At 44.5% G+C, this 115,343-nt stretch carries 101 protein-coding genes, 4 tRNA genes and 4 pseudogenes (2 of these 109 cut by a window edge); 54 read left to right on the top strand and 55 right to left on the bottom strand.

Annotation, left to right across the window (positions count from 1 at the left end; translation table 11 throughout):
- From rpoB to MZ182_RS00730, 12 genes are all read right to left on the bottom strand, one after another.
- Positions 1-268, bottom strand: partial view of a DNA-directed RNA polymerase subunit beta gene (gene rpoB / locus MZ182_RS00785; protein WP_011787567.1) — the start only. Its footprint begins 3,764 nt before the window's first position; 268 of the gene's 4,032 nt are visible here — the first part of the coding sequence; it begins with the start codon at positions 266-268; the stop codon falls past the left edge of the window.
- Positions 269-508: 240 nt separating this feature from the next.
- A complete protein-coding gene (gene rplL, locus MZ182_RS00780; RefSeq protein ID WP_007644333.1) occupies positions 509-877 on the bottom strand; it encodes a 50S ribosomal protein L7/L12 in 369 nt (122 codons plus the stop codon).
- A 54-nt stretch (positions 878-931) separates the two neighbouring features.
- Positions 932-1,432, bottom strand: coding sequence for a 50S ribosomal protein L10 (gene rplJ / locus MZ182_RS00775; RefSeq protein ID WP_006083609.1), 501 nt, complete (start codon positions 1,430-1,432; stop codon positions 932-934).
- Positions 1,433-1,699: 267 nt separating this feature from the next.
- Positions 1,700-2,401 (bottom strand): 50S ribosomal protein L1, encoded by a 702-nt coding sequence (gene rplA, locus MZ182_RS00770; protein WP_011787566.1) that lies wholly within the window; start codon positions 2,399-2,401, stop codon positions 1,700-1,702.
- A gap of 4 nt (positions 2,402-2,405) precedes the next feature.
- Entirely contained in the window at positions 2,406-2,834 is a 429-nt protein-coding gene (gene rplK / locus MZ182_RS00765; protein WP_011787565.1) for a 50S ribosomal protein L11, read from the bottom strand.
- A gap of 127 nt (positions 2,835-2,961) precedes the next feature.
- The gene (gene nusG, locus MZ182_RS00760; protein ID WP_011787564.1) at positions 2,962-3,513 is read right to left on the bottom strand and encodes a transcription termination/antitermination protein NusG; all 552 of its coding nucleotides are present in this window, start codon (positions 3,511-3,513) and stop codon (positions 2,962-2,964) included.
- Between the two features lie 9 nt (positions 3,514-3,522).
- A complete protein-coding gene (gene secE, locus MZ182_RS00755; RefSeq protein WP_011787563.1) occupies positions 3,523-3,894 on the bottom strand; it encodes a preprotein translocase subunit SecE in 372 nt (123 codons plus the stop codon).
- Between the two features lie 275 nt (positions 3,895-4,169).
- On the bottom strand, positions 4,170-5,354 hold the full coding sequence (gene tuf, locus MZ182_RS00750; protein WP_248069340.1) for an elongation factor Tu: 1,185 nt from the start codon (positions 5,352-5,354) through the stop codon (positions 4,170-4,172).
- Between the two features lie 116 nt (positions 5,355-5,470).
- Positions 5,471-5,546, bottom strand: a tRNA-Thr gene (locus tag MZ182_RS00745).
- A 9-nt stretch (positions 5,547-5,555) separates the two neighbouring features.
- Positions 5,556-5,629: transfer RNA gene (locus tag MZ182_RS00740), tRNA-Gly, on the bottom strand.
- A gap of 37 nt (positions 5,630-5,666) precedes the next feature.
- Positions 5,667-5,751 (bottom strand) — tRNA-Tyr (locus MZ182_RS00735).
- Positions 5,752-5,758: 7 nt separating this feature from the next.
- Positions 5,759-5,834, bottom strand: a tRNA-Thr gene (locus MZ182_RS00730).
- 233 nt (positions 5,835-6,067) lie between these two features.
- Here MZ182_RS00730 and coaA point away from each other — a divergent pair.
- Positions 6,068-7,018: a type I pantothenate kinase gene (coaA, locus tag MZ182_RS00725; RefSeq protein WP_248069342.1), complete on the top strand. Its 951-nt coding sequence runs from the start codon at positions 6,068-6,070 to the stop codon at positions 7,016-7,018.
- Between the two features lie 10 nt (positions 7,019-7,028).
- Here coaA and birA read toward each other — a convergent pair whose 3' ends face one another.
- Positions 7,029-7,988: a bifunctional biotin--[acetyl-CoA-carboxylase] ligase/biotin operon repressor BirA gene (gene birA, locus MZ182_RS00720; RefSeq protein WP_248069344.1), complete on the bottom strand. Its 960-nt coding sequence runs from the start codon at positions 7,986-7,988 to the stop codon at positions 7,029-7,031.
- Positions 7,981-9,006 (bottom strand): UDP-N-acetylmuramate dehydrogenase, encoded by a 1,026-nt coding sequence (gene murB / locus MZ182_RS00715; RefSeq protein WP_014609591.1) that lies wholly within the window; start codon positions 9,004-9,006, stop codon positions 7,981-7,983. Before murB ends, birA begins: the two co-directional genes overlap by 8 nt.
- Before the next feature lie 253 nt (positions 9,007-9,259).
- Here murB and MZ182_RS00710 point away from each other — a divergent pair, with 253 nt between their 5' ends.
- Positions 9,260-10,426: a ribonuclease T2 gene (locus MZ182_RS00710; protein WP_248069346.1), complete on the top strand. Its 1,167-nt coding sequence runs from the start codon at positions 9,260-9,262 to the stop codon at positions 10,424-10,426.
- A 90-nt stretch (positions 10,427-10,516) separates the two neighbouring features.
- Here the strand turns inward: MZ182_RS00710 and mtr are convergent, their stop codons facing one another.
- The gene (gene mtr / locus MZ182_RS00705; protein WP_248069348.1) at positions 10,517-11,773 is read right to left on the bottom strand and encodes a tryptophan permease; all 1,257 of its coding nucleotides are present in this window, start codon (positions 11,771-11,773) and stop codon (positions 10,517-10,519) included.
- Positions 11,773-14,196, bottom strand: a complete 2,424-nt coding sequence (plsB, locus tag MZ182_RS00700; RefSeq protein ID WP_198779839.1) for a glycerol-3-phosphate 1-O-acyltransferase PlsB — start codon at positions 14,194-14,196, stop codon at positions 11,773-11,775. The genes mtr and plsB overlap by 1 nt, the downstream gene beginning before the upstream one ends.
- Before the next feature lie 349 nt (positions 14,197-14,545).
- Here plsB and lexA point away from each other — a divergent pair, with 349 nt between their 5' ends.
- From lexA to MZ182_RS00670, 6 genes and pseudogenes are all read left to right on the top strand, one after another.
- A complete protein-coding gene (gene lexA / locus MZ182_RS00695) occupies positions 14,546-15,166 on the top strand; it encodes a transcriptional repressor LexA (RefSeq protein ID WP_011787555.1) in 621 nt (206 codons plus the stop codon).
- Positions 15,163-15,674 (top strand): annotated as a pseudogene (locus tag MZ182_RS00690) (cell division inhibitor SulA). The gene lexA and the pseudogene MZ182_RS00690 overlap by 4 nt, the downstream one beginning before the upstream one ends.
- Before the next feature lie 395 nt (positions 15,675-16,069).
- On the top strand, positions 16,070-17,608 hold the full coding sequence (gene coxB, locus MZ182_RS00685; protein ID WP_115016558.1) for a cytochrome c oxidase subunit II: 1,539 nt from the start codon (positions 16,070-16,072) through the stop codon (positions 17,606-17,608).
- Positions 17,609-17,617: 9 nt separating this feature from the next.
- Complete coding sequence (gene ctaD, locus MZ182_RS00680; RefSeq protein ID WP_011787552.1) at positions 17,618-19,210, top strand: cytochrome c oxidase subunit I; 1,593 nt, start codon at positions 17,618-17,620, stop codon at positions 19,208-19,210.
- Position 19,211: 1 nt separating this feature from the next.
- Positions 19,212-19,778: a cytochrome c oxidase assembly protein gene (locus MZ182_RS00675; protein WP_011787551.1), complete on the top strand. Its 567-nt coding sequence runs from the start codon at positions 19,212-19,214 to the stop codon at positions 19,776-19,778.
- The gene (locus MZ182_RS00670) at positions 19,775-20,650 is read left to right on the top strand and encodes a cytochrome c oxidase subunit 3 (RefSeq protein ID WP_011787550.1); all 876 of its coding nucleotides are present in this window, start codon (positions 19,775-19,777) and stop codon (positions 20,648-20,650) included. The genes MZ182_RS00675 and MZ182_RS00670 overlap by 4 nt, the downstream gene beginning before the upstream one ends.
- Positions 20,651-20,657: 7 nt before the next feature.
- Here the strand turns inward: MZ182_RS00670 and MZ182_RS00665 are convergent.
- The 3 genes and pseudogenes from MZ182_RS00665 to MZ182_RS00655 all read right to left on the bottom strand — a co-directional run.
- Positions 20,658-20,771, bottom strand: a pseudogene (locus MZ182_RS00665) (DUF2909 family protein); the annotation flags it as partial.
- Positions 20,772-20,814: 43 nt separating this feature from the next.
- Positions 20,815-22,376, bottom strand: a protein-coding gene (locus MZ182_RS00660; RefSeq protein ID WP_248085119.1) for an IS3 family transposase whose coding sequence is annotated in 2 segments (ribosomal slippage) — positions 20,815-21,908 and positions 21,908-22,376 — 1,563 coding nt in all. Because the reading frame shifts where the segments join, the coding sequence is not laid out codon by codon here.
- Between the two features lie 46 nt (positions 22,377-22,422).
- Complete coding sequence (locus MZ182_RS00655) at positions 22,423-22,542, bottom strand: DUF2909 family protein (protein WP_248067764.1); 120 nt, start codon at positions 22,540-22,542, stop codon at positions 22,423-22,425.
- Between MZ182_RS00655 and MZ182_RS00650 the strand changes: the two genes are divergently transcribed.
- From MZ182_RS00650 to MZ182_RS00630, 5 genes are all read left to right on the top strand, one after another.
- Positions 22,541-23,296 carry an SURF1 family protein gene (locus MZ182_RS00650; protein WP_248067762.1) on the top strand — a complete coding sequence of 252 codons (756 nt, stop codon included), beginning with the start codon at positions 22,541-22,543 and terminating at the stop codon, positions 23,294-23,296. The two genes, MZ182_RS00655 and MZ182_RS00650, sit on opposite strands and share 2 nt — an antisense overlap.
- Before the next feature lie 77 nt (positions 23,297-23,373).
- Positions 23,374-23,919, top strand: a complete 546-nt coding sequence (locus tag MZ182_RS00645; RefSeq protein WP_248067759.1) for a hypothetical protein — start codon at positions 23,374-23,376, stop codon at positions 23,917-23,919.
- Positions 23,919-24,896: a COX15/CtaA family protein gene (locus MZ182_RS00640; RefSeq protein ID WP_011787547.1), complete on the top strand. Its 978-nt coding sequence runs from the start codon at positions 23,919-23,921 to the stop codon at positions 24,894-24,896. Before MZ182_RS00645 ends, MZ182_RS00640 begins: the two co-directional genes overlap by 1 nt.
- Positions 24,897-24,910: 14 nt before the next feature.
- Complete coding sequence (cyoE, locus tag MZ182_RS00635) at positions 24,911-25,816, top strand: heme o synthase (protein ID WP_011787546.1); 906 nt, start codon at positions 24,911-24,913, stop codon at positions 25,814-25,816.
- 4 nt (positions 25,817-25,820) lie between these two features.
- Positions 25,821-26,453: an SCO family protein gene (locus MZ182_RS00630; RefSeq protein WP_011787545.1), complete on the top strand. Its 633-nt coding sequence runs from the start codon at positions 25,821-25,823 to the stop codon at positions 26,451-26,453.
- On the opposite strand, the gene MZ182_RS00625 is transcribed toward MZ182_RS00630, so the two are convergent.
- Positions 26,454-27,500, bottom strand: coding sequence for a polysaccharide deacetylase family protein (locus MZ182_RS00625; protein WP_011787544.1), 1,047 nt, complete (start codon positions 27,498-27,500; stop codon positions 26,454-26,456).
- Between the two features lie 22 nt (positions 27,501-27,522).
- On the opposite strand from MZ182_RS00625, the gene MZ182_RS00620 reads away from it, so the two are divergent.
- From MZ182_RS00620 to MZ182_RS00610, 3 genes are all read left to right on the top strand, one after another.
- Entirely contained in the window at positions 27,523-28,893 is a 1,371-nt protein-coding gene (locus tag MZ182_RS00620) for an MATE family efflux transporter (RefSeq protein WP_041407848.1), read from the top strand.
- Between the two features lie 697 nt (positions 28,894-29,590).
- Positions 29,591-29,947, top strand: a complete 357-nt coding sequence (locus MZ182_RS00615) for a hypothetical protein (protein ID WP_248067757.1) — start codon at positions 29,591-29,593, stop codon at positions 29,945-29,947.
- A gap of 107 nt (positions 29,948-30,054) precedes the next feature.
- A complete protein-coding gene (locus MZ182_RS00610) occupies positions 30,055-30,858 on the top strand; it encodes a hypothetical protein (RefSeq protein ID WP_248067754.1) in 804 nt (267 codons plus the stop codon).
- Between the two features lie 630 nt (positions 30,859-31,488).
- Here the strand turns inward: MZ182_RS00610 and nfuA are convergent.
- From nfuA to MZ182_RS00575, 7 genes are all read right to left on the bottom strand, one after another.
- Entirely contained in the window at positions 31,489-32,067 is a 579-nt protein-coding gene (gene nfuA / locus MZ182_RS00605) for a Fe-S biogenesis protein NfuA (protein WP_011787539.1), read from the bottom strand.
- Positions 32,068-32,306: 239 nt separating this feature from the next.
- Entirely contained in the window at positions 32,307-34,055 is a 1,749-nt protein-coding gene (urdA, locus tag MZ182_RS00600; RefSeq protein ID WP_248067751.1) for a flavocytochrome c, read from the bottom strand.
- A gap of 92 nt (positions 34,056-34,147) precedes the next feature.
- Positions 34,148-34,912, bottom strand: coding sequence for an outer membrane protein OmpK (locus MZ182_RS00595; protein WP_011787537.1), 765 nt, complete (start codon positions 34,910-34,912; stop codon positions 34,148-34,150).
- A 179-nt stretch (positions 34,913-35,091) separates the two neighbouring features.
- Positions 35,092-36,333, bottom strand: coding sequence for a sensor histidine kinase (locus MZ182_RS00590; RefSeq protein WP_248067749.1), 1,242 nt, complete (start codon positions 36,331-36,333; stop codon positions 35,092-35,094).
- Positions 36,320-36,997, bottom strand: coding sequence for a response regulator transcription factor (locus MZ182_RS00585; protein WP_011787535.1), 678 nt, complete (start codon positions 36,995-36,997; stop codon positions 36,320-36,322). Before MZ182_RS00585 ends, MZ182_RS00590 begins: the two co-directional genes overlap by 14 nt.
- Positions 36,998-36,999: 2 nt before the next feature.
- Positions 37,000-37,746, bottom strand: a complete 747-nt coding sequence (locus MZ182_RS00580; RefSeq protein ID WP_014609574.1) for a response regulator transcription factor — start codon at positions 37,744-37,746, stop codon at positions 37,000-37,002.
- A gap of 171 nt (positions 37,747-37,917) precedes the next feature.
- Positions 37,918-38,706, bottom strand: a complete 789-nt coding sequence (locus MZ182_RS00575; RefSeq protein WP_025008335.1) for an amidophosphoribosyltransferase — start codon at positions 38,704-38,706, stop codon at positions 37,918-37,920.
- A 31-nt stretch (positions 38,707-38,737) separates the two neighbouring features.
- Here MZ182_RS00575 and bioH point away from each other — a divergent pair, with 31 nt between their 5' ends.
- Both bioH and MZ182_RS00565 read left to right on the top strand, forming a co-directional pair.
- A complete protein-coding gene (gene bioH, locus MZ182_RS00570) occupies positions 38,738-39,532 on the top strand; it encodes a pimeloyl-ACP methyl ester esterase BioH (protein ID WP_025008334.1) in 795 nt (264 codons plus the stop codon).
- Positions 39,533-39,593: 61 nt separating this feature from the next.
- A complete protein-coding gene (locus MZ182_RS00565; protein ID WP_248067747.1) occupies positions 39,594-40,151 on the top strand; it encodes a hypothetical protein in 558 nt (185 codons plus the stop codon).
- A gap of 63 nt (positions 40,152-40,214) precedes the next feature.
- Here the strand turns inward: MZ182_RS00565 and MZ182_RS00560 are convergent, their stop codons facing one another.
- The 3 genes from MZ182_RS00560 to greB form a co-directional block, all read right to left on the bottom strand.
- A complete protein-coding gene (locus MZ182_RS00560) occupies positions 40,215-42,179 on the bottom strand; it encodes an LTA synthase family protein (protein ID WP_248067745.1) in 1,965 nt (654 codons plus the stop codon).
- Positions 42,180-42,395: 216 nt separating this feature from the next.
- On the bottom strand, positions 42,396-44,765 hold the full coding sequence (locus MZ182_RS00555) for a Tex family protein (RefSeq protein ID WP_248067767.1): 2,370 nt from the start codon (positions 44,763-44,765) through the stop codon (positions 42,396-42,398).
- 159 nt (positions 44,766-44,924) lie between these two features.
- Positions 44,925-45,428, bottom strand: a complete 504-nt coding sequence (gene greB / locus MZ182_RS00550; RefSeq protein WP_115016580.1) for a transcription elongation factor GreB — start codon at positions 45,426-45,428, stop codon at positions 44,925-44,927.
- A gap of 376 nt (positions 45,429-45,804) precedes the next feature.
- Here greB and ompR point away from each other — a divergent pair, with 376 nt between their 5' ends.
- The 3 genes from ompR (at position 45,805) to MZ182_RS00535 (ending at position 50,000) form a co-directional block, all read left to right on the top strand.
- A complete protein-coding gene (gene ompR, locus MZ182_RS00545) occupies positions 45,805-46,530 on the top strand; it encodes a two-component system response regulator OmpR (RefSeq protein WP_011787527.1) in 726 nt (241 codons plus the stop codon).
- A gap of 42 nt (positions 46,531-46,572) precedes the next feature.
- On the top strand, positions 46,573-47,889 hold the full coding sequence (gene envZ / locus MZ182_RS00540; protein ID WP_011920251.1) for a two-component system sensor histidine kinase EnvZ: 1,317 nt from the start codon (positions 46,573-46,575) through the stop codon (positions 47,887-47,889).
- 128 nt (positions 47,890-48,017) lie between these two features.
- Entirely contained in the window at positions 48,018-50,000 is a 1,983-nt protein-coding gene (locus MZ182_RS00535; RefSeq protein ID WP_011920252.1) for a methyl-accepting chemotaxis protein, read from the top strand.
- A gap of 80 nt (positions 50,001-50,080) precedes the next feature.
- Here MZ182_RS00535 and MZ182_RS00530 read toward each other — a convergent pair whose 3' ends face one another.
- Complete coding sequence (locus tag MZ182_RS00530; RefSeq protein ID WP_248067743.1) at positions 50,081-50,554, bottom strand: peroxiredoxin; 474 nt, start codon at positions 50,552-50,554, stop codon at positions 50,081-50,083.
- Between the two features lie 81 nt (positions 50,555-50,635).
- The gene (locus MZ182_RS00525; protein ID WP_248067741.1) at positions 50,636-51,580 is read right to left on the bottom strand and encodes a choice-of-anchor H family protein; all 945 of its coding nucleotides are present in this window, start codon (positions 51,578-51,580) and stop codon (positions 50,636-50,638) included.
- Positions 51,581-51,984: 404 nt separating this feature from the next.
- Here MZ182_RS00525 and MZ182_RS00520 point away from each other — a divergent pair, with 404 nt between their 5' ends.
- From MZ182_RS00520 to MZ182_RS00505, 4 genes are all read left to right on the top strand, one after another.
- Entirely contained in the window at positions 51,985-52,287 is a 303-nt protein-coding gene (locus MZ182_RS00520; RefSeq protein WP_011787522.1) for a PepSY domain-containing protein, read from the top strand.
- A gap of 2 nt (positions 52,288-52,289) precedes the next feature.
- Positions 52,290-52,985 (top strand): response regulator transcription factor, encoded by a 696-nt coding sequence (locus MZ182_RS00515; RefSeq protein WP_248067739.1) that lies wholly within the window; start codon positions 52,290-52,292, stop codon positions 52,983-52,985.
- Positions 52,978-54,342 (top strand): ATP-binding protein, encoded by a 1,365-nt coding sequence (locus MZ182_RS00510; protein WP_248067733.1) that lies wholly within the window; start codon positions 52,978-52,980, stop codon positions 54,340-54,342. The genes MZ182_RS00515 and MZ182_RS00510 overlap by 8 nt, the downstream gene beginning before the upstream one ends.
- A 138-nt stretch (positions 54,343-54,480) precedes the next feature.
- The gene (locus MZ182_RS00505; protein ID WP_248067730.1) at positions 54,481-55,929 is read left to right on the top strand and encodes a DUF3300 domain-containing protein; all 1,449 of its coding nucleotides are present in this window, start codon (positions 54,481-54,483) and stop codon (positions 55,927-55,929) included.
- A 65-nt stretch (positions 55,930-55,994) separates the two neighbouring features.
- Here the strand turns inward: MZ182_RS00505 and MZ182_RS00500 are convergent, their stop codons facing one another.
- Both MZ182_RS00500 and MZ182_RS00495 read right to left on the bottom strand, forming a co-directional pair.
- Positions 55,995-56,471 (bottom strand): hypothetical protein, encoded by a 477-nt coding sequence (locus MZ182_RS00500; RefSeq protein WP_025008328.1) that lies wholly within the window; start codon positions 56,469-56,471, stop codon positions 55,995-55,997.
- 78 nt (positions 56,472-56,549) lie between these two features.
- Positions 56,550-60,200, bottom strand: a complete 3,651-nt coding sequence (locus tag MZ182_RS00495; RefSeq protein WP_248067727.1) for an EAL domain-containing protein — start codon at positions 60,198-60,200, stop codon at positions 56,550-56,552.
- Between the two features lie 400 nt (positions 60,201-60,600).
- Between MZ182_RS00495 and MZ182_RS00490 the strand changes: the two genes are divergently transcribed.
- From MZ182_RS00490 to cyoE (MZ182_RS00465), 6 genes are all read left to right on the top strand, one after another.
- Positions 60,601-60,990 (top strand): hypothetical protein, encoded by a 390-nt coding sequence (locus MZ182_RS00490; RefSeq protein WP_317246816.1) that lies wholly within the window; start codon positions 60,601-60,603, stop codon positions 60,988-60,990.
- Positions 60,991-61,178: 188 nt separating this feature from the next.
- Positions 61,179-62,282 (top strand): ubiquinol oxidase subunit II, encoded by a 1,104-nt coding sequence (cyoA, locus tag MZ182_RS00485; RefSeq protein WP_248067721.1) that lies wholly within the window; start codon positions 61,179-61,181, stop codon positions 62,280-62,282.
- A 2-nt stretch (positions 62,283-62,284) separates the two neighbouring features.
- Entirely contained in the window at positions 62,285-64,264 is a 1,980-nt protein-coding gene (gene cyoB / locus MZ182_RS00480; protein ID WP_248067719.1) for a cytochrome o ubiquinol oxidase subunit I, read from the top strand.
- 1 nt (position 64,265) lies between these two features.
- Positions 64,266-64,886, top strand: coding sequence for a cytochrome o ubiquinol oxidase subunit III (cyoC, locus tag MZ182_RS00475; RefSeq protein WP_248067716.1), 621 nt, complete (start codon positions 64,266-64,268; stop codon positions 64,884-64,886).
- Positions 64,886-65,227 (top strand): cytochrome o ubiquinol oxidase subunit IV, encoded by a 342-nt coding sequence (cyoD, locus tag MZ182_RS00470; RefSeq protein ID WP_168826283.1) that lies wholly within the window; start codon positions 64,886-64,888, stop codon positions 65,225-65,227. Before cyoC ends, cyoD begins: the two co-directional genes overlap by 1 nt.
- A 13-nt stretch (positions 65,228-65,240) precedes the next feature.
- Positions 65,241-66,188: a heme o synthase gene (gene cyoE, locus MZ182_RS00465; protein ID WP_248067713.1), complete on the top strand. Its 948-nt coding sequence runs from the start codon at positions 65,241-65,243 to the stop codon at positions 66,186-66,188.
- Between the two features lie 138 nt (positions 66,189-66,326).
- Here the strand turns inward: cyoE (MZ182_RS00465) and MZ182_RS00460 are convergent.
- From MZ182_RS00460 to MZ182_RS00445, 4 genes and pseudogenes are all read right to left on the bottom strand, one after another.
- Positions 66,327-67,598: pseudogene (locus MZ182_RS00460) on the bottom strand (TonB-dependent siderophore receptor); the annotation flags it as partial.
- Between the two features lie 85 nt (positions 67,599-67,683).
- Entirely contained in the window at positions 67,684-69,081 is a 1,398-nt protein-coding gene (locus MZ182_RS00455) for a basic amino acid/polyamine antiporter (RefSeq protein ID WP_248067708.1), read from the bottom strand.
- Between the two features lie 9 nt (positions 69,082-69,090).
- Positions 69,091-69,993 carry a homocysteine S-methyltransferase family protein gene (locus MZ182_RS00450; protein WP_248067705.1) on the bottom strand — a complete coding sequence of 301 codons (903 nt, stop codon included), beginning with the start codon at positions 69,991-69,993 and terminating at the stop codon, positions 69,091-69,093.
- 368 nt (positions 69,994-70,361) lie between these two features.
- A complete protein-coding gene (locus MZ182_RS00445) occupies positions 70,362-71,891 on the bottom strand; it encodes a DUF3612 domain-containing protein (RefSeq protein ID WP_011787507.1) in 1,530 nt (509 codons plus the stop codon).
- 253 nt (positions 71,892-72,144) lie between these two features.
- On the opposite strand from MZ182_RS00445, the gene MZ182_RS00440 reads away from it, so the two are divergent.
- Positions 72,145-72,705, top strand: a complete 561-nt coding sequence (locus MZ182_RS00440; RefSeq protein ID WP_248067702.1) for a malate synthase — start codon at positions 72,145-72,147, stop codon at positions 72,703-72,705.
- Between the two features lie 287 nt (positions 72,706-72,992).
- Positions 72,993-73,943, top strand: coding sequence for a YeiH family protein (locus MZ182_RS00435; RefSeq protein WP_248067700.1), 951 nt, complete (start codon positions 72,993-72,995; stop codon positions 73,941-73,943).
- 20 nt (positions 73,944-73,963) lie between these two features.
- On the opposite strand, the gene MZ182_RS00430 is transcribed toward MZ182_RS00435, so the two are convergent.
- The 4 genes from MZ182_RS00430 to MZ182_RS00415 all read right to left on the bottom strand — a co-directional run bounded on the left by MZ182_RS00430 (position 73,964) and on the right by MZ182_RS00415 (position 77,888).
- Positions 73,964-74,110: a hypothetical protein gene (locus MZ182_RS00430; RefSeq protein WP_011787504.1), complete on the bottom strand. Its 147-nt coding sequence runs from the start codon at positions 74,108-74,110 to the stop codon at positions 73,964-73,966.
- Positions 74,111-74,358: 248 nt separating this feature from the next.
- The gene (locus MZ182_RS00425; RefSeq protein ID WP_248067697.1) at positions 74,359-74,982 is read right to left on the bottom strand and encodes a paraquat-inducible protein A; all 624 of its coding nucleotides are present in this window, start codon (positions 74,980-74,982) and stop codon (positions 74,359-74,361) included.
- Positions 74,983-75,086: 104 nt separating this feature from the next.
- Entirely contained in the window at positions 75,087-76,277 is a 1,191-nt protein-coding gene (locus MZ182_RS00420; protein ID WP_248067694.1) for an HD-GYP domain-containing protein, read from the bottom strand.
- Positions 76,278-76,541: 264 nt separating this feature from the next.
- On the bottom strand, positions 76,542-77,888 hold the full coding sequence (locus MZ182_RS00415) for an ATP-binding cassette domain-containing protein (protein WP_248067691.1): 1,347 nt from the start codon (positions 77,886-77,888) through the stop codon (positions 76,542-76,544).
- A 624-nt stretch (positions 77,889-78,512) separates the two neighbouring features.
- On the opposite strand from MZ182_RS00415, the gene MZ182_RS00410 reads away from it, so the two are divergent.
- A complete protein-coding gene (locus MZ182_RS00410) occupies positions 78,513-79,871 on the top strand; it encodes an isochorismate synthase MenF (RefSeq protein WP_248067688.1) in 1,359 nt (452 codons plus the stop codon).
- A 33-nt stretch (positions 79,872-79,904) separates the two neighbouring features.
- Here the strand turns inward: MZ182_RS00410 and MZ182_RS21330 are convergent.
- A pseudogene (locus tag MZ182_RS21330) lies at positions 79,905-80,689 on the bottom strand (ABC transporter substrate-binding protein).
- A 240-nt stretch (positions 80,690-80,929) separates the two neighbouring features.
- On the opposite strand from MZ182_RS21330, the gene MZ182_RS00395 reads away from it, so the two are divergent.
- Both MZ182_RS00395 and MZ182_RS00390 read left to right on the top strand, forming a co-directional pair.
- Complete coding sequence (locus MZ182_RS00395) at positions 80,930-81,589, top strand: 7-cyano-7-deazaguanine/7-aminomethyl-7-deazaguanine transporter (protein WP_248067680.1); 660 nt, start codon at positions 80,930-80,932, stop codon at positions 81,587-81,589.
- Positions 81,590-81,688: 99 nt separating this feature from the next.
- Entirely contained in the window at positions 81,689-82,147 is a 459-nt protein-coding gene (locus MZ182_RS00390) for a GNAT family N-acetyltransferase (protein WP_248067678.1), read from the top strand.
- Positions 82,148-82,374: 227 nt separating this feature from the next.
- On the opposite strand, the gene MZ182_RS00385 is transcribed toward MZ182_RS00390, so the two are convergent.
- Complete coding sequence (locus MZ182_RS00385; protein WP_248067675.1) at positions 82,375-84,498, bottom strand: cache domain-containing protein; 2,124 nt, start codon at positions 84,496-84,498, stop codon at positions 82,375-82,377.
- A 1-nt stretch (position 84,499) separates the two neighbouring features.
- Positions 84,500-85,882: a sigma-54-dependent transcriptional regulator gene (locus tag MZ182_RS00380; RefSeq protein ID WP_248067673.1), complete on the bottom strand. Its 1,383-nt coding sequence runs from the start codon at positions 85,880-85,882 to the stop codon at positions 84,500-84,502.
- A 286-nt stretch (positions 85,883-86,168) separates the two neighbouring features.
- On the opposite strand from MZ182_RS00380, the gene MZ182_RS00375 reads away from it, so the two are divergent.
- From MZ182_RS00375 to mutM, 8 genes are all read left to right on the top strand, one after another.
- Positions 86,169-86,993 (top strand): substrate-binding domain-containing protein, encoded by an 825-nt coding sequence (locus tag MZ182_RS00375; RefSeq protein WP_248067670.1) that lies wholly within the window; start codon positions 86,169-86,171, stop codon positions 86,991-86,993.
- Positions 86,990-87,697, top strand: a complete 708-nt coding sequence (locus tag MZ182_RS00370) for an ABC transporter permease (RefSeq protein WP_011787493.1) — start codon at positions 86,990-86,992, stop codon at positions 87,695-87,697. The genes MZ182_RS00375 and MZ182_RS00370 overlap by 4 nt, the downstream gene beginning before the upstream one ends.
- Positions 87,698-87,700: 3 nt before the next feature.
- On the top strand, positions 87,701-88,411 hold the full coding sequence (locus MZ182_RS00365) for an ATP-binding cassette domain-containing protein (RefSeq protein WP_248067668.1): 711 nt from the start codon (positions 87,701-87,703) through the stop codon (positions 88,409-88,411).
- Entirely contained in the window at positions 88,395-88,982 is a 588-nt protein-coding gene (gene mobA / locus MZ182_RS00360; RefSeq protein ID WP_248067666.1) for a molybdenum cofactor guanylyltransferase MobA, read from the top strand. Before MZ182_RS00365 ends, mobA begins: the two co-directional genes overlap by 17 nt.
- A gap of 33 nt (positions 88,983-89,015) precedes the next feature.
- On the top strand, positions 89,016-90,815 hold the full coding sequence (locus MZ182_RS00355; protein ID WP_248067664.1) for a bifunctional molybdopterin-guanine dinucleotide biosynthesis adaptor protein MobB/molybdopterin molybdotransferase MoeA: 1,800 nt from the start codon (positions 89,016-89,018) through the stop codon (positions 90,813-90,815).
- Positions 90,816-90,831: 16 nt separating this feature from the next.
- Positions 90,832-91,815, top strand: coding sequence for a GTP 3',8-cyclase MoaA (gene moaA, locus MZ182_RS00350; protein ID WP_011920279.1), 984 nt, complete (start codon positions 90,832-90,834; stop codon positions 91,813-91,815).
- A gap of 95 nt (positions 91,816-91,910) precedes the next feature.
- On the top strand, positions 91,911-92,366 hold the full coding sequence (locus MZ182_RS00345) for a hypothetical protein (protein WP_041420695.1): 456 nt from the start codon (positions 91,911-91,913) through the stop codon (positions 92,364-92,366).
- Between the two features lie 32 nt (positions 92,367-92,398).
- Positions 92,399-93,214, top strand: coding sequence for a bifunctional DNA-formamidopyrimidine glycosylase/DNA-(apurinic or apyrimidinic site) lyase (gene mutM / locus MZ182_RS00340; RefSeq protein ID WP_011920281.1), 816 nt, complete (start codon positions 92,399-92,401; stop codon positions 93,212-93,214).
- Between the two features lie 60 nt (positions 93,215-93,274).
- On the opposite strand, the gene MZ182_RS00335 is transcribed toward mutM, so the two are convergent.
- Together MZ182_RS00335 and coaD are read right to left on the bottom strand one after the other, a co-directional pair.
- Positions 93,275-94,750, bottom strand: coding sequence for a capsule assembly Wzi family protein (locus MZ182_RS00335; protein WP_011920282.1), 1,476 nt, complete (start codon positions 94,748-94,750; stop codon positions 93,275-93,277).
- Positions 94,751-94,840: 90 nt separating this feature from the next.
- A complete protein-coding gene (gene coaD / locus MZ182_RS00330) occupies positions 94,841-95,332 on the bottom strand; it encodes a pantetheine-phosphate adenylyltransferase (protein ID WP_011920283.1) in 492 nt (163 codons plus the stop codon).
- A 379-nt stretch (positions 95,333-95,711) separates the two neighbouring features.
- Between coaD and MZ182_RS00325 the strand changes: the two genes are divergently transcribed.
- Positions 95,712-97,553: a DUF3413 domain-containing protein gene (locus tag MZ182_RS00325; RefSeq protein ID WP_248067662.1), complete on the top strand. Its 1,842-nt coding sequence runs from the start codon at positions 95,712-95,714 to the stop codon at positions 97,551-97,553.
- 65 nt (positions 97,554-97,618) lie between these two features.
- Here MZ182_RS00325 and rfbC read toward each other — a convergent pair whose 3' ends face one another.
- From rfbC to MZ182_RS00305, 4 genes are all read right to left on the bottom strand, one after another.
- Positions 97,619-98,164, bottom strand: coding sequence for a dTDP-4-dehydrorhamnose 3,5-epimerase (gene rfbC / locus MZ182_RS00320; RefSeq protein ID WP_248067661.1), 546 nt, complete (start codon positions 98,162-98,164; stop codon positions 97,619-97,621).
- A gap of 45 nt (positions 98,165-98,209) precedes the next feature.
- Positions 98,210-99,094 carry a dTDP-4-dehydrorhamnose reductase gene (gene rfbD, locus MZ182_RS00315; protein ID WP_248067659.1) on the bottom strand — a complete coding sequence of 295 codons (885 nt, stop codon included), beginning with the start codon at positions 99,092-99,094 and terminating at the stop codon, positions 98,210-98,212.
- 110 nt (positions 99,095-99,204) lie between these two features.
- Positions 99,205-99,972 (bottom strand): glycosyltransferase family 2 protein, encoded by a 768-nt coding sequence (locus MZ182_RS00310; RefSeq protein WP_014609534.1) that lies wholly within the window; start codon positions 99,970-99,972, stop codon positions 99,205-99,207.
- Between the two features lie 38 nt (positions 99,973-100,010).
- Positions 100,011-101,069 (bottom strand): CDP-glycerol--glycerophosphate glycerophosphotransferase, encoded by a 1,059-nt coding sequence (locus MZ182_RS00305; protein WP_011920288.1) that lies wholly within the window; start codon positions 101,067-101,069, stop codon positions 100,011-100,013.
- 313 nt (positions 101,070-101,382) lie between these two features.
- Here MZ182_RS00305 and glf point away from each other — a divergent pair, with 313 nt between their 5' ends.
- Together glf and MZ182_RS00295 are read left to right on the top strand one after the other, a co-directional pair.
- Positions 101,383-102,558 (top strand): UDP-galactopyranose mutase, encoded by a 1,176-nt coding sequence (gene glf, locus MZ182_RS00300; RefSeq protein WP_011920289.1) that lies wholly within the window; start codon positions 101,383-101,385, stop codon positions 102,556-102,558.
- Between the two features lies 1 nt (position 102,559).
- Positions 102,560-103,360 carry a DUF707 domain-containing protein gene (locus tag MZ182_RS00295; RefSeq protein WP_011920290.1) on the top strand — a complete coding sequence of 267 codons (801 nt, stop codon included), beginning with the start codon at positions 102,560-102,562 and terminating at the stop codon, positions 103,358-103,360.
- Positions 103,361-103,425: 65 nt separating this feature from the next.
- Here MZ182_RS00295 and MZ182_RS00290 read toward each other — a convergent pair whose 3' ends face one another.
- Both MZ182_RS00290 and MZ182_RS00285 read right to left on the bottom strand, forming a co-directional pair.
- Complete coding sequence (locus MZ182_RS00290) at positions 103,426-104,136, bottom strand: glycosyltransferase family 25 protein (protein WP_248067657.1); 711 nt, start codon at positions 104,134-104,136, stop codon at positions 103,426-103,428.
- Between the two features lie 70 nt (positions 104,137-104,206).
- Positions 104,207-105,250, bottom strand: a complete 1,044-nt coding sequence (locus MZ182_RS00285) for a glycosyltransferase family 9 protein (protein ID WP_248067655.1) — start codon at positions 105,248-105,250, stop codon at positions 104,207-104,209.
- Positions 105,251-105,348: 98 nt separating this feature from the next.
- On the opposite strand from MZ182_RS00285, the gene MZ182_RS00280 reads away from it, so the two are divergent.
- Complete coding sequence (locus tag MZ182_RS00280) at positions 105,349-106,110, top strand: 3-deoxy-D-manno-octulosonic acid kinase (RefSeq protein WP_248067652.1); 762 nt, start codon at positions 105,349-105,351, stop codon at positions 106,108-106,110.
- 45 nt (positions 106,111-106,155) lie between these two features.
- Here the strand turns inward: MZ182_RS00280 and waaA are convergent, their stop codons facing one another.
- Positions 106,156-107,421, bottom strand: a complete 1,266-nt coding sequence (waaA, locus tag MZ182_RS00275) for a lipid IV(A) 3-deoxy-D-manno-octulosonic acid transferase (protein ID WP_248067650.1) — start codon at positions 107,419-107,421, stop codon at positions 106,156-106,158.
- A gap of 199 nt (positions 107,422-107,620) precedes the next feature.
- Between waaA and MZ182_RS00270 the strand changes: the two genes are divergently transcribed.
- The 5 genes from MZ182_RS00270 to glpG all read left to right on the top strand — a co-directional run bounded on the left by MZ182_RS00270 (position 107,621) and on the right by glpG (position 112,045).
- On the top strand, positions 107,621-108,268 hold the full coding sequence (locus MZ182_RS00270) for a TetR/AcrR family transcriptional regulator (RefSeq protein ID WP_248067647.1): 648 nt from the start codon (positions 107,621-107,623) through the stop codon (positions 108,266-108,268).
- Between the two features lie 295 nt (positions 108,269-108,563).
- Positions 108,564-109,757, top strand: a complete 1,194-nt coding sequence (locus MZ182_RS00265) for a glycine C-acetyltransferase (RefSeq protein WP_248067646.1) — start codon at positions 108,564-108,566, stop codon at positions 109,755-109,757.
- A gap of 11 nt (positions 109,758-109,768) precedes the next feature.
- Entirely contained in the window at positions 109,769-110,794 is a 1,026-nt protein-coding gene (gene tdh, locus MZ182_RS00260) for an L-threonine 3-dehydrogenase (protein WP_248067643.1), read from the top strand.
- Between the two features lie 103 nt (positions 110,795-110,897).
- Entirely contained in the window at positions 110,898-111,203 is a 306-nt protein-coding gene (gene glpE, locus MZ182_RS00255; RefSeq protein WP_006084745.1) for a thiosulfate sulfurtransferase GlpE, read from the top strand.
- The gene (gene glpG / locus MZ182_RS00250; RefSeq protein WP_011787468.1) at positions 111,200-112,045 is read left to right on the top strand and encodes a rhomboid family intramembrane serine protease GlpG; all 846 of its coding nucleotides are present in this window, start codon (positions 111,200-111,202) and stop codon (positions 112,043-112,045) included. The genes glpE and glpG overlap by 4 nt, the downstream gene beginning before the upstream one ends.
- An 86-nt stretch (positions 112,046-112,131) precedes the next feature.
- On the opposite strand, the gene elbB is transcribed toward glpG, so the two are convergent.
- Positions 112,132-112,794 carry an isoprenoid biosynthesis glyoxalase ElbB gene (gene elbB / locus MZ182_RS00245; RefSeq protein WP_248067639.1) on the bottom strand — a complete coding sequence of 221 codons (663 nt, stop codon included), beginning with the start codon at positions 112,792-112,794 and terminating at the stop codon, positions 112,132-112,134.
- 386 nt (positions 112,795-113,180) lie between these two features.
- On the opposite strand from elbB, the gene polA reads away from it, so the two are divergent.
- Positions 113,181-115,343: the 5' portion of a DNA polymerase I gene (gene polA / locus MZ182_RS00240; RefSeq protein ID WP_248067638.1), read on the top strand. It continues 606 nt past the right edge of the window; the window shows 2,163 of its 2,769 coding nt (coding positions 1-2,163); its start codon is at positions 113,181-113,183; its stop codon lies beyond the right edge, outside the window.

Here is a 115,343-nt window from a genome sequence, read left to right as displayed (position 1 = left end):
CACCGCGGATCTGACACTCTTTCACATCAAAAACAGGCTCGCCAAGCTTATAGCTGACGTATTGCAGTTCTGAATTACCAGAAAAGCTCTTGATGGGAAAAACGCTACGGAAGGCGGCTTCAAGACCGCGCTCACCGGTAGGATCTTGATCGGTGAACTTCTTAAAAGAGTCTAACTGAATAGACAAAAGGTAAGGAATATCCAACACCTGTGGACGCTTACCAAAGTCTTTGCGAATACGCTTCTTTTCAGAATAGGAGTAAACCATGGGTTTCCTCTGCTTACGAGATGTGACCAAGACTGAATCAATAACTTAAGTTATTACATTCAGCACGTTTGCCCATCACCGTTGATGGCAAGAACCTAACCAGTAATCTCTGCTAGGGACTGCAAAATCTGGCGATAAACGGTGAAAAAAAATCGCCGGCGCATATAGCGCAAAAAAGGCCGACGGTTAAAAAACCGCCAGCCTCCACCCAATTGGCTTGGGTGAGTAAGCTAAAATAGCTTACTTGATTTCTACTGAAGCACCAGCTTCAACTAGTTCTTTCTTCAGAGCTTCAGCTTCTTCTTTAGAAACGCCTTCTTTAACTGCTACTGGAGCAGCTTCAGACATTGCTTTAGCTTCTTTCAGGCCTAAACCAGTTGCGCCACGGATGGCTTTGATTACTGCAACTTTGTTGTCGCCGTGTGCAGTCAGAATTACGTTGAATTCTGTTTGCTCTTCAACAGCAGCAGCAGCTTCGCCACCACCAGAAACAACAGCAGCAGCGGCAGAAACGCCGAACTTCTCTTCCATTGCTTCGATCAGTTCAACAACTTCCATTACAGACATAGCTGCAAAGGCTTCTAAGATTTGGTCTTTAGTGATAGACATAACAAATGTTTCCTATTGTTCTGAATTCAATTCTATTAAGCAGCCAGCTTGAAATTAAGCGGCTTCTTGTTTTTGATCGCGCAGGGCGGCCAGTGTACGAACGAACTTGCCAGCAGATGCTTCTTTCATAGTCATCATTAACTGTGCTAGTGCTTCTTCGTATGTTGGCAGTTTCGCCAAACGATCAATTTCCGCTGCAGGGATGAAATTCCCTTCAAAGGCTGCGCCTTTAACTTCGAAGTTAGCTTGCTCTTTAGCAAAGTCTTTTAACAGACGAGCTGCAGCACCTGGGTGCTCTAAAGAAAAAGCAATCAAAGTTGGGCCAGTGAACGTTTCTGCTAGGCACTCAAAAGCTGTACCTTCAACAGCACGACGAGCTAGTGTGTTACGTACTACACGTACATAAACACCAGCTTCGCGCGCTTTTTTACGCAGACCGGTCATAGCACCTACAGTTACACCGCGTGAATCAGCGGCAACTGCAGATAGCGCACCTTTGGCAGCTTCGTTGACTTCAGCAACAATCGCTTTTTTGTCTTCGAGTCTTAATGCCATTGGCTTTACTCCTGGATTCTACCTAGGATATTTCCTAGTATTTACCATACTAAATACTTATGTATTTAGTGACTTACGGTGCAGATTATCCAGTAAAAAATTTAGCTGGGGCCTGACACCGTCTACGCAGGAAATTAAGTAAACGGTTTAAAGTAAACACCTGCGGTCTTGGACGGAAGCCTTATCTTCAACACAAAAAAGTGCTAAAAAATAGGCTTCAACCCACAAAGTGCGCGCATTATAGACTAATGCGCTCACCTTGTAAAATTAGTTAGCTGTATCGAGAGTCGCTTGGTCGACAGCAACACCTGCACCCATAGTGGTGGAGATGCTTACTTTCTTCACGTATACACCTTTAGCAACTGCAGGCTTAGCCTTTTTCAGTGCAGAGATTAACGCTTCCAAGTTTTCTTTCAACTGAACTGGTGTGAAATCCACTTTACCGATAGTAGTGTGGATAATACCGTTCTTGTCGTTACGGTAACGAACTTGACCAGCCTTGGCATTCTTAACAGCTTCAGCAACGTTTGGCGTTACTGTGCCTGTTTTAGGGTTAGGCATTAAACCACGTGGGCCTAAGATTTGACCTAACATACCAACAACGCGCATTGCATCTGGAGATGCGATAACAACGTCAAAGTTCATTTCACCAGCTTTGATTTGCTCAGCCAGATCATCCATACCAACAAGCTCAGCACCAGCAGCTTTAGCGGCTTCAGCATTTGCACCTTGTGTAAATACTGCAACGCGAACGTCACGACCAGTACCGTGTGGTAACACAGTTGCACCACGAACGTTTTGGTCAGATTTACGTGGGTCAATACCCAAGTTAACTGCTACGTCTACACTTTCAACAAACTTTGCAGTTGCTAATTCTTTTAACAGAGCAACAGCATCGTTGATTTCGTATAATTTAGTACCGTCAACTTTCTCGCGAATTACGCGCATGCGTTTAGTTAGTTTTGCCATTATATTAATCCTCTACAACCAAACCCATTGAACGCGCAGTACCTTCGATTGAGCGAGTCATCGCTTCAATGTCAGCACCAGTCATATCGGCAGCTTTAGTTTCAGCAATTTCCTGAATCTTAGCGCGAGCGATAGTTCCAACTTTCTGAGTATTAGGACGTGGAGAACCTGATTTCAGGCCTGCAGCAGTCTTCAGTAAGAAAGACGCTGGCGGAGTCTTAGTTTCAAAAGTGAATGAACGGTCACTGTAAACAGTGATCACGACAGGAATAGGCATGCCTTTTTCCATTTTTTCTGTACGCGCGTTAAACGCTTTACAGAATTCCATGATGTTCACACCTTTTTGACCCAGAGCTGGACCAACTGGTGGTGAAGGGTTCGCAGAACCTGATTTTACTTGTAGCTTAATATAAGCATCAATCTTCTTTGCCATCTGACATTTCCTCAGTTTGGGTTCAAACGCGCATCAGCGACATGCTGACATGCTCCCCCGAAAACAACGGGTGCGGATTATATAGAAATCCACACCCGTTGCCAAACGGATTTTGTAGTTTATTTAATCAGCCTTTTTCAACCTGACTAAAATCGAGCTCCACTGGTGTAGAACGACCAAAGATCATTACTGACACTTTTACGCGGCTCTTGTCGTAGTCCACTTCTTCAACGGTACCGTTAAAGTCAGCGAATGGACCGTCACAGACACGCACCACTTCGCCCGGTTCGAAAATAACACGGTGAGTTGGTGAAGCCGTGGTTTCTTGTAAGCGACGCAAAATAGCATCGGCTTCTTTATCTGAAATTGGGGCAGGACGATCAGAGGTTCCGCCAATAAAGCCTAAAACACGCGGGATGCTTTTGACTAAATGCCAGCTGTCATCGTTCATTTCCATCTGGACTAACACATAACCAGGGAAAAACTTACGCTCACTCTTACGACGCTGACCTGCACGCATTTCGATAACTTCTTCAGTCGGAACTAATACTTCACCGAAGTACTGCTCCATGCCGTGCATCTTAATGTATTCAATCAGTGACTTACAAACTCGGCCTTCATAGCCTGAGAATGCCTGCACTACATACCATCTTTTTTTAGCTTCTTTAGCTTCAGTCATTCGAGGTGCCTATACGCCAGTGATAAAATTGACAATTCGCATTAACACAGCATCCATCCCCCACAGAACCAGAGCTAAGATACCTGTTGCAGCAAGGACAATAAAAGTGGTGTTAAGCGCTTCTTGACGCGTTGGCCATACAACCTTACGCACTTCAATTTGCGACTCGCGAGCAAAAGCAAAAGCTTTTTTACCCTTTTCTGTCTGTAGAGCAATAAAACCAGCAATAGCGAATGCAACGATAACACCAAGTGCACGTATGACAGCACTCGCTTCGCTAAACATTTGATTGCCAATAACAGCAGCGGCTAGCAATACAATCACTACGCCCCACTTCACGATATCCAGAGAATTGTTCTGGTTTTCAGTATTTGTTGTCATCGGTTATTCCGTTACTCAATACGGCCTGAGCTTGAGCACAATAATTAGGGACATAAGACCCAGTTTCAATACGCTTTTTTATACTCTGCATTTCCGAATACCCTTAGAAACGCAAATAGCATAAGCTCAGGGTCAAAAATCGGCCATAGATTGTATTCTTATTCGACTTTGTAAGCAAGGATACACAGCAAACGCAAACCACAAATCACAGCAAATAATTGACTTAAACAAAAAAGGAAGCCGAAGCTTCCTTTTCACACTAATCTCTATCGCTATTAAGCAATGATTTTAGCTACTACACCTGCACCCACTGTACGACCGCCTTCACGGATTGCGAAGCGTAAACCTTCGTCCATCGCGATTGGGCAAATCAGTGTCACTACCATCTTGATGTTGTCGCCTGGCATTACCATCTCTACGCCTTCTGGCAGTTCGATAGTACCGGTTACGTCAGTTGTACGGAAGTAGAACTGTGGACGGTAGCCTTTGAAGAATGGCGTGTGACGGCCACCTTCTTCTTTTGACAGAACATAAACTTCTGATTCAAAAGTGGTGTGTGGGTTGATTGAACCTGGCTTCGCTAATACTTGACCACGTTCTACGTCATCACGCTTAGTTCCACGTAACAAAATACCACAGTTCTCACCTGCACGACCTTCGTCAAGCAGTTTACGGAACATTTCTACACCAGTACATGTTGTCTTAGTGGTTGCACGTACACCAACGATTTCTACTTCGTCGCCTACGCGTACAATACCACGCTCAACACGACCTGTTACTACTGTACCACGGCCTGAAATTGAGAATACGTCTTCGATTGGCAGTAGGAACGGCTTATCGATGTCACGTTGTGGTTCTGGAATGTAAGAATCCAGAGCTTCAGCAAGTTCGATAATCTTAGCTTCCCACTCTGGCTCGCCTTCTAGCGCTTTCAGAGCTGAACCTTGGATTACCGGTAAGTCATCACCTGGGAAATCGTATTCTGATAACAGTTCACGCACTTCCATCTCAACTAGCTCTAACAGCTCTTCGTCATCTACCATGTCACATTTGTTCATGAATACGATGATGAATGGTACGCCAACCTGACGAGAAAGCAGGATGTGCTCACGAGTCTGTGGCATTGGACCGTCTGTTGAAGCGACTACCAGAATCGCGCCGTCCATCTGTGCAGCACCAGTGATCATGTTTTTAACATAGTCAGCGTGGCCTGGGCAGTCTACGTGGGCGTAGTGGCGTGATGGCGTATCATATTCGATGTGAGAGGTATTGATGGTAATACCGCGCTCACGCTCTTCTGGAGCGTTATCGATTTGAGAGAAGTCTTTAGCTTCGCCACCGTAGGTCTTAGCCAGTACGTGAGAGATAGCTGCAGTCAGAGTGGTTTTACCATGGTCAACGTGACCAATGGTGCCCACGTTTACATGGGGCTTAATACGTTCAAATTTAGCTTTAGCCATGGTAATGCCTCAGTCCAAGAATCTTGGTGATGAAAACTTACATATAGAAAAAATCCGATGCATATAAATTACATCGAACCGATTATGTTAGGTATAGGAGCTTAATTTAGAAAGGCTGGTGCTGATAGGCAGATTCGAACTGCCGACCTCACCCTTACCAAGGGTGTGCTCTACCAACTGAGCCATATCAGCATACAAATTTGGAGCGGGCAGCGGGAATCGAACCCGCGTTATCAGCTTGGAAGGCTGGAGTAATACCATTATACGATGCCCGCGCAACCTAACTAGGCTACCTAACTACCTTGAAAAAAATGGTGGAGGGAGAAGGATTCGAACCTTCGAAGGCTGAGCCGTCAGATTTACAGTCTGATCCCTTTGGCCACTCGGGAACCCCTCCAGTAAAATGGTGCCGGCACCAAGAGTCGAACTCGGGACCTACTGATTACAAGTCAGTTGCTCTACCAACTGAGCTATGCCGGCAAATCATTTCGGAACGGGATATTAGGTAAATGTGCTCCCGAGTGCAAGTAAAAAACGCCTATTTGATTAAAAAAACTCGTTAAACGATGTTTTTTTACACGCCAGCCACTATCGACGGCTAATTATCAGGCAAATGGGACAGGTAGAGAATCAAACAAGGTTGAAATAACTGATTTTTTATTGTCGATGATAATGCCATGGTGTACTGTGCCTTTCCTAGCCGAGGAAAGCCTATGACTTCTAAAAATCCAATTCAAAAAGCGCTCTATCTTACCTTTGAACGTGCACAATGGTCAGAGCTAAGAGATTCAGTACCGCTAACATTAAGTGAACGGGATTTAGAAAATCTTAGGGGTATTAATGAAAAGGTATCGCTTTCTGAGGTTACTGATATTTATTTACCCCTCAGTAGGCTACTTAATTTGATTGTAAAATCGAAGCAGCTACGCGGCTTAGTGCTTGATGAGTTTTTGGGACAAAAACCATTTCACAGTCCCTATATTATTAGCATTGCGGGGAGTGTTGCGGTAGGAAAAAGTACGACCGCGCGGGTTTTACAAGCACTTTTACAACATTGGCCAGAACACCCTAAAGTCGATCTGGTTACCACGGATGGCTTTCTTTACCCATTAGCCGATCTCAAGCGTAAAGGTTTGTTGCAACGTAAAGGGTTTCCCGAAAGCTACGATATGAAAATGTTGGTGGAATTTATTTCGGCCGTAAAATCGGGACAACCACATACAAAAGCGCCGATATACTCCCATGTGACCTACGACCGTGTACGTAATCAGCACCAAATTGTCTCGCAACCCGATATTTTGATCCTTGAGGGTTTAAACGTGCTCCAAACGGGTTTAGATTCACCTGTCGACACTCGTAGACCTTTTGTCTCTGACTTTGTTGATTTTTCTATCTATGTAGACGCTGAAGAATCATTACTTAAGCAATGGTATCAAGAGCGTTTTCTGCAATTTCGAAAAGGCGCATTCAGTGATGCTAAGTCCTATTTTCATCATTATGCGAATTTAACTGATGATGAGGCAAATGCGATTGCTGCTAATATTTGGGACACGATCAATGGCCCGAATTTGCAACTGAACATTCAACCCACGCGGGAAAGAGCACATTTGATCCTACAAAAGGGGCAAGATCATTTGATGTCCCATGTGCTCATGCGCAAGTAGTACCCCTAAGCTAACGGGGTCTAAGACTAATTTCTCCGCCGATAAATGCTTGAATACCATCGGCGGTGTCGAGTAATACCGCCCCTTGCGCATCTACGCCCATGCAAATGCCATCAATATGATTTTCCCCCATGAGTAAACGGATTGGTTTACCATAAAATAAATCTGCAGCTTGCCATCGCGTTTTAAATGCATTCAGCCCTTCACGTTCAAATAACTGAATATCTCGCTTAAGTTGTTTTTGTAATTCAATCACTAGGTCTGTCTTATCTGGCATAGCCGCTAATGTTGATAGATCACTCCAAGGTTGGTCTATTCCTTTTCCATGATCCTCAGACATTGCCATATTGACGCCAATTCCGATAATAAGCTGGCACTCGCTATCCGCTTGCCCTGCCATTTCAATTAAAATCCCAGCCAATTTTTTATGATCCAAATAGATATCATTGGGCCACTTAACGCCAATATTCTCAACGCCATAGGATTTAAGTACTTCAACCAACGTACAGGCTACGACTAAACTCAAGCCCATTGCCTGCGCCATCCCCTGTGGAAATGACCAAAATAGTGAAAAATACAAATGATGGCCATAGGGCGACACCCAAGTTCGTCCTCGACGTCCTCGACCTGCCGCTTGATACTCGGCTACACAAACATCTCCACTCTTCAGCTCGTTTATGTGACTGAGCATAAATCCATTAGTGCTTGGAATTTCATCAAAATAAAAACAGCGATGATCAATCGATTGCACTAGACGTGACGCATCAATCAATGAAATCGGATTCGCAAGTTTATAGCCGCGACCTTTGACACTATAAATTGCGACACCATAGGTTTCTAACGCATCTATATGTTTACTCACAGCAGCACGGGATACGCCTAACTCACTCGCAAGCTGTTCGCCCGAGACAAAATGCTCGCTAGATAATAGCGTTAAAATTTCACGCTTTCTTACCCAGTTATCAGACATGCAGATCTCCTTCACCTGTGACTCCGATAATTCTTGGTTCCGCTTCTAGCAATACACCAAACGTATCATTGACGCGCTCAATAACATGTTGCGCTAAACGGCAAATATCCTGCCCCGTCGCACCACCACGATTAACTAAAACTAAGGCTTGTTTATCGTGTACGGCAGCTTTTCCTAAGATAAAACCTTTTAACCCTGCCTGCTCAATTAACCAACCAGCTGCGAGCTTCACACTACCATCGGCTTGAGCATAACCAACAATCGTCGAAAATCGTTGTGCAAGCTCAAGGTAGCAAGCAGCACTCACTATTGGGTTTTTAAAAAAACTACCTGCATTGCCTAATACATTAGGATCAGGCAACTTTTCTCGTCTAACTTGGCATACCTTATTAAAGATATCTGCAGCGGTTACAGATGCGGGATCAAACGATTGTAAAGGACCATAGGCAAGATGCGGTTGCCACTGCTTAACAAGGCGTAATCCCACTGCAGTGATCACCGCACGACCACGCAACGCTCCTTTAAAAATCGACTCACGATAGGAGAACTGACATTCAGTCGCCGTCAGGCGGAAAAAATCACCCGAATCAAGATCGAGATATTCGACCCAATCACAAACGTCACAGAATTCTACACCATAAGCACCAATATTTTGGATTGGTGCTGCACCGAGGGTACCAGGGATCAGTGCGAGGTTTTCTAAACCTGGCATTCCATTAGCTAAAGTAAACTCCACTAATTCATGCCAGTTTTCACCCGCCTCAACCTCAAGATAAAAATATACAGCATCTTCGCTGACTTTTATCCCCTTAGATAACACTCGCACCACAGTGCCGTGAAAATCATCGGTGAAAACGACATTACTGCCGCCACCTAAAACAAGTAATGGTTGCTGGTCCTGCCATAATGGCAAGCAAATATGTTTAATATCTTCTTTTGAATGAGCTTCAACAAGGGCTGAACAGCACTGCGAAAGACCAAAAGTATTGAATGACTTAAGACTATGAGACAAAGACATGCGATAGATCGGTAGCGAGAAATATCTTATTGTAACGACTAAAAGCCGCAATTGCAGCCAAATAACGGTATTCCCTCTACGGCTCAAACATTGAATAGCAGGGGCTATTTATTTTAGCGAAGATTCAAGTTACTCATATATGATTGACTGTTCACAATAACTCAAAAATAAGCCTCTGTAATCCTAGTGCTTGTGTGTACCATGAGTTTGATACCAAAGCGACTCGATTCACCACAGATAAGGATGCCATCGAATGACAATGCCATTGCGTTTGACCGCAAGCCATAAGCGTTTACAGCAAGTGCTTTTGCGCCAACCATTAATGTTATATCGCATCATCAGCATAGTCAGCGTATTACTCCTAGGAATAACCCTTGCAATAGCCGCACCTGCTTCTGGTGAATTTATATCCAATAAGCGCTGTGAACTCTTTCAATCTAAGAATAAACAAACCAACCCAGAGCAGTTACAAAGCAATATTGGTGAACGCTATACAGTACAGGAAATTTTAGGGAACACGACCAATCCTCAATGGCTAAGAGTCAAAACTAATGCTGCAACTTCACCTTTGCGCTGGATAAGCGGTAGTTGTGGCCAATATCTCACCAGCGTAACGAACAATGACCTTTCCACACCAGTGTCAGCAATGGAACCCTCACAAACCACGACAGCATCAGATATTAAAGCAATCAATCGCGATAGCCTTAAAGAGCACAGTACAAAAGATCAACGCCAAGTTAGTCATTGTCAACTCGAAGGAAACTTTGACTCCCACGTTCTAGCATTGAGTTGGCAAAGCACTTTCTGCGAACTCAATGGCAACCGTAAAGCAGAATGCAGTGACCTCAATAAAACGGGTGAATCTCCACTGTGGCAACAGTTTAGCTTGCATGGACTTTGGCCCAATAGGAAACAGTGTGGAACTCGTTATGGCTATTGCAGTACAGTAAAGCTACAGCCTAGCGATTTCTGTAGCTACCCTGAAATTGAGCTTAACGCTTCGGTACGCAAAAATTTAGAAGAAGTGATGCCGAGCGCTCGCTACGGCACCTGTTTAGAACGGCATCAATGGTGGAAACATGGAACTTGTCGCAACCAAGATCCTAACGATTACTTTTTGTTAGCCACCCAGCTAACCCAAACAATAAACGCTTCTGCATGGGTTAAAAACTTCATCCATGGGAACATAGGTAAACAGGTAACTCGACAGGAGCTAAATACCAGCTTTGATAAAAGCTTTGGTCAGGGTGCTCATACCAAAATGAGCTTAGAATGTGCTAAAGGACTGTTAAGTGAAATCCGCATTAATCTACCCGAAGTGATTAAAGGTTCTGATTCAATACCCGCTCTCCTCGCGAAAGCCAACAAAGCGGGGAAAGGCTCTTGTCCAGACACAATCATTATAAATAACTCCAATTAAGCAGCTAAATACAGATTGATAAGAGCCAAAATGGAATCGTCAAAAACACAAAAGCCCTCATTTAAACGAGGGCTTTATTAGTAAAATGGACTAGGAATACTGAGGCAGCAAATTCGCCATTGCCAAAAGATGACACGTACCTGTGATGATTCCAAATAAGACGACGATGACGATAATGGGTGTACCTCCCTTCACTTTAAAACCTGTACTTTCAGGGAATAACTGCCGAGACTTATAAGCCATCAGCGCAGGCACAATCACAGCCCAAACCGTTGCCGCCAATGCCGCAAAACCAATAGCAATCAAAAAACCATCAGGAAATAACAGCCCAAAAACCGTCGGAGGAACAAAAGTAACAGCAGCCGTTTTTATCCTTCCACTACGGGAGTCATCAAAACCAAATAAGTCTGCAAGATAATCAAACAAACCCAAAGTTACACCGAGGAACGACGAGGCCACCGCTAAGTTTGCAAACAGGGTTAACATACTGTTTAACCAGCTACTTGCCATCACCTTAGACAAAGCACCAACCAACACTCCCATATTGCCGCCTTGGGCGATAATATCGCTAAACTGGCTGCGGGGAATATTGCCCATAGTGGCGACTAACCAACAGGCATAAATGATAAGCGCGATAAAAGTACCGACAAAGATAGCTTTGATAATAGTGGCGGAATCTTTACCGTAATACTTCACTAAACTAGGCACATTGCCATGATAGCCAAAGCTAGCAAGTCCAAAGGGCAACGCTGCCCACAAATAAGGTGCAAATCTTGTGGTACCATCGGGCTCAAGCAGCTTAGTGACGTCAATCTCTATCAGTAAATTACCGATAGCAAGAAAGAAAGTGATGATCATACCGCCCAGCATTATCGTTGTAATACGATCCACAGCTTTGGTGCTGATCAGCACAATACTCGCTAGCACTATGGCAAATACTAACCCTGCCACACTTTGAGGTAATTCAATCCCCATACCCTGCAAGCTGTGATTTACAATCGAGCCACCACCGCTGATATAGGCATAGGTTAAAATGTAGAGCACAAAGGCGATTGACACGCCATTCACTATGCGCCAAAACTGGCCTAAGGTTTGTTTTGTTAACGTATCGAAACTCGCACCAGGTTCAAAGTGTAAGTTGGTTTCAAGCAGTAATAAGCCCGACATCAACATGCAAAACCAAATACCTAGCAGCATGACAATGGAATACCCAAACCACATGCCAGAACCCACCACAGGTAAGGAAAACATGCCCGCCCCTACGGTCGTCCCAGCAATAATCATGGCGCCACCGAGCAAAGACTTACCTGCGGTTTTATGCTTAACCGCATTCATATGATTTGTCATTAACTAATATGCTCCGCAGTGACACTCGCAACTATCGTCTGTCTCACTGAGGCTCTCAATAGGCTATTGGCTTGATCTCGAATACGCTTAACATCAGATTTATCATCTTTATCAGAAAGATAACCTAACTCTTTTAACTTAACACTCAAAGTGCCGTAGAGTTTTTTATCGTAAAACTCTGGTGCTGTAATGCCATGCAATGCCCCTAAACGCTGAGCAAGTAAATGGCTTTCAGACTCGAGTTCTGAACGTTCCATCTTAGGACGATGTGCTAGCAAATTAAAAATGATGGCATAGCGTTGCAATGTCTCACTGACCGATCCTGAGAGCAATACCAACTGACTGGAATGTTCCGTTACAACTGATAAGTTATCTGACTCAGTTATTAAGCCTTGCTCAATAAAGAGATCCAGCACTTGATTGACATAGGAAGGTATATCCTTAATTCCCATAAACAGCTCAGCCTTTAGCAACGGATAAAAGTCATTCACGATTGCCACAATTTGCTGTCGCTGACTTTGCTCATTATGGGTCAAACAACTCGCAATAAGAGAAGGAATAATAAATAAGTGGATAATATTATTGCGATAATAGGTCATCGAAATGGCCTGATTAGCATCGATAGACACTATCTCACCTAAAGGATCGCAGGATACTGAAAACTTATTTAAATCAATACCCTGTTGAACAAGATGCTTACCATCACCTTCCGCGACAGAAGTAAAAGAGGTATAAGGCACCCGCTTCAGCAGCGTGAGGTACAAATCTAACTGACGTTCTAACAAACAACGCTCAAGCGCATTTTGCTCAGAAGCCAATAAAGCTAAACTGGTAAGCGTGACGGAACTGGCCGCTGCCGCATCATTAATACGTGTCATCACCCGATTTGCTAACACGTTAACCGCTGGAGTTAACCAAGTTGGCTTTTGTTCAGGATCATCGGCAAGCTCTGCGCGCCAGTTAGGTGCCATTTCGTTTAAAAAAGTTTGCAGGGTAATCGGCTCTCCAAAGTTCACATAACCTTGACCAAAATTACCTAACTTTCGAATGGCTCCAAAAACTTGCCAAACGGATTCTTTTTGTTTTTTCTTGCCACTTAACTCTTTGTGATACGTGGCGACTTCCATCACATGGTCATAACCTAAATATACGGGAACCAAAGTAACTGGGCGCTCAATTCCGCGCAGCACGCTGTTCATTGTCATTGCTATCATGCCCGTTTTAGGCGCTAACAAACGCCCCGTACGAGACCGACCGCCCTCAGAGAAATACTCCACCGAATAGCCCTTGGCAAACAGTTGATCTAAATATTCACGAAAGACTGCGGTATAAAGCTTATTACCATTAAAACTACGACGGATAAAGAACGCGCCACCACGGCGGAACAATGGTCCCGCAGGCCAAAAGTTCAGGTTTATCCCTGCTGCAATATGCGGCGGAACCATACCTTGGTAATACAAAATGTAGGATAGCAATAGATAATCCATATGACTTCGATGACAAGGCACATAGACAATTTCGTGACCATCGTGGTGTAACTGACGAATATGTTCGGCACCTTTAATATTGATGCCACTGTAGAGCTTATTCCATAACCAGGTTAAAAAACGCTCGGCAATGCGCACTAAACTATCTGAATAATTTGCCGCTATTTCATCAAGATACTCTATTGCAGTTTCACGAGCTTGAGTTTCAGAAATCTTTTTGCTCACAGCCTCTTCTTGAATCGCCTTACGTAATGACTCCGATTTGAGCAACGAATCAAATAATGCCTGACGATTTGGCAGTAAAGGACCCGTCATCACCTTACGTTGGCGGCGAAAATGTACCCGTGCCACACGCGCTAATTTATGGGCTATCCCCATATCAGTACCGTGTTCATCTGCCATATAACGCAGTGAAACTGCATTCGAAAACTGTACAAAATTATGACGGCCTAGAAACAAAATCATGAAGCACTTACGTAGCCAAGTTGGATTTTCACGCTCCAACACAGCCGCTTTCATCGTATCGTCTTCTTTACCTGGAGTACGTCCCCAATAAAGACTCACTGGCACTAACTGAATATCAAGCTCCGGGCGCTCCTTATGAACAGCCAAGAGACGCATAAAACACTCAAGGAATGGCTCGTTACCCGCACGTTCACCAAACAAAGGTTTACGTCCTTGAAGGCAAACAACCCGTGGCGCAACAACACCGTTAACAACTAAAGGTTCGTAGGGGCTTGGCAAGCCTAATTTTTCGGTGACTTCACTCAGTGCCGCAATGTCACTCAGCGATTCTGTTTTCATGACATAAGCAAGTGGTCTGGAGGTATCCAGATTCAGATCGGCAAAAGGATCCTGAGGCACCACAATAGTGTGGACTAAGTGTTTTTGGATCCAACGTAATGATTTCAACCAAAGAGAGTCTTGTTTAGGCATTATTCTTATGCAATTAAGTACGTTTACTAGCCCAATAGAATACCAGACTCTGGGGAGTATTCGCTAATTCTCTCCTATATATCCCTAAATCACCCTAACATCAGGCGTTTTATAAGCCTATAAAACAATATATGCACCCCATCGGAATAAAATAAATACTCTTAAAAATTAAACACTTAAAATTAAACAGAAAAATATAAAACGCCTTATCTTCCATAAAAACTCAACCAATAGATCAGACTGAGATTTGCCGATTTAAAACACTTTACGATCTAAAAATGGTTAATACTTGCACTACAAACAATACTGTATATACTAACAGTAACTGTATAGAAAAACAGGAACAGCCATGAGACCCTTAACGCCACGCCAAGCTGAAATTTTAGAGCTAATTAAACGTAATATTGCCGATACAGGAATGCCACCCACCCGAGCAGAAATTGCCACTCGTTTAGGCTTTAAAAGTGCTAATGCTGCTGAGGAGCACCTCAAAGCTCTCGCCAAAAAAGGCTGTATCGAAATCATGCCTGGTACCTCTCGGGGTATCCGTCTCCCAGCAGAGGAAGAGGTCGTGGTTGAATATGGCCTGCCACTTATAGGCCAAGTAGCCGCTGGTGAGCCAATCTTGGCTCAAGAACATGTTGAACAGTACTATCAAGTTGACCCAAGTATGTTCCACCCTACCGCCGATTTTTTACTGCGAGTAAAAGGTGACAGCATGAAAAACATCGGCATTCTCGAAGGTGATTTGTTAGCGGTACATAAAGTACAACAAGCGAGAAATGGTCAAGTAGTTGTTGCAAGAGTCGACGATGATGTCACGGTTAAACGCTTCGAAAAAAAAGGCAACTTAGTCTATCTATACGCAGAAAATGAAGACTACTCACCAATTAAAGTGGATTTAAGTTGTCAAAGTTTAACAATTGAAGGACTCGCTGTTGGTGTGATCCGTAATGGAGATTGGCTATGAGTAACCTATTAGGCAATGCCCCACGTCATCCGGGGTTGTGGCTCGACAACATTCGAGAGCCAGATGCAAACTGGCAGTATGCACCGATCAGCTGTGTGCCTACACAGACTCAAGGCCGTACTGAGTTAATCCAGCTCAGTACGCAGCTCGCACAACTCAGTCAACAGGGGCGTTGGGTTGTACTCATCAATCCACCAAGTATTGGCTATAAACAGTTACTCACATCAGCAGGTGTGCGCATGGATCGTATATTACTCGTTCATGCAAAAGATGAGGTAGAAACCCTATGGGCGATGGAGAAAGCCTTAACAAGTGGTACGTCCAGTGCAGTCATTACTTGGACGACCTCACTCGATGCCCGTGATAATCGACGCTTACAAATTGTGGCAAAAAGTGCCAGAGCGATGGGTATTGTATTAGAGGAAGTAAATAACCACTTACAGGATAAGGTCCGCCTTGAGCAACATACACACTTTAAGCAAGCCACTTTTTTAGCCCTGTTCATTAGTTTTACAAAAGATTTTTTAGCCGTGAAAGCCGCCTCACATATGAATGTGAGGCTTTTTTTTAGCAATTTTTCAGACAATTAGAAAAATAAGTGATCTTGATCAATATTTAAACAGCAAGTATGGTTGATTAAGCTGGTGACTCTATATCACTGGCGATGGTAAAAACCGAGCTGTTATCCCAGCCAATTTTCCATCAATAATTAAAATGACAGATTTTTTCAGTAGTATGTGCCAGCGTGGCGAATTAACAGCAGTAACAGTACAAAAGTAAGCCATCAACGCACATTGAAGTCAAAAACGCTTTTTTGGGAACTGAAGAGTTTGCATAGAGTTGAGACTTACTGTGTGACTCTTCTTTGTAGTTGCAATTTGCAATTAGCAGAGGAGAAGTCTTGTGAAGCAATTGTTGTATTGTTTACTCGTGGTGTTATTCGCACCACCGTTGAACGCAGCGGATTCGCGGTTCAATATGACCACTGGTGTAACCGAGATAAGTGGCAAGGTTTATCACTTGCATATGACTATCTTGTATATCTGCTGTGCTATTGGCCTCGTGGTTTTTGGCGTAATGATTTATGCCATGATAAACCACAGAAAATCCAAAGGCGCAGTTGCCGCCCATTTCCATGAAAGTACCAAAGTTGAAATTGCTTGGACCATATTGCCATTTATTATCCTGATCCTAATGGCCATACCTGCAACCAAAACCTTAATCGCAATGGAAGATACGAGCAATGCTGATATCACCATCAAAGTTACTGGTTCTCAGTGGAAATGGCATTACAGCTACTTCGATCAAGATATTGATTTTTACAGCATACTCTCGACACCTAGAACACAAATTGATGGTTCAGAACCTAAAGGCGAGCACTATCTCCTTGAAGTCGATAAACCGCTTGTTGTTCCAATAAATCGCAAAATCCGCTTCCTAATGACATCAGAAGATGTCATTCATTCATGGTGGGTTCCAGCCTTTGCGGTGAAAAAAGATGCGAATCCTGGTTTTATTAATGAAGCATGGACACGTATCGATAAACCAGGCATTTATCGCGGCCAGTGTGCTGAACTTTGCGGTAAAGATCACGGCTTTATGCCCATAGTCGTAAAAGCCTTACCAGAAGCAGAATTTGATGCTTGGATTACCGAGCAAAAACAAGCAGCACAAACCGCTGCCGCTACAGCTCAAGCCGCCCTATCACAAACCCTTAGCCAAGCAGACTTAATGACCCAAGGTGAGCAAGTCTATATGGCTCGATGCGCAGCATGCCACCAACCTAATGGAGAAGGATTAAAAGGTGTATTTCCAGGTTTAAAAGGTAGTCCTATCGCAACAGGCCCTCTTACTCCCCACCTTGAAATTATCATCCATGGTAAAGCTGGTACGGCAATGCAGGCTTTTGCTAACCAATTAACTGCCCAAGAAATTGCCGCAGTGACAACCTATGAGCGAAATGCGTGGGGAAATAATATGGGGGATGCTGTTCAAGCCAAAGATGTGAACGACTATATGAATGGTGATCGCCAGCCTCAGACATCGACAACACAAACACAGCAAGTCGCCGCGTTGCCTACAGAGCCAACCGTCCAAGGTGCTAGCATCGATCCCGCTAGCCTGCCAACACTGACCCATGACACGCTAATGACGGAAGGAGAAGCCATCTATATCTCAAGTTGTGCAGCCTGCCATCAAGTAAATGGCTTAGGTATTCCGCCCGCTTTTCCATCGTTAGTTAATAGCAACATTGTAACGGGGCCAGTTGCCAACCATATCGAGATTGTGATGCACGGCAAAACGGGGACGGCGATGCAGGCATTTGACAAACAACTCAGCCCACAACAACTCGCCGCGGTCATTACTTATGAGCGAAATGCTTGGGGTAATAATACAGGCGATACAGTTCAAGCCGCCGATATCGTTAAACATGGACAGTAGGGGATTAGGATGAGCACTATGACTCAAGAACACACCGCAGTCCATGATGACCATCATCATGGGGCACCTAAGGGCATTATGCGCTGGTTGCTAACCACCAACCATAAGGATATTGGCACCCTTTATTTATGGTTTAGTTTCATTATGTTTTTAACGGGTGGCGCCATGGCAATGGTTATCCGAGCTGAATTATTTCAACCCGGATTACAGCTAGTTGAGCCAAATTTTTTCAATCAAATGACCACTGTTCATGGGCTGATAATGGTCTTTGGAGCCGTTATGCCCGCGTTCACAGGATTGGCCAATTGGTTAATTCCTATGATGATTGGCGCGCCAGATATGGCGTTACCTAGGATGAATAACTGGAGTTTTTGGATCCTTCCTTTCGCCTTCGCTATTTTACTCGGTTCATTATTTATGGAAGGAGGAGGCCCAAACTTTGGTTGGACTTTCTATGCGCCGCTCTCAACAACTTATAGCCCTGACAGCACTGCTCTCTTCGTGTTCTCTATTCATATCATGGGAATAAGTTCGATCATGGGCGCAATTAATGTGATTGTGACCATAGTGAACTTACGTGCGCCAGGCATGACATGGATGAAACTGCCGCTATTTGTATGGACTTGGCTAATTACGGCATTTTTGCTAATAGCAGTCATGCCTGTACTCGCAGGTGTAGTGACTATGGTGCTCACCGATAAATTTTTTGGAACCAGTTTCTTCGAGGCGGCAGGCGGCGGCGATCCTGTGATGTTTCAACATATCTTTTGGTTCTTCGGTCACCCTGAAGTTTACATCATGATTTTGCCTTCTTTTGGCATCATCTCGGCCATAGTTCCGGCTTTCAGTCGTAAAAAACTCTTTGGTTATGCCTCTATGGTGTATGCAACAGCCAGTATTGCCATTTTGTCTTTCCTTGTGTGGGCACACCATATGTTTACAACGGGCATGCCCGTGTTTGCAGAGCTGTTTTTTATGTACTGCACTATGCTGATAGCCGTGCCGACAGGAGTGAAGGTCTTTAACTGGGTAGCAACCATGTGGCGAGGCTCGCTGACCTTTGAAACACCGATGTTATTTGCCGTGGCTTTTATTATCCTTTTCACTATTGGTGGTTTTTCGGGACTAATGCTTGCCATTACCCCCGCTGACTTCCAGTACCACGACACTTATTTTGTAGTCGCACACTTCCATTATGTACTGGTAACAGGTGCGATTTTTTCCATTATGGCGGCGGCCTACTACTGGCTCCCAAAATGGACTGGTCATATGTATAACGAGCGTTTAGCACAGTGGCATTTTTGGTGCTCAGTGATTTCTGTAAACGTCCTCTTTTTTCCTATGCATTTCCTTGGGCTGGCAGGAATGCCACGGCGGATCCCTGATTATTCAATCCAATTTGCTGATATAAACCAAATCGTCTCGATTGGCGGTTTTGCTTTTGGTCTATCGCAATTGATTTTCTTAGTACTGGTAATCAAGTGTATCCGTGGCGGTGAGAAAGCGCCCGCTAAACCTTGGGAAGGCTCCGAAGGGCTAGAATGGACATTACCAAGCCCTGCGCCTTACCACTCATTTACGACACCTCCTGAGGTGAAATAAAATGACCAGCACAACTAGGTCAAATCGTAAACTTATCAGCTTGTTAGTTCTAGGCTGTGTGGGTATGTTTGGCTTTGGGTTCGCACTCGTCCCCCTGTATGATGTTCTGTGTGAGAAGCTAGGCATCAATGGTAAACCCGCAAGTACAGCCAGTAATTATCAAGCGATAACTGTCGATACAAGCCGCACTGTGACTGTGGAGTTTATTTCCCAGGTGCAAACGGGTATGCCATGGAAGTTTGAACCGCAAATTAAGCGGCTTGTGGTTCATCCTGGCGAGCTTGTCCATACAGCATTTTTGGCTCGTAATGAGTCAAACCATGCCACAGTTGGGCAAGCAATACCCTCAGTTTCCCCAGGCCAAGGGGCGGCCTATTTCAATAAAACGGAATGTTTTTGCTTTAATAAGCAACCCTTGGCCGCGGCGACCAGTGCTGAGTTACCGCTTATTTTCTTTGTGGATCCTCAATTACCCGAGTCAATCCATACTTTAACCCTCTCTTACACCCTCTACGACATTACCGACAAGCAGTTAGCGTCTGCCATAGAGCAAGGAGCTGCCAAATGACCACGAAACATCAAACCTACTATGTTCCATCCCAAAGCATCTGGCCCATTGTCGGTGCCATTGGATTATTTTTTATTGCCGTTGGCGCAGGACTTTTCGTCCAACAGATGAAATCTGGCGCTTCTGGTGGCGGTTATTTACTGCTTTTAGGCATAGCGGTCATTGTATTTATGTTGGTTGGCTGGTTTAGTGCGGTTATCAAAGAGTCGACAACTGGACTCTATTCCGCTCAGATGGATCGCTCTTTTCGCCAAGGTATGAGTTGGTTTATTTTCTCAGAAGTAATGTTCTTTGCGGCTTTTTTTGGTGCGCTGTTTTATGCCCGCGCAATTGCCGTACCTTGGCTTGGCGGTGCATCTAACAATGCCATGACCCACGAAATACTTTGGCCAAGTTTTGAAGCGGTTTGGCCCCTTATCTCTACGCCGGATGGTACCAAGACAGAGGCTATGCCGTGGACGGGTCTCCCCCTGATCAATACCCTTATTTTACTGACCTCATCAGTGACCTTACATTTTGCCCACATTAGTTTAGAAAAAGCCAAACGCTCAGCCGTCGTGCTATGGCTAGGAATTACGATTTTATTGGGTATAGGTTTCGTTGGGTTGCAAGTAGAAGAATACCGTCACGCCTATCAAGAGATGGGTTTAACCCTCACCTCGGGGATTTATGGCAACACTTTCTTTCTGTTAACTGGATTTCATGGCATGCATGTCACGCTAGGAACGGTATTCCTCGTGGTTTTATTTATCAGAGTATTAAAAGGACATTTTACGGCAGATAAGCATTTTGCATTTCAAGCAGGGAGTTGGTACTGGCACTTCGTTGATGTGGTCTGGCTGTGTTTATTTATCTTCGTTTATGTACTGTAACTGGCACTCAGTAGGGTCTAGGGTTCGGGCTAATAAGTCCAGACCCTAACGCCACCAGCAGTAAGAGGATGACCAATACAGAGAAAATCACACGACGACCGAGATAACGACTCATAGGGGCTGAGTTGCGGCGTTTTTCAAGCTAGTTGTCACCATCGACCGTTTTAAGCGGCCTTTTTTTCCACTTCTTTAACTGACTCTTTTTCCGGATTCAGTGTTGTCGGTCCCACAGGTTCGCAGTTCCGTACTTCTCGTTTTCCCCAACGACTTGGATTTTCTGCTTTCGCCGCTTCAATCCGTTCTTTGCGCTTTGCCAGCAGGAGTTGATCCTGACCGGTATGACGTTGGTGCGGGGTCACGAACCGTAGTTTGCTGTGCTTGTGTTCGTAGTTGTACCAGCGCGTAAACTTCAGCACCCAAGTCCTTGCTTCATCGATACTTTTAAAACCTGCTGATGGCCAATCAGGCCGATATTTACAGGTGCGGAACAACGACTCTGCAAACGGGTTATCGTTGCTCACTCGTGGCCTGCTGTACGATGTCGTTACACCAAGCTCATACGCCTTCATTCGCATGGTCTGCGATTTCATTGGCGCACCGTTGTCCGAATGCAGCACGACTCCACTGTGTAAACATTTCTCCCGGACCAGTGTCTGCTCTAACAATTTCGCGGCGTTTTCTCCACTTTCCTGTTCAAACACTTCACAACCAACAATTTTCCGGCTGAACAAATCTTCCAGCATGTACAGGTAATAAAACTGCCCACGCACCGTGCTTGGCAAGTAGGTGATATCCCAACAGAGCACCTGGCCAGGCCCGGTCGCTGTGTAGGTCGTTGGCAGCGTTGACCCTTTCGGCGCTAAACTCCGGCCGCGATGATGCAGCTGACCAAAGGCTTTTAATACCCGATAAAATGTTGATTCAGAACCATAATATTCATCTTCATCCAGCAGCGTTGGGACGATTTGCGATGGCGGTAAGCTGGCAAACTTTGGCCAATTACACACCTCGATGATTTTCGCCTGTTCTTTTTCCGTCAGCTTATTCGATGGCTGCGGCCGAATCGCATCCGGCCTTTTGTCTGCGGTGATCTGGCCATCCCGATACCAGCGCCGATAAGTGCGCAGTGTAATGCCAGCTTCTTCGCAAGTCAGATGAAGCCTGGCGCCAGCCTGGTTCGCTTCCTGTATCAAGTTTACACATTCAGTGCGCTCTGAGACCAAGGTTAATCGTCCTCGTTGTCGTTCTCCCAAAGCGCATTTAACTTTTTTCTAAGCACCAACAAGGCTGCGGTTTCAGCCAAAGCTTTTTCTTTGCGCCTCAACTCGCTCTTTAACTGTTTAATTTCCTTATGGTCGGCTTGGCGCTGCCGTTTAGCTTCCAATTCCTGCTCGCGGGAGCTCATAAACCCTCGCAGTGCATTGGCTTTCCAGGCCTTTACCTGATCAACATACAGACCTTTAGCTCGACAATACTCACTCAATTCGGCTTCATTTAAACTGGCAGTTTCAAGCACTGTGGCAAACTTAGCTTCTGCTGACCAATGTTCTGAGGTTGGTTTACTTCCGGGCACAGGACGACCTTGTTGTTTGGCTTTATCCCGCCAATTATACAAAGTTTGTACGCCAATCCCTTCTTGTCTGGAAACTTCTGCTACGGTCATGTTCGAAGGAGGCAGTAACTTGTTCAAAATCTGCTGCTTACGTTCTTCACTATAACTCGGCACAATTAAGCCTTAACGCCCCAACTGGTTAAATTTTAAGTAGTGACAACTATCCTGCCAGAGCGGGGTTGTCATCTTTCACCATCATAAATAAGGCTCTACCTAAATTAAAAATGATAAACAGCAACAGCAGAACCAAAACTAACTTAAAGATAAACAGGGCATTCATGAGATATCCTTACTGTCTGCTGAATAAATTAACCGTTTTTTTGCTGGTCTTGACTGTGACTGTATTCGTGATTCTGGTCAAGCTAGGGCTGTGGCAACTCCATCGCGGAGAAGAAAAAGCCTTGTTATTAGCTCAAATGGAATCCAGACAAGCCTTAGCGCCGCTGACCTTTAAACAACTTTTACAAAAAATCCATCTAGAAGATGTCACAGGTTATCGCCTCAGTATCACTGCCTCACCTGCCAATGCGCAAATCTGGCTACTCGACAATCAAGTCTATCAGGGGCAAGTGGGATATCTAGCATTTCAAGCTCTGGAAGTTGAGCCGGAAAAACCTTGGCTACTGGTTGAATTAGGCTTTATCGCCGCAACCTCAAGCCGTGATGAACTCCCCCAAATCGAACCTCTTAGCGGAAAACTGAGTCTTGTCGGCAAGCTATATCAAAAACAAACCAATCCTTTAAGCCATGCCTTAATGGCAGAAGCCGGAACACACATTCGTATCCAAAATATTAATATTCCTGAAATAACTCAGCTAGTAGGCCATCCTTTAGTAACGGCAGTACTGCAACCTGATCAACTCCCCAACCTTGAGTTAGCTCACCCTTGGCAACCATTTCCACTCTCGGCGCAAAAACATTGGGGTTATGCATTGCAGTGGTTTTCAATGGCTGCGGTATTTGCGGGCCTGATGCTGTGGCAAGGGGTTAAGTATGTAAAACATCATCACAGTGCCAACTCTATGGGTAAATAGTAAAAATCACAGCCGACTTAGATTCAGATAAATAGCAAAACAATATATTAGGGATAATTTACATGAGAGGAGCAAGCATGAACTCCCAGTCCAAATCGACACACAAAGCGTTGGGATTATTGCTCCTGGCGTTTATCGCACCGGTAGTGATTGCCAAACTAGTATTGAGCCTTAATTTATACCACGGCGGTGCAACCAACTTTGGTGAACTGATCAATCCCGCAACCAGCTATACCAGTCTTGGGGTTACCAATCCTAAACCCAAAGAATGGCAACTACTCTATTTATTACCCTCCCAATGCGATGATAATTGCCGTGAACGCTTGTATATTTTACGCCAAAGTCATACCGCACTCGGGCCAGATCAAGCAAGGGTAGAGCCACTTATCCTTGTCAGTCCTGAGAGCGATATTAATGCCTTAAAGGCATTTCACTTTAACACTAGCCCAATCAATAACCGCTTAAACGAGTGGTTAAATGCACAACAGTTGATCATAGTCGATCCCCTCGGCAACTTAGTATTACGCTACCCTCAAGCACACAGCAAAGAAGCACATCTCGCCCAAGGTAAAGCACTGATTGCGGATCTGCGTAAGTTATTAAAACTGTCGAGGGTAGACTAATGCAACTGACTTGGATCTTGCGCTTAACCTTAGTCTTTACCTTAATGGTCATTTTAATGGGGGCTTACACGCGACTATCGGATGCTGGCTTAGGCTGCCCTGACTGGCCGGGTTGCTACGGCCACATTAAAGTGCCCACCCAAGACCATGAAATCGCCCGTGCTCAAACCATGTTTCCTGATCATGATATTCAAACTGAAAAAGCATGGTTGGAAATGATCCATAGATATATTGCAGCGGGTCTTGGGCTGCTCATACTGTTCATTTTTATCAAATGTCTAAAAACACCAACAGCACCGAAGAAATTGCCCACATTTATATTATTACTGCTTATTTTTCAAGCCGCTCTAGGCATGTGGACAGTGACAATGAAGCTTATGCCAATAGTAGTAATGTCACACCTGATTGGTGGCTTTAGCCTGATTTCACTCCTGCTCATCCTTTATTTACGTATCAGGCAAAAACAGGTCGATATTAGTGGTTTGCAGACACAAAACCTTGCCATTTTAGCACTTGTGAGTTTAATCATCCTTATCGGTCAAATCATGCTAGGCGCTTGGACCTCCTCAAACTACGCGGCACTCGCCTGTACCACCCTGCCCATTTGCGAAGGTAATTGGATGGATAATCTCGCCATTGCCGATGCATTCTCCCCCTTCCAAGGCCAGCACCCAAGTTTTGAGTTTGGGGTATTAGATTACCCAGCACGAATGACCATCCACATAGCACACAGATTCGGCGCCATTATAACAACAGGGGTTCTGTTACTACTGGCATATAAATTATTTGTTAGCACTAGAGCATTAAAAAAGCTAAGTCTCTTATTGGTTGCCCTAGTGATATTGCAAGTCGCACTAGGCATTTCTAATATCGTCATGCACTTACCACTCGGCATTGCGGTTTCTCACAATGGCGGCGCAGCACTACTGCTACTGACCTTAGTGACAATTAACTACTTTTTATGGCGTAAAGCATAAGCGAGGGATCCAAGATGGCAAAACCACTCACAATCACCAGCAGCCATTCCCATTTTAGCTTGGCATGGCGCGCCTATTTTGAAATGACCAAACCCAAAGTCGTCGCCTTAATGTTGCTCACGGTATTAGTCGGCATGTGTTTAGCGGTACCCACTGCCGTCCCCGTACAGCCATTAATCGCAGGTATGTTCGGTATTGCCTTAATGGCAGGCTCGGCTGCCGCTTTAAATCATCTGATTGATCGACGTATAGATGGCATGATGGCTCGCACCTATAATCGCCCATTGCCCAAGGGACGAGTTTCGGCCAAGCGAGCCTTAATTTTTGCCGCCAGCATTGGAGGTTTAGGTTTTGTGGTTTTATATGTTTTGGTTAATCCGCTCACTGCATGGCTCACCTTCGCCAGTCTCATCGGCTATGCGCTGGTTTACACCGCTTATTTAAAGCGGGCAACCTCGCAAAATATTGTTATTGGCGGTCTTGCGGGGGCGATGCCGCCATTGCTGGGATGGACGGCTGTTACCAACCAATTCCATGGGCATGCATTGCTGTTAGTGATCATTATTTTTACTTGGACTCCGCCTCATTTCTGGGCATTAGCCATTCACAGACGAGCCGAATATGCCAAAGTAGATATCCCAATGCTTCCCGTTACCCACGGGGTCGAATTTACTAAAACCTGTATCTTGCTCTATACCGTCTTACTAGCAATCGCTTGTCTCTTGCCAGTGTTGGTTGGTATGTGTGGGCCAATGTATTTTGTGTGTTCTAGCTTGCTGAGCAGTGTATTTATTTATAAGGCTTGGCAACTGAAATATCGGGATCACGATGGCTTGGCGATGCAAGTATTTCGCTTCTCTATTTACCATTTAATGTTGCTATTTATGGCATTACTAATCGACCATTACCTGTGGAGCTAATGCTATGCAGAAAAACATGCTAATCATCGCCATTTTATTGATTGGCCTTGGTGGTTTATTCGCGGTTAAATTTAATCCCCCCAAGCCTATAGAACTTGATAACGGATTTATATTTCCACAAGCCTTTGAGATAGCGCCTTTTGAACTAATCGATCAGCACGATAAGGCATTTACTAATGCGGATCTGCAAGGAAAATGGAATCTATTTTTTATCGGATTTACCTTTTGTCCCGATATTTGTCCGACAACCTTAAATAAACTGGCCGCGGCATACCCTGAACTTAATAAGATTGCGCCAATTCAAGTGGTATTTTTATCCGTCGACCCTAACCGAGATACACCGGAAAAATTACTGACCTATGTCAACTTTTTTAATACAGAATTTAAAGCCGTGACGGGTGAACATACGCAGATATTTCCACTCACCCGTAGTCTAGGCCTAGCCTATGCCATGGTGGGTGAAGGTGATAATTATCAAGTTGACCACAGCGCTGGCTATGTACTGGTATCGCCTCAAGGAACACGAGTCGCCGTATTCAAACCTACGGCGACATTAGGGCAGCCGCCGCAAATATTGAATAACGAACTCATTAGCGATTTTGGCAAAATAGTCTCGCAATACAAGTCAAATCTATGATTATTCTTTAATCCAAGAGCCATCATCCCTAGGTCTTACCCAAGGCTGAGAGAACCAATAATAACCATTACGAGTTTTACTGGGTGCAGTGCAGTTATAACGGGAGCGTCCCGCAGGCAATGCCGAATCAGCCTGTACGCTAAATTCAGTTTCGCTAAGCCAAGTCGGCGATTTTGCTCCTTGACCTTGGATATAACACATAACTTGTTTGGCAGAAATATCACTCATATCAAGCGTGAGCCTCAACTCTGGTCGCCATTGCCCATTTTTTAACTCTGGGTCACTCACGTTTTGGGAAAGCACTGGCATATTAAGGCTATAAAGTTTGGCCTTTAGACTCTTTAAATCCGCATATTGTCCTGCCACGGGAAAACGCGGTAAAGCGGTCAGAGGTGAATAAGGTCCCGAGGCGCCAGATTGCTGACCAAAAGCGACAAAGCCATTTTGCGTTAACATATCTTGCAGTGCTTGATTATATTCGCCATAGGGATAGGCGAGCATTTTAAAATTGTGACCCGTCGCATCCGCAAGCGCCTTCTCAGTCTCGAGAATATTCGTTGTTACCCGCGCTAACCACTGTGCCTGTGATTCATTGTCTAATCTGCGGATCAAGTGCTCATGCGCCCAACTATGGTTGGCAATATCAGCCCCTTCCTTTGATAATCTGACGAGTTCATCCCAGGTCATCATCTCGGTAAACTTTTGTTTAATTGGCTCTATTGCCACAAACAAGGTGTAGGGGAATCCAAATTCCTTTAGGATAGGATGCGCCGTAGTGGCAATGCTGCGATAGCCATCATCAAAGGTAATCGCCACGGTTTTAGCGGGTAAATCTTGTTTTTGCTTTATCGCCTCAACCACTTGAGTAAGTGGGATTACCTTAAAACCGTCATCAGCCAAAAACTGCATTTGCTCACGAAATTGCGCGGGTGTCACGCTGGTTGCCGCAGGCGTAGTTTCCGACACATGATGATACTGTAAAATGACCACGGCATTGGCCGAAAAAGTCATCAACCCGAAGAGTGCCAATAACGCACGTTTAACCATAATGTGAATACCTCCAATATCAATGACTACTGCAAAATCAACCGCACTCGCACTACTGTTAAATGGCAACAAAAATCGCCAACTGTTCGCGCTTGCCCTACCGATGATCCTCTCAAATATCACCATTCCACTCTTAGGATTAGTGGATACGGCTGTGATAGGTCATCTAAGTGACGCCTATTATTTAGGTGGGGTAGCACTTGGGTCAACGATTATCACCTTAATCATTTGGTTATTAGGTTTTTTACGAATGGCGACCACAGGGTTAGTCGCGCAGGCTTATGGTGCAAATGATATTCACGCTCAACATAAACTCTTAGTTCAAGGTGCTATTTTAGCCATATTGCTGGGAATGGGTGTTATTGCTTTGCAAGCTCCAATACTGAATTTGGCGCTGGGCTTGTCCGAAGCAAGCCGTGAGGTCGAGCATTATTGTCGCGAGTATTTTCAGGTACGGATTTGGTCCACACCCTTCGCCCTGCTCAATTTAGTGATGTTAGGTTGGCTCCTAGGGCGACAACAACCTAAAGCCGCCATGTGGCAACTTATACTCGCAAACTTAGCCAATATTATTCTCGACTTAGTGTTTGTGCTTGGCTTAGGCTGGGGCGTAAAAGGTGCCGCCCTCGCATCGATATTTGCCGATATCACCGCCTTCTCAGTTGCATTCACTATGGTGCGACAACAACTCAAGCGTGCTCCCGATTTTCACCTATCTCAGCTATTCCCCCATGTCACCCTGATGGGTTATGGCAAGTTACTGAGGCTCAATACCGATATTTTTATCCGCAGCCTTTGCCTGCAGACAGCTTTTGCGTTTATGACATTCCATGGTGCTGGCCTAGGTGATAATACCGTTGCAGCCAATGCAGTGTTATTGAATTTACTGCTATTAATCTCCTATGCCCTCGATGGCATAGCCTATTATGCCGAAGCAGAAGTGGGCAAAGCCTATGGTCAAAAGCGCGCGCAGCAATTACATGAAGCCGTGGTGCTGGCCTGGTGTTGGTCTGCCATCACTGCACTTGGGTTTACACTGATATTTAGCCTTTGGGGAAGCCATATAATTGAACTATTGACCAGTATTGATGAGGTCAGAACCACAGCACAGACTTATCTGATTTGGCTGGTATTGCTACCGCTTTGGTCTTTTAGCTCTTACCTATTCGATGGGGTTTATATCGGTGCGGCGCAGGGAAAAGTGATGCGTAATAGCATGATACTGGCCACCTTTGGGGCGTTTTTCCCAACATGGTATTTATTGCAGGCGTTATTATTACCCGAGCAAGCCAATCATGCCCTCTGGGCCGCCATGACCGTTTTTATGCTCACTCGCAGCCTCACTCTCGGGGCACATTATCGCTTCAGTAAGACGTTCCAACTGCACTCTTAGTGCATGTAATAATCTGAATTATTGAGTGATTTAGCACAGACTTAACCTGTCAAGATTCACATCAAGATGCAATTAGACCCGACAGGTTGATTTAACTCACTTCTGCCCCAAAGCAAGATAATTGTATCGTCAGTTGTGCTGTATTTATTGTCATTGTTTCCCCAGTGACTCGCCGTGAATATATCCTATAGGCTCGACGGCGACATCCATGTCGCCAACGGTCACTGTTGCAACAATGCCAATCTTAACTAACCCTATCGCTGTTCGTTTAGCTAAAAAGCTATTGCCCCAAAGTTTGCTAGCACTTGTTTAGTGAATCGAAAGCTGACGAACGAGTTGCCCTAAAAAATCTCATCTATTTGCCTAATGTTTGGCTCTACCGTAAAGCGACTAACAATCTATAGGTATACAGTCGTATTTAAAATTAGATGCTTTTGAGTGTTTTTAACCTCATTTGCTTGCGCGTTTTTCCAGCCAAAAACAAACAAAACCCTTTTAAATTATTGATATATATTTTTTACAAATTAGATAATCGGTTTGGGAAACGCGCATGCGCGTTTTTCAGGATGGTGTATTTAATGAAAAGCTGATAAGTTCTTTGCAATACATGTAGTTAACTGTGCGCGTTTTTACTGGTCTAATGAGATAAACGCGCATACGCACTATACAAACGTTATGTGTTCAAGGAGCTGCACTCATGGAAACCGATCTTATTCTGGTATCTTTAAATAATGATCAGATTTCCAAAGCAAAGGATGCTAACGGTAAACGTAAGCAAATTACGCATGCGCTTGTATGCGGGAAATACGGCGTCATGTACGGTACAGAGAAGCAGTGCAGGAAATACTATTCCGTCTGGAAAGAAATATTTAAAAGTCTATTTGGCAGATGCTATGAGTCCGATAGCCACGAGCTAAAAACATACCAATGCTCTGGAAATGTGGTGATGGAGTTAATAGATGATTCAGACAAACAAAAACCAAAAATTGACTTCTTAGAAGAAGCAATAAAGAGCGAGAAAAAAGGTTTCTGGTCAAAGCTGTTTGGTGGCTAGCCAACACATAACTACTGGTTCAAATCGTTCGCTTCGCTCACTGGGACGGACTAAAGCCCGCCCCTTAACCAAACGTTAGGTGTGAAATCCACCATAGGAAGGTATGAATGAAATTTTATAATGGCACAATACTATTAGTCTTAATTACTTTTCTGCTTTCTTCTTGCAGCAATATTGGTTCGTCATTATGCCAAAATACAAATGCCTTTCCTGCTGCGCTGAAAGATGATATTGACCATATCATTGATCATGAGGAGGAGGGCTGGAAAACAATCCATAATAGAGATCCTGATATTTTACAAACCGCACAAAAAGCTCAGGCCATCCTGTCAAACAATTCATACTGCATTCAGTCATCATTAAATAATCGTCCCAGAGGATATTTAAACACAGAGCACAAAGACAAATCTAATGGTAGAACTGGGAAGCAATACCTAGAATGGTTTGTAGAAAATGCTCCTCAAATTTATGAGAGAAAAAATTTAGTTCTCACAAAGGAACGTGATCGAAGAGAAGCAACCGCAATAGCAGAGATGGAAAAAAGAGAAAAATTAAGAGATAACTTTATAAAAAATGGGTACACCGGCTTAGATCTGCAATCAGATTTAGATGCCGTAGTTATCGATCTTATGAATGGAAGTAGAAATATAGCTAATACTAAAAATATTGTTTTTCGCGCCAATTTTTCCGGTTACAAGGTTACCCAAGTGCTCAAAGACACCCTCTTGCTAGCCCATGTTTATACCGGAAGCATAATAGCTATAAGGATGCACCCAAAAGACCCAGAATATACTGATGGTATGAGGCTGCATCATGATTATATTAGCCTGCTGGGTACGTATTCATACAGGACTGTAATGGGTGCTGCCAAGAAGGTCTTCTTATTCCAATTTGCATATCAAGCACAATAAAAACACCTAATCGGGTAGCCGAAGGTGTCTAACCTCCAGCACCCACACCACCCTGCATGCGGCTCCGCACAGGGCGGTTCATTTAGAACACCTAACCTAGACTTTCTGGTTGGGGTAATGAACTGCGATCCATCCATCTCTTAGTGAACATAAACCCGCTTTCTTAAGATAGTTATTAGTAATGATAATGTGAGCGGTATAGTTTAGAGCCTAAGCACTAACTAATTTCTGTCCCAAAACAAGTCGCATATCTACTGTAAAACAAACAGGCTACACCGATGTTAAACTGGTGAGCCATGGTGATTGGCGAGACGACCGTCCGCCCCATGGACGGGGCGGTCGAGCATCCACGGATGGACTCGCTGCGTGTCGGTGAGCGAATGCCATGGCTCATCATAAGCCAGCACTTAAAGAATTAAATGACAAAGTTTGATCCTCAGCAGTGCTATCCAGAAATTCTTAAAGTGCTTTTGTCCAAAAGTGAGCTATATGGTTTCAAGTGGTGGTTGTACGATTAAGTCACACTATATAAATAATCAAAACTGTCAGTTCGTGCATGAGTTAGTACAAATTAAGAGATATAAAAAACGCGACTCCGGGTCGCGTTTTTTATTTGCTCAACTCAAAAGATTAAGCGTAAGAGTGCTCACCGTGTTGGTGATCAGTTACGTCACGCACACCGGTTAATTCACCGGGGAACATGTCTAACAGTTGTTTTTCGATACCATCCTTTAAGGTGATATCCACTTGAGAACAACCGTTACAACCGCCGCCAAACTGCAATACCGCAACACCTTCGCTGGTGATTTCAACCAACATAATGTTACCGCCATGGCTAGCCAACTGCGGGTTGATTTCAGATTGAATAACATATTCAATACGTTCAACTAAAGGCGCATCGCCTGACACTTTACGCATTTTGGCGTTAGGCGCTTTAAGTGTGAGTTGCGAACCTAATTGATCGGTCACAAAATCGATTGTTGCTTCTTCAAGGAAAGGTGCGCTCTTTTCATCAACCATAGCGTTAAAGCCATTGAACTCAAGTTCAATATCATCACTTTCAACCGCATCTGGTGGACAATAGGACACACCACACTCTGCTTGCGCGGTACCAGGACTTATCACAAATACACGAATATGAGTGCCTTCAGGTTGATCTGCTAACAACTTAACAAAATGGGCTTGGGCCGCATCGGAAATCGTAATCATGGAAACCAGCTCCGTCAGGGGATACCTGAGTGTTTTAGTAAGAATTAGCCGTATGATACTCCGACTCACTCCCGCTTTGTAGTCCCTTGAATACCAAGTTTGTGGATTTTTGCAAAAGTGATCACGATTTATATGCCCTAATAACACACTAAAATGCAGATTAATTAATGAATCAGTTGCGCCTATATTAGCAAAAAGCGACCCAAGTGGGTCGCTTAAGCTAGAGGATCAAACTATTACTATTTAGCCGCTTCTTGTCCTGCGATACGGCCAAAAACAATAATGTCTGTATAAGCATTGCCACCGAGTCGATTGGTTCCATGGGTTAACCCCGTCACTTCTCCCGCAGCAAACAAGCCCGGAATCACCTTTCCTTGTTCATCAAGTACACGAGTACGTGTATCAACCACAAGGCCACCCATAGTATGGTGCACAGAAGGTGTCGCTTTTAAAATCCAATAAGGTCCTTTACTTAAATCGACTAATCCTGAGCGATGATTAAAGGCTTCATCCTTTCCTGTTGCGGCATAACGATTAACGTCTTTAATGGTTGATAACAACGTGTCTTCAGGAATATTAAAGACTTTAGCGGCTTCTTCTAGGGTATCGACCTTATACATTAGCCCATCTTTTGTGAATTCCTTAAGTTCGCCTTGGTGCATTTCAACTGTATGAGCAACGTTTTCAATGTCTTGATTCCAGAGCACATAAGTATAACGGCCTGGTTGGTCTAAAATAGCATGTGAAATAACATCACGACGTTCCAATTCCTCAACAAAACGCTCACCCTTCTGGTTAATTAACACGGCACCAAAAAAGCGAGAGTCCGCAATCAAGGCTATCGCACCAGAGGTTGGGCTACAAATCGGATATGACTGGATATATCCCATATTTTTTGCTGCAGCGTGAATTTTCTCTGCCATCACAATACCATCACCGGTTCCTCCAGAATGGCCAGTACTACCATAACGCTCGTCGAGTTCTGGATTGTATTTCTTGCGCATCTCCATATTCGAGGAGAAGCCGCCCGTTGCAACCACAACACCGCGCTTAGCATGGTAGGTGATGGTTTTGCCATTATGTGTCGCTTCTACACCAACAATTCGACCCGTTTGATCTTGGATTAACTTTTCAGCCTTAGTATTGGTATGGATCGGTAAACCTACTTCATCAGCTTTAATCGAAAACTTACTAATGACTTCAGCCCCAGTATGACCTTTAGGGATTAATGCCCGTTTAACACTATGCCCACCAAACTGAAATAACTGATCTGGATAAAATTCTACTTTAACGTAATCTCTTAACCACTCCGCGGCATCAACTGCATTATCAACCATGGTTTTAACCATCTCAGGATCGCCTTTAAAATCACCGCCTTTAAGCGTATCGCTGATAAATAGTTCTTTGCTATCGGTGATCCCCATAGTCTTTTGTACCCAACTACCGGCCACATTCATCTCTGCACCAGAAATCAATGAGTTACCACCGATAATAGGCATTTTTTCAATAATAACGGCGGAGCGGCCTGCGGCTATCGCTTCTAAACCCGCGCTAAAACCTGCCCCACCGGAACCAATAATCACCACATCATAGGTATATTCTGCAGGCGTTAATGCTTCACTTTTCTTAGCAGAAGCCGTTGCAACAAGAATGACTCCTGCCGCTTCAATACTTTTACCCACAGCTTCTTTAAGTGCTTTAGACGTTACTGTCGCGCCCGTAATACCATCGACTTCAACAGAATTATTATCAATAATTGCCTGTTTAACATCTTTAAATACGGCACCAGCAAGCACTTTGTTTTCTTTTTGTTTAATAATATCAATAGCTACAATATGCCCATCTTTGAATGTGGTTTCGACCTGCACTTCGCCATGTTTGCCTTGAGCAGTTCCTTGGCTTTTTACTATTTGATGGGTAGCTTGACAGCCAGCAATAATCGCTGTTGCCGTGACAGCAATACCAATAATGGATTTTTTATAATGCATTACAATTCCCTTATTATTCTTGATAAAAAATAGAACAACATCCAATTAGATGAAATTCTATATATTAAAAATTCAAACAATCTGATAACCCATTAAAACTGATAACCAATAGATATACCGTATTCAAACCCATCATTATATTGAGACCCCCAACTATCATAATGAGTGAGATATAACTTTGAAAATATTGAATCTGTGATGTTTGTTTGTAATGTTGTGATTATCTGATGGCCATAGCTGTTATATGAAAATAATGCTTGATGCGCTTTATCCCTATCAATTTGCGCTTCATAATTTAAACTTAAACTATGTTTTAACCCTAACAATTCAAGGGGGTACTTTGCATTTAAAACAACAGCATAGCCTGATAAATCGTTAAACTTCTCTGATGTGGGTGAAAAATTACCAATGGTATAATTGAAACCAACACCATAGTTTAATGATAGATTTTGAACTTTTGCGTTATGAGTCAAACCTAGGTAAAGGTTATCTTCAACTAGCGTTTCACTCGCAGAGATAAAGTTCTGAGTCCAGAAGTTAAACTGCGATTCCCCCAGCTTATTTTCCAGTATCAATAATGACTTAATCGTCGTCTTACCATCAACATGCTTCTGATTTTCCGCGATTTCTGCTGGGTTTTCTAACTTAAGATTAGCAAAGTAAGTCCCCCAGTCAGCAATTCCCAAATGATTTAACTTTACAAAGGGTTGATTAAAAACACCTGGGTTATCATCTTTTGTGTCACTGGTATAAAACTTATAACCTAAATCCACGCTTGTTTTATTTATATCAGCATACACAGAACCACTAAACAAGATTGCACTGACTAAAATAGATACCACATTTTTATTACACATAGAGCCCCTCTCAACCATGTTTATGAGGAAATATATTTAAATACCCCCACATCTCGTAAACTTTATTTAATAAAGTTACTACGAACCGCATGATTACTATGTGATCTAAGCCCAAAGGCGATTTTGCATTTTAAAAGTGTGTGGTTTAATGCAGTGAATTTACAGTCACTATTATTGAGTTATTTAGAGATTACCAACCTAGCAGTAAATAAATCATTTTCTGATGAGCAAGTAAAAATCCAGCCCAGTTGATTAGCAAGACGCTTCACCAGTAATAGCCCTAAACCAAACCCATGACGGCCATTACTATTGTAGGAATTGGTTATTTCTATACAACGAGCAATTTGAGTAATGCTAATATCTGCTCCACCATGCTCAATACTATTCCTTAATAAATTGCTTAATATGATTTTTAACGGATGAAGTTGAACGGAAAAATAAGTATCGTCAGAAAATAATTTAATTTTTTGCTCATGACCATGTACCCGTTGCTGCTCCTCGATAATACTGGCAAGTAAAGGCGATAACGCGACGTTTTCCTTTTCTAAACTGGAACACTCTTTATTGGTCAACCATAGCAAGGTTTCAATGAGTGACTTCATTTGATTGGTCGCTTGGGAAGCATACAGAGTTGCACCAGTAAGCTCACCTTGTTGTAATGCGAGGATTTCGAATGAGGATTGGCATATGGCAACTGGTGTACGTAACTCATGGCTAGCAAAGCGTAAAAAATTGAGTTCGCGTTGCTGAGCCTCTTGAAGCTGTAAAATCGAGTTATCTAGAGCATCAACAATGGCTTTTAGTTCTGCATATTCTTGTTGCGGCAAACTCAGTTTGCCTCCTGCCTCCCAATCATGCTGCTTAATCGCTTGGCTAATTTGATGCACAGGCGTAATCACTTTACTTTGCATATAAAACGCTAAGCTTGCACTGGCACAAAAGGTTATCAATACCAGCAGCAAAATGGCGGTCATGTTTTTAGGGGCAAATTGCAAATCATGGGTAACACTAAACTGCAGCCAAACGTATAGCGGCTGGCCAGCTTGTGTGTAGTACACACTTAACGCGTTTACAATGGGACCTTCTGCATGCTCATAGTGAATTTTGCTCGCATCTGTTAAAACTTCATTGTTACTTAACTCACGAATTTGCAGCGGAATATCTCGCCAATGAGGATAGACGGTTAAGTTATCGGTTTTTAGAAGTGGTTGATGAAGTAATGATTGCTGAGTTGGCTCCGCCATCTTCAGTAACGCTTCGGCCGCTTGCCCTGCATTGTGCATTGTGACTTCATGCATAGAAATCATACCTGCACACATCATGCAAAGCGGGATAAAACTATTCACACCTAAGGTTATTAATAGAAAAATAACGCCCCACACTTGATAGCTACGCTTGAGGCTAAGTTTAGGCGCTTGCATTGATTTCATCCCTAAGACTTAAACCGACACCACGAATCGTATGTAATATTTGCCGCTCAAAGGGGCGATCGATCACTCGGCGCAAAAGATGAATATGGCTGCGCAAACTGTCACTATCAGGTGCGCTGTCGGGCCAAAGCATTCGTTCAATCTCTTCTCTACTCACTGTTTCTGGGCTGCGCCTTGCTAACAACGCCAAGATCTGCCAACCGGTTTTAGACAAAACCAGCAGTTGCCCTTGCCGATACACCATGTGATTTGCAAAATCGATTTCGAGGTCGCCAATAATCAACCTTTGGGGCGCGGGACGACGCTGAGCGACCACTTTTAATCGTGCGACCAGTTCCTCCATCGCAAAGGGTTTTATTAAATAATCATCAGCGCCAACGGCAAAACCAGCCAAGCGCTCATTCAAACTGCTACGGGCGGTTAGCATGATGATAGGTGAAGTAAAACATTGCGCTTTCCAGCGTTCACACGCTTCAATGCCATCACCGTCCGGTAAATTAAGGTCAAGAATGATAGCATCGAACTGCTGCTGACTAATGAGCATATCCGCTTGTGCTAGGTTGAACGCGTAATCGCACTCTATGCCACTCAATTCAAGATATTGAATGATGTTGTTAGAGAGAAGCCGATTGTCTTCAACCAGTAATACCAACATATTTAGATCAACTCATATTGATGGGCGAGATGAATTAAGTTTGCTCGATTCGTCGCCCCAAACTTCCTACGCATGGATTCCATATGGTATTCAACGCCTCTGATACTTATCGGGAGCTGAGTTGAAATTTCGTCATTCTGCAGGCCGTTTGCGACCATAAGTAAGATATCTCTCGCATTATCTTTAAGTAGAGAACTTTGAAGAAATGGATTAAACAATGGCTTATTACATTCAAATAGCTTGTTTTGAGCCTCTTTTAAGGTTGCACTCAAACCCGTTAATAGGATGTCTGAATCACTCAGATGACTCAGCAATATAAAACGACCCGCCCAATGTCGATTGCTATGGCATGTAACGGGCCAACTTAATACGGTTTGAATATGATGCTTACTAAAAAGTAGGCTAGCTTTATCACCTTTATCACACGACAAGCGATACATATAAGATTTTGAAGTATCTAACGAAAAACCAAAATTAAAATCATTAGCGGCAACCTGACTTAGATAAAAACGCTGCAGTTCAGCAACTACAGGTGATGAAGCTACGCTGGCATTAGGTTTACGCAGCGAAGCTTGTGAGAACAGATTGGTTTCTTTTGGAAAGTGATAGTTTTCATACGCGCAATGAGGGACTCCTTGAAACCAGAATCCACTAAAACCGTGCAGCTTCAAAGCTGCCGTTATTGCCTGAATAACCTCTTTTAACGTAGATGCCGTATTGGCATTTGATAGCGCCTGTTTAGCGTCCATAAATACCCCCAAACAAAATGATATTAGAAGGTATCTCAATACAAACAATAAACAAAACTCACAGATACATATACTTACATTTGATCGCAAAATTAAAACTTATTTTTTATACCCCGTGTTTTTGACATAGTTTTGACGTTCGTAACGCTAAACTACCGCGATCTGTTTTAACTATAAGTCCGTTGTATCCAACAAACCTGGCGCTTCGGCTCGTGCAAGACACCATATTTGTACATGCACGTATCGCGCTTCAAATAAACGGGCAATTTCAGCGACTGTGGTCCCCGTTGTGACGACATCATCTACCAGTGCAATACGCTGATAAGCAAAGTCGTCATCTAACATAAATGCATCCTGTAGATTACGCCGCCGCTGCGCACCGTTCAATCCTGCCTGCGGACGGGTATCCTGTCGCCGCGTTAATCCTTGGTCAACTAAGGGCAACTGTAAGCGTTGAGACAACTCATGGGCAATCAACCAAGCCTGATTAAACCCTCTTTGCTGTAAGCGTTTGGGGTGCAATGGCACTGGTACTATCGCTTGGGGAAGCGTTAATAAGCCCAACTGCTCAAGGTGGTTAATTCGCGCAACCAAGGCACGACAGAGTATAGGCAATGCCGCAAGTTGACCTTGGTACTTAATTGCACCAACCCAAGTCCCTAAACCTTGGTGATAACTGCAGGGGGCAACGATCTTATGGGGTGAATATTTTTGGCATGCACCGCAATAATCCATTTCAAGCAGCATTGACCTGCCACAACCAAGACAAATGGGACTATGGTATAAACCCGTTTGTAGGCAAGCCATACAAATCCCCGTTTCTGGCGCTTGCATGGATTGGTGGCACAGAAGACAACGGTTAGGTAAACTGCCCGCCAACCAAGTTATGCAGAGTTGATATCCTAGACGCATTATCCGCAAAGCAGATTGCGGCCAAATCCCTTTGACAATGTGCGGCATATATCCACCTAATCCATTTAGAGGCACTCAAGTGAGCCAAGTGATCCCCACAAACCCAGTAAATTTGCATATTGAAACCAGAGGCAAAGGGCCAGATCTGGTCATGCTTCATGGTTGGGGAGTGAATAGCACTGTGTTTACCCCATTATATGAGTCACTCTCTCAGTATAGGGTGCACTATGTCGACTTGCCGGGCTTTGGCCATAGCCAAATGGTTGAAGGTAGCCTATCAACCTGGGTCGATACCTTAGTCGCTGCATTGCCTGAACACGCTATTTGGGCTGGCTGGTCACTCGGTGGGCTCGTTGCGACTCAGGCAGCGTTAAGTTATCCACAAAAAATCAAAGGCTTGATTACTATTGCCTCATCCCCTTGCTTTATGGCAAGGGAAGACGAAGCATGGCCGGGCATTCCGCCACAAGTCCTTAATCAATTTAGAGAACAACTCGGCCAAAATTTACCTAAAACTATAGAGAGATTTCTGGCGATTCAAGCCATGGGTAGCGAAACCGCCAAGGAAGACATCAAACAACTACGCGATCTTGTGCTTTCCCGCCCTTTGCCAGATACCAAAGCCCTAAGCCAAGGCCTGAGTATGCTGACCAAAGTAGACTTAAGGCCACAACTTTCAGCACTTCAACAACCTTGGCTTAGGGTGTGGGGGCGACTCGATGGTTTAGTGCCAAAACGTGTACAACCCCAAATGCCAACAGGTGACCAAATTGAAGATGCGATGCTAGCCAAAGCTTCGCATGCTCCCTTCTTTTCGCATCGCGACGATTTTTTAAAAGTATTTTTGCCTTGGTTAGCAATACACACCCGCTGATGCTTTATCTTTAAGCAATTAGTGGCTAGTATTTAACCATTAGTGCTTCAAGGAATTTTCCATGTTAGTTGTCAGTAATTACCCACAAGTGCCGCTAGCGACCAGCAATGTCGCGACGGACTTAGCTCGGGTCGACAACCAACTCAAGCCTGTGGTCATTCCTCCCCAACAGGCAACGAAAGCGCACGAAGAACGCGCCTTTAATCCACAGAATGAACGTACAGCGGATCAAACTCAGCAACAGGCACGACTGATTGAGCATAATCAGCAACAAGTTCAAGATAAACAGCAGCAACAGCAATCATCTCAGCAGCAAAACCAGCAACAACAAGAGAAAAAAGCCCCTGTTGTCATGGCTGAACGAGTGCAATCAAAATTAGTAAAGATAGCGACTCGAGGTCAAGCAGCATTGCAGCGTAAGGACATACGCTTAAAAGTCGCTCAAGGGGATACTACTCATATAAATACTCGCCCTAAAAACAATAATACGAGCACGACTCAGCCGTCGATTCAGGGCGAATCTATGCAGTTTTATCAACAAGTTGGACAACGTATTAGTCAATTTTATGAGCAACAGACTCGACCAGAGCCTGAATCTGCCATGTCAACTTGGATTTAATGTCTACCATTTCGTCCAACAAAAATGCCGCGAAGTTGCGGCATTTTTCATTAAGAATAAACCTTATTTTGGTAACCGATACAGCTCTTGCTGATAAGCTAAACTCCCCCACAGTGCCCAGCTTAAGGCTTTTTTCTCAAGTATTTTAGCTGCGGGAATATGGGGCGTTAATTGCTCCGTTTTCTGATTATATTGAAAACCTTGCGCAGCTTTTTCTGGTTGCAAAATGACGACATTTTTTCCTTCCATCAGTGCAAAGTTTTTATCATATTGCATCAAAGCTCGCCCAGCCCAATCATCACTGACTTTGGTCAAATCACGACCAAGCATGGGGTATGAATCTGAAATACCCATCAAAGACAACAGTGTTGGTGGCAAATCAATTTGACTCACGATTCGATGATCACGTTTTGGTGTAACACCATCCCCTATAATCAACCCAGGAATACGAAAACGCGAAACAGGTACGAGATCAGCACCTACGACTCGACTATCATGATCGGCAACCACGATAAAAATCGTATCCTTCCAATATGCAGCATTCTTGGCAAGCTTGAAAAACTCACCAATGGCATAGTCTGCATATTTGGCGGCGTTATTTCGAGTCTGCTTTGGTTGTTCATAGAGTTCGATACGATCATCAGGGAATTCGAATGGGTCATGGTTCGTTGAACTGAACACTAAACTAAAGAATGGCTTACCTTCATTATGTAGCCGTTCAAACTCACTGTTTGCCTTACGCATAAGATCTTCATCTGAAACACCCCAAGACCCCACAAAAGCAGGCGACTTATAATCCTTTTGCTCTATGATATCGCTAAAGCCATTACCTAAAAAAAAGCTACGCATATTATCGAAATGGCTCTCACCACCATAGATAAACTGCGTTGTATAACCATGGTTTTTAAGAAGTTCAGCGATAGAGAAAAAACCTGTTTGACTCTTCCCTAGCTTAACCACAGCCCGTGCAGGTGTCGGCGTAAACCCCGTTGTTACCGCCTCGATTCCACGGACTGAACGTGTACCTGTGGCATATAAATGATCAAAATACCAACCTTCTTGAGATAAAGCATCGATATTTGGTGTCAGTGGTAAACCACCCAAACTGCCTACAAATCGTGCACCTAAACTTTCTTGCAATAGGATAACTAGGTTCTTTGGTTTACCAGTATAACTGGCTTGGTTAAAGCTAAGTGAAGGCACATCTGTTGATGTAAACGCACTTGCTGGACGACCACTCTCTTGTCTTATCGTCGCGATAATCTCAGCATCATTTAAATCACCATAAACTTCCGCTGCATCTTCTTCGTTTCCCATTTGCTTGATGGCAAAAACTAAGGAATAGGATGAGTTAGTGACAAGTGAATTCACCAGTGGATCATCGGCAAAAGCCACCATAGCAGGATTAAGTGGTCGATGGCCTAATGTTGAGCGAGCACCAAGAAAAGCTAAAACCACCACAACGACAGCTAACACAGGACGCCAATACCAACCAGGAAAGCGTAAATAGCTTGTTAGCTTGCCACTTAACACCCATCCTCCCCAAAGTGTTGCCATGCTAACGATCACGGAGAAAATCAGTTCAACTTTTCGACCTGCCCACAGCATAGAAAGCACTTCTTTGGGATAAATCAAATACTCCACATACAAGCGATTAGGACGAATACCATATTCTTCGATGAAAGTTGGCGTTGATATTTCTAAAAATACAATGACCCATAGCCCAAAAGTTAGCCATATCCGTAAAATGGGTTGCCATAAACGGCCAACAAAATGATCTCCAGAAAACAAAGCGGTACCAAGTGCAGCTATACCCCACAACCAGCACAAAGTAGCAATATCAACACGTAGCCCTTGTAATAGAAGGTGTGACCAGCCTTCGACAGCCACCACGCGTTCAGCTTGCCATAGGCCTAAACAAATACGGCTAACGGTAGTAACGAACAACACCAATAGGCAGAAAATAAGGATGGCGTGAAAAGGCCCGTAGGCGTGACCACGTCCGCGAGCAGATAAAACTGACAACATCTATTACCCCAAAACAATCAATGTCCACTCTGCTTTGGAGTGTCTATTTGAGAAAAATCAATAAAGAAGTGCTTGTATGACACCCGACTTTTCTTAAGGTTGCATTAAGCGTCGACTTTATATTCTTTAATGACACAATTTTGCAACAGTTTTGTAAACAATAGATGGGAAGTGTCGACTCGGACACAGGATTGTCCGAGTCTGAGTCAGCGAGGTTTACTTTTTCAGTTTAGCGAAAGCATCGGCAAAAGCGTTACCCATAGCCGCATTCGCGGGCGCTTTCGGCGCGGGCTTTTGAGCTGGGCGAGCGGTTTTACCTGACGAAGTCAATTTGTGATTGGCTTTGGTTTGCGATGAATGCTTAACCTGAGCATTGTTTTGATCAATCGCCTCGTCCAAACGCATACTCAAACCAATACGACGGCGCTCAACGTCCACTTCCATCACTTTAACCTTCACCACATCACCCGCTTTCACCACTGTGTGGGGATCGCTGATAAATTTGTCGGTCAATGAAGAAATATGGACTAAACCGTCTTGATGCACACCGATATCGACAAAGGCACCAAAGTTAGTCACGTTCGTCACTACACCTTCGAGGATCATTTCGGGTTTGAGATGCTTAAGTTCTTCAATCCCCTCTTTAAACTTAGCGGTTTTAAACTCACCGCGGGGATCGCGTCCCGGTTTATCCAGCTCGGCTAAAATATCGGTCACGGTAGGGAGACCAAATTCCGGCGTGATAAACTCCTGTGCATTAATCGTTCGTAACAGTTCTGAGTTACCAATAAGACTCGCTAATTCAACCTGTTTAGCTTTGGCTATGGTTTCCACCAGCGAATAAGCTTCTGGATGCACGGCAGACATATCGAGCGGATTATCTCCTTCACGAATACGTAAAAAACCCGCGGCTTGCTCATAAGCCTTTGGCCCTAAACGCGGCACTTTAAGCAGCTCTTTACGGTTTTTAAACTGACCATTGGCATCGCGGTAATCGACCACATTTTTTGCTAAGGTCTTATTTAAACCAGCGACTTGCGACAATAACGGCACTGAGGCCATATTCAAATCAACACCCACACCGTTTACACAGTCTTCGACTACGGCTTCAAGCGAGCTAGATAATTGGCTTTGACTGACATCGTGCTGATATTGACCGACTCCGATAGACTTAGGCTCAATTTTCACTAACTCAGCCAAAGGATCTTGCAGACGGCGGGCGATAGAAACTGCGCCGCGAATAGAGACATCGAGTTCCGGAAATTCGAGTGCGGCCAACTCCGATGCCGAATAAACCGAGGCACCCGCTTCGCTCACCATGACCTTGGTGAGATGTGGATGGGTATCTTTTATACTGGCAATTAATTCGGCAGCCAGTTTGTCAGTTTCGCGGGAGGCGGTACCGTTACCAATTGCGATCAGTTCAACCTTATGCATATTCACAAGGTTGGCTAAAGTACGAATCGATTTTTCCCATAAATTTTGCGGTGCATGGGGGAAAATTGTCGCATGGCTAAGGAGCTTACCCGTGTTATCCACCACAGCCACTTTAACACCAGTACGTAAACCAGGATCGAGTCCCATGGTGGCTTTTGCACCAGCGGGGGCCGCCATCAGCAAATCACCCAAGTTACGGGCAAAGACCTTAATGGCTTCGGCTTCAGCGCGTTCACGCATTTGCGAAATAAACTCGGTTTCCATTTGCAGGGCTATCTTGATGCGCCATGTTGCCGTCACTACGGTTTTTAACCATTGGTCAACACTGCTATCGCCCAGTTTCAAACCTAAATGGTCTGCAATAATCACTTCACAGTAACTGCCTTGACCTGCTTGTGCATTAGGGTCGGCATTCATTGATAAGGATAAAAAGCCTTCATTGCGACCACGTAACATAGCTAAAGCGCGGTGTGACGGCACTTTAGATAACAACTCATTGTGCTCGAAATAGTCACGGAACTTAGCGCCCTCTTTTTCTTTACCCGCGATCACACGGCTTTCTAATACGCTGTTTTGGCTTAAATGCTCACGCACTTTGCGCAAGAGTTCCGCATCTTCGGCATAGCGTTCCATCAAAATATAACGGGCACCTTCGAGCACGGCTTTAGTATCGGCAAAACCAGCATTTTCATTGATATAATCCGCAGCCAGCGCTTCGGTATCGGCATTGCGATCCGCAAGCAGTGCATCGGCTAATGGTTCAAGACCCGCTTCAATGGCGATTTGCCCTTTAGTACGGCGCTTAGGTTTGAAGGGTAAATAGAGATCTTCGAGGCGAGTCTTACTGTCGGCACTATCAATAGCAAATTGCAGCTCTGCGGTTAATTTACCTTGAGCCTGAATACTGGACAAAATCACTTGGCGTCTATCGTTCAACTCTCGCAGATAGGCTAAACGACTATGTAGGGTACGTAATTGGGTATCATCTAAGCCACCGGTAGCTTCTTTACGGTAGCGCGCCACAAAAGGAACGGTAGCCCCATCGTCGAGCAATGCTATGGTCGCGGTAACTTGCTGCTCACGAACATTCAGTTCTTGGGCAATGATTTGAGCGATGTTATGTGCAATGGTTTGGGAAGTCGTTTGCATAAATAAAATATCGTGTTTAACGGATGAGTCGTAATTGCGCCCACGATACCACAGGCGCATGATCAATTTCATGCTAAAGCCAGCATCAAATCACAGAGTTTGATCTTCTGCGCAATGATAATCGGACACCTAAACCATCCTACATATAACCATCGAGGGTTAATCCGTTACGCTGGCTGAAGGATTTTCAAATGGTGTATAACGGATCTCATTGATATACCAATCTTTTGGGCCAGATGGTGTTTGCACAACGACTTCATCATCTACTTGCTTGCCAATTAAAGCGCGCGCCATAGGCGAGTCGATAGTGATATAGCCCAGTTTAGTATCGAGCTCATCTTTACCGACGATCCGATAACGCACCCGCTCGCCCGCGTCGTTTTCAAGCTCAAACCAAGCGCCAAAGTAAATTTTACCTTCCTGCTGCGGCGAATAGTCGACAATCTTTAACTCTTCTAATCGCTTAACTAAGTATCTGACACGGCTATCAATTTGTCTTAACAAACGCTTGTTATAAGTGTAATCCGCGTTCTCACTTCTATCGCCCTGTGCCGCGGCCTCTTGGACTTTAAGAGTGATTTGCGGCCGATATTCTTTCCACAAATATTTCAATTCTTTATCTAAGGCTAACCAACCTTGGCGGGTGATCAAATGCGCTTTCATGTTCTGACTCGATAATTAAATAAAACTGCCGCAATTGATAAGGGCAAATATGGACAGATGATACTCAGACTAACAGCTAAAGTTAACCACCTACAGAAAAGCATTCCGACACTTCCGAGGCTACAATGCCAATTTAGTTACAATTTCATACCGATAGTGAATAAACGCCATGATTATCATGCATTTTCATTTGCTTAGTATTAACATTGAACGGAAAATTTCAGCATTAATCGCATATCAGCCAATATGATGCGCTAGTCGCTTAGGCTGAATGCGGCTATATTAGGCAGATTCGTTTTCAATTTCAGCCAGTTACTCTTTACTGCATCAAGGCAGCAAGAATAAAGCATTAATCCGAGCAATTAAAGGATACCCCATGGGACAAGAAACCTCGAAAATCCTCGTCGTCGATGATGATATGCGCCTAAGAGCGTTACTCGAGCGTTACCTGATGGAGCAAGGCTATCAGGTACGCAGTGCGGCCAATGCCGAGCAGATGGATCGCCTATTAGAGCGGGAAAATTTCCATCTTTTAGTGCTCGATTTAATGTTACCCGGCGAAGATGGTTTATCGATTTGTCGACGCTTACGTCAACAGGGTAGCCTCATTCCAATTGTGATGCTCACCGCTAAAGGTGACGAAGTGGATCGTATTATTGGCCTTGAGTTAGGTGCCGATGATTACCTGCCAAAGCCTTTTAATCCACGGGAATTACTCGCCCGAATTAAAGCCGTGATGCGCCGCCAAACCTTAGAAGTGCCTGGCGCACCAGCACAACAAGAAGCCGAAATCAGTTTTGGTGAATTCTCACTGGATCTCGCCACCCGCGAGATGTACCACGGTGATGAAGCGATTGCGCTCACCAGCGGTGAGTTTGCCGTGCTTAAGGTGTTAGTCACCCATCCCCGCGAACCTTTGTCTCGGGATAAGCTGATGAACCTTGCACGCGGCCGCGATTATTCCGCATTAGAGCGTTCTATTGACGTTCAAGTGTCGCGTCTTCGCCGTTTAATTGAGAAAGACCCTGCCAATCCTCGTTATATTCAAACAGTTTGGGGCTTAGGTTATGTGTTTGTGCCCGATGGTGCAGCACGTCGATGAAGTGCGTTGCGTGCTTAATTTTGTCCCCTTATTGGCACGACTATGAAACGTAAGTTGTGGCAGCGATTTCTACCACGTAGCGCGTTTAGTCAAACCGTGATGCTGATTGGTTGCTTATTACTGATCAATCAGCTGGTGTCTTACGTTACCGTTGCTGTTTATGTACTCAAACCCAGTTACCAGCAAATTAATCAACTGATTGCCCGTCAAGTCAAACTGCTGTTTGTGGATGGCATTGATATCGGCCGCGAACATTTAACGATAGTCGATGCCCTCAATGCTAAAGTCCATGATGATGGAATGAAGATTTACAACCAACAACAGGCCCGTGAAGCTGGTATTGAGCAAGCAACTTATTATGGCTTCTGGTCGTCACAGATGTCGGAATATCTTGGTGGCGAAGCGGAGGTTAGAGTAACCCACGGCAGCGTACTGCAGATTTGGATTCGACCGCCACAGGCACCTTCGGTATGGATTAAAGTGCCATTGATTGGTCAAAATGTATCGGATCTTTCACCACTGACTCTGTATCTAATCGTGATTGGTGCGCTTAGCGTGGCCGGTGGTTGGTGGTTTGCCCGCCAACAAAATCGCCCTCTTCGGCGGCTACAAAAAGCGGCCATTTCGGTCTCCCGCGGTGAATTCCCCGATCCCTTGCCGCTCAAAGGCTCAAGTGAAATTGTCGAAGTGACCAATGCCTTCAATCAGATGGCACACAGCATGAAGCAATTGGAGCAAGACAGGGCGCTGTTGATGGCGGGCATTTCCCATGATTTGCGTACTCCACTCACGCGAATTCGTCTCGCTTCGGAAATGATGGTTGAAGAAGACCAATATCTTAAAGACGGTATCGTCAACGATATTGAAGATATGGATGCCATTATCAGCCAATTTATTGCTTATATACGTCAAGATCAGGAAGCCAACCGCGAGTTAGCCCAAATCAATAAACTTATCCAAGATATTGTCCAAGCCGAAGCAAATCGTGCTGGTGAAATTGAAATGGTACTGACCGATTGCCCCGAGGCACTATTCCAAGCTATCGCCATTAAACGAGTACTGAGCAACTTAGTCGAAAACGCCTTCCGCTATGGATCTGGCTGGATACGCATTAGCTCACAATACGATGGAAAGCGAATCGGTTTTAGTGTTGAAGATAATGGCCCAGGGATTGATGAATCACAAATACAGAAGCTATTTCAACCATTTACTCAAGGAGATATCGCTCGCGGCAGTGTGGGATCAGGCCTCGGGCTTGCCATTATTAAACGAATTATTGACCGTCACCAAGGACAAATAACACTCTCAAACCGCAAGGAAGGAGGATTAAAGGCACAGGTTTGGTTACCACTGGAATAACCTACGTCACATATCAGCAGATCAAATGACAATGTAGGTATTCAACTCAGCTTCTGTAATATTTGTGTCACGTTAAATTCATAAACTCAGGGCAGTTAACTGGCTCTGACCATTATGAAGATTGCAACATGAAAATTTCAACGCTATCACTTTCTGCCTCAGCCCTATTGCTATTACTCGCGGGATTATTAGCGGCAGTAGTGCTATGGAGCAGCACTCAGAGACAGCAAATTGAGCAACAAACTCATTCACTACAAAACATTCAACAGGATTTCCTTGTCGGTGTCCGCCGCGATCTCGATGGCTATTTAGTCACTGGTAATGCCGGTCAACTTGAGCAAGCCAAAACCAAACTCATCACCATTAAGGATCAGCTCGCGCAGTTAAATCTCGCCACTGTGGGGGCGACAGATAATGAGTTGCAGATAGGCTTAAGCAGCTTCATCCAAGATTTAGAGACTAAGTACCTCGCCGCAGGCAAACTCGCGGGAGATCCTCGGAAATTGCTTGCCCATGCGGAATCAGAAATGATGGGGTACAACCGCCGCCTGAGCCAGTATGCAGATAAAGGAGCAACAATTAATGCCCTTGTCGCCGAGCAATATCTGCAACTTAGCCGTGATTTACCTTCAATTGTGTATGAACTCTCCCAACTTACCGAAGGTTATTTGATCGGGAAAAATCAGAAACTAAAGGGAATTTTGGATAGCACAATAAAAGAGTTGGATACTTGGCGGGAGGCCCTAAATGCTCTGCCATTGATTGGCATATATGAAATTCAAGAAGCCGATGAATTTGCCCTTGGTGGTAGCGAGCCAGAACAAATTGAAATCGGTGAGAATGACCGCAGTGAGCTATTAAGCCTGAGCAATAGGTACAGTAAAGAAGTCGCCAACACCCACCAACAGCTGCAAACCAATCAAGAAATGCAGGAACAGCTTATCCAAGCCATTAGCAAAGTGGAACAACAGCTTATCGCTCTAGGTGATGCCCAAGCCGCAAAAAATCAGCAACTCAAATCTGAGCTACAACTGATCCTCTATACCATGGTGTCCATCATGGCACTATTCGCCATAGGCTATTTAATCCTGCAACAAAATCGCGTTGTGAAACCGCTTAAACGCCTTAATCAAGCCTTTATGAAATTAAGCGAAGCGAACAGTCGTGAGAGATTAGATATCAATAGACGTTGTGAAACAGGGCAAATCGCGGGACACTTTAATCAATTATTACAACGCTTTGAATTGGAAGATGAAACACAACGCCAGCAGATAACTAAAGTTTCACAGTCCTTGCGTCAACTGGTTGCACGGATCAACCAACTCTCTGTGCATACCGAAAATACACAGACGATAGTGACAGAAACTCAAACACAAACTGAACATATCCGCAGCCTCGCCAATGAAGTCAGCCATACCTCAGCCCTCGTGGAAAATAGCGCCGCAGAAACAATGCGCCAAATGCAATCGAGCCAAACTGAAGCTGAAGCGGTACTCAGTGCAACCGAGCAGACTCAAACTGCGGTCGGGCTATGCCATGCCTCCCTCGAAAGTTTAAATACCTCTGTCACTGATGTATCAAAAATCATTGATGTGATTAGTAATATTGCTGAACAAACTAATTTACTCGCCCTTAATGCTGCCATTGAAGCGGCAAGGGCTGGTGAACAAGGCCGCGGTTTTGCCGTCGTCGCCGACGAAGTACGTAATTTAAGCCAACGCACTCAAACATCCTTGAACGAAATCGTGAAGATTCTGCAGCAACTGACCCAATCGAATCATGCGCTCAGTGAGAGTGTCGATGGCATAGCGCAGGCCACCAGCAGCCAAAAACTGCGGGCTCAGAGCCTGTGGCAAGTGGCGCAAACAGTACAAAACCAAGCCAGTGAAATGGCTAATACCGCCAAACAAGGCTCGCTCAACGCCAAAGAGCAAGTCGATTATCTCGATGAATTTGTACGTACTATGGATAATTTAAGGCAACAGGCGCAGACCAGTTCACAACAGAGTGACGTCATCGCCCAAGAAGTACAGCAGAGTGTAGAAGATATTGAGACTAGCCTAGGAATAGCCAATCAAACTAAAGCACCACCCCATTTGCGAGCCGCTTAAATATAAAAAGGGAGCCTAGATTAGACTCCCTTTTGACTCTTTAACCAGTTAAGTATAGAAACTAAGTATAGATACTTAGCTTACAGCGCTGCTAAAACCACTTCGGCTTTACTCACTTCAAATGACTTCGGTGCTTCAACATTTAGCAATGTTACCACGCCATTATCGATGATCATGGCATAACGCTGCGAACGTATACCGCCGAAACCCGCTGTATCCATCTCTAGTCCTAAAGCTTTAGTAAAGCTGGCATCGCCATCGGCTAACATCATTAATTCAGAGGCATTTTGAGCCTCGCCCCACGCTTTCATCACAAAGGCATCGTTTACAGCAACGCAGGCAATCAAATCCACGCCCTTAGCTTTAAATTGATCGGCTAATACCACATAGCCAGGTAAATGCGCTTCAGAACACGTTGGAGTAAACGCACCAGGCACGGCAAACAGTACGACTTTTTTCCCTGCGAACAGTTCGGTAACTTTGTGATTTACCGCGCCATCTTTAGTCTGTTGGCTTAACGTACCTGCGGGTAATGCTTGACCTTGAGCAATCATTTGTCTCTTCCTTTAGTTAAAATAGCTTACCCATACTAGCCCTATTTACCTAAGATAAATACCGAGATAAAGAAGGAGTGATTATGTTCGACCTCGACTCATCCGTAGCGCACCACATAAGCCTATGAATAACAGGATATATCCAGAAACAGCGCCACCACTTTCTTCGACAACGATAATGTCTGGCCCCCTGTCTCGATCGCTACTTTCCAGCGGTAGTGCATACAGACTATCTATCTCGTCGGCACTAATGGTTGCAACGATATCGCTGTAACCCACCTCATAAACATCAATTAACACATCGTAGTGATCCGTTGCATAGCCCGTATAAAGCGTCGTCAACACTTCATAATCATCCCGAGTTGAATCGCCATAAATAGTAAATACATCTGTGGTGTAGTACCGCACCCAAGGGCCACCATTACGGCTAAGATAGAGCTCCGCAAATAGATCGGCTCTTTCATTAAGATAACTACCGTAAACATCCACATCAAAAGTCACACTAAAGGTTTGATAAAAACCATCATAGTCAAAATCTTCGAACAAACGACTACTGGCATCAAAAATCGAAAAGCTATGGTACACAGGCGAGCGATAGGGATTCTCAGTCTCGGCGCTTGAACGGGGGATAGATTGACTCTCATACTGGGCTATCACTTGGTCACGCGTCATAGGTTTTGCGCCAACAAGCTGTACTTTTTTTGTCGTTCCAGCCTTTGACGATAAACTGGGTGCAAGCGATTTAACCACCGCGGCGGCAGCATCTCCTACATTGTTCGCGGGAGCAGCTTGTTGCAGTAACGCTAAGGCTTGCTGCTCCTGAAATGCCGCTTGCTCAGCATCATCGGCTTTTTTAGCAATACCAATACTTGCAGCAGAAAAGGGCGCTATAGGCATTAACGACTCACCATCACGGGATTGCGCATGGACGTTAACAGATCCCAAAAACAGTAAAGTCATTGCTGTTAGCTTAAATAAACTTTTTCTGGATCCTGTTGCCACTATTTGCCTGTTAAGTATGTTCATCTTGAAGACCCCATGGATAATCCGTTCAAATTGGAGACATTAAAGTGCAATGAAAGTGAACATAAGCTGAACATTCGATAGCAATATGTCGACCACAGCCACAGTAATCACAAAATACCTAAATGTAGCTAAAAGGTGGCTTACTAATATGTTCAGCCCCAATTCATCTGCCATGGATAACACTGTCTAAACTGAACCCACTTAAATGCCTAGGCATAGGATAAGACTGACTAACTGATATTGAGTTCAGCCCGTTAGCAAAGGAAATTGCCAACGATAATTCCACAGGAATTACGCTAACCAATTGACGGATCTCTATAGTGATGGGGTATGCTTAGTCGACTCGATAGGCTATCTCTGTAGCTCATTAATTTAAGATCGCTGAACATTCGCGGGTAACGAATATGAAACTTGGTATGACATTGGCCCTGATCGTCTGCTTATGTGCCTCCTTTGGCAGTATGGCGGCAAATGATAAACGCACCGATCGCAATCAGTCTCGCAACCAAGGCGTGCAGAATGAACAGCGCCGTTTAGCCGTTAATAGTCCAGACCAAGCCGTTGCTATGGCTCAGCGCCAATATCAAGGCAAAATATTGAGCGTACAATCAAGTGGTTCGGGTTATCGCGTCAAAATTCTCGATCCTAATGGTCAAGTGTTTTCAGTATCAGTAGATGCCGCAACGGGCAGAGTATCGAGGAACTAACCATGCGCTTGCTATTAGTCGAAGATGATATAGAGCTACAAACTAACTTAAAACAGCATCTGCTTGATGCCCATTACAGCATTGATGTTGCAAGCGATGGCGAAGAAGGATTATTTCAAGCACTCGAATGTAACTATGATGCTGCAATTATCGATGTAGGTTTACCTAAACTCGATGGCATCAGTTTAATTCGCAGCGTCCGTCAAAAAGAGCGCGATTTTCCCATCCTTATTTTAACGGCAAGGGACAGTTGGCAAGATAAAGTGGAAGGACTCGATGCTGGAGCAGATGACTACCTCACCAAACCTTTCCATCCCCAAGAGCTGGTTGCGCGACTAAAAGCCTTAATCCGTCGTTCGGCAGGTAAGGCCAGCCCATTGGTTTATAACGGCCCTTTTAGCCTCAACACCAGCAGTTTAGAAATCCGTAAAGGGGATGAATTGATCAACCTTAGCGGCTCTGAGTACAAGCTATTCGAATTTTTAATGCTACATCAGGGTGAAGTGAAATCTAAAACTGTGCTCACTGAACATATTTACGATCAGGATTTTGATCTCGACTCTAATGTCATCGAAGTTTTTATCCGTCGCTTACGTAAAAAACTCGACCCAGATAACCAATACAATCTGATAGAAACCCTTCGGGGACAAGGTTATCGACTCAAAATATTAGCACCAGAATCCAGTGTAGATGAGTAACTCTTCTTTAGCATGGCAAGTGATAAACTCCCTTAAGGCTCGGTTAGTTGCCAGTTCACTACTGTTTATTTTAGTGCTATTACCTTTGATTGGTGTCGGCTTAAATGATGCCTTTACCGAGCAAGTGAAAAGTGCCGCAAAAAATGAACTCAGTGCCTATGTTTACTCAATACTCGCAGTAACAGAAGTGGAAAATACGCAGATCTCCATTCCTGAATTAGTGTTAGAAAATCGCTTTAATCTCATTCAATCAGGGCTCTACGCCATAGCAACCACACAAGATCTCAATGGCAAACAAAGTATTGTATGGCATTCGCAGTCTTTTATGGGCATCACTCCTCCGGCATATTTTACGATTCCCGACATGGGCAAAAGTACATTTGAGCAAATCAAGCTCGCCGATCTGCCCCATTGGATTTACAGTTTTAGCGTTAGCTTTGCCAGCCAAAATCAGAACGTACCTGTAACCATCCACATCATTAAAGACGAACAAGAATTCCAGCAGCAAATTGACCAATTTAATCAGCAGCTTTGGACTTGGTTGTTGATCCTGATGTTAGTCATGCTGGTATTCCAGTTAAGTTGGTTACTCTGGACGCTACGCCCGCTAGCACGTTTTACCCAAGAGCTGCACGAGGTTGAACAAGGTAAATCAATGCAGTTAAGTAGCCAATACCCCACGGAGTTACAAGCAGTTGCACGCCAACTCAATATTCTGCTCAATACCGAACAAACCCAGCGAAAACGCTATCGTAATGCCTTAGCCGATCTTGCCCATAGCCTAAAAACACCGCTCGCAGTGATCAAAAGCCAAGCTGATTTAAGCGAAGCCTCGAGTGAACAAGTGTCGGTGATAAGCAGAATCATTGGGCACCAACTGAAACGTGCTCAAACGGCAGCGGCAGCCTCCTGGCATTTAGGGATCCGCGTCGATGAGGTGGCGGCTAAGCTATTGCGGACTTTGACTAAAATTTATCAAGAGCCGCAAATCCATCTCCATTCTGAAATTGCCGAACAAGCAGTATTCAAGGGGGATGACGCTGACCTCACTGAAATGTTGGGCAATTTACTCGACAACGCCTGTAAAGCGGCAAAATCCACTGTTAAATTAACTGTAACGGGTGATGCCTATCAACTGCAGATCTGCATAGAAGATGATGGCCCCGGAATCAGTGAATCATTGAAAAATCAAATATTTGAACGTGGAATTCGAGCAGATTCCTATCGCCAAGGTAATGGTATAGGGCTTGCGATCGTTCGAGATTTAGTCGACAGCTATAATGGCAGAATTTCAGTGTCGCATTCAGAAACCTTAGGTGGGGCCAAATTTAGCGTGAGTTTTGTGCACTCTATTTAATCTATTAGTTTCAAATGATACATTAAATCCCCTCCTTTAAATTCTCCCTATAAAGCCTTAAAACATTTTCAGCTTATGTTCATATTCAAACGCCTATGATGCCAATAACATCCTCACATAGGATTATTGGAGCGAACCATGAACAGATTACATCGATGGAATTGGCTAGTGTTATCGGCAGTATTATTTGCTCTGCCCTTCACGCCCACAACTCAAGCCGCAGGCGTATCCGTAAGCCAAGGTTCAAGCGCGTCGGTAAGCCAAGCCGAGCTCGAACAAATGTTAGCGCCTATCGCACTGTACCCCGATAGCTTGTTGACGCACATTCTTATCGCCTCGACTTATCCACTCGAAGTCGTACAGGCACAACGCTGGCTAGCACAACGCCCTAAATTATCACTCGACCAGATAATGTCGCAGGCTGAAGACAAGGATTGGGATCCTAGCGTAAAAGCACTATTGGCTTTCCCCGTTGTATTACAAAAAATGAGTGACGATCTCGACTGGACGCAAAGATTAGGTGAAGCATTCCTTGAAGATGAAGGCCAAGTAATGAATGGTATTCAATCTCTTAGACAACAGGCAGATAAAGCCAATAGTCTTGCTAATATGGATAATATGGCCATCACCAGAGCCAATAATCACATCATCATAGAGCCTGTAAGGCGGGAAATTGTGTACGTCCCCTATTATGATCCTCGCGTGGTGTATGGCACTTGGCGATGGGGTGTGGCTTATCCACCCGTTTACTGGGAGTTTAGTGGTTATGCTGGCTATCCTTACCGTCCAAGCCATAGCCATTTTTACTGGGCACCTGGTATTCATATTTCCTTTAACTACTTTTTCAGTTCCTTCCACTGGCATCGCCATAGAGTGGTTGTGATAGATCACAGGCATTCACATCACTACCGCCCACGGGAAAGATACAGTGTTAGCCACGGTGCACAACCATGGAAACATAAGCCAGAACATAGACGTGGAGTGGTTTATCATAATCCTGTTGTTAAGCAACGCTACTATGCCGATAGCAAGTATCGTGGCCGCGATTCACACTCCAGCGGCAGTGCTCAGCACGCTACCAGTCAATATTTAAAGTCTAACCAAGATTTACGACATAATCGCCAAGACAATAAGAGCCGAGACAATAAAGACTGGAATAATAAAGAGACTCACAATTACAACAGTCGCGAGCGTGATAACCGCGCTCCAACTTATCAGAATACTAAGGCAGAGTTAAAAGAGCGGCGCTCAGCCAATGCGGAACAAATGCCCGCGACTAAGGGACGTAGTGATCCTGTGCATACTCAAAGGGAGCGCAGTGATGCCCAAGCAAAACAAATGCAGGCCAACAAGAATATACAACAAAAACAATACCAAACTAGGGAGTCACAACCCCGTAATCTTGATCAGCAAAGATCGCAGCCACAACGCATGGAACAACCGAGACAATCGGCGCCAAGACAACGTGAGGAAGTTAAAGTGAGGCAGAGTGAACCACGCCAAAACCAGAATATGCAGGCGACTCGCGCTGTAGATCAAAATAAAGGCAGATCGACTCAAAGCCAAGAACGCCGTAATAGAGAGTAATATGAATGGCCAAATTAGTCGGCCATAGCCCTAAGCCTAAAAGCACGATAAAACGTGCTTTTAGGTTAAAACTTTAAGGTTAGCGACTGGCCTTCACCTAAGCCTTGCCATTCGACTGTCAAATCCATAATTTCGTTAAGAATATGATCAAAATCCACTTCGCTAATTTGGGGGAGCGCCAGCTTACGGCTGCTGCTAGCCTGCTCTAACAGATAAATAAACTCGTCGTAGGTCGGCGTATCACCCGGCCACAGCAAGGACTGCAAGGTTTCAACGATAGACTCAACTTGCCATATCTCAGCGTTATTGGTAACAGCACGGGAGGCTTGATTATGCTCAAGTGTAAAACTGATATTTGCACCGGCTTTCACCTGTGAAAAAAAGGCCCCTTGGATCTGTAGCCGTTTTTCAACCACATAGTGAATCATATCGTGGGGTGCAATCCCCTGCTCAGGCATTTTAGTTTCTGTCGCACTGCCATCCATACGCACACAACGTAACTGACCATAACGCTGAGTTCCTTTAGTGAAGATAACTTGCATATAACCATCCTTAGCACATTAACGAGCACAAACTTATATGCTCAAGTATAGCCTATGGTTAGGTAGCGCCAACCAAGGCTATAAGTTACGCTGAATAAAACGGAAACATTCTTCGGCTGGCAAAGGTTTACTGAAATAATATCCCTGCACTAAATCACACCCCATACTCGATAATAAAACGAGTTGCGCTTCATTTTCGACGCCCTCAGCAACAACCGTTAGTCCTAATTCATGTGACATAGAAATAGTCGCAGCACTAATGGCTGCATCGTTAAGGTCGGTCTCAATATCCTTCACAAAGGAACGGTCAAGTTTGAGCCTGTCTAGGGGTAAAAGTTTTAAATAGGATAAAGAAGAATAACCTGTACCAAAGTCATCGATAGCCAGTTCAATACCATGTTGGCGCAGTTCCGCCAATAAACGTGCATTTTGCTCAGGGTATTGCATAGCAACACTCTCGGTGATTTCTAACTCTAACGCCCCCTTACCAAGTTGATACTTAAGCAAAACATTGGTGATATCGGCAACAATCGTGTCTTTCCGCAATTGGTGTGCCGATAAATTTACCGCCATTCTAAGCCTTGTCGCTCCCGCGGCACGCCAAGCGGCTAGTTGTGCCATCGCCGTTTCAAGTACCCATTGGCCGATAGGAATAATCATGTCAATTTCTTCTGCTATCGAAATAAAGCGATCTGGTGAGATAAGACCAAACTCTGGATGCTGCCAACGCACTAGGGCTTCAACACTCACCACTTGTCCTGTACGAATATCGATTTGTGGCTGGTAATGTAATTGCAGTTCTTCATTTGCCAGTACTTGCCTTAATCCCGTTTCAATATGTTGACGTTCGGTAATCAAGGTATTCATTGCCGCTGTAAAGAATTGATAGTTATTGCGTCCAGCCGCTTTTGCGCGGTACATCGCCATATCCGCATTTTTCATTAACGCTTCGACAGTATTGCCATCAGTCGGAAATAGGCTAATGCCAATACTGGGAGAGGAATGCAAAGAATTATTGTCAATGATATAGGTTTGGCTAAGGCCACTACGCAGTGCTTCAGCTAAACTCGCCACTTCATCGTGGTTAGTATCGGACAATACCACTACAAATTCATCCCCACCTAAGCGCGCAACAATGTCATTATTATCAACAATATTTTTTAATCTCCGCGCCACTTCAAGCAATAATTGGTCACCCACATGATGTCCTAGGGTGTCATTAATATTTTTAAAATGATCCATATCGATAAACATGACCGCTATTTGGCTTTGTGAGGCCAATGCTTCGCCGAAGACAATTTCAAGACTCGACTGTAAACTCAGGCGGTTAGGCAACAATGTTAGGGAATCATGGTGAGCGAGAAAATGGATCCGTTCCTCACTCATTTTCCGTTCACTAATATCGGTAAAACTCCCAATGTAATGACTAACTGCGCCTGATTCATCACGCACGACGGACATCATCAACCATTTTGGGAAATCGTAACCGTCTTTATGTCTATCCCATACCTCGCCCTGCCAGAATCCCGTTTGTTCGAGGGCTGCACGGACTTGAGGATCGATACTTTTATCCGTACGTTTAGCCTCTAAAAAGCGGCAGTGTTTACCAATAATGTCCTCTCGTGAATAACCCGTGATCTGGGAAAACGCGGTGTTCACATCTACAATAATGTCATTGGCATCTATAATCGTGATGCCCTCACCGCTCTGCTGGAATACCTGCGCGAGCAGATTCACTCTAGCAACAGTACGTTCCTGCTCGGTAATATCCTCCACAATAAAAAGCACAAGTTGTTCACCATTGGCACCTGTAACCAAAGCACCATTGAGGCGAACTGCCACTGATTGCCCGTTCTTGTGTAGATAATGTTTCTGATAAGGGCCATAACGGCGAGTTTGCTTTAAGCGTTCTAATTGCTCAGCTTCACTTAATTGATAGCGCTTGGGGGTTAACTCCCAAGGATCGAGTTGATTAAGTTCATCGAGTGAGTAACCCGTAATATCGGTAAAGGCTTGGTTAATGGCGACAAATCGACCATTGTCCACTTGTTTCAGCACATGCCCCACAGGGGCTTTATCAAACAAGTTTCGATATCGCTGCTCACTTTCAACTAAGGTGGCTTGGAAAGCCTGACTACGTGCTATCTCTTTAGACAGTGCCATGGTTTTTTCTTGCACTTTTTCTGCAATCCGATGGTGCTCACCGGAATACACTAAGGTCAAACCTCCGATAACTGCACAGGTTGTAAAGGCAAGGAGCAACATCAGCAACGACAAACTAAAGGTATCGCCCATTAGCATCGTATAGGACTGGTAAAGCACTATGTGCCAATGGCGATCGGCAAACAGTAGATTAGCTTGAAAAAAATGCCCATTCTTATCGCTAAATATATAGTCCGAAAATATTGGGAAATCTTTGTCGGTATTTGAGTAGAGCAAAGACCCGCCCGCACTCATATCAATAAGCTTCCACTGCAATCCCTGTACTTGCTCAACTTCATTGATGATCTGTTGTAAGTCGATAACGGCTGTACAAAAACCCGCTATTTCTCCTAAGCGATCAAACACTGGTGCAAATAACAAAGTACCGCTAGGACCTGTGAAATCCGGCGCTAATTGGACTTTAGCCGTCATTACAGGGGCTTGGGTGGTTCTGACTTTTGCAATCGCAGCAGCCCGAATAGGCTCGCTATTTAGATCCATTCCCAACACGGCTTCATGGTTGGCGAGTGGCTGTATATACATAACAGGCACTAACCAACCATCGGTATTAACTTGCCAATTTTGTGGACGCTTCACATTATAAGCACCAGAGATCGCCGCACTTGCCGCAATCTCAAAGCTTTCCTGTTCTGTTGCGGCAACAAGAGGTGCCCATACCCACGCATGGACACCATCCGTTGGTAACAACGTACGCTTACCAAACTGTATAAACTCGTCGACAGAAACCTGCTCGCTATTATCAAACAAACTGGCTAATGCAATAATTCGCTGCAAATTGGCATCTTGAAAACCTTCAATACGGCTGATGATCGCATTCGATTGGATCTCAAATTTATCCTGTAATTGCTGCCTTTGATTCATATCGGAATAGCTATAAATCCCTACGCAACATAAAAATCCCACAAACATCGGTATCCCCGTTTGGATACGACGGGATCGCCAAATATCCCGTTTGTCGAACACTAACATAGTCAATGGGATAAAAATGATCGCACCGAGTAAGTCTCCCATCCACCAATTAACAAGGCTTTCGAGAAAGTCAGACTGTGGGATAGTGCCACTAATAACTAAAGCAAGGTTGCCACAAACCGTTGCGACTATGCAGGTTAAAGCGAGACCCAGACAGGATTTGATAACAGTATGAGGACTATCTAAGGTGACAAGATGATCTATTCGACTCATCATTTTGGCGGCTAATATTGCTTGAATGCTGGAACCCATAGCGATAACAACGGGTAGCCAACTCCAGTGAACAAATCCTCCCATATTGGCATTAATGAGAAAAGATCCAATAAAAACCCCAATCCAAGGAGTGTACTCTTTCCATAAAATACAAGCGGCAATGGCTATCCCTGCCGCAGGCCAAATTGCCGCCGAATATCCAGGCGGTAAGGCAATCATTAAACCTATTTTCCCTACAACGACATAGGCTAAGGTTATGAGAAAATTAACCCTAAGAGAGTGAGTAAACGATTTGATATTCAATCCCTTTATGCTGATATGCATACTGTTCTATTGTGCATCATGCCCTATTAACCAAATCAACCTCAAGCTAGCACTGCTCCGATGATTTCAGACTCGCTATAATTTTTTGGCGCATGGCATAACAGTGTAGCACTGTCATGCTCATGGATAAGTCACTTCACCACAACCCATGAATGCCTAACGTCACATTTTCACGCATTTTTGAGACCTTAATAGGTTTATATTTGGTTAATTATTAACATAAAATGTTTCAAGTTGGTTTTAATTAAGGTTTTTTTAATATAAATGTCGCCTTAGATAGGTGATCTACTTTCATTCACTCGTCGCTTCTTGGTATCCTCCCGTCGCATAAAAAAGTTGCATGCTGAATATTTTTTGTTCTGCCAACTGACTCCTTTTCCCGTTCAACCGGACTCATTAATTGAAATTAGCTCTTAGCCAATTTATTGCTGAAAGATTGAATCTGATGATCAGGTTCACCAACTTTAGCATGACAAACCTTATCCTGTTTTTCGGGGTATTGTTTGTTCTGCCTATCGCTGATCTTTTATCAGTATTGATTGGTGGTTATGTCGATATAGGCGAGCTGCTAGTATTCAGTGATAGCTTTTTAGCCGAGTTTATCGGCGCCAGTCTGCTCAGCCTATTATTGCTCAACCCCCTCGTTATTCTGCAGTTATGGCATTTAATCGACTGCTGCTTCAAATTTTTCAATCATCTCGATTTAACTAACGCTTCACTTTTTTTAGCACCCCCAAGGCTAAAATCCCTCGAACATACCGCCCACGGTTGTCGTGCCCCACCATTTTAACCCTCTGTTTTTAAATTCAAATTAAGCATTAAGCGCTGAAAGCTGATCTTCGATTTGCCTCGGGATGGCGGCACATTTTGTGTCATACCTCTTGGGTCTCAGGATTTGCGCTCAGATAACACCGCTTAATGCGACTGCCGGTTAACGCTTGGCAGAGTTGTAAACCTTAGGGTTAGAGGAATCTTCCTTTGTTAATTCGAAAATTAAGTAAAGCAGCAATCGCGGCAGTAGCACTCATGCTCGCGGGTTGTGATGGCGGTGTGTTGGACCCTAAGGGCCAAATCGGTATCGATGAAAAACACCTGATTATCGTCGCCACCCTACTCATGCTCATTGTCGTTATCCCTGTGATTGCCATAACATTGTACTTCGCGTGGAAATACCGCGATGGCCGTGATCAGGAAATCTATGCGCCTAAATGGGCACACTCAACGGCGATTGAAACCGTAGTGTGGATAGTGCCGATTGTGATCGTGATAGTGCTCGGTGTAATCACTTGGGGTTCGACACATGATCTTGATCCATATAAACCTTTAGAACACGAAGCGAAACCCGTCACGGTTGAAGTAGTGTCGCTGGACTGGAAATGGTTATTCATTTATCCAGAACAAGGCGTGGCATCGGTCAATGAGTTGGCGTTCCCAGCCAATGTGCCGGTGAACTTTAAGATCACCTCTGACACTGCGATGAACTCCTTTTTCATCCCTCAGTTAGGCAGCCAGATTTATTCTATGGCGGGCATGACCACTAAATTGCATTTGATCGCTAACGAGCCCGGCACCTTCGATGGTATTTCGGCTAACTACAGCGGTGCTGGATTTGCGGGCATGAAGTTTAAAGCGATTGCCACTCAAACACCTGCCGACTTCGATGCATGGGTAGCCAAGTTAAAACAACAGGGCAAGACATTGGACTCAGCGGCCTATGCCACACTGGCTAAACCGAGTGAATACAATCCGGTTGAATACTTTGGCTCAGTGAGCAAAGGGATGTTTGACCAAATCGTGATGCAATACATGCACATGGACTCACATGAGGGCATGAAAGGTCACGAAGGAATGGACATGCACGCAGGCATGGAACACATGGGCACTGAGCACACATCTGACATGGCAGACATGAAAGGTATGCACGACATGGCACATATGGCAGGCGAGCACGCGATGGAAAATACACAGAACATGGCCGACATGGATAGCTCAACACCTTCTGTACCGTCATTAACACAAGACTCATCCACAGAACCTTCATCCTTAGAGCACTCATCCACTCATAAAGTGGAGGCGGAGTAATCATGTCATTTCTCGGTAAATTAAGCTTAGATGCGATTCCGTATCACGAGCCCATCATCATGGTGACCCTAGCGGTCGTCGCAGTGGTAGGTTTGTATATCGCAGCCTTGATCTCTAAACACAAAAAATGGAGCGTACTCTGGAATAATTGGTTAACCTCAGTTGACCATAAACGCCTCGGTATCATGTACATAGTGTTGGCTTTGGTGATGCTCATTCGTGGCTTCTCCGATGCCATTATGATGCGTACCCAGCAAGCACTCGCCACCAACGGCGCAGCAGGTTATCTGCCGCCTGAACATTACGACCAGATCTTCACCGCCCACGGCGTGATCATGATTATCTTTATGGCGATGCCATTTATGATAGGTCTAATGAACTTAGTAGTGCCGCTGCAGATTGGCGCACGCGATGTTGCCTTCCCCTTCTTGAACAACCTCAGTTTCTGGCTGACCGCCTCTGGCGCTGTGCTGATCAATATTTCATTGGGTTTAGGTGAATTTGCTAAGACAGGTTGGGTGGCGTATCCCCCCCTCTCAGAACTGGCTTACAGTCCCGGGGTTGGAGTCGATTACTATATCTGGGCACTGCAAATTTCAGGCATAGGGACAACCTTAACCGGGGTGAACTTTATCGCCACCGTACTTAAGATGCGCGCCCCCGGCATGAAGCTGATGCAAATGCCAATCTTCACTTGGACTTGTACTTGGGCGAACATTTTGATCGTCGCGTCGTTCCCTATCTTAACCGCCGTGTTAGCCATGTTAACGCTCGACCGTTACATGGATTTCCACTTTTTCACCAATGACGGTGGCGGTAACGCCATGATGTATATCAACCTATTTTGGGCGTGGGGACATCCTGAAGTTTACATCCTGATTTTGCCTGCTTTTGGTATTTTCTCCGAGGTGATCTCAACCTTTACGGCTAAGCGTTTGTTCGGTTACACCTCTATGGTGTGGGCGAGCGGTGCGATTTCAATTTTAGGTTTCATCGTTTGGTTACACCACTTCTTCACTATGGGCTCAAGTGCCAACGTCAACGCCTTCTTCGGGGTGATGACTATGGTGATTGCGGTTCCAACCGGGGTGAAACTGTTTAACTGGTTGTTCACTATCTACCGTGGCCGCCTGAGGTTAACTGTACCTGTGTTGTGGACGCTAGGCTTTATGGTGACTTTCACCATAGGCGGTATGACAGGTGTGCTATTAGCCTTACCGGGAGCCGATTACGTTCTACATAACAGTTTGTTTTTAATCGCGCATTTCCATAACACTATTATTGGTGGTGCGGTATTTGGTTACTTAGCAGGCTTTGCTTACTGGTTCCCTAAAGCGACAGGTTTCCACTTGAATGAGCGTTTAGGTAAAGCGTCATTCTGGTGCTGGCAAATCGGTTTCTACGTGGCCTTTATGCCGCTGTACGTATTAGGCTTTATGGGTATGACGCGCCGAATTAGCCATACGGATAACCCGGCATGGAATCTATGGATCTACTTAGCCGCCGTGGGTGCTTGCATCATCATGGTCGGTATCATTCTGCAGTTTATCCAACTGTACATGAGTATCCGTGACCGCGACCAAAACCGCGATACTACGGGCGATCCATGGAATGGCCATACGTTAGAGTGGTCAACCGCTTCACCACCCCAGTGCTATAACTTCGCTAAGCTGCCACAGGTTGCTGATATCGATGCCTTTACTGATGCGAAAGAAAAAGGCTTGGCTTATCAAGGCCTCAAACACTATCAGCCAATCCATATGCCGAAAAATACCTCAAGCGGTATCTTAATGGCGCTGGGGATCACTGCCGCGGGTTTTGCCGCTATTTGGCACATTCTGTGGTTAGCCATTGTGGGCTTAGTGGGCGCGTTTATCGTGTTCTTATTCCGTGCCTATAACAATGACGTCGACTATTACGTGCAACCCGATGAAGTGGCTCGCATTGAAAATGCCCACTTAAACAATGTAGTAAGGGGCTGATATGAGTATTGCAATCCCAGCAGATTTAGAAGTAGCTCACGCAGAAGATCACCACGAACACCATGACACGAGTGGCAACACTCTGTTTGGTTTTTGGATTTACCTTATGACCGACTGCATTTTGTTTGCCTCGGTTTTCGCAACCTATGCTGTGCTCTACATGAACACGGACGGTGGCGTTTCGGGTAAAGACATTTTCGAATTGGACTTTGTGCTGATTGAAACTGCCGCCCTGCTCGTTAGTAGTATTACCTATGGCATGGCGTTGATTTTTGCTAAGCGCCACAACAAAGCCGCGACCTTCGTTTGGTTAGCCATTACCTTTGCACTGGGTTGTGTGTTTATCGGGATGGAAGTCTATGAATTCCATCACCTGATTGAACATGGCAATGGCCCACAGCGCAGCGCTTTCCTGTCGTCCTTCTTCGCCCTGGTCGGTATGCACGGTTTGCACGTGACCGCAGGTCTGATTTGGATGGCGATTATGATGATCGAAGTGGCGAAAACCGGTTTAGGTCATCGCAGCATCACCCGTCTGAGCTGCTTAAGTTTGTTCTGGCATTTCCTCGACATAGTGTGGATTTGTGTATTCACGGTCGTGTATTTATTGGGAGCACTGTAATGAGCGCACATAGTCATACTGATAAGCATAGCCATGGCACTGACGATCTGGCCGCGAGCATTAAGTCATATCTAATGGGCTTTGTGCTGTCAGTGGTATTAACCGCCATTCCATTTTGGGCCGTAATGACCCATCACTTCGAGAAAGCGACCACCCTTAGCTTAGTGCTAGTGATGGCGATAGTGCAGATAGTGGTACATCTTAAGTACTTCTTGCACTTAGATTTCTCGAAAGAAGGCAAAGTAAATACCTTCTCCTTCCTGTTTACCGCCCTGATTATTGTCATGGTCGTCGGCCTGTCGGTGTGGATCATACTCGAAGCCAACGCTTTGATGATGTAACGAGAAACAGTCTATGCAAACACAAGACAGATTTATGTCACCGCAATGGAAAGCACGCTTCAAAGGGTATGTGCAGGTTACTAAGCCTGGCATCATTTTCGGGAATCTGATTTCCGTTGCTGGCGGTTTTTTATTAGCCGCCAAAGGCGACGTAAATTTGGTCTTGATGCTGGCGAGCTTAGTAGGATTGTCCTTAGTTGTAGCCTCGGGCTGCGCTGTCAATAACTGTATTGACCGTGATATCGACGCCAAGATGCAGCGAACCTGCAAACGCGTGACCGTCACGGGCGAAATTGCCGTGGGTAACGTACTCGCGTTTGGACTCGCCTTAGGTGTGTTAGGCTTTAGCATCTTAGCCTTGTTTACCAATGCATTAGCCCTGCTATTTGCCGTTATTGGTTACATCGTTTATGTGGGGGTTTATAGCCTATACATGAAACGTAACTCAGTGTATGGCACTTTGGTTGGCAGCTTCTCGGGCGCAGTACCGCCAGTGGTTGGCTATTGCAGTGTGACAGGCCAAATGGACATGGGCGCGGCTATTTTGCTGTTGATGTTCAGTTTATGGCAGATGCCACATTCTTACGCCATCGCGATTTTCCGTTTTAATGACTATGCGGCAGCCAATATCCCTGTGCTGCCAGTTGCAGAAGGCATGACCAAAGCAAAACTGCATATCGTGCTTTATATTGCCGTGTTCGCCTTAGTCAGTGCGCTGTTACCACTCGCGGGTTACACAGGTATCGCCTTTATGGCAGTCACCTGTGCCACTAGTCTGTGGTGGCTTGCCATGGCATTAAAAGGTTATCGTCACGGCGTCGATATCCAACGCTGGGCTCGCCAAGTGTTTGGTTTTTCAATTATCACTATCATGGCGCTTAGCATAACCATGGCGCTGGATTCTCAAGTGATAAAGGAGCAAGTCATAGGTCAAACAAACCTATTCACCTTAGTAAAGTAGCCCAGTAAAGTCGTACTCATAAAAATGATTGGTGAGGCTAACTCTTACCATAAATCTTAATGTTAGCTAATTGCAAATGGGTAAAAATGAGGGCTGGTGGTCAACCTTAGGTGACCACCAGTTTGCAGCAAGTAAACCTTAGAAACGATAGTTAAAACTAACAGTTACATTTCTAGGGGTACCATAGTGATATATGCTGTATGAAAGTCCTGAAGCTGACATATAGGCATAGTATTTTTCATCCAGCAGGTTTTCGAGGTTCAGTTGCAGATCCATATTTTCCGCTAGATTATAACGAGCCATCAGGTTAACAAGCGAATATGCCTCCTGCTCAATGACAACGCCACCGCTCTGCGAGTAACTGTCGCTCTGCCAGTTAACACCACCACCCACGGTCAACTCAGGTAAATGGTCAACAAACTGATAGGTAGTAAAGAGTTTAAACTGTTTACGAGGGCTCGTGGTCTCCACTTTACTGCCTTCGGCATCTTCAGCGGTGAATTGAGAATAGCCAGCCGAAATATTCCAGCCATCAATAAATTCACCAACAACTTCTAACTCAAAGCCAGTACTTTCAGTACCTTGAGCGGCCTTGTAATTAGTCACTGGTTTGCCGTCAATGATGACCGTTCCATCTGGCGTTGCCAGATTGTCCTGATCAATTTTGAACAGCGCTACTGTAGTATGTAGACGATCGTCCAAATAAGCGCTCTTCAAACCCACTTCATAGGCTTTGCCTTTTAAGGGATCTATATACTCTCCGTAGGCATTAGTCACATTCTGCGGATTAAATATTTCGGTATAACTGGCGTAAACCCGATGCTCTTCACTAATGTCATACAGTGCGCCGACATAAGGCACGAATACACCGTCATCACCAAAATTAGTGCTAGTTCCATAGCTGACCCCTTCACGATTCCAGCTAGAAATACGACCACCAGCAATGATTTTAAAATCATCGGTAATCGTCAGCCGAGTTGCCGCGTAGAAACCTTTCTGTTCAGTATCCATATTTAACTGACGATTAGCGTCCGTTGACCACTGCGGCTCATCGAAGGTATTACTGCGCCAATCATAAAAGTTTTCAACCACCTTTGAGTCCCAACCCGTCATATCTTCACGGATAGGCTCATAGGTATCTGCATAGGATTTCTGTTTGCTGTACAAAGCCCCAGCCACAAATTGATGCTCACGGTTAAAGAGCTGGTAATCGCCTTTCAATTGGAAATCAAAGTTATCGGAGTTACTTTCACCATGGCTGTGATAACGCTGACCAGTTAATCCTGCACCGGTTTCTTTATCCAGCAAACCGGACATATAGATCATTTTGGTGGTAGTTTCGTATTCCATGCGATTATAGTTCGCCACCAATTGCCAACCATTACTGAAATAATGATTCAAGTTAGCGAATAGGGATCCGTGAGGTATCCACAATCATTTATCGCTAAAAAACCCAAAAGATGACGATTAATATCTCATCGCCATCCATTGTCATTCAAAAACCAAATGACCAGAGTGCGGGAATGAGGCTCACCAGGGTTATCCCGGCCAGCAGTCGTTCGCGACCACTGAGCCGCTGATGGTCACCAAGCTGTCGGCGGCTGTAGAGAAACAGCAGCAGGCCCGGCCCGTACAGCAGCAAGGAGAGCAGCAGGTATTCCACACCGGCGGCATAGAGCAGCCAGAGGCCATAACCGCTCGACACCAGTGCCACTGTCCGCATCAGGCCATTGCCCTCGCCACTCAAGGAAAGCTTGAGCAGGAACAGGCCGATCAGCAGATAGGGCACCAGTATCATGGAGGTGGAGATGAGCAGCAGGTTGGTATACCCCTTGCCGAGCAGCCACACCAGCAGCAGGCAGCCCTGCACCGTCAGGCTGGTGAGCCACAGCGATGCTATGGGGGTGCCGTTGCGATTCTGGCGTCGGAAGATGGCCGGGAAGGCACCGTAGCGGGCAGCGCTGTAGGGCACCTCGGCCGAGAACAGGGTCCAGCTCACGTAAGAAGCGAGTACAGAGACGATGAGGCCGACACTGATCAGCACCTTGCCCCAGGAGCCTGTCATCTGGGCCATCAGCCCCGCCATGGAGGGATTGGGCAGAGCCGCCAGCTCGGGTCTGCTCAATATCCCCAGCGCCAGTACCGAGATGAGCACATAAAGCAGCAACGCCAGCACTACCCCCAGCACTGTGGCCGTGCCCACGTCCCGCTTGTTCCTCGCACGGGCCGACAAGACGGCCGCCCCTTCGATGCCGGTAAAGACCCAGAGGGTGATCAACATGGTGTTGCGCACCTGCTCGGAGACCGGCACAGCAAGCGTGCTGCCCCCCTGATCCGCCGCAAAGGTCACAGGGTCAAACCAGTAGCAGGCGAACAGGATGAACAGCAGCAGCGGCAGGCTCTTGGCCAGGGTTGCCACCAGATTGAACAGAGCGGCCTGTTGCACGCCACGGGCCACCAGCAGATGCACGGCCCAGAGGATGCAGGACTCGCCGATAAAGGCCGCCAGGGTATTGCCATCGCCAAACCAAATCTGTTCAGGGGTATCGACGAAGCTGCCAAGGGCGGCGAACGCGATCACCAGGTAACCTACCACACCTATGGTGGCGCACAGCCAGTAGCCCCAGGCGGAGAAAAAACCCACCAGATCGCCAAAGCCGGCGCGGGCATAGCTGTAGATGCCCCCATCGAGATCCGGTCTTAGCCGCGACAGGTAGAGAAAACTCGCGGCGAGCGCCAGTATGCCCACCCCGGTCACACCCCAGCCGATCAGCACGGCGCGGGCACCAGCCACCTCGGCCATGTTCTGGGGCAAGCTGAAGATGCCCGCCCCCACCATGGAGCTGAACACCAGCGCAGTGAGGGACCAGAGGCCTATTTTTCTCTCTTTCATGTGCTCTCCTTAGCGCAGCCGGCTGGCCAGTGCCTGAATATGCTCGGGGCCGATGCCGCAGCAACCGCCGATGAGAGAGGCCCCCACGGCACGCCAACGCTCGGCCCAGCCGAGGTAATCCAGCGGCCCAAGATCGGCGCGGATCTCGTCCAGCCCGTCGTTGGCGGTCGCCTCCTTGGGCTGGGGCGGAAAGGCGTTGGCATAGGCGCCGAGGCGAATATCCCCTCGACCCAGCGCCTGCAAGCTGTCACCAGCCACCGTCAGCGCGGCCTCGATCACCTCGGGCTGACAGCAGTTGAACAGGATGGCGTCCACACCGGCCGATACCAGTGCGGTGACGGCATCCGCCACCCGCTCACCGGAACGAAGCGCAGGCTCGCTGCACGGCGCTTCATCTTCCAGCGTGAAGGAAACCCAGAACGGCTTGCCATCCTGTGGCAACAGCGCCTTGAGGGCCAGCGGCTCGGCAATCAGGCTCATGGTTTCGGCCAGCCAGATATCCACATGAGGTGACAACGCCCGAATGAGCGGTGTGGCCAGCTCGCCCACTCTGTCCGCCTCGAACAGGTCGGCGCGGTAGGAGCCAAACAGCGGCGGCAGGGATCCTGCGACCTGCACCGAGCCCGGTTGCTCATTGGCAACCTCACGGGCCAGCTGGCCAGCCAGCGCGGCCAGCGCTTCCCCTTCGGCGGCAAATCGCTCGGCACCGATATGAAACGGCACCAAGGCATAACTGTTGGTGGTGATGATACGGGCACCGCTCGCCACATAGGCCTGATGTACTTCGCGCACCGTCTGTGGTGCCTCCATCAGCGCCAGCGCCGACCATTCAGGTTGGCGAAAGGGCGCCCCTCGCCGTGCCAGCTCGCGTCCCATGCCACCATCAAGTACCCACAATGCCTGCTTCTTCATCAGCGTAATATCTACCTTTTTTGTACAACGTCATCTATCAAGGTACTGATTATTAAAATAAAAACCTTAATAGCCGCAAAAACATCCAGATGTTTAGATGGCTGTATAAGTTAAAGGAATGCGGATGCTAGTGCAATTGGTATTGCTATAAATGGATCTAAACAAAACAGACAAATTCATAAGGCATTGTTATTAAATGAAATACACTATTTAGTATATTTATCGTGAAAGGTTTTAATCTGATTAATGATAGAAAAGTAAGCCTTAGCTCCCTATAAATTTAAGCAATAGGAGAAAGCATAATTTCAATGCCACACTGAAAAGCGTGTATTGCGATATGATTGGGCTGAGCCAAAAACGATCTTAAATTAATCCTCACCACACTGGGACTTGCCAGTTTGATAGCAACTGGGTTGGCGAGGACACACTGCGCCGCGAGAGCAAATTAAGCGGGCATCATTTATAATCCCACGCTCAATCCAATTGATATTTAAGATCTTAGCAACGCTGACTAAATCACTTTTAATGTGTTTGGGGATCTTAACTGAACCACCGCTGGCAACGCAGGCATCCTTTAAATCGTGGGCAATAGATAAAGCATCCTTACCTTGGGCTTCAATTGCCGGATTTAAATCAATGCCGGCGCAGAGCACATGGGGATTACCCGCCGAATCTTCGACCTTAATCGACTCACAGCAGTAAATTCGTGGCTCATTGCCGACATTCAAAATTGAAATCTGTGCCGAAGTGCCCACCGTCGGCTCGCTGATCATCCTAAATACTGCCCAATGCTGGCAGGGATCTTCCACTAAACGCATATTGCCCCAAGGCAATGGAATACCATTGCCACGGTAAACCGCCTTTAGTTTTCCTGGTGCGTAAGCGTCGAAATAATGCCAATGGGGATAAGGAGAAACGACTGTCATGCGCCGCATGGCAACCGAAGCTGACACTTGTAGTTGCTTATGTACTTCAATCTCATAACCGTGGCGGTCGAGCAATTGGCGATAAGGTACTTTAGGGCACAATAGTGCACCCGCGAAAAAGCTCGATTCAAAGTCGCGCCACGCATGCAAAATATCCTGCGCATTAAGGGTATTGGACTGCATTCCGACCTCTTCATCAACCTCCAATTTGCGACCGGAAATCATTACGCTCTTTAAGCCGTCCTTATTGTGCAACACACAATGACCTATATGGGCGGCGAGATCATACTTGAGCCGACTGGGGCGATTTTTAAGCACTTTATTGACGTAAATGGTACTGGGCGGCTCGATATAGGAAGTCACTAATTGGCGTGAACTTCCGCCCACTTCATCAATCACCTCCTGTGGAGCACTATCTATCCATTTGATTTTAAGACCCATTCCTTTAGCAATATCCAGCATGTCCTCCAATGACAATGGCATACGCTTAAGACCAACCTCTTCGGCAGCCCGCTCAAGATCGGGAAAATGGTTTTGATGATGTTCCTGATGGGCTCGGATCAGTAAATGGGCAAATTGCCGACCTGATATCCCCGTTTGTGACAGCATCTCAGGAATTGCAATTTGCAAAATATCATTTGAAAACAAAAAGCTGGGTTCGAGCGCCATACCACTAATACCACCTCGGCGGCCTTTGTCTGGCGTAATGGCGCTTTCTTCAGGCGCATCATCAAGGAACCAATCAACCTCTTTTTGAAAAACTGCGGCAATGACAGCCAACATGGCAGCACTTGGCACACGCTTTCCGCGTTCGATCATCGACAAATATGACACAGAAGGCGCACTACCCGCATCGACTCTAATACAACGAGCAGACAAATCTTCCATCGTTAAGTTATTACGTTTCCGTAGGTTACGTATTTTCGTCCCGAGGAAGTGTGATTTTCTCATTAAGCTCTGGTCATTGCGCATTTTGTAAAATTCACATTGTAAAATTTTTATTGTGAAATTGTAGTCAAAAAAAGACTAGACTACAAATCAAGCAATCAAGGAAAGGCTAATGCGAACAAGCTAAGCCATTCCGATGTAAGAAATGCTTAACCACTCACACTTGAAGTGGGCAAGTACTCAAAGTGGACAAACTAAATTGAAGACAAACTTCGATAGGCCAAAAGTTAAATCAAAACCCTAAATGTTTAAATTGAAAGAGTCAGAGGAACGAGCGATGAATATGTCAATTATCAAGAGCAACCAGATCCAATCGAATCTAAACAGTCTCATCGCAGAAGAAGTATTTGCCGTGGCCCAAGTGAATGTTGCAGAACACGAGAAGATCGCCAACGCAAAACAGTTTCTTGACCGAGTGTTTCCGCTCAACTCTGGCTCACATCAAGATGTCAGTAGCTATGTCGTCTACTACCAACATCTCTTAGCATTTTTTGCCGATGGCAGTCACAGTGGTTTACGTCAGCCAAAACAATTTGTCGCCTTTGGTGGAACGAAAGACTCACCCAGCGCCGTAGTGTTACAGGATCAAGGTTGCCATGTTGAGCTCAGTTTCGATCGCAATGGCATGATAGGTGCGAGAGACGTTGCCAATTTGGAAGATATCCAAATAGAAACGCCATTAAACATGGTAGGAACACCAGAGTCACGCTCAGCCGCATCACGCCATTGGCTAAGTCTGTTGCACGCAGGAATGTCCAGCGCCAACGACACGCTAGAGAAGCAATTCACAGCCAAAGATGGCAGTGATTACAGTTTGAAAAGTATAGTAAATTTATAAAATCATTCTTTATAATCTAGCTGTTACAATCTAGTAAAGGAGATGGACTGAGTTATGTTCATCTCCTCTGATTTACCTCTTTGCTCCTACGCCTCCCTCTTTAAGTCAATAAAACTGACTAGCAAGATAAGTTTAATTGATTTTATTGAAGCGAATACTCACCGCTATAATGCCCCCAAACATCTGCCTCCATAATTAATTGAAACTGAGAGTAATTTAATATCAGTTACTTAGCGTGAAGATTTATAGTGAGCATGATAAGACCGAATCGCTCCCCCTAAGGCGTTATGAATTTATTCTCGACATCACACCAATTTAACAAGCGCCATAGCATTATTTTCGTCTGTGTAGGCTTATTCTGTCTTACGCCTTTTATCTCATCGCCCATGGCGCTAGTGTTAGGTTTTACCTTAGCCAGCCTTGGCTGGGTACCAGTGCAATGGAATATCGCCGCGCTCACCAAAAAACTCCTGTCTTATTCGATCATCGGCTTAGGGTTTGGGATTAACTTAAACGCGGCGATAGAAACGAGCACCCACAACTTTGGCCTGATTGTAGGCTCAATCTTTTTTACCCTCAGCCTTGGTTTTCTGCTCACCCGAGCGCTGAAATTTGATCAGATTACAGGCCATTTAATTGCCTCTGGTACCGCTATTTGCGGTGGCAGCGCTATTGCTGCGGTGGCGCCGGCCATCAATGCACGTAATGATCAAACCGCAACTGCGTTAGCCTGTGTGTTTGTGCTGAACTCAATCGCGCTGTTTTTATTCCCCGCACTGGGTCACTTGCTCAATATGAGCCAATACGATTTTGGTGTGTGGAGCGCGATTGCCATCCACGATACCTCATCGGTTGTTGGCGCAGCTTCGGCCTACGGTGATGAGGCCTTAAAAACTGCAACGACGATTAAACTCGCTCGCGCCCTGTGGATTATCCCAATCGCATTAGCCAGTGCTATGCTGTTTGGGGGCGATAAGCGCAAACTTAGCCTGCCGTATTTTATCGGTTTTTATTGCTTAGCCATTGCTGTGGCACATTGGTTACCGCAATTCCATGCCATTTATGACACCTTATTTATGGTATCGAAACGAACATTAGTGCTGTGTTTGTTTTTGATTGGAGCAGGAATTACCGTACAAAAAATGCGGGCAAGTGGCCCCAAACCTTTGTTACTTGGGGTGATGCTATGGGCAGCAATTGGCATAACGTCTTTAGTGTATATACTGTATTTTCAATAAGTAAGAGTTAGTTCAACAACTTACTCTGCAGTAGGTTTTATGCGCCAAGCCCAGTAGAGGACGCCAACGAAGGCGGAGAATTCGATAAGTGAGCGCACGAGTCCAGTGGTTTGCGTCGAAGCGACCAAGGCAATCAGGCAAAACACGATAATCAGCCAGTTTTTCAATGGCATCTTCCTGCAAACTTAGGGGATGCTCATTATTGTTTAGAACTAAAAGCTCAGCCAATATCAATTTTCAATAACAAATAGCTATAACAGCTAAGCTTATCTTCCGCCTCTCTTATAATTTGGCACCACTGCTCTCACGACAAGATCTTGATGATGCTAAACCAATGTTCAGCACCGCTAGCCACTTTAAATCTGAGGCATACTGACTTTATCGCTAACGTTAGTCTGCCTTTACTTTAAAATATCTACAAAATTGGCGTTGGGCGACGCACTAAATAACCACTCAGGATCGATAAAATGCAGTAAGCGGTAAAGAAGTAAAAACCGTTTTCAAATTGCGCCTGGGTTTTTAACATTTCCCCCATGCCGCCAGAAGCATTTCCCGCCATAAACGTAATGATCAACGCCACCACAAACACATCGGCCATCGACCACTTGGCGAGCGCATTAACAAGGGCATTAACCCGCAGTTTCAGCCCAATAGAGCTAACACATTGCTGTGCTAACATTAAACTTAACTTCAACGCAGGAATGACCACGCTAAACAGCATGACTAATGCTGCGACCAATCGATTGCCAGTGGTGTAAAGCTCGGTCACTGTCCCCCATATACTGCGGGTTTTCTGCAGCACTTCGACTTCACCCTTAAGGCTGTTGAGCCCAAGTAAACTACTGACCATGTTTAGCATGCCGCGGGCATGGTCACGCCCCGCATCTTCATCAAACCTTTGGGTAACTTGTTCTATGCCTTGCTCGGCAAGCTTAGCTTTATCGATACTGCCGCTAATGCTCAAAATAGGTTGAGTCACCCCAGGAACTAGCAATGCCAAGGATAAGAGAATAATGAAAATAGAGAATAACGGTTTCATAATACTGCCCAACAAGAGAGATGGGTTCAGTTTACGGTTTTTAACTCGATAACCACAACGCCAATCATAGATATGATTGGCAAGACATGATTAACTTTGATGATTTAATAGAAAGGAGTCGGATCGATATCCAAAGAGCTAGGTGAAACTCCACGCTCAATATTAAGCTCAGATTTTAGCAAATCCACCATAACAATATCCGTATAACGCTTGGATTTTAAAGAGTAAAAACATTTAACTATTGGATGTAACGCATCTCTATCTTTTGACGTCCAAACAATTCCCACACGACCATCCGACAATTCAACCAAGGACCCAACAGGATATACGCCGATACAACGGATAAACTCATAAACCAATTCTTGATCTAAATGAAATGGCGTGAGACTGAGTAAAATTTTAAAAGCGGCGGCCGGGCTCATGGCTTCTTTATAGCAACGTGTTGCCGTTAAAGCATCAAAAATATCGACGATACAACTCATACGACCGTGGAGAGGGATTTCATCGCCCTTCAATCCCCTTGGATATCCCCGACCATCTAACTTTTCGTGATGCATTAGGCAGATGTCTTTGCTCATCTGCGATAATCCTTTAGCTTCATTCATAATATCGAGTGCAAACACTTGATGCAGTTTCATGTGTTCGAACTCTTCTGGGGTCAGCTTGCCCGGTTTATGTAATACTTTATTATCGACCTTAATTTTGCCGATATCATGCAAAATACCGCCAATCGCCATTTCTCGCAGCATGGAACGATCAAGTTGTAAATATTTGCCAAACGTCACAAGTAAAAATGCCACATTGACAGAATGTTCGAGTAAATACGCATCCTTTGAACGCAGAGCAGACATGCATTTGAGTGCATCAGCATCTAATAAAGCCGACTCAATCATGCTGTCGGCAAGCGCGCCAAAAGGAGCCACTTCAATCGCTTTGCCTTCAAAGGTTTCTGACAATACTTTACGAATTAAATCTTTAGCTTCAGTAAGAAGAACCTTAGCCTGCGCTTGTTGTTTCTCTCGCGTGAGTGACGACTTTTTGGATTCTAACTGGTTATCCTGAGATGCCTTTTTCTTAAAACCACAATGATCGGCTGACCGTTCGGTATCGACCCAAACATACTTAATACCACTTTGAGTTAATCGAGCAATTGCATCCCTATGCTTGATTTGCCCAGCATTAGCAATAGCAAGTTGGCCTTGGTCATGTTTGTCTATTGCACTAACAAACATTCCTAATGTCAGTCGTGATACTGGCAACTTGATTAGGTCAACGGATTCGACCGACTCACTCATATCTGCAACCCCGAGAATGACTTAACTTAATTAAAGTACAGCAATGTCCACTCAATACGGACAGGCTTGGTTTACTTCCTTTGGTAGTATAGAACAAGCCTAGAACTCATTCTAAGCTGTGCATTAGAAAATCACCATGTACTTTATATACGAGTAGACTAAAGAATAACGGGAGGGAAATAACATAATGGTTATCATTGGTTAACACTTTAAAGCTTATCGTCCTGCTGAAGTGTCAAACATTCGAAACTATTCATTACCCATCTACATTGATTCCAACACCAATTGCCTATTACGCAAACACCATTGTCGTGAAACTGCATCATGTTTAATGTTTCTATGGCTACTGAGTAAAATGGCACTGCCTTGAGAGCTTAGACCTGTCAGCAGGTGCCAAACTTTACCGTAGTAATCTTTATCCATACCCGCTAAAGGGTCATCCAATAACAACACCCGAGGACGTAAACAAACAATGGATGCTAAGGCGATCAAGTGTTGTTGGCCGTAGGACAGTTTGTGGGGGGATAATTCTGCTAAAGAGGATAACGCTAGCTCATCTAATATTTGGATTGCGCGTTCCTTCGGAAGCTTAAATCGCTTTAAACGAAATTGCATCTCGGCTAGCACGCTGGTTTCAAACAGTTGTCGACTTGGTCTTTGCATTAATAAGCCAAGTTCTGCCCCATACACGCCGAGTTTTGGCCTTCTTCCTAACACTTTGATAGGTAGTCTTTGTCTTATATTAAGCACCCCGGCGAGGATTTTTAGTAGACTCGTTTTACCTGAAGCGTTATCGCCAACTAATGTCACAATCTCCCCTGACTGTAGTTGAAATCCCTGCGGGCAACTAAATAAAACAGGGTTATTATCGTAACCAAAATCAAACGCATCAGCCTTCACGAGTACTTTACCTAAGTGTTCTCGTTTACAGTAGTTTTGCCACTTAAATACCTCAACTTGCGCTGAATCAGTGGCAGGATAAATCCCTTCGGAGAGTTTGCCCCGCTCTAACTGCCAGTAATGCTGGATAATATCGGCAAAAGCATGGGCGTTATGTTCAACCAGCACCAACGCCATACCCTCTTGCAGTAAATTCCGCATAACCCCCAACAGTTCGCTTACACCATGATTATCAAGCTGTGCCCAAGGCTCATCGAGTAACAGCAAATGTGGTTCACATACCAGTTGGGAAGCGATCATCAGCCGATATTTTTGCCCAAGGGAAAGCGTACTCACTTGGGTATCAAGGCTCAGAAATAACCCGACTCGCCTCAATGCTAACTGCACTTTTGGCAGCATACTCTCGGCAGGAATACCAAGATTCTCCAATGCAAAGGCGACTTCTGCACCGACTGTTTGCCGAAGTAGTTGGAGTTGTGGATCCTGCATAACCAAACCTGTGACTAGCTCAGGGTGCCGCCAAATATCCCCCTCATGCGGACGAGTCAATACGCCCGCAAGGAGGTTTAGTAGGCTCGATTTACCCGACCCCGTAGGTCCACTCACACAATGGCATTGGCCAGTGCGAATGCTGAGGTTAACCTCCTGAAATATGGTAGTTAACTGACAACCATAGTTAAAGCTAACATCTTGAGTTTCTAGAAGTTTCATTTTAAACCTGCCAATTGATATCAATAGGATATTTAAACTCTTCTCACTACCACCTGATGACCTGATAGATGCAAATATCGTTACCATCCGCGGTTAAGCAGTGCCTAGGCTTGAACCTCTGTCAGTTAACCCACTACAACATTGTGAACATTTTTACCCGCTCAAAAAACAACACCCGAAAGAAGATATTCATGATCATCATATTATTGTTGTCATAGGTAAAAAATTAAGATGTATCGCCTATTGTGGGCAGAGATTGTGCCGCCTCAACTGAAAAATCATCAAAAGCCAACTCTGATCGACTAATTCAAACAAAAGGGGAAGGTGATTACGGTGACAAAAGACAAAATGTCTAGATAAGTTAGCTTTCACGACAAAAAGACCCATTTCAATCACATTTTTTATCGTCATAAAATGAGACTATGGCAAAAGTCACATGCTTAGGGCTTATATCTTGACACCTGCGGCAACGGCCTTTAATTTTAGCGAAAGATTCTTATTTACATACTCGAATTATCAAGATGTAAAGTACTTGAAAAAACGCATTAACTTGAGTCAAATTCACCGTTGCTAACAGCGTTATTTAGCCTTCACCTTTACAATTGATGACCCTTGGAGTTCTATTTGCCCGTTCATGCGCTGTCTAAAGACCTCAAGTCTCTTATCGACAAACTCATTCAACTGAAGCAAGTTTCGCCGACAGAACCGATAGTGCAGTTGTCCATAACAGCTGTCTCTATGCCTTTAATTTCATGGCTTGCCTCCCAGACTCAGTACCCACGTATCTACTGGCATGGACGCGATAGAATTGAAGAGGTCGCAGCAATCGGTGCCTGCAAAGATTTTAGATTTGAAACAGGTGTCGACGATCAACAACTCGCCATGGTATACCAACAACAACGGGCATTATCGACAAATCAAGATATTCGTTACTATGGTGGTGTCGCCTTTGATCGCACCATTGAATCTTGGCCAGAGTTTGGTAATAGCCGTTTTGTATTACCTCGTATCGAATTTAGGCGTAGTGGTACACATTTCAGTTTGAGAGTGAATCTGAACTTTGCCGATAATGCTCCCCATACTGAAATCGACAATGCTATTGCCGCTATCGAAGCCGTCATGCCAGCCAAGCCACTTGCCCCACCGACAAAGTTAGCGTTGTTAGGACGTAGCGACAGACCCGATTTTCAGCGCTGGAAAACATTAGTCGAACAAGTCGTTGACCCTAAATTTAATGCAGATACGCTAAAGGTAGTGCTATCACGACTCACTCAACTGGAAGTCAATGAACCCGTTGATCCTTGGATGGTGCTTGCCTGCTGGCAAGGTCGTAACCCCAACAGTTTTCAATTTGGATTTCAATTTAGCCCTGAACGCACCTTTATTTCCTGTTCGCCAGAGCGTTTATTTCGCCGGCGCCAACAGGAGTTGTTCACCGAAGCGCTAGCAGGAACAACGGTACGGGGTTTAAACCAAGAAGAAGATATAGCGCTGGCAAATGCCCTGCTCGAAGACAATAAAAATAGTGTTGAAAACCAACTTGTCCGCAGCCATATAGTTAATATGCTCACGCCGTTGAGCCATTATGTGGGTGCCGATGAACTGGCTACAATTTTTAAACTTAATCATATCCAACATTTACATAGAGCTATTCGCGCTGAACTCAAAGCTGGAGTGAACGATTTTCAACTGTTGCAAGCATTGCATCCCACACCTGCAGTCGGAGGATTACCTCGGCATTCAGCCATGAACTTTATTCGGCAGCGTGAAGGCTATATGCGCGGTTGGTATGCTGGCGCCTGTGGCTATTTCAATAAGTACGAGAGTGAATTTTCGGTCGCCATTCGTTGTACCCTGATTGAACCAGGTAGGATTAATCTATTTGCTGGTGCGGGAATTATCGCAGGCTCAGATCCTGAGGCCGAATGGCAGGAACTTGAGAATAAACTCGCCACCATTATGTCCATTCTTATCGAATTATAGCGCCCAATATTAAATCCTTTAGATATGAAGGTTTTAATTGTTGTTCGCCTTTAATTTTTCGATGGTTTCAAGGTAGAGCCTCTCTTGCTCCCCCGAATCAATTAAGCGCTTATGCTCACGATCAAAATGCTGTTTAAGCATCATGCCTTTGTCTGTATCAGCAAAAGCAAAATAGGCTTCAGCCTTAATAACTCCTTGAATAATATTAAAGTTATGAGGTGATTTAAGTCTTGGCACTAAAGCAAGAATATCTTTTTGGTAGTCTAAAACCGCATCAATACGACCCGCATTTAAACTGTTAAGCATTGTTAAGCATTGTTAAGCATTGTTAAGCATTGTTAAGCATTGTTAAGCATAGTGAGCATATTACTGCTTTCTTCGTAGTACATAGGTACTGACGTCAGCATGTTATAGCGATAAGCCAGCATAGCTTGCACTTTTTTATGGGATAAACTTTCAATCCCAACCCAGCTTGCCGCTATCTCAGGCGTAACGGCCGCATCGATAGAGTCGATTTCCACTGGATTATCGCTCAGCAAACTATGTTTAATATCGCCCGGATAAACACTGAGAGCCATATCGGCACGCTGGTGCTCGATAAGATAGAGTGTTCGAGCAAAAGGCATAAACTGCACATTAAGTTGCCATTGTGATGCAGGGAAAACCCGCTGAAGTATATCAAAGTAATAACCTGTCCCATCAGGATTAGCATAACCTTCCCAAGTAGAGGTCACCACATTGACCACCACAGGATTCGCAGCCGCGGCAGATGATAACGCAGCCAAGCATAAGTAAAATATGGCAAGAAATCGTTTCATCGCTTTCCTCCTTTGGCGTCTTAAAAGTGTAGGATAGTTTCGCATAGATAGCTCAAAACGTCCCGAGTCATCGTTTCATCTTCTAAATTGGTGAAAGATAATAAGTGAGCTTGCATCTTAAAAAGCGGCCACTATAATAGCGGCCCCGATTTCAGTAAGCTGTAATCGGTCAGCGTAAAAATAACAATTGAACATTAGCGGGTTCCCTCACCCCGCCCTACACAACTAAAAAGGCCACAAATGTTAATGTTAACTACAGCGCAGCTCCGCCGCGCCTTACTCCTATTAGTAGGATTCCATATACTGATTATTTGCGTCAGCAATTACTTAGTACAATTACCATTTCAGCTGTTTGGCTACCATACCACTTGGGGTGCATTTAGCTTTCCATTTGTGTATTTAGCGACCGATCTCACAGTACGCATTTTTGGCCAACAGGCCGCCCGAAATATCATCCTCAAGGCGATGATCCCTGCGTTGATGATTTCCTATGTAATGGGGGTGCTATTCCATCAAGGTAGTTTTCAAGGCGCTGATTCACTTGCACAATGGAACACATTTGTTTTCCGTATCGCGTTTGCGAGCTTTGCGGCTTATTTGATTGGCCAACAGATGGATATCACAGTATTTGCTCGCATACGAAAAAGTCGTTCTTGGTGGGTTGCGCCAGCGGCATCCACTCTAGTGGGTAATTTCGTCGATACTTTAGTCTTCTTTAGCGTGGCTTTTTACGCTTCATCCGATAGCTTTATGGCATCTCACTGGCCTGAAATTGCCACTGTCGATTACAGTTTTAAGCTACTCGTCAGCTTAGGACTATTTTTACCCGCCTATGGTGTTTTGCTCAAAGTCTTACAAGATAGGATTTTGCAAACCAGTCCGCAAAAATCACTTTCCTGATTAACTCAACTGGCCAGACCTGTTACAATTTAACCAGTTAATAGCTCAGCCTTACTCAGGTTTACACTTGAATAAGGCTGATTTTCATGAGAGATCATTATGTATTCTATTGAAATTAAAGCTGAGACAAAACTCACGTCTGAGCTAGCCATACAACTAATTGAACTCAGTCAGCAAATTCCTGAACTCAATCGCCCTCTTACACATGAAGTCTTGGCTGAACGACTAGACGGCAAAACCAGTTTAATTTTATTGGCTTTTGTTGAAGGAGAACTTGCAGGTTTCAAACTGGGTTATGAGCAAGAAGAAACGATATTTTACAGCTGGTTAGGTGGTGTAGCCTTAGACTTTCGCCGCCTAGGGCTAGCTCAAAGCCTCCTTGAATACCAAGAAACATGGGCACGTCGTCAAGGCTATAACCACATTCAAGTTAAGACGATGAACCGTTTCCCTGGAATGCTTAATTTATTGATAAATAATCGATATATGATTACAGAACTCAAAGCTGATCCTAAAAGTCTTATCGATCATAAATTACACCTCAGTAAGACGATCTAAATCGACGAGGCGTAAAGGCAATGTCTATTTTGTAAAGATCTGCTTTTTTTGGATAAATAACTTGCAAACACAATTGAGAATGATTATCGTTAACGTGCGTTCCAAAACTCATCTTTAACACCGATGACTGGTAATCTGAAGTTGTTAAAGTGCTCCTGAGTTTGCAAGCACGACATTGCTCACACACACTCTTTTGTGGCCGGACTCATCATCCGGCTTTTTTTTGCTTAAATTTCAGATCCAGAGAAATGTAATCCGTCATAGGGATTATTCTCCTGCTCTTCTTTCGCCTCATGGTATAAACCAATCGTAAATACTGTACCTTTACCTAAGGTTGAACTGACCTCTATTGTCCCACCAATTCGTTTTATAATTCCATAACTTAAAGAAAGCCCTAACCCAGTACCATCCTTACGGGTGGTATAAAATGGGTCAAAAATTCGACCCAATAACTCAGGCGCAATTCCAGAGCCTTCATCTTCAACCTCAATTTTAACGCCTATGGGCACATCTTGTTGCAACCAGTCGTAAGTCCTTACCCAAATACGACCTTTACCGTCCATTGCATGCGCTGCGTTTACCACCAAATTAATCAAGACCTGCAATAGCTGCGGTCGATTGACTTGCACAAGGCAAGTCGCACTCAACTCAGTGATCAAGATAATTTCTTGTTTTTTAATCGAATGACGAACCAGCACCATAGTCTCTTCAATAATGGGAGTAATAGACTGCATTTCTAGTGGCGCATTAAATTCACCGGGACGGCTGTACTGTAATAAGCTGCGAATAATGGTGCTGATACGCATCACTTGCTGGATGACTAAATCAATTTCTTCTTTAACGAGGTCCGCATTATCCCCAAGCTCGTAGCGCATTAGCTCCATATTACCGAGAATAACCGCGGTGGGATTATTAATTTCATGGGCTATGCCTGCGGTTAACTCACCGAGTGCGGTGAGTTTTTCGTTAGTCACAAGCTGCTGGCGGGTTTCATTTAGCAGTGCGACGTTACGTTCTAACTCTAAGGTTTTGTCCTGAAGACTACGGGTACGTTCTTCGACCTTCATCTCAAGCTGCTCAGCAGCAGATTGGATCTGTGCATTACGACGTTGCAATAAGTCGAGCATACGATCAAACTGCTCGGCCAAATTCGATAATTCGTTTTCTCTGTCCAAACCTAAGGCGCCGATACGAATATTGCGCCCAGACTGCACCGCCTGCACGACATGATGGATCCGTTCTATCGGTAGCAACAGGCTATAGGCTCCGCGATAAACCAGTAAACCTGATACGAGTAGCACCAACATCAGAATTGTGCCTAGCTCAATGATATTCAAAAGATAATTATGAATAAAGGGTGACTCAGAGAACCCTGTGTAGATCATGCCCACTCGCTGGCCTCGAATATCCTCCAAAGGCGCATAGGCAGAAATAAACCAATCATTGAACACAAAGGCACGATCCACCCATAGCTCACCACGATTGAGCACTTTCTCACGTACCTCCTCAGACACTAAACTACCTAAAGCTCGACCTTGCGTTTCATTGCCTTGAGGAAAAAAGTGCAACGGCACATTAGTAGAAATACGAATGTTATCTAGAAAAATGGTAACCGTACCAATTGAACGCTCAGGGAGCGTGCCTTTGTCGTATACCAAATCCCGAATATGATCAACGATGCGTGTATCGCGGTTAAATAAGATGCCACCATCCAAATACCAAGCAACCTTACCCGCTAAATCAGGTACTGGCAGTAAACTACGACTGAGTAAACCACGCCCTTCCACCCCTTTATCCGGATTTTGGGCCCGTAAGGTTGCAACAATGGGAATACTCGCGGTAACGGCTAGCTCAGGATCAATTCGTGCTAAACGCTCCGGCGATAACACCATCAGGCCAGAATAAGGCAATAGACCGCCCATTTTGGGTAAAATCAAGCGTAAATCGGGATCTGTCGCCGCCTCTGAGACACTGACTAAACGTAGATAATCGAGATTAAGCAGTTGTTTTTGTTCATTCAGAAAAGCATCAATATTGGCCCTATGATTCATTTCTCCGTTCAATATAGGGCGAAAATCATTTTGAAAAGTCCAAGATGTCATCACCTTTTCGAGCTGTTTTCCCTGACGAACTTGCACTTGTTGTAGGGTATTTTCAGCCACTGCTAAGTCAGCTTTTACCTTCATAAATAGCTGCTTACCTGTGTAACTAATGTTCCAGTAAATGGTGATAAAAACTAAACTCACCAGCGTCAGTAAAATAGGCAATAAGGTAAGGATTAATATGCGATAACGCACCTTGGCCTGCATTTGCTGCCAACTGACACCAAAAAAGTGAGTAAAGAAAGACACCCTAAGACTCCTGTTCGTCGCTTAAGCCAAACCACTCTTTATATTTACGATCTAAGGTTTTACGAGAAACACCTAAGTCTCTCGCTGCCGCAGATTTATTACCAGAATGTAAATCTACCACGCTGGTGACATGATGTTTTTCGACATCCTTTAATGGCCAATCTAAGGGATAACCTTGGGAAGCTGAAGATTCACTCTTTACCTGTTGTTTCCAATATTCCGCGGGGGGTTTACCAAGTAAAATACAACGCTCGATCATATTACGCAGCTCACGGATATTACCCGGCCATTCATGCTGTTGTAGCTTAACCATATCCTCATGGCTCCACACTACTTCCCTGACCCCAAGCTCAGCGGCAAGCTGACGAGTAAAGTGATGGGTTAGCTCAACGATATCCTCAGGGCGATCCCTTAACGGCGGAATTAAGATGTCGAGCACATTGAGTCGATAATACAAATCTCGACGGAAGTTCCCAGCATCAACCTCTTCCAAGAGGGTTCGGTTGGTTGCAGCAATAACCCGAACATCAATATTCACTTCTTTTTCACTGCCGACAGGTCGGATCGCTTTTTGCTCTAACACTCTAAGCAACGCTGTCTGCATTTTCAGTGGCATTTCACCTATTTCATCCAGAAAAATCGTCCCACCAGAGGCGAAACTAAATAACCCTTCTCGATTTCCCTTCGCCCCCGTAAATGCACCCGCAACATGGCCAAAGAGTTCACTCTCGAGCAACTCAGGGGCAATAGAGCCGCAGTTAACGGGTACAAATGGCCCTTGTCGGCCACTCAATAAATGCAGTTGTCTTGCGACGAGTTCTTTACCGGTACCTGATTCACCTTGTATAAGCACAACGGCATTAGTTGGAGCTACACGTTCTATCACATGTTTTACTGACTCCATGGCCTCGCTACTGCCAATAATGGTCGATGAATACCCAATAGATACCTCACGGCGCAGCATCAGATTTTCGCGCTTGAGTAAACGACGCTCAATGCAACGATCTACAGCCGCCATCATCTGATCAAGATGAAAAGGCTTCATAATAAAATCGGAAGCACCCGCCCGCAGCGCTGTGATTGCCACTTCCATATCGGCATAGCCCGTCATAAAGATAATATCCGAGCGACGCCCCTGCTCATCTAATGCCTCATGCCATTCAATACCAGAGCGCCCCGGCAAACGAATATCGACAATCAGCAAGTCGAAATGGCAGCGGCTACGTAATTGCTCCGCATCCTCAATACTGCCAGCGGTTTCGACTAAGGCAAACTTCTTCGAAAGGGCTTTATTTAAAAAACTTCGCATTCCAGGCTCATCGTCGACGATAAGCACTGATACGGCTAGAGGGAGAGGCTTGAGGTTTTTATCAATCTGGCTCATAGTGTTCGCTTCTGGACATTTTGACTCAATTGCGAGTAATTCTAGCATTGAAACTAAGTAAATAGGTCACTATGAACCACAAGAAGCATGAGCTGCGACAATTTGTCTGCAAAATATTTGTTAAGGCTGCGACAGAGTTCACATTTTAGATCGGCTTGTGATGCAAAAAGTACCATTATCAGTTTGGCATCTAATTTGCTTCCACCCCATCGCATTGCCATTTCTGGAATCACCAACTTAAGTAGGCATTTGAGTTGGAATCCTATTTTTTCGCCAAGGAGTATCCATGCTAAACATGAAATCCCATATGAAGTCACTGTTAGGTCTAGTTGTTACCGCCAGTTTGCTCACAGTGTTACCTGCTCAATCGACAGAAATTATTAAGCTCGCCACCACAACAAGTACCGAAAACTCGGGTTTGTTACAGGATTTACTGCCTAAATTCGAAAGTGAATCTGGTTATAAAGTACAAGTTATCGCAACGGGTACGGGTAAAGCCCTCAAACTGGGCGAGCAAGGGGACGTTGATTTAGTGATGACCCACGCCCCAAGTGCTGAGGCAAAATTTGTGGAAGACGGTTTTGGTGTCGAACCTCGTGGCATCATGGAAAACGATTTTGTGGTATTAGGGCCTAAAAACGATCCTGCAAAACTGCGTGAAAGCAAAACTGCCGAAGAAGCTTTTGCTAAAATTGCAAAATCCGGTTTACCTTTTATCTCTCGCGGTGATAATTCAGGCACTCACATTAAAGAGTTAGAAGTATGGAAAGCAGCGGGTGTAACTCCTGATTTCAAAGGTTATACTTCCGTTGGTCAAGGCATGGGGAAAACCTTACTGATGGCAAACGAGCTACAAGGTTATACTCTGTCGGATCGCGGCACATTCGTCGCTTATAAAACTAAACTGGATCTCAGTGTCGATTTTGATGGGGGTAAAACCTTAGCCAACCCATACCAAGTGATCCTAATCAACCCTGCTAAGTATCCAGATCTGAACCATAAAGGCGCTAAAGCTTTCAGTGATTGGTTAAGCAGTAAAGAAGGTCAAACCATGATTAACAACTTCAAAGTTGAAGGTGAGCAATTGTTCAAGGCAACTTATAGCGAATGAACGACGGTTGGCTAGCCCTGTTACAGCAGGCCCTAAACCTGCTGTTTTCATTGGACCCTGAAGTCTGGTCCATCATTTATGTCTCGTTTTCAGTATCTTTCGCGGCACTGCTAATCACCCTGATCCCGTCGATGGTACTCGGGTTCGTACTGGCATTTGCGCCATTTAGGGGGAAGTGGTTAATCACCAATTTGGTTCAAACACTGCAATCTATTCCCACTGTGGTTATCGGCCTGTTGGTATATTTGCTCCTCACCCGAAATGGCCCTCTGGGCGATTTAAAGTGGTTGTTCACTCAAGAAGGGATGATCCTCGGACAAATGCTCATCTGCGCCCCCGTGCTTATCGCCATGAGCCAAGCCGCCTTTACCAGCGTTGATCGCAGAGCCTGGGAAACCTCTCAAACCTTGGGCGCTTCATGGGTACGTGCCGTATGGACCGTCTGCCGCGAGTTACGCATGCCACTACTTCTAGCGATTGTTGCAGCCTTTAGTCGCATTCTCACAGAAGTGGGCTGCTCAATGATGGTGGGGGGCAATATTCTTAACCTAACTCGTAACATTCCAACAGCTATCGCCCTCGAAACCAGTAAAGGCGATTTCGCCCAAGCTATCGCCCTAGGACTCGTGCTGCTAATCTTATCCTTGATCCTTAACTTTGCCTTAGGTAGTTTACGCGGCAAAGCGATGCCAAGGAGCCATTAAGCTATGACTAATGTCAAACTCGTTGCCCGTGACTTAGAGATGTCTTTTGGTTCACGCCGACTCTTTAACGCCGAGTTACTCGAACTGCGTCAAGGAGATGTCATATATCTTCAAGGCGATAATGGTTCAGGTAAATCAACATTAATGAAAATTTTGGCGGGTTTAATATCACCAACAAAGGGGCAAATTGATACGATTGGTTTTGCCAAAAACAAATGGTGGCAACGTAACCCATTGTTAGGTAAAGCGGTATACCTACACCAGCATCCTTATTTATTTGATGGCACAGTGGAATACAATCTTACCTATGGCCTGAATTTTAGTGCTGAAACAAAAGCTAAGGCGAAACAACGTATCCATCAAGCGACTGAGATGGCACAGCTTGGCTCACTTTTACATGCAAGGGCGAGCAATCTTTCCGGTGGAGAAAGACAAAGGCTTGCGATTGCACGAGCGTGGATCCTGCAACCTAAGTTATTAATGCTGGACGAACCCACCTCGAATATGGATAAGGACTCCCAAGCGTTAGTCCTACAAATGATCCAACAATTAAAACAGGAAGGCGCAGGTATGTTACTTAGTAGCCACCAGAACTGTGCTTTAACCGCCATTTGTGAACAACAATGGCACATAGAAAACGCACTGGTGACCGCCTCTGGTCAACAAACCCATTTTCACGCTGCACAGGGAGTTCTATATGCCATTGCACATTGATGCCGTAATTCTCGCAGGAGGCATGGCCCGCCGCATGGGGGGAGACGACAAAGGCTTAGTCGAACTAAATGGCCAACCCATGATTAAACACACGATTGACAGGATAAAACCTCAGGTTAAGGAGATCCTGATCAACGCAAATCGCAATCAAACACGCTATGCTGAGTTCGGTTTTAAGGTAATCAGTGACGAACATAGCGGTTTTCTTGGCCCTTTAGCGGGTATGCTAGCCGCATTAGGTCAAACTAAAGCGGATTATCTGCTCACCGTTCCCTGTGACAGCCCTCAACTGCCGATGGATCTTGTTGAACGCATGTTAAATGCGATTGAAACTAAAGGCGCTGATATGGCCGTTGCCAGCAACGGTGAGCAAGAACAGCCCGTAGTGCTGCTGATGAAACCAAGCCTTCGCGATTCTATGGAGGCATTCCTCAAAGCTGGGGATCGCAAAATTTTACTTTGGTATGCTAAGCAAAATTACGCTATTGCGACATTTGCCGATCAGCCAAATGCATTTATGAACATCAATACATTAGAAGAAAAACAGCAATTTGCCTTAGACCAAACCTAGTTAAGGCCGAAATAACTCAAATTAGAGGTGCAAATGATTAACCCCTTCGTCAATCCGCTCGCTATTCCCGTTCTCGGATTTTGTGCCTACAGTGGCACGGGGAAAACCACCTTACTCAAGCAATTGATCCCCGAATTAAATGCACGTGGTTTACGCTTAGCCGTCATCAAACATGCACACCACAACTTCGATGTCGATATTCCGGGTAAAGACAGCTACGAAATGCGTAAAGCAGGCGCGAGACAAATGTTAGTCGCCTCACATGTGCGCTGGGCATTGATGACTGAAGATGCGCGCGATGGCGATCCGGAGTTAGTCCACTTGCTAAAACAAATCGAAGCCGACAAAGTGGATATAGTACTGGTAGAAGGTTTTAAAAAACTCGCATTACCTAAAATCGAATTGCATCGTGCCGCCCACGGCAAACCATTTATTTATACCCATGATGAGAACATTCTCGCTATCGCCTGTTGCGATGATACCCAGTTACCCAGTGAACTACTGCGACTGGATATCAATAATGTCAACCAGATAGCTGATTTCGTCGTGGAATATACCCAAAACTGGCAAGCTCCTAACGTTAAACTGCCTATCTCTCCTGTTGATAGCTGCGCTATAGGCAATAGCAAAAACCTCACTGTAAGCCAAGGTTTAGCGCAAATTTTATCTCATGTATCACCCGTGCAAGACATTGAAGAAGTTGGCTTAGATGCTTTAGATAACCGCGTACTCGCGATTGACAGTATTTCGCCTGTCAATGTCCCCCAGCAAACCAACTCAGCAATGGATGGTTATGCCTTTGCCTACCAAGCGCCCATGCCAACCACTTTAACTTTAGTGGGTGAAGTGCTTGCCGGTCATCAATATTCAAATACGCTTAATGTGGGCGAAGCCGTGCGGATTATGACAGGTGCCACAGTGCCCGCTGGCGCTAATACAGTGCAACCACGGGAGCTGGCAAAAGAAGTGGATGGCATAGTTAGTCTAGAAGGCAGCATTGACTTAGGTCAGCACGTTCGTCTTGCGGGTGAAGATATTGCGAAGGGTCAAATCGCACTCCCCAAAGCGACTCGTCTTGGTGCTGCTGAACAAGGTTTGCTGGCTTCTCTTGGCTTAAATTGCATCAGTGTTTATCGCCGTCCAGTTGTTGCTGTATTCTCCACAGGTGATGAAGTCAGCCAGCCGGGTGAGACGCTTAAAGCCAACTGTATCTATGATTCAAACCGTTTCACCATTAAAGCAATGGCAAAGCGTTTAGGTTGTGATGTTCTCGATTTAGGGATTATTGAGGACTCTGAAGCAGCTCTGGAGGCCACACTTGCCAAAGCGGCAAAACAGGCTGATGTTGTTATTAGCTCTGGTGGGGTATCAGTAGGTGATGCGGATTATATAAAAACCGTGCTAGCCCGCTTAGGTAATATCGATTTTTGGCGGATCAACATGCGCCCAGGTCGTCCACTCGCCTTTGGTAAAGTGGGTTCTAGCTTATTTTTCGGTCTACCCGGTAACCCTGTCGCAGTGATGGTCTCCTTCCTGCAATTTGTGCAACCTGCCCTGCGTAAGTTAGGTGGAGAGATAAACTGGCAAGCACCCTTATTTCCCGCCATAAGTGACGAAACGCTACGTAGCCGTGAAGGTCGTACCGAATTTATTCGCGGAATTTATCAGCTTGGTAACGATGGGCGACTGCACGTTCGCAGCACGGGTAACCAAGGTTCTGGCATGCTCAATTCGATGGTGAAAGGAAATTGCCTTATCCTCATTGGTGATGAAGTAGAAACCGTAAGTGCAGGCGAAACTGTGTTTATTCAGCCGTTTGCGGATCTACTTTAGGAGCGAGTAAGCGCTTATGAGTTTAATAGTGGATTCCTTTGGCCGTAAGGTCGAGTACTTGCGCCTTTCCGTCACCGACCGCTGCGATTTTCGCTGCGTATATTGTATGACAGAAAATCCCTGCTTTCTGCCAAGGGATCATGTACTTCACCTCGAAGAACTCGCTTGGATTGCCCAAGCTTTCACTGAACTTGGAGTAACAAAGATTCGCCTAACGGGGGGCGAACCTTTAGTGCGAACCGACTGCGATCAGCTTGTCAGCCTGCTTGGTAAACTCCCTGGGCTGAACGATCTATCTATGACGACGAATGGCTCAAGACTGACAAAATTCGCAAAACCTATGCGCGATGCGGGCCTAAAACGTCTCAACATCAGCTTAGACACGCTTAATCCTGAACTTTTCACGCAATTAACCCGCAATGGAAAGCTGGAGCGCGTAATAGAAGGCATTGATGCGGCGATTGCCGCAGGCTTTGAACGTATCAAGATCAATGCCGTTATTTTAAAAGAACAAAATGACCATGAAGTGCTTGATTTAGTTAATTTCTGCCGTGAACGTGGGTTAGATATTGCCTTTATCGAAGAAATGCCCCTAGGCGAAATGGATGACCGTAAACGGGCGCGTCACTGTAGCAGCGATGAAGTGAAATCCATCATTGAGTCTCGCTATCCGCTACAACTCTCAAACAAACGCACAGGCGGTCCTGCACGTTATTACACTATGGCTGATAGCCCCATTCACATCGGTTTTATCTCTCCCCATAGCCATAACTTTTGCCATGAATGTAACCGTGTACGAGTGACAGTCGAAGGCCAACTATTACTCTGTTTAGGGAATGAACACGCCATTGATCTTAAAAGCATCGTTCGCGAATACCCAGGTGATATTGAGAGACTTAAAGCCGCGATTCTTGCAGGAATAAACCTTAAACCCAAACAACATTATTTTGATAATAATGACGTTCAAATCCTGCGTTTTATGAATGCTACGGGCGGTTAAAAACCACCGACAATATGCCAGACTCACCACAGGGCTAGCATCTCAATTCGAGCGTGATAAACTCAGGTCATCACCCAATCTTATACATGCTTGCTATGGCCTTAACCCGCAAACAATGGAATAACATTATTATTGTCGCCTGTGTTTTTATGGTGGCCATACTCACATTTTTGGATAATAAAACCCGCCATATTCCAACCGAAGCCCAGCGACTCTTTGATGAAAATGCACAGCTTGAACAACTACAAATCGATGATCTTTGGCTGCATAAACAAGCATTTGATTGGCAGTGTGATATCAAAGTACTCAACTGCAGCGAATGGGCAAATGCGTGGCAAAATATACGCGTTTCTCCCTTAGATACCATACCTGAACCCACTGATATCCCACAGGAATTAATCATTCAAATCGTCGATATAAGTCAAACACAGCGCTGGCTTTATTTCACCAATGAAGGCTTACTAAAATCTCCCGCGGATAATTGGTACCAAATACCGCCAAGTTTAAGATCAAAACTACAACCTATTCTCGATGCAAAACCTGCGTCTTAACTTATTCCTATTTAACGATAAAGACAGAGTCCATGCCAGAATTACCAGAAGTTGAAGTCACCCGTCAGGGTATTGCCCCCTTTCTCATTGAGCAAACTGTCTCGGATCTTGTGATACGTAATGGCTCACTACGTTGGCCAGTACCTGATATCGCTAAACACATTATTGGCCAAACCATACGCCAAGTGCGCCGACGTGCTAAATATCTGTTAATCGATACAGATGCAGGCACGACTATCGTCCATTTAGGTATGTCGGGAAGTTTGCGGATCTTGCCGCACAACACTCCCGTTGAAAAACATGACCATATCGACTTAGTGCTCGCCAATGGGCGTATATTACGCTTTAACGACCCTAGACGTTTTGGTGCTTGGCTTTGGTGCGAACTCCCTGAAGAAGCCCATCCATTACTCGCCAAACTTGGGCCAGAACCTTTAACCAATGCCTTTAATGTTAATCAATTAGCCACCGCATTAGCGGGAAAAAAGAAGGCAATTAAACTCTGTTTAATGGATAACCATATTGTCGTCGGTGTGGGGAATATTTACGCTAACGAGGCGCTATTTGCAGCAGGTATTCACCCAGAAGCCGAAGCGGGAAAAATCGATAATGAACGCTTAAGCCTATTAGTTGCTGAGGTGAAGCAAATCTTAGCTCACGCGATAAAGCAGGGAGGAACCACACTGAAAGACTTCACCAATGCTGAGGGTAAACCGGGATATTTTGCTCAAAAACTCCATGTTTATGGTCGAGGCGGCGAAACCTGCACAAACTGTGGAAACCTACTCAGTGAAATCCGTTTAGGCCAACGTACCACCGTTTTTTGTAGTATTTGCCAAACTCGTTGATTTAAAGAATGCCAAGCAGAAGCTTGGCATTCACTTTACTATTTGAAGAGACATTAAGACTCAAAAGCGATACTCAAAATTACTAAAGAAGGTGGCATTGGTATCATTGTCTTGAACATCAAATTCCGATCTTGATACTGTCCCTCCCAAGCTCAACATGCCTTTCCAGACTGGCATTCGATAGGAAAGCTCAAGCATCAATAAATCCTCTTTAGGAGGCTGTGGCGCCCACGTATTAATCACATTGGTACCATCTTTATTGAGTTGAGCATAACGCAGCAGTGAGGTAAAACCGCGGCTATCATTAAACTGCCCTACCAAGCCCAACACAAAGACTTGGGCATCACTATCATAGGTTGAGCCTAATGCACGGCCATAATAGCGAGAACCGCTTAAATAGACAGGATCTTCATAGAAGCAATTTGCACTGTCGCCATCACACTTAACATAGGTGTCAGAGTATTCCATAAACAGCTTAAACTGTTTACTCGATGTACCAAAATGCGTATCTATTCCCCAAAGAGAACCGCAGTCGCTACCATTCTCACAACTACGCTCTAGATATAAGCCCACAGGAATATCCTGCCAAGTGTCGGCATAGCGCATATCGATACTCTGTGTTCTGTGGCCCGCATCGCGGCGCTGATCAAACGCACAATCGTTCGAACCATCAATACAAACTGAATGACTAACAACCGCATCCCACCATGAGCTAACATCACATTCTTGGCCTTCACCACAAAATAATGTCGACCAAGATAATCCCACTTCAATCTGTTTAATCGGCCTTGCACTGAAGCGCATATCCCACTCAGCAGTCTTAGGCACGGCGCGGTCAACTTCCGTTAAGCTAAAGCCCGTTTTAAAGGTCCAAGGGCCAATCCAAGATAACCAAGGTGTTTCTAAGGCAGACGCATTATTACGGCTTAGCGTCAATGATTGCATAGGGCGAGCATTGTTAGAGCGGTGAAGCGCAGAGTCAAACCCCGCTCCCCACCACTGCTCGACCGAACCTAATGTAGCAATCCAATTCCCAAAAATAATCGCAAAATAGGATTCATCGAGACGGAAGTTTTTATCATCTTGGGGATCATAAGTTTCTGCGACTGTGGTTTTATAGGCTATACGCGAACCAAGGTACTCATAGGATGCCAGCGCCTCTCCTTTTTCACGATAATCAGAACCGTAGTGCTGAAAACGTGCAGGATCGGTTGCAGCGGACAGTTTTATCCGTGTATTTCCACGATTATCGACAGCATTGTGATAATAAAAATTAACCCGCGCAAAGGCTTGTACTAATGCAGGTGAAAGTAGCTCAGGTTCAACTTTCGCTAAATCTCCACCAATCCCAGACCACATCAAAGGATAAGTATTGACTGGCACAGTAATAACACCCGCATCAGCTAACGCTTGAATATCGGCTCTAAGATAAATATCTGAGGCATCGACCCAAGGTGCAGCGGTAAGTATTGAAGAAAATAATAGACTAGAGGCAACGCTAGTAGCGAGGATAGTGGGGGTTAAAAAAGCCTTCATAACATCCTTTTAGGTATCGTCGCGAGGTCACAATGCCTCAAGAATAACACAACTTATCTAGGTAAAAACCAAATAGGTTAGCAGCAAAAACTAGGTATTAATCGATGTAAGTTTTGCCGCTAAAGCAGCCGCTACCTCTGGGTGCACAAATTGGCTGACATCACCGCCATGTAAAGCCACTTCTTTTACTAGCGTGGAGGAAATAAAAGAGTTTTCCTCGGCAGGCGTTAAAAACACGCTTTCAAGATCTGGGCTCAATCTACGATTCATATTAGCGAGTTGAAATTCATACTCAAAATCAGACACAGCACGCAAACCACGAACGAGTACGCTGGCTTTTTGCTCCTTGGCAAAATCCACCAATAAACCAGAAAAACCAACCACATCAACATTATCCAGATGCGCAGTAACACGATTAACTAGCTCAACACGTTCTTCTAGGGTGAATCTAGGTTGCTTAGAAGGGTTAGCAGCAATACCAATAGTCACATGTTTAAATAGTTTAGCCGCACGCTCTATCAAGTCCACATGACCATTAGTGATAGGATCGAAAGTTCCTGGATAAATCGCTCTTGTATGCATAGAAAAGTACATCCTCACTGTCATAATTCATTAAAGACACCAAAACACCCTTTCAATCCGTCGCAGACTCAACGTGTGCCCGTTGAATACAATCATTTTTTAACCAATTAATTCTATTGATAAAAACAGCAAAAAAACATAACGATGACTTTAATTTTTAAGCGTATTATATACAAATTCAATACAGATATCTGATAATCGTCACCCAAGCGTAAATCGTTAAAAATGACTTTCGGCACAATCCAAACTAAGGCGCGTAGCTAACCGAATAAAAAAAGTTTAAAATATACAGAATTCAAATGAAATACAAAAAGTTACGATGTTACTTTGCTATTCACAGCAAGAGTCATATTAAGAATCTGCAATTAAAGGTGTTCAAGTGATAGACCACTCCCTTAAATTAAAACTTCATTCTCATGGGGCATTAATACTCGTTAATGCACTCATAGCGATGGTCATTGCTAGCCGCTATTTTGCTTTTTTACCTGAACTACCTAGCGATAGTCTCGGGATTTTCTTCTTGCTTGTGAGTACATTCTCGCAAATGGCTCTACTAGCAGGGATTTTAGGGTTAGTGACACTGCCATTAGTTTATTTACCCACCACATTAAGGCAATGTCTCCAATCCGGATTGGCGGCATTAGCAATTAGCGTCTTAGTCATTGATACCTTTGTCTTTGCCCAATATCGTTTTCATATCAACTCTGTTGTACTCGATCTTATTCTCGCGGGTCAAATTGTCAGTTTCCCGTGGTCAACTTGGGTAATGGTCTGCGTTGGAGTTGGAGTCTTATGGATGGGGGAATGGCTGCTTATCCGTTGGTTAGAAAGCAATCCTTTACGAAAAAAATCATTAAATCGATATTTTTTATCGTTAACTATCATAGCATTACTGTCAACCCATAGTGTACATATCTGGGCGGCAGCAAATGCATACCAGCCCGTCACCCAGCTAAAGCGTTACTTGCCTTTGTTCTATCCTGCAACAGCAAACAGCCTAATGCGTAAATATGGCTATATCAACGAATCGGCTATTGCTCAACAAAAGGCGCTCACCTTAAAAAGTCAAAGTGACTTACGCTATCCCATTGAACCACTGAGTTTTACAGAAGTATCAAAGCCGACCAATATTTTATTGCTCGTGATTGACTCTTGGCGGGCAGATACTTTTAACGCAGAAAATACACCTAACCTGTGGGCGCTCGCACAATCCGGTGTCATCTTTAACCAGCATATCGCTTCTGGCAACTCAACAAGGGCGGGTATTTTTGGTCTTTTTTACGGTATACCTAGTACTTACTGGCACGCCATGTTAGCCAATCAGCAAAGTCCCTTAATCGTAGACCGATTACAACAACTCAACTACCAGATGGGCATCTTTACTGCCGCGCAATTGCACAAACCTGAATTTGATCAAACCGTGTTTGTGAATATTGATAATTTACGTATTGGCTCATCAGGCACAAGCCCATCGGCACTGGATGCGAATCTGGTTAACGATTGGACAGCATGGTATGCACAACGTGATAAACAACGGCCTGTATTTTCATTTTTATTTTTTGACTCGCCACACGGTTACGATTTCCCCAATGATTACCCCCATCACTATGAACCGATGCTAGGTGAAGTAAACTACTTAAAATTGGATAATAACTCGGATCCAGTGCCATTTTTTAATCGCTATAAAAACAGTGTTCACTATGTTGATAGCTTAGCTAAAAACGTATTAGAAACACTTAAGTCATCAGGTGAGCTCGATAACACGCTGGTGATTATTACGGGCGATCATGGCCAAGAAATTAATGATAATAAATTGAATTTTTGGGGCCATAACAGCAATTACACCGACGCTCAAGTGAAAGTGCCATTTGCGATAGTGGGGCCTAAAGTGAATGTTGATAGGATGTCAGAGAATCGCGATAAACTCACAAGTCATCAAGATTTAGTGCCAACAATAATGGAAAACTATCTGGGTGTAACTAGCCCAATTAACCATTATTCAGTTGGAGAAGATCTTCTCAATCAAATAGATGATCGTCCTTGGATCATCTCTTCAAATTATAGTGGTTTCGCAATAATAACTAACGAATCAATTTTAGAGGTAGAAGCCAGTGGCCAGTATGATCTACTGGATAAAATGAATAGACCACTTAAAGATCAGCAACCTAACTTTGACTATTTGAAACAAGCACTCGAACAGCTAAGTCGATTCAATAAGTAAACCCAAAGGATGGCGCAAAAATTATTGGAAAAACCTTACAAGGGGAAACACGTTAACCAATCATCCTAGAGCAAACCCTTAAAATCGAGAAAGGTTTGGGCTTGCTGGTCTTTTAGGGATAATAACGGACTGTTTATAGGCCATTGAATATTCAATTGCGGGTCATCCCAACGGATGGCCCCCTCACTCGCTTGATGATAGTAATCTGTGGTTTTATATAAGCACTCGGCAGTATCACTCAAAGTCAGAAAACCATGGGCAAAGCCCTGAGGGATCCAAAGCTGGCGTTTGTTTTCCGCCGTTAAACTCACACCCAACCATTCACCAAACGTGGAAGAGTTCTTTCTAATATCCACAACAACATCAAACACCTCACCCACAACACAACGTACTAACTTAGCTTGTGCATGGGGTGAACCTTGATAATGCAGGCCACGCAACACACCTTTACTCGACTTTGAATGATTGTCTTGTACAAACTGAACTTGACGACCAATGGCGGCCTCGAATTGCTGTTGGTTAAAACTTTCAAAGAAGAAACCGCGTTCATCACCAAAAACCTTAGGTTCAATGATTTTTACATCGGCTATTTTAGTATCAATAATGTTCATTTTTTCTCAGGAATTGGTCATAAAATCGTGCCGATGTGTAAATACTCACCACTGGTTCAGATTTTTTAACGCTGCTTGCCAGTCACTCGGTGCAATTCCAAACTGCTTCATTATCTTACGGCAATCTAGCTTGGAATTGGCAGGGCGTGTCGCCTGTGTCGGGTAGTCAGTTGTTGTAATGGCATTTACCCGAATTTCTTTATTGATTAATCCCACATCAAATGCCTGCTCAAAAATATATTCAGCAAACTGATGCCAGCTAACATGGGGCTCACCGGAATAATGATAAATACCGAAATTAGCACCGTTTTTTAACCGTATCGCTTTAGTTATAGTGATCAAGCTAGCAGCAATATCTGCCGCATAGGTCGGCCCACCAAACTGGTCTGCAACAACCCCTAACTCATCGTGCGTTTGTGTGAGCCCCAGCATGGTGTTCACAAAATTTTTACCATGCTCTCCGAATACCCAAGCTGTACGCAAAATAATATGACGAGGGCATAGGTTTGCAACCTCAATTTCTCCTGCAAGCTTGCTCTGGCCATATACTCCCAGAGGATCAGGGATATCATCCTCTGTATATAAACCGTGTTTGCGACCAGAAAATACATAATCACTTGAAATATGTAGTATTAATGCACCAACTTGATTTGCAGCCTCAGCGAGATACTTTGGGCCATCACGATTAATTGCATAACACAACTCAATTTCCTGCTCTGCTTTATCCACTGCAGTATAAGCCGCAGCATTGATAATCACATCTGGATGAAATTGATTTACAACGGTATAAACCTGCTCACGGTTTGTGATGTCTAACCGCTCACGCTCTAATGCACATAAAGTAATAGAGAACATAGTCTGCATTTGTGTAACTAAACACCTACCGACCTGACCATTACACCCAGTCACTAATACTTTTATGGCCTGCATATATACCTAAGCCTCAATGGCTAAACGATAAGGGTACAGTTTAAAGTTATTTTTGAGCATAGGTTTATGCTAACGCCGAAATTTGAGCTAATACTAAGTTTAGGTAAAAACTAGCACCGTTTATTTTCAAGTAACCATAATCCAACATATTTATTAAAGTTGACTTGTGCATAGGTCATTGCAACGATAAACCCTACTCGACCATCTAAAAAGCCTCGGCGTAAAAAGTAAATATGTAAAAAAGTCCATAATCCTCTTAAAAGCGCCAACATGAGACCATGGGATTTTTTACCCTTTCGGTGATATTTCTGGGAACCAAGCCAAGCATATTGAGCGGCTTTATTTAAACCATGCCCATAATCACGGTGGGTATAATGTAATAATAATCCTTTTAACTTACCAATATTGCCATCCGCTGGAATCACTGTTTCATGAACTTCATCAAGGGTATAGCGCGCCCCCTCCCGCTTAAATAGCCGTAAAACAGCCCTAGCACTACGCCCATACTTCAATGTTTTACCATAAAGAGTGACTCCCCATGGCAAGCAAAAAGCCGATTCTTTGATCTGTTCCTGTGATAACAACGCAACTAAGGCATTTCGCATCGTGTCATCGAGTGCTTCATCTGCATCAATTGACAATACCCAGTCACAGCTCGTTTGATCCAAAGCCCTTTGCTTTTGTTTACCAAATCCTGGCCAGTCGGTAACAGTAATTTTGTCAGTATATTTTTGACATATCGCGAGAGTGTTATCTGTTGAACCGCTATCAAGCACGATAATTTCATCGGCAATATCTGCGATAGACGCGAGGCAACGCTCTACGCGATCGGCCTCATTCTTGGTGATTAACATAACGGATAACGAGTGCTTCTTCACTTAATAACCTCAAATATCAATTCTTTATAAAAAATGGCCTAGCATTTCCAATAACCTAACTTTCGACGCATTTTAAAATGACGCAATAAATTTTTCGGCTTAGGTTTTAGCCAATCGGTTCCCTTGTCAATCAATGCATCTGTAGCTGCGAGCACACGTAGGCTAGACAGACCATCGCTTGTGGGATGGATCTGGTTACAGTAATCATGGATATGCGCCATTAGATCATCGGGTCGGCTAAGTGCTCTGGCTAATGCAGGCTCAATATCTTCGACTCGGCTAATATCGATTAAATGCTCCTTAGGTGACTGATTTTTAAAGGTCACCACAGGTTTACGTTGCATTAAAAACATCAGTAGAATCGATGATGTATCACATAACATTACGTCCCCAGCCTGCAATAAAGGGATCACATTATCAGTTTCGACAAACTGCAAGTTATCATTTTCTAATGCCTTATACTGCTCAACAATTTTATGATTCATCTTAGGATGGAATTGCACAAGCCAACGCCATTGCCCTTTTTGCGACAATGCTTTTATCTGTTCAAAGACGACAGGCGCGCAAGTCAGACTAGGTGAAAATGTTGAACAAAAGAGTACAACAGGCCTTGGATCATCAGGCTTAATATAGGGATTGTCTGTATTTTCAATAAATAAGGGATCGAGTGCTGGCCAGCCCGTTTCGGCAACTGTAAAAGTACCTAATTTCTTTTCTAGTGCAAGGAAAGGCAACGTAGTGTCGGGGCCTTGGGTACAATATAGGTCAAAGCAATCACGAATTTCGAAGTGATCTTCACGCCCCTTACGATTTATTTTGCCCGCATTAAAGCCATGGAAGACACCAACCTTTACGCCAGGGATAAAGCTTGGCACTACATTACCAGGCACAAATACGGCATCGGGTTTCCATGCTTTTACCGCATCGATATCAGGTAAACGCTTTTCATCTTCTTTGAGATATTTGGGGTCGACTTCATTGCCCTCTAAAAACCAACGGACTTCGTCGCCACGCGCCAGAATCACTTGTTGAAGCGGCCTTAAAATGGCATAGGAATAATTTTGGGAGATATACATTAAGTAACTTCTTGTATTCATCTATACTTATTCCTAGTAAAATCAAACGACTAAAAATCAAAAGTAGTTAAAATGGAATCACCATAAAACAAAAATTCGCCAGCATAATTAATTTATGGACGATAAAAACTAACATTTAAAACACTATAAAGAATTAATCCTATATCTAGGATAGTTTAAACTTTATCGATAAAAGTTGGAATAACATAGGTAGAAAAAGTAAATTAATAACGATAAAAATACAATTAAACTACTAAACGAACACAAAAACCATCGCGGCAAAAGTGACAAAATTAACTAGACATAGGTATAATCCATATATAGCACAAACACAATGAGTAAAGTTATGGGAATGTCTATTGGAATTGCTGGTGCAGGCCTATCAGGTGCAGTTATTGCAAATGAACTGGCTAAAAATGGTTATCAAGTACATGTTTTCGAGCCAAGAGAACATATAGGTGGAAATTGCTTTTCATACCGAGATCAAACTACTGGAGTTATGGTCCATAAATACGGGCCACATATCTTTCATACCAATAACAAGCTTGTATGGGATTATGTTAATAACCTTGTAGAATTTAAACCTTATATCAATAGAGTAAAAGCTCACACTAATGGAGAGGTATTCTCACTACCAATCAACCTACATACAATTAATCAATTTTTTAAAAAACAATTATCACCACTCTTAGCTAAAGATTTTATTAAACAACAATCAGACAGTTCAATTGAGGTGGCTCACTCTTTTGAAGAACAAGCTTTAAAATTTATTGGCAGGCCATTGTATGAGGCTTTTTTTAAAGAATACACACTAAAACAATGGGGCCGTTCACCTTCAGAATTACCTGCGAGTATTTTAAAACGCTTACCTGTTCGATTTAATTATGATGATAATTACTTTAACCATAGCTATCAAGGAATGCCTAAGGATGGTTATACTCCATTAATAGAAAAGTTACTTAATCATAAAAATATCAAAATTTATTTTGGAAAAAAGCTTGAGCGAAGTGAAATTAGAAACTATGACCATGTATTCTTCTCAGGTAAGATTGATGAATACTTTGAGTATCAGTATGGAACCCTAAGTTATAGAACTCTAGATTTCATACCAATTAGAAGTAAAGGTGATTACCAAGGTGCTGCAGTCATTAACTATTGTGATAACGTTGAAAAATTCACTAGAATCTCTGAGCATAAACATTTTGCACCTTGGGAGTCTCATGAAGATACTATTTGCTTTAAAGAATACAGTAGAGAAGCAGATGAAAATGACATCCCATACTATCCGGTTAGATTAGTCAATGATAGCGATATATTAAGTAATTACGTATCATTAGCTCAGAGAGAGGATGGAATTACTTTTGTTGGAAGATTAGGCACATATAGATATTTAGATATGGATGTTACTATTGAGGAAGCTCTCAATACTGCAGATCAATTTATTTCAAATACCGCATCAAAAAGCAAGATGCCTTCTTTCATTTACAACCCAATTTCATTAGAGAATTAAAATGAATAGATATTTAATTATCGCAAGAGTTGGGGACAACTCACTACATCCAACTTGGATTAACAGCGAAAAAAGAAACTTTGATCTTTTTATTAGTTATTTCGGGAATGAAGAAAAAAAATACTCTGAGCATGCTGATTATTATGAACATATGAAAGGAGGGAAATGGCCTATAATATCAAGACTTATAGATAAAAATTGGGAAATAATATCTAAATATGATGCAGTGTGGTTTCCAGATGACGATCTTCTGGTTGATACAAACTCCATTTGTAAAATGTTTGATTTATTTTCAGCTTTTGATTTGTCTCTAGCACAACCTGCACTTAGCATGGATTCCTATTTCTCACATCCATGTTTATTGCAGCAAAAAAAATCTATTATTCGCTTTACAAATTTTGTTGAGGTTATGGCTCCTATTTTTTCTTTATCTAGCTTAGAGAGAGTTAAACACACTTTCTCCCAAAGCAAATCAGGGTGGGGATTAGATTTCTTATGGCCTCATATGATCAATGGTAAAATTGGCATAATTGATGTTACACCAGTCATTCACACTAGACCGATCGGCGGTGAATTGTATAAACTAAACCCAGAATTGTCTCCAAAAATGGATATTGTTAAATTACAAGAAATTTATCCAGATATCATTTTAAATAAGAAATATAAAAAAAATAAGTTCAAAGTTTTCTCACAGATACTTGAGACTAGGACATTGAATGAAAAAATGGCATATTTCAAGGGTAAGGTTCAAGTTGCTTTAGCTAAGAAAGTAAGCAAAGAAACAAAAAAATATGGGGCATAATATCCTATATTAATATGCAGAGTTTAAGTCATGACTATAATAACGAGCCATGACTTAAATAAATTTCAATAAATCAATCTCAATATACGCTCATAACTCCTGAAACATTCGATATATAATTTTTTTACCAGCCCAAGTTTATGTTTTATCTTCCTAGCGCTACCTATTGTAGATGGGAGATTTGCTCTATAACAAATAAAAGGCATAAGACTATAGGCTCTAACCCTATGTAACCATGGTTTTTCCATAAAATCATCTACAGGTTCCACAATACGATCACTTGCTTTAATAAAACATTTGGCCGCATCAGGGGAAACTATATATCCTGTTGTAAAACAAGTATTTTTAGTATAGTGCCCAATAGAATGGAATGTATCTATTTTTTTATCTTCAATAAACTTTCTATCTTTAAGAGGTGCTGATAATTTAATATAACCAAACTCATTTATATGCTGAAACGCAATAGCTAATGTTGCCTTAAAATCATCAGTTAACTCCGCGTGATCTTCAACTATCACTATCGGCTGATTCATTTGAACACATTTTTCCCACAGTAAATAATGACTGGCATAACAGGCAACTTCACTATTTAGTAATTCATATCCTTTACGTTTTTTGGTGACATTGGGCGCAACTCTGTCGGACAAAGTAAACCCTTCTTCCGACGCATCAACAGCATTAAAAAATTCGAATTCAATACCTGCTTTGGCAAACTTAGCAATCATTTGGGTTCTGCGCTCTATTGAGCGCTCTAAGCTAATGACAAATATTTTCATACAAACCTCACACCTATTTTATACGGCTATGCACTTAAAATAACGACAACACTTCCACCAGTCATAGGCCTTAAGTGAGTATCTGCTGAACCACCAGATCAAACTTCTCAATCACAGCATCAACACTGATTAGCGCCATCAAGTGCTCGCCCTTCGCACGGGTGCCCCATTTAACTTCACCGCTTTGTTGTGAAACTATGACCTCATCATAGACACTCACCACAAACTGCTGCGATAGGTAAGGCCCTGTTCGGCCAGGGTTTGAATGGGCATATAAACCAATGACTGGCGTGCCTTGTGTAACCGCCATATGCGCAGGGCCCGTATCCGGAGCTAAGACTAAGCTGGCGCGTTTTAGCAGCGCCAATAATTGAGTTAGACTGGTTTTACCCACTAAATTATCGATTTTAGAGGGACACGCCTGCAAAATTTGCTCGGCTAAATCCTTCTCAAGCTGAGTTGGGCCACCACAAAGCATGACTCTAAATCCTTTGGCAATCGCATGGCTGGCAACGGCGGCATATCGCTCAGGCAGCCAATTGCGCTCAGCCTTACTGGCCGCGGCGCAAATAATAAAGACACTTTCATTGTCTTTAATATGCATTTGTGCAAACTCTGTATCGGCTATCGGAATAGGGATATTCCATTGAGGAGTAAGATCGTTAACACCTATCGCCTTAGCAAACCCCATAAAGCCTTCGAGAACATGGGGCTTAGCTAATGGTTCAACCCTATGATTTGTCACTAACCACTGGCCTTCTTTGGCGCGGGCACGGTCAAAACCTATACGTACTTTTGCTGAAATCGCTAACGATGCCAAAGTCGCGCGTAGCGCCACTTGCATATGCAGCAGTACATCAAAACGTCGTCCTTTTAGTGCCTTACGCAAACTAAAATAACTACGCCACCCTTGGGATTTATCAAAAATAACAAACTCAATGTAGGGTAAATGCTTTAGCAATTGATATTCAAGCTTGCCTATCACCCAAGTGATTTTAAGCTCTGGATATTGCCGCTGAATCGCCTGCACCATAGCCACGGCATGACAGACATCACCGATTGCAGATAACCTAAGTAGACAAAGAGAATTCATGCTATTTGGATTTAAACTCATTGGGATTGAAGCTCATGGCTTTTAAGGTTGTTTAGCGCAAGCCGACGATCTTAATGTAGAATGGCCGCAGGTGCCACGCTTAAGTCAACAATTCTCCGATGAATAGACAGATACAAATCATAAAAACCACCCAAGGTCATATGGCGATTTGCCAGGATACACCAACCAATATTACTCCTGCGTGGTTTTCCGTGGATTTTTGGCGCGCGAAAGATGCCATCGTCGGCTCATCCAAAGGTCGCTATACCACTTGGTTTGTCACATTTGAACACAATCATTGGGTATTACGTCATTATTGGCGCGGTGGCCTTATGGAAAAATTCAGTAAAGATGCTTACGTTTATACAGGCCTAGAAAATACCCGTGCCATGGGCGAGTTACGCTTATTAGACATCCTGTATCGGGAAGATTTTACCGTGCCCAAACCCATTGCAATCAACATAGTACGTGATGGATTATTTTACCGCGCAGATATCATTATCGAACGAGTCGAAGGCGCCGAAGATTTAGTCGCTAAACTCGGCAAAGGTACAATGAGTACAACACAGTGGCAGATGTTGGGTGCCACTATCGCCCAATTCCACCAGCGTGGTGTGTACCATGCTGATCTCAATGCTAAAAATATCTTATTCCAACCAATGCAGGCTGAAGGACAACAGGAACGTTTCTATCTTATTGATTTCGACCGTGGTGAGTTAAAAACACCGAATCCACAATGGCAGAAATCAAATCTCGATAGACTGTTACGCTCCTTTAACAAAGAACAAAGCAAACAACCAAACCTTGCTTTCACTGCTGATAACTGGACAACACTCATGCAAGGCTATCAAGCAGTAATGCAAAGTCCATCAACGCCTTAACTTTGGTAACGTACCAGTTTAAAAGTCCTTCATTGACGAACGGCATTAAGCATTTAATAAGGATTGCACAAGCACAAATTGCCGTTCAAGCGCACCGCGATTTGCCTCGACCACAGCGAGTCCAGCATTCGCGGCCTGCTTACATCGCTCAGGTTCAGCAAAATATTCAATCAAGTTTGCCCCAAGTTCATCTGCCGAAGAAACAATTCTTAGTCCTCCTGCATCCGATAGCATTTGAGTAATTTGGGCAAAATCTCGGTAATTGGGTCCAACCATAACAGGTATGCCCATGGCAATAGGTTCCAATGGATTATGACCACCATGGAGAATCAAACTTCCCCCGACAAAGGCTTGATCCGCCGCACCATAAAAGGTCAATAACTCACCCATGGTATCGCCCACCAGCACTTGAGTCGTTACCGTCACGGGAAGATGATTACTGCGGAGAACTGATTCAAACCCTTGGTTTTTAACTATTTCAGCAATATTAGCAAACTGTTCTGGATGACGCGGGACGATAATCAGCAAAGCATCGGGCCACTGAGCCAATAAGTGCCGATGGGCGGTAAGCATGGCGTCAAACTCACCAGGGTGCACACTCCCCGCGACCCAAATTGGTGATGTTTCACGCCCCCAAGCCTGACGTAACAGTTTAGCGTTGGCTAAACGCTCTGGCGTAATACAGAGATCAAACTTCAAGCTACCGCATACCGTCACTCTGTCTGGCGATACACCTAACTCGACAAAACGCTGCGCTTCCACTTGAGTCTGCACCGCAATAACATCGAATCGCTGCAACATCGGCAGACTAAGTTTAGGATACCGAGCATATTGCGCCGCAGACTTGGCCGAAAGCCTCGCGTTGGCGAGCATCAAACGCACACCTTGTTTGGCCGCAATCGCAACTAAGTTAGGCCACAGCTCAGTCTCCATAATCACACACCACTTGGGCGAAACTTGGCGCAAAAAACGATTCACACACCAAGGTAAGTCAAAGGGGAGATAGCAATGTTGCACCCTATCACCAAAGGCTTTGCGCACTTCGGCAGACCCCGTTGGACTGGTTGTGGTAACCGTAATGCCTAACTCAGGGTGTGATTGCATAATCAAACGGATCAATGGAATGGCTGCCAGCGTTTCCCCCATAGAGACTGAATGGATCAGTAAATCCGTCGATTTTAGTCGAGTTAACCCAAAGCGCTCCCCGCAACGACCGCGGTAATCCGAACTTTTGATCCCACGAAAGGCTAAATAGATAACTAACAAAGGAGATAACAAATATAAAATCGTGGAATAGAGAAAACGATTCATAAAAACGTGCTTATGGGTTTTGCCTGATGAATAGTGGCAATGTTAGCATAATACTCATCGTATTGAATTTTTGTTCATTTTGCGAAATGCAAAAATTGAATGCTGTAGGAACTTAAATTAGGGATAATTTACCAGCAGTATGGCGGTCGTTGGTTAACTCTCTCAATTATGTGGCGCTCACTCGCAATTTGGATCACTTATGAAAACCCGCGACAAAATAATCTATGCCAGCCTTGAACTATTCAACGAGCATGGCGAAAGAAACATCACCACCAACCATATAGCCGCCCATTTAAATATGAGTCCAGGGAATCTTTATTATCATTTCCGCAATAAAGAGGACATTATCCGCTCCATTTTCAGCTTGTATGAAAATCATCTCGAATCGGGTTTCCAACCCTATGAAGATAAGCAAGTGGATGTAGAACTGTTAATCGGCTACTTTGATGCCATGTTTTACACTCTGTGGCAATTCCGTTTTATGTACGCCAATCTTGCCGATATTCTTGCCCGCGACGAAGCATTAAAAAAACGTTATCTGCACGCACAACAACAAGTGTTAACACGCTCCAGTCATGTGTTGCATAAGCTAAAACTCGATGGTTTTTTAAGTGTCGATACTGGCAAAATCACGCCACTCGCGGATACCATAAAAATGATCGTCAGCTTTTGGATTGGTTATCAACTCACTCAATCCAGCACCTCGACCATCACTAAAGCGACCCTCTATGAAGGTGTTTTGAGGGTACTAATGATTTTCAAAGCCTATGCAACACCGACATCCGTCGCGACGTTTACTCGCCTAGAGCAGCACTACCACGCGCTAGCGAATCAAGAATCCCTCTAGCATCATCATAAACGCCTATTGCGCCTACATAGAGAACTCGCATTCGGTACTAAACTCAAAGCAATCATAGTACTGAGTGCGAACTCATTTTTCGCTCTACACCCTTAAAAGAAGACTCTGCCAAACAGTGCCAAACTTATGTTGCACATTAGTTTTTATAATGTAAAAACCACTTTAGCCCTAAACTAGTTTATCTTGCGAACCTGCATGAAAAAAAGGCTGTAGGCCGATAGGGTTTAGCGTTAGAATGCCGCAACTCCCAGAATCAGAATAAAGTTAACTAAGGAGATATCAGGTGGCCTCTACCTCATTCTACGCACAGATTAATCAACAACTTGCAGATATCAAAGCCGAAGGCTTATATAAAAGCGAACGCATTATCGCCTCACCGCAACAGACCGCCATTCAAGTTAACCATCAAAAAGTTGTTAACTTTTGTGCCAACAACTACTTAGGCCTAGCCAACCACCCAGAACTGATCAAAGCCGCCCAACAAGGCCTAGACAGCCATGGCTTCGGTATGGCGTCAGTCCGTTTTATTTGTGGTACTCAAGATATCCATAAAAAGCTAGAAGCCAGCCTGAGTGAGTTCCTCGGCATGGAAGACACGATTCTGTATTCTTCTTGCTTCGACGCCAACGCTGGTCTGTTCGAGACCCTGTTAGATGCCGAAGATGCGATTATCTCCGATGCCTTAAACCATGCCTCTATCATCGATGGCGTGCGCCTATGTAAGGCTAAGCGTTTCCGTTACGCTAACAACGATATGGCGGACTTAGAAACGCAACTGATCACCGCAAAAGAAGCCGGCGCGCGCAATATTTTGATCGCCACTGACGGCGTGTTCTCCATGGACGGCGTGATCGCCAACCTGCAAGGTGTGTGTGACTTAGCCGATAAATATGGCGCACTAGTGATGGTAGACGACTCACACGCCGTAGGCTTTGTTGGTCAAAACGGTCGCGGCTCCCACGAACACTGTGGTGTGATGGGCCGTGTCGACATTATCACTGGCACCTTAGGCAAGGCCTTAGGCGGCGCATCGGGCGGTTTCACTTCAGGTAAAAAAGAAGTCATCGACTGGTTACGTCAACGCTCTCGCCCTTATCTGTTCTCTAACTCATTGGCGCCGTCGATTGTGACAGCCTCTATCCATGTATTAGAGATGCTTAAATCTGGCCAGGCGCTGCGTGAAGCGGTATGGGAAAACAGCCGTTATTTCCGCGAAAAAATGTCAGCGGCAGGCTTCACTTTAGGCGGCGCCGACCATGCAATTATCCCTGTGATGATTGGCGATGCGAAACTGGCAAGCGACTTCGCGAACCGTTTATTAGAAGATCATATCTACGTGATTGGCTTCTCCTTCCCTGTTGTTCCCAAAGGACAAGCCCGAATCCGTACGCAAATGTCGGCGGCACATACCCGTGAGCAACTCGACAAAGCGATTGAAGCCTTTACCCGTATTGCTAAAGAAATGGCGATTATTTAGGACCCTACAACATGAAAGCACTAAGCAAGTTAAAAGCCGAAAAAGGCATTTGGTTAGTCGATGCGCCTAAGCCTGAAATGGGCCACAACGATCTGCTAATCAAGATTAAAAAGACCGCCATTTGTGGCACCGACATGCACATCTACAACTGGGACGAATGGTCACAAAAAACCATTCCTGTGCCTATGGTGGTCGGCCACGAATATGTGGGTGAAGTGGTTGATATCGGCCAAGAAGTCCGTGGTTTTAAAATCGGTGATCGTGTTTCTGGCGAAGGCCATATCACCTGTGGCCACTGCCGTAATTGCCGCGCGGGTCGCACCCATCTATGTCGTAATACCTCAGGTGTAGGTGTAAACCGCGAAGGTTCATTTGCCGAATACTTAGTTATCCCCGCCTTTAACGCCTTTAAAATCCCTGATGATATCAGCGATGATTTAGCCTCAATCTTTGACCCATTTGGTAACGCAGTACACACGGCACTGTCATTCGATTTAGTCGGCGAAGACGTGTTGATCACAGGCGCAGGTCCTATCGGTATCATGGCAGCAGCAGTATGTCGTCATGTAGGTGCTCGCCATGTGGTGATTACCGACGTTAACGAATACCGCTTAGAGCTAGCCCGAAAAATAGGGGCGACTCGCGCTGTAAACGTATCAAAAGAAAATCTAAAAGACGTGATGAAAGAACTCGGCATGACCGAAGGTTTTGACGTTGGATTAGAAATGTCTGGCGTACCATCGGCCTTCCACGCCATGTTAGATACCATGAACCACGGCGGTAAAGTCGCTATGCTCGGTATTCCGGGTGGCGAAATGGCTATTGATTGGAGCAAAGTGATCTTCAAAGGTTTGGTCATTAAAGGCATTTACGGCCGTGAAATGTTCGAAACTTGGTACAAGATGGCAAGCCTTATCCAATCTGGCTTAGACATTTCCCCAATCATCACTCACCACTACAAGATTGATGATTTCCAAAAAGGCTTTGACGCTATGGGCTCGGGTCAATCGGGTAAAGTCATCCTCAGCTGGGATTAATTCCCTTAGCTATAATACCCATCACGGGGCTGTACACATGCAGCCCCTTGTTGCACACTTATCCCATCTTGATTTTTATCTATTAGCTTTGTCAGGTTTTATTATGTCTTCCTTTAAACACTTAAGCGTTAATCAATTGCTGCAAATGACCGAAGCACAGCCAGTGCAAATCGTCGATATCCGCGATGGCAATAGCTTCACCAATGGCCATATTGCTGGAGCAACCAATCTGAATAACGAAAATCTCGCACAATTTATTAGCCAAGCAGATATGGATAGCCCACTCGTAGTCGTTTGCTACCACGGTATGAGCAGCCAAAATGCCGCGCAGTATTTATGCGAACAAGGTTTTGATGATGTTTACAGCCTAGACGGCGGCTATAGTGCCTGGCATGAGGCGAATGCATGATAGAAATTGGCAGACTCCCCAACAGCAGAGCCGCGCAGGCATTTGTCGATTACCTCAAAGGTGAAAATATTGACTGCCAAATCGAGCCGCTGGTTCAAGGTGTCGCCATTCTTGTTATCCATGACAAAGATGTGGAACAAGCACGCCAAGAGTTTGCCCATTTTATTGCCCACCCTTACGACAATAAATATCTGCAAGCCTCATGGGAACATGGCGATACTCAGACCAAACTCGATTATGGCGCCCCTTCGCTACAGCTCTTTACCCAATTTATTACCGGTGCAGGCCCAGTCACGCTGATTGTATTTGCGGTTTGTGTACTCATCTTTGCAGCGATGAACTTAGGATTCGCCAATCCAATCTACGAAACGCTGTCCTATTTTGGAGCAGTATCTCAATCAGATCTCAGCCAGTTCTGGCGTGTTTTTACACCCAGCCTGCTACATTTTTCCGCCATGCACGTCATCTTTAACTTGCTCTGGTGGTGGTATTTAGGTGGCCGAATCGAAACCCGTATCGGTACTACACCGTTGCTCATCCTACTTTTTATGGCGGGCACATTACCAAACATCATCCAATACTATGTCAGCGGTCCTAACTTCGGTGGCCTATCGGGCGTTGTGTATGCAGTGGTGGGTTACACTTGGATCATGGGAATACGTAAACCTGCCGCTGGCATAGGATTACCGCCTGCATATATGGGATTTATGATGATTTGGTTGGCATTAGGGTTCACGGATATTCTAGGGGTTTCGGTTGCTAATGGTGCCCACATTGGTGGCTTATTTATAGGTTTAACCCAAGGGTTATTCGATAGCCGAAAGTCCCCGAACTCAATCTAATTTCGTTATACCAAGATAAATCCTGAAACGCATGGGGATTTATCTTGGTTCAATGACGCGCTCTCACACGCAACAAGCGGCTCAAACTAACGCTCGTCAGTCATCTCCAGCACCTTGGCAACCAGCTTCTCGATGCCTGAGTGCGCTTCAGCAATACTGCCTGCCAACATATAAGCGGGAGTGCTAACAATCCGATTCGCTTCATCCACGACTATCTCATGCACTGTTGCGATATGATGCTCACCGCCCATCAAATTAAACGCTGCGACAGTCTCGCTATCATTACCGATCGTGCCTTTTACGCCATGGGGATATAAACGCGGGATCATCATAGGGGCAATACAGATAAAGCCAACGGGCTTTTTCGCCAGAATGAACTCATTGATAAAATCGGCCACCAGTGGCTCCACTTCACACTCACTACCATTAGTCGCAAAATTACATAGGTTTTTAGCCGCGCCAAAACCGCCAGGAATAACTAATGCGTCAAATGCTGCAATCTCTAGCTCAGTGGTTGACTTTATTTCCCCACGGGCGATACGTGCCGATTCCACCAATACATTACGCGTATCAGTGACATCGACTTCTCCAGATAAGTGATTAACTACATGCATTTGATTGATATCAGGAGCAAAACATTGATAATGTGCGCCAGCTTTCGATAGAGATAATAGGGTTAAAACCGATTCATGGATCTCTGTTCCATCGAAAACACCACACCCGCTGAGTAACACTGCGATTTTTTTCATTAAAAATATCCCTCTTATGTGATTTGGTTTTAACAAACTGCAAACAAATTGGTTGATCTGATTAAAAATCGTGCTAACTTAATTCGTCGAATCTGAGCGATGTCGAAAATTAAGTCAATCTTAGATGTATTCTACGGAGTCAATAAAAAATCCACAAATTAGGAAAATTTTTCAAGAAACAGTATTGAACTCACAAAAATCAATTTTAAACATAAAAAACAACAACTTAAAAATATCGCACTTAGTCGTATACAAAGCCATTATTCATAGTTGACTTTTTCACTCACAGACTTATCCACAGGCTGAGTGTCAATTTGCCATGGCTGAAATAGTGCTTCTGTGGCATGCTAACCGCCATCTAAGTCATCGATAAACGAAAAATACTTATGCCTACCATTGCAAACAACCCACTTGTCCTTGTGGATGGATCTTCTTATTTATACCGCGCCTATTATGCGCCTCCTCACCTGACAAACTCAAAGGGCGAAGCAACGGGTGCCGTCTATGGCGTAGTAAATATGTTACGCAGTCTATTGAGCCGTTACCAACCGAGCCATATCGCCGTCGTATTCGATGCCAAAGGTAAAACCTTCCGTAATGATATGTACAGCGAATACAAAGCACAGCGCCCACCGATGCCGGATGATCTTCGTTCACAAATCGAACCTCTGCATAGGATTATTCACGCCCTTGGTTTACCCCTTATCTCTATCCCTGGCGTTGAAGCGGATGATGTTATCGGCACAATTGCCCGCCAAGCAAGCCGTGAGAATCGCGCCGTACTCATTAGTACAGGTGATAAAGATATGGCCCAATTGGTTGATGAAAATATCACGCTGATCAATACCATGACAGATACCATCATGGGGCCCGATGAAGTTGCAGAAAAATATGGTGTAGGTCCAGATCGTATTATTGATTTCTTAGCCTTGATGGGCGATAAGGCCGATAATATTCCTGGCTTACCTGGTGTCGGCGAAAAAACGGCATTAGCTATGCTGACTGGTGCAGGAAGCGTGGCCAACCTACTCGCAGCTCCCGAAAAGGTCTCTGACTTAGGCTTCAGGGGCGCAAAAACGATGGCGGCAAAAATCATTGAAAATGCCGACATGCTTAGACTCTCCTACGAACTTGCTACCATTAAAACCGATGTGGAACTTGAGCAAGATTGGCATGAGCTCACTGCCAAACCCGCAGATAGAGACGAACTGATCAAATGCTACAGCGAGATGGAGTTTAAGCGCTGGCTTGCCGAGGTCTTAGATAATAAAGCACCAACGACCGTAGTCGCGGATGCGGCTAAAGTCGAAACCCAAGAAAGCTCTATGCCAAATCCTGCACTTGAAACTCAATACGACACGATTTTAACCGAAGCTCAGCTTGATGAATGGATTGCCAAGCTGAAACAAGCATCATTAATAGCCGTGGATACAGAGACCACGAGTCTCGACTATATGGTCGCCGAACTGGTTGGCATGTCTTTCGCTGTGGAAGCAGGCAAAGCCGCTTACCTGCCTTTAGCTCACGATTATGTTGGCGCGCCTCAACAGTTAGATAAGCAATTTGCGCTCGAAAAACTACGCCCCATTTTAGAAGACGACAAGGTCAAAAAAGTCGGCCAGAACCTGAAATATGACATCAGCGTTTTGGCTAATGCGGGCATTAAATTACAGGGTGTCGTATTTGATACCATGCTCGAATCCTATGTTTTTAACTCCGTGGCTTCACGCCATGATATGGATGGATTAGCGCTCAAGTATCTAGGCCATAAAAACATTGGCTTTGAAGATATTGCAGGCAAAGGGGCGAAACAACTTACCTTCAATCAAATCCCGTTGGAAGTTGCAGCCCCGTATGCTGCGGAGGATGCGGATATTACTCTGCGTTTACACCAGCACCTATGGCCAAGGCTAGAAAAAGAACCTCAATTGGCCTCAGTATTTACTGAAATTGAATTACCCTTAATCCAAGTACTATCAGACATTGAGCGCCAAGGTGTATTAATTGATAGCATGTTACTCGGCCAACAGAGTGATGAGCTAGCGCGTAAAATCGATACCTTAGAAGAAAAAGCCTACGAGATTGCAGGTGAAAAATTTAATCTCGGTTCACCCAAACAACTGCAAGTGCTATTTTTTGAAAAACTAGGTTATCCAATCACCAAAAAAACACCAAAGGGCGCGCCATCGACCGCGGAAGAAGTATTAGTCGAATTAGCCTTAGATTTCCCACTGCCAAAGGTGATCCTCGAGCATCGCAGCCTATCTAAGTTAAAAAGTACTTACACAGATAAACTACCGCTGATGGTCAATGCCAAGACTGGGCGCGTTCACACAAGTTACCACCAAGCTAATGCGGCAACAGGGCGCTTATCGTCAAGCGAGCCTAACCTGCAGAATATTCCTATTCGTACCGAAGAAGGTCGCCGCATTCGCCAAGCCTTTATCGCCCCTGCAGGCCGTAAAATTTTGGCCGCTGATTACTCACAAATCGAACTGCGGATCATGGCACATCTATCCCAAGATGCGGGTCTACTCAAAGCCTTCGCC

This window comes from Shewanella sp. JNE2, assembly GCF_023159115.1.
Lineage (GTDB): Bacteria > Pseudomonadota > Gammaproteobacteria > Enterobacterales > Shewanellaceae > Shewanella > Shewanella putrefaciens.
The sequence above is the reverse complement of the archived record's forward strand: the minus strand, read 5'-3'. Positions and strand labels throughout refer to the sequence as shown.

What these genes read in the sequence shown, in the direction of transcription:
- rplL (WP_007644333.1), bottom strand. Translation starts at nt 877, where the DNA reads ATGTCTATCACTAAAGACCAAATCTTAGAAGCCTTTGCAGCTATGTCT.
- rplJ (WP_006083609.1), bottom strand. Translation starts at nt 1,432, where the DNA reads ATGGCATTAAGACTCGAAGACAAAAAAGCGATTGTTGCTGAAGTCAAC.
- rplA (WP_011787566.1), bottom strand. Translation starts at nt 2,401, where the DNA reads ATGGCAAAACTAACTAAACGCATGCGCGTAATTCGCGAGAAAGTTGAC.
- rplK (WP_011787565.1), bottom strand. Translation starts at nt 2,834, where the DNA reads ATGGCAAAGAAGATTGATGCTTATATTAAGCTACAAGTAAAATCAGGT.
- nusG (WP_011787564.1), bottom strand. Translation starts at nt 3,513, where the DNA reads ATGACTGAAGCTAAAGAAGCTAAAAAAAGATGGTATGTAGTGCAGGCA.
- secE (WP_011787563.1), bottom strand. Translation starts at nt 3,894, where the DNA reads ATGACAACAAATACTGAAAACCAGAACAATTCTCTGGATATCGTGAAG.
- tuf (WP_248069340.1), bottom strand. Translation starts at nt 5,354, where the DNA reads ATGGCTAAAGCTAAATTTGAACGTATTAAGCCCCATGTAAACGTGGGC.
- coaA (WP_248069342.1), top strand. Translation starts at nt 6,068, where the DNA reads ATGACTTCTAAAAATCCAATTCAAAAAGCGCTCTATCTTACCTTTGAA.
- birA (WP_248069344.1), bottom strand. Translation starts at nt 7,988, where the DNA reads ATGTCTGATAACTGGGTAAGAAAGCGTGAAATTTTAACGCTATTATCT.
- murB (WP_014609591.1), bottom strand. Translation starts at nt 9,006, where the DNA reads ATGTCTTTGTCTCATAGTCTTAAGTCATTCAATACTTTTGGTCTTTCG.
- MZ182_RS00710 (WP_248069346.1), top strand. Translation starts at nt 9,260, where the DNA reads ATGACAATGCCATTGCGTTTGACCGCAAGCCATAAGCGTTTACAGCAA.
- mtr (WP_248069348.1), bottom strand. Translation starts at nt 11,773, where the DNA reads ATGACAAATCATATGAATGCGGTTAAGCATAAAACCGCAGGTAAGTCT.
- plsB (WP_198779839.1), bottom strand. Translation starts at nt 14,196, where the DNA reads ATGCCTAAACAAGACTCTCTTTGGTTGAAATCATTACGTTGGATCCAA.
- lexA (WP_011787555.1), top strand. Translation starts at nt 14,546, where the DNA reads ATGAGACCCTTAACGCCACGCCAAGCTGAAATTTTAGAGCTAATTAAA.
- ctaD (WP_011787552.1), top strand. Translation starts at nt 17,618, where the DNA reads ATGAGCACTATGACTCAAGAACACACCGCAGTCCATGATGACCATCAT.
- MZ182_RS00675 (WP_011787551.1), top strand. Translation starts at nt 19,212, where the DNA reads ATGACCAGCACAACTAGGTCAAATCGTAAACTTATCAGCTTGTTAGTT.
- MZ182_RS00670 (WP_011787550.1), top strand. Translation starts at nt 19,775, where the DNA reads ATGACCACGAAACATCAAACCTACTATGTTCCATCCCAAAGCATCTGG.
- MZ182_RS00650 (WP_248067762.1), top strand. Translation starts at nt 22,541, where the DNA reads ATGAGATATCCTTACTGTCTGCTGAATAAATTAACCGTTTTTTTGCTG.
- MZ182_RS00655 (WP_248067764.1), bottom strand. Translation starts at nt 22,542, where the DNA reads ATGAATGCCCTGTTTATCTTTAAGTTAGTTTTGGTTCTGCTGTTGCTG.
- MZ182_RS00645 (WP_248067759.1), top strand. Translation starts at nt 23,374, where the DNA reads ATGAACTCCCAGTCCAAATCGACACACAAAGCGTTGGGATTATTGCTC.
- MZ182_RS00640 (WP_011787547.1), top strand. Translation starts at nt 23,919, where the DNA reads ATGCAACTGACTTGGATCTTGCGCTTAACCTTAGTCTTTACCTTAATG.
- cyoE (WP_011787546.1), top strand. Translation starts at nt 24,911, where the DNA reads ATGGCAAAACCACTCACAATCACCAGCAGCCATTCCCATTTTAGCTTG.
- MZ182_RS00630 (WP_011787545.1), top strand. Translation starts at nt 25,821, where the DNA reads ATGCAGAAAAACATGCTAATCATCGCCATTTTATTGATTGGCCTTGGT.
- MZ182_RS00625 (WP_011787544.1), bottom strand. Translation starts at nt 27,500, where the DNA reads ATGGTTAAACGTGCGTTATTGGCACTCTTCGGGTTGATGACTTTTTCG.
- MZ182_RS00620 (WP_041407848.1), top strand. Translation starts at nt 27,523, where the DNA reads ATGACTACTGCAAAATCAACCGCACTCGCACTACTGTTAAATGGCAAC.
- MZ182_RS00615 (WP_248067757.1), top strand. Translation starts at nt 29,591, where the DNA reads ATGGAAACCGATCTTATTCTGGTATCTTTAAATAATGATCAGATTTCC.
- MZ182_RS00610 (WP_248067754.1), top strand. Translation starts at nt 30,055, where the DNA reads ATGAAATTTTATAATGGCACAATACTATTAGTCTTAATTACTTTTCTG.
- nfuA (WP_011787539.1), bottom strand. Translation starts at nt 32,067, where the DNA reads ATGATTACGATTTCCGATGCGGCCCAAGCCCATTTTGTTAAGTTGTTA.
- urdA (WP_248067751.1), bottom strand. Translation starts at nt 34,055, where the DNA reads ATGCATTATAAAAAATCCATTATTGGTATTGCTGTCACGGCAACAGCG.
- MZ182_RS00595 (WP_011787537.1), bottom strand. Translation starts at nt 34,912, where the DNA reads ATGTGTAATAAAAATGTGGTATCTATTTTAGTCAGTGCAATCTTGTTT.
- MZ182_RS00590 (WP_248067749.1), bottom strand. Translation starts at nt 36,333, where the DNA reads ATGCAAGCGCCTAAACTTAGCCTCAAGCGTAGCTATCAAGTGTGGGGC.
- MZ182_RS00585 (WP_011787535.1), bottom strand. Translation starts at nt 36,997, where the DNA reads ATGTTGGTATTACTGGTTGAAGACAATCGGCTTCTCTCTAACAACATC.
- MZ182_RS00580 (WP_014609574.1), bottom strand. Translation starts at nt 37,746, where the DNA reads ATGGACGCTAAACAGGCGCTATCAAATGCCAATACGGCATCTACGTTA.
- MZ182_RS00575 (WP_025008335.1), bottom strand. Translation starts at nt 38,706, where the DNA reads ATGCCGCACATTGTCAAAGGGATTTGGCCGCAATCTGCTTTGCGGATA.
- MZ182_RS00565 (WP_248067747.1), top strand. Translation starts at nt 39,594, where the DNA reads ATGTTAGTTGTCAGTAATTACCCACAAGTGCCGCTAGCGACCAGCAAT.
- MZ182_RS00560 (WP_248067745.1), bottom strand. Translation starts at nt 42,179, where the DNA reads ATGTTGTCAGTTTTATCTGCTCGCGGACGTGGTCACGCCTACGGGCCT.
- MZ182_RS00555 (WP_248067767.1), bottom strand. Translation starts at nt 44,765, where the DNA reads ATGCAAACGACTTCCCAAACCATTGCACATAACATCGCTCAAATCATT.
- greB (WP_115016580.1), bottom strand. Translation starts at nt 45,428, where the DNA reads ATGAAAGCGCATTTGATCACCCGCCAAGGTTGGTTAGCCTTAGATAAA.
- ompR (WP_011787527.1), top strand. Translation starts at nt 45,805, where the DNA reads ATGGGACAAGAAACCTCGAAAATCCTCGTCGTCGATGATGATATGCGC.
- envZ (WP_011920251.1), top strand. Translation starts at nt 46,573, where the DNA reads ATGAAACGTAAGTTGTGGCAGCGATTTCTACCACGTAGCGCGTTTAGT.
- MZ182_RS00535 (WP_011920252.1), top strand. Translation starts at nt 48,018, where the DNA reads ATGAAAATTTCAACGCTATCACTTTCTGCCTCAGCCCTATTGCTATTA.
- MZ182_RS00530 (WP_248067743.1), bottom strand. Translation starts at nt 50,554, where the DNA reads ATGATTGCTCAAGGTCAAGCATTACCCGCAGGTACGTTAAGCCAACAG.
- MZ182_RS00525 (WP_248067741.1), bottom strand. Translation starts at nt 51,580, where the DNA reads ATGAACATACTTAACAGGCAAATAGTGGCAACAGGATCCAGAAAAAGT.
- MZ182_RS00520 (WP_011787522.1), top strand. Translation starts at nt 51,985, where the DNA reads ATGAAACTTGGTATGACATTGGCCCTGATCGTCTGCTTATGTGCCTCC.
- MZ182_RS00515 (WP_248067739.1), top strand. Translation starts at nt 52,290, where the DNA reads ATGCGCTTGCTATTAGTCGAAGATGATATAGAGCTACAAACTAACTTA.
- MZ182_RS00510 (WP_248067733.1), top strand. Translation starts at nt 52,978, where the DNA reads ATGAGTAACTCTTCTTTAGCATGGCAAGTGATAAACTCCCTTAAGGCT.
- MZ182_RS00505 (WP_248067730.1), top strand. Translation starts at nt 54,481, where the DNA reads ATGAACAGATTACATCGATGGAATTGGCTAGTGTTATCGGCAGTATTA.
- MZ182_RS00500 (WP_025008328.1), bottom strand. Translation starts at nt 56,471, where the DNA reads ATGCAAGTTATCTTCACTAAAGGAACTCAGCGTTATGGTCAGTTACGT.
- MZ182_RS00495 (WP_248067727.1), bottom strand. Translation starts at nt 60,200, where the DNA reads ATGCATATCAGCATAAAGGGATTGAATATCAAATCGTTTACTCACTCT.
- cyoB (WP_248067719.1), top strand. Translation starts at nt 62,285, where the DNA reads ATGTCATTTCTCGGTAAATTAAGCTTAGATGCGATTCCGTATCACGAG.
- cyoC (WP_248067716.1), top strand. Translation starts at nt 64,266, where the DNA reads ATGAGTATTGCAATCCCAGCAGATTTAGAAGTAGCTCACGCAGAAGAT.
- cyoD (WP_168826283.1), top strand. Translation starts at nt 64,886, where the DNA reads ATGAGCGCACATAGTCATACTGATAAGCATAGCCATGGCACTGACGAT.
- cyoE (WP_248067713.1), top strand. Translation starts at nt 65,241, where the DNA reads ATGCAAACACAAGACAGATTTATGTCACCGCAATGGAAAGCACGCTTC.
- MZ182_RS00455 (WP_248067708.1), bottom strand. Translation starts at nt 69,081, where the DNA reads ATGAAAGAGAGAAAAATAGGCCTCTGGTCCCTCACTGCGCTGGTGTTC.
- MZ182_RS00450 (WP_248067705.1), bottom strand. Translation starts at nt 69,993, where the DNA reads ATGAAGAAGCAGGCATTGTGGGTACTTGATGGTGGCATGGGACGCGAG.
- MZ182_RS00445 (WP_011787507.1), bottom strand. Translation starts at nt 71,891, where the DNA reads ATGCGCAATGACCAGAGCTTAATGAGAAAATCACACTTCCTCGGGACG.
- MZ182_RS00440 (WP_248067702.1), top strand. Translation starts at nt 72,145, where the DNA reads ATGAATATGTCAATTATCAAGAGCAACCAGATCCAATCGAATCTAAAC.
- MZ182_RS00435 (WP_248067700.1), top strand. Translation starts at nt 72,993, where the DNA reads ATGAATTTATTCTCGACATCACACCAATTTAACAAGCGCCATAGCATT.
- MZ182_RS00425 (WP_248067697.1), bottom strand. Translation starts at nt 74,982, where the DNA reads ATGAAACCGTTATTCTCTATTTTCATTATTCTCTTATCCTTGGCATTG.
- MZ182_RS00420 (WP_248067694.1), bottom strand. Translation starts at nt 76,277, where the DNA reads ATGAGTGAGTCGGTCGAATCCGTTGACCTAATCAAGTTGCCAGTATCA.
- MZ182_RS00415 (WP_248067691.1), bottom strand. Translation starts at nt 77,888, where the DNA reads ATGAAACTTCTAGAAACTCAAGATGTTAGCTTTAACTATGGTTGTCAG.
- MZ182_RS00395 (WP_248067680.1), top strand. Translation starts at nt 80,930, where the DNA reads ATGTTAATGTTAACTACAGCGCAGCTCCGCCGCGCCTTACTCCTATTA.
- MZ182_RS00390 (WP_248067678.1), top strand. Translation starts at nt 81,689, where the DNA reads ATGTATTCTATTGAAATTAAAGCTGAGACAAAACTCACGTCTGAGCTA.
- MZ182_RS00380 (WP_248067673.1), bottom strand. Translation starts at nt 85,882, where the DNA reads ATGAGCCAGATTGATAAAAACCTCAAGCCTCTCCCTCTAGCCGTATCA.
- MZ182_RS00375 (WP_248067670.1), top strand. Translation starts at nt 86,169, where the DNA reads ATGCTAAACATGAAATCCCATATGAAGTCACTGTTAGGTCTAGTTGTT.
- MZ182_RS00370 (WP_011787493.1), top strand. Translation starts at nt 86,990, where the DNA reads ATGAACGACGGTTGGCTAGCCCTGTTACAGCAGGCCCTAAACCTGCTG.
- MZ182_RS00365 (WP_248067668.1), top strand. Translation starts at nt 87,701, where the DNA reads ATGACTAATGTCAAACTCGTTGCCCGTGACTTAGAGATGTCTTTTGGT.
- mobA (WP_248067666.1), top strand. Translation starts at nt 88,395, where the DNA reads ATGCCATTGCACATTGATGCCGTAATTCTCGCAGGAGGCATGGCCCGC.
- MZ182_RS00355 (WP_248067664.1), top strand. Translation starts at nt 89,016, where the DNA reads ATGATTAACCCCTTCGTCAATCCGCTCGCTATTCCCGTTCTCGGATTT.
- moaA (WP_011920279.1), top strand. Translation starts at nt 90,832, where the DNA reads ATGAGTTTAATAGTGGATTCCTTTGGCCGTAAGGTCGAGTACTTGCGC.
- MZ182_RS00345 (WP_041420695.1), top strand. Translation starts at nt 91,911, where the DNA reads ATGGCCTTAACCCGCAAACAATGGAATAACATTATTATTGTCGCCTGT.
- mutM (WP_011920281.1), top strand. Translation starts at nt 92,399, where the DNA reads ATGCCAGAATTACCAGAAGTTGAAGTCACCCGTCAGGGTATTGCCCCC.
- MZ182_RS00335 (WP_011920282.1), bottom strand. Translation starts at nt 94,750, where the DNA reads ATGAAGGCTTTTTTAACCCCCACTATCCTCGCTACTAGCGTTGCCTCT.
- coaD (WP_011920283.1), bottom strand. Translation starts at nt 95,332, where the DNA reads ATGCATACAAGAGCGATTTATCCAGGAACTTTCGATCCTATCACTAAT.
- rfbC (WP_248067661.1), bottom strand. Translation starts at nt 98,164, where the DNA reads ATGAACATTATTGATACTAAAATAGCCGATGTAAAAATCATTGAACCT.
- rfbD (WP_248067659.1), bottom strand. Translation starts at nt 99,094, where the DNA reads ATGCAGGCCATAAAAGTATTAGTGACTGGGTGTAATGGTCAGGTCGGT.
- MZ182_RS00305 (WP_011920288.1), bottom strand. Translation starts at nt 101,069, where the DNA reads ATGAATACAAGAAGTTACTTAATGTATATCTCCCAAAATTATTCCTAT.
- glf (WP_011920289.1), top strand. Translation starts at nt 101,383, where the DNA reads ATGAGTAAAGTTATGGGAATGTCTATTGGAATTGCTGGTGCAGGCCTA.
- MZ182_RS00295 (WP_011920290.1), top strand. Translation starts at nt 102,560, where the DNA reads ATGAATAGATATTTAATTATCGCAAGAGTTGGGGACAACTCACTACAT.
- MZ182_RS00290 (WP_248067657.1), bottom strand. Translation starts at nt 104,136, where the DNA reads ATGAAAATATTTGTCATTAGCTTAGAGCGCTCAATAGAGCGCAGAACC.
- MZ182_RS00285 (WP_248067655.1), bottom strand. Translation starts at nt 105,250, where the DNA reads ATGAGTTTAAATCCAAATAGCATGAATTCTCTTTGTCTACTTAGGTTA.
- MZ182_RS00280 (WP_248067652.1), top strand. Translation starts at nt 105,349, where the DNA reads ATGAATAGACAGATACAAATCATAAAAACCACCCAAGGTCATATGGCG.
- waaA (WP_248067650.1), bottom strand. Translation starts at nt 107,421, where the DNA reads ATGAATCGTTTTCTCTATTCCACGATTTTATATTTGTTATCTCCTTTG.
- MZ182_RS00270 (WP_248067647.1), top strand. Translation starts at nt 107,621, where the DNA reads ATGAAAACCCGCGACAAAATAATCTATGCCAGCCTTGAACTATTCAAC.
- tdh (WP_248067643.1), top strand. Translation starts at nt 109,769, where the DNA reads ATGAAAGCACTAAGCAAGTTAAAAGCCGAAAAAGGCATTTGGTTAGTC.
- glpE (WP_006084745.1), top strand. Translation starts at nt 110,898, where the DNA reads ATGTCTTCCTTTAAACACTTAAGCGTTAATCAATTGCTGCAAATGACC.
- glpG (WP_011787468.1), top strand. Translation starts at nt 111,200, where the DNA reads ATGATAGAAATTGGCAGACTCCCCAACAGCAGAGCCGCGCAGGCATTT.
- elbB (WP_248067639.1), bottom strand. Translation starts at nt 112,794, where the DNA reads ATGAAAAAAATCGCAGTGTTACTCAGCGGGTGTGGTGTTTTCGATGGA.